The sequence below is a fragment of the Streptomyces sp. NPDC039736 genome (assembly GCF_055596485.1).
This window is the reverse complement of the sequence record NZ_JBVIUQ010000006.1, coordinates 213,764-325,182: the sequence shown is the minus strand read 5'-3', so window position 1 is coordinate 325,182 and position 111,419 is coordinate 213,764. Positions and strand designations below refer to the sequence as shown.

The window sequence follows — 111,419 nt, the reverse complement described above, 5'->3', positions numbered from 1 at the left end:
GGCGCGATCATGACACCCGTGCAGACCATCGGCACCCCGCACGCCGTGTTCCTCTACAGCGGCCCCCGGGACGCCTACGACACCCACCGGCCGACCCTGGACGCCCTCGCCGGGACGCCCACCTACCTGGGCGAGGACCACGCCAGGGCCGCCTCGTACGACGTGGCGCTGCTCGACCTGTGGTGGACCTCGGTCAGCGGTCTCGTGCACAGCTTCGCGCTGGCCCGCTCCCAGGGGGTGGCCGCCGGCGACCTGGCCCCCTTCGCCCGGAACATCGGCGGTCTGCTGGTGTCGTTCGTCGACGAGTTCGCCCGGCAGGCCGACGCCCGCGAGTACCCCGGCGCCGACAGCGACCTCACCTCGGCCGCCACCGCCATCGCGCACATCGCGCACGCCTCCGAGGAGGCCGGGGTGGACGCCTCGGTGCTGCGGGCGGCGCAGGCGGTCGCCGACCGTGCCGTCGCCGAGGGCCGTGGCACGCAGAGCACCGTCGCCATGACGGAGACGCTGGCCCCCGGCGCCCGCTGAGGGACCGCGGCAGGGGTACGGACAGGGGCCCGCCGGCCGTCGCGGCGGCGGGCCCCGGCCCGCGACCGGGCGCCTCAGCCGGCGAAGACCGCCACCGTGAAGGCGAAGAACAGTCCCACCAGCACCGGCCAGTACAGCAGCGTCGCCAGCATGTTGTCGCGCCACTCCAGCAGCCGGCGGTTGGTGTCCGTGCCGATCAGGATGGCGTTGGCGAAGATGCCCATGATGACGATGTACTGCGAGATGGCCAGGTACTCGAGGTACGTCAGCGAGGTGTCCCCGGCGATCTCCCGGATCTGCTGCTGGTCGACGACGACCACGAGCAGCAGCGTCACCGCGAACGAGATCGCCGTCCAGGTCGAGAAGCCGAAGCGCGGGTTCTTGCTGTCGTCCCGCGTGTAGACGAACAGTGCCAGGAACATCACCGCCGAGATGAAGAACGACTGGATCAGCCGCCCCACCATCGGCCCGGACCACTGCCGTTCCATGCCGACGTTGAAGTAGAGCTCCGGCGCGGACTTGAACGGTTTGTCCCAGTCGGTGAGGCCCTGGGTCATCGTGTACTGGTGCAGCCCGAAGCTCCAGCCGGTGTAGTACGGGTTCCAGCCGGAGGTCACGGTGTCCTGGTCGAGGCCGATGCGGCCGTACTCCCAGGGCGGATAGGCGGCGAAGTCGGGCACCAGGACGTCGTTGGTGAAGGTGGCCGTGGACCACATCCGCAGCCAGACGTTCTGCTTGTCGAGCGGGTAGTGCTTGTAGTCGAAGTCCTGGCGCAGGGTCACCTGGAAGTGCCAGCCCTTGAGGCGGCGGCCGTCGGTGCTCCGGGTGTCGTACGCCTCCTTCAGGTCGTCGTGCCCGTCGGTGGCCTCGGGGAAGACCACTCCCATGCTGGACTCCGGGACGTCCTTGCCGTACCGCTGCCAGACGTAGCCGCTGACCTCGACCTCCTCGGGCGAGGTGAACTTCGAGCTCTGGATGAAGACCCCGGTCGGAATCCGCCGCAGCGGCACCCCGGGGAGCGTCGACTGGAGGAACGCGTTCGCGTCCCGCTGGGTGAGCAGCGGAGTGCCGACGATGGTGTCCGTGGTCCGGTCGTGCGAGACGACGTGCCAGGTCACGCCGATGCCGGTGGCGAAGACGAGCGTCGCCGCCGTCGCCATGAGCGCACAGCGGTGGACGCTCAGCAGGTACGGCTTGAACACGGCGGCCGCCGTGCAGAGCGCGACGGCGCAGCAGGCCAGGAGCAACGGCGCCCAGCCCGAGCGCACGGTGTGGCCCGGGTCGGGCTGCTCGCGGCGCAGGTAGAGGTACGCGAACAGGCCGGCCACCAGGAGGGACAGTGCCAGCAGGGCGTACGTCGCACGGGCGGCGGCGCGCGCGCAGCGGGGGGCGGGCTGTGCCATGCGGTCAGCCCGGGATCGGGGCGAGGAGGGGCAGGCGTGATGTCATCCGCCCACCCTGGATCACCCGGGGGCGCGGGCCGGTGAGGCGACGCGGGGGGTGGCCCGAATGCCGTAGGGGCGGGCCGTCCTCCGGGGCACGTGCCCCGGGGGACGGCCCGAGGGGGCCGCGGTGGACCGTGCGCGCGGGAAATCGGTACTCGTAACATGCGCTCATGACAGAGCAGACGACCCACGGGGCGGCCGGGAGCGGCGGGGGAAGCTGGGCGCCCGGGGAGCACATCCTCTGGCGGTACCGGGACAACGCGTCGCCCCGCATCCACATCTGCCGGCCGGTCACCGTCGTGCAGGACACCGCCGACCTGCTCGCCGTCTGGCTGGCGCCGGGCACCCGGTGCGTCAAACCCGTGCTGGCGGACGGCACTTCGATCCACCTGGAACCTCTCGCCACGCGGTACACCAGGCCCCGGACGACGACCACCTCGCCCTGGTTCGGCACGGGCGTGCTGAAGCTGGCCCGGCCCGGCGACCCCTGGTCGGTGTGGCTGTTCTGGGAGCCCGGCTGGCGGTTCAAGAACTGGTACGTGAACCTGGAGGAGCCCAGGGCGCGTTGGGCGGGCGGGGTGGACTCCCGGGACCACTTCCTGGACATCGCGGTGACGCCCGACCGCCGCTGGCAGTGGCTGGACGAGGACGAGTTCGCCGAGGCCCGCCGGGTCGGGTTGCTGGACGGGGAGCAGGCGCGGGACGTGCGGGAGGCCGGGCTCGCGGCGGCGCGCGCGGTGGAGTCGTGGGCGGCGCCGTTCGCCGACGGGTGGGAGGACTGGCGGCCCGACCCCCGCTGGGAGGTGCCGGAGCTGCCGGATGACTGGGACCGCACTCCGGCGCACATGACGACGTGAGACTCTTGATGCGCCCCCTGGGTCCAAACGTAGGATCGTCCTCCGGAAGGCTGCGCACCCCGCGGCCCCACCTGGGCGGAGGAAGCAACTACCGGGCGTGGAGCAGGAGCTGACCGTATGTCACCGCAGGGGGGTGGATCTGTGAAGCGTCGCGCGAGGACGCCGGGGGCGGCCCGGGCGGAATCGGCGGGGAAGACGTCGAAAACGCACGCGAGTGCGGACGAGTCTGTAACGTTCCCAGGCCACCGTTCTGTCGACGCCGCCCGCAGAGCGGGTATATCGCACCCAGCGATTGCATCGCACAAGCTCCCCGGACGGACGGAACCCCACGCGTGACGGAGCAGCAGTCCACCTCGCACGAAGGCCGGCAGCCCCTGGCCGCCGGGCCGCACGAGCGCACCCGGCCGCGCCGGGACCCGGACGAGTCCGGGCCACGTCGGCAGGCCCAGGCGCAGGTGCCCGAGCAGCCGCAGACGCAGACCGCGGTGCCGCCGCCGGGCGGGCCCGTCGCGCCTCCGCCGGGCGGCCCGACCGCGCCGCCGCCCGCCGGGCCTCCCGGCGGCGCGTCCGGCGGCACGCCCGGTGACGCGTCCGGCGGTGCTGCCGGCGGCCCGCCCGCCCGCACCGAGGGCGACCGGCTGCGGTTCGTCGGGGCGGCCACCCGCCGGATCGCCCGCGGCATCGACCTGGACGAGATCGTGCTGGGTCTGTGCCGGGCGACCGTGCCGACGTTCTCCGACGCGATCCTGGTCTATCTGCGCGACCCGCTCCCGGTGGGCGACGAGCGCCCCGCCGTGCCGTTCGTGCTGCGGCTGCGGCGCACCGACCGGCTGCGGACCACCGCCGAGGGCCCGGCGGGCTCGGAGCTGGACGCGGTGGTCGGCGACGGCTCCCCCGCCCGGCAGCTCTGCGAGGTGGAGTCGGGCGGCGCGCTGGCGGAGGTGCTGCGCGGGGTGCGGCCGGTGTTCGGGGACGCCCCGTCCGCGCGGCTCGCCCTGCCGGACCTGCTGGGCGAGAACTGCGGGCTGCCCGACGGACGCCGGGCGATACTCGCCCCGCTCCGGGGCCGCCGCCGGGTGATCGGCGCGGCCGTGTTCCTGCGCAGGCCCGAGCGCGGCGCGTTCGAGGCCAATGACCTGCTGGTCGCCGCGCAGCTGGCCACCCACACCGCGCTCGGCATCGACAAGGCCGTGCTGTACGGCCGTGAGGCGTACATCGCCGACGAGCTCCAGCGCACCATGCTTCCCGACTCGCTGCCCCGCCCCACCGGCGTCAAGCTGGCCTCCCGCTACCTCCCGGCGGCCGAGACGGCCCGGGTCGGCGGCGACTGGTACGACGCGATCCCGCTGCCCGGCTCCCGGGTGGCGCTGGTCGTCGGCGACGTGATGGGCCACTCCATGACCTCGGCCGCGATCATGGGCCAGTTCCGGACGACCGCGCAGACCCTCGCGGGCCTGGACCTCCCCCCGCAGGAGGTCCTGCACCACCTGGACGAGCAGGCCCAGCGCCTGGGCACCGACCGCATGGCGACCTGCCTGTACGCCGTGTACGACCCGGTGTCCCACCGCATCACCATTGCCAACGCCGGCCACCCGCCGCCCATCCTGCTGCACCTGGGCGGCCGGGCCGAGGTGCTGCGCGTGCCGCCGGGCGCGCCCATCGGCGTCGGCGGCGTCGACTTCGAGGCGGTCGAGCTGGACGCCCCCGCCGGGGCCACCCTGCTCCTGTACACGGACGGCCTGGTGGAGTCGCGGCTGCGGGACGTGTGGACCGGCATCGAGCAGTTGCGGGAGCGTCTCGCCGCCACCGCCCAGCTGACCGGGCCGGACCATCCGCCGCCGCTGGAGGCGCTCTGCGACGACGTCCTGGACATGCTGGGCCCCGGCGACCGGGACGACGACATCGCGCTGCTCGCGGCCCGGTTCGACGGGATCGCGCCGAGCGACGTCGCGTACTGGTTCCTCGAACCCGAGGAGCAGGCCCCCGGCCGGGCCCGCAGGCTGGCCCGGCGGGCCCTGGAGCGCTGGGGCCTCCAGGAGCTGTCGGACTCGGTGGAGCTGCTGGTCAGCGAGGTCGTGACGAACGCCGTGCGGTACGCGGAACGCCCGGTGACGCTGCGGCTGCTGCGGACGGACGTGCTGCGCTGCGAGGTCGGCGACGACTCGCCGCAACTGCCGAGGCAGCGGCGGGCGCGGGACACCGACGAGGGCGGGCGGGGCCTGTTCCTGGTGAACCGGCTGGCCCGCAAGTGGGGCGCGACCCGGCTGAGCAGCGGCAAGGTGGTCTGGTTCGAGCTGGGGCTGCCGGGGGCTGCGAAGGACCCGAAGAAGCAGTCCTAGCCCGGAGGCGGACGTACGCCGGGAACGGTCCGCCGCGGTACGAATGGCAACGGCCTCCGTCCTCTTCCCGAGGACGGGGGCCGCCGTCATTCACCTGCCGGACGGGCTGTCCCGGAGGTCACCACTGGCCGTCGTTGGCACCGCCGTTGGCCTGGCCCTGGTGGTCGCCGCCCTGGTTCTGCCCCTGGTTGGCCTGCCCCTGGTCCTGGCCCTGGTGGTCGCCGCCGCCCTGGTTGTCGCCACCCTGGTTCTGGCCGCCCTGGTTCTGGCCCTGGTTCTGGCCCTGGTGGTCGCCGCCCTGGTTCTGGCCCTGGTTGGCCTGCCCCTGGTTCTGGCCCTGGTTCTGACCCTGGTGGTCACCGCCCTGGTTCTGGCCCTGGTTCTTGCCCTGGTTGGCCTGTCCCTGGTCCTGGCCCTGGTTCTTGCCGGGGTCGGGCTTGTGCTCCGGCTCCTCCGGCTCCTCGGGCTTCTCGGGGGCCTTGGTCTCCGGCGGCTTGGTCTCCGGCGGCGGGGGCGGGGGCGGCGGCTCCCAGGCGGCCCCGTCCTTGATCTCCAGGTCGAACTTGGCGTCGGAGCCGCCGTCCAGCGCGCCGAGGGTGTAGTCCGCCCAGATCCGGGCCGGGAAGCTGGAGCCGTTCATGCGGCCGCCGCCCGCGGCGCCGGTCAGGGTGGTCTGGCCGGGTTTGTCGGCGTTCTCGCCGAAGATGCCGATCGCGGTGGCCAGCTCCGGGGTGTACCCGGCGAACCAGGCGCTGCGGTTGTTCTCGGAGGTGCCGGTCTTGCCCGCCGCGTGGTACTTGCCGCTGCTGACGGCGCGGCCGGTGCCCTCCTGGACGACGTGCTCCAGGACGGAGGTCACCGTGTCGGCGGCCTGGCGGCTGATGCCCTGGCCGTCCGCCGCGAAGCCCTTGGGCTCGATGGTGCGGTCCTTGTGCTCGGCCGTCTTGACGATCGAGGGGACGACCTTCTTGCCGTGGGCGGCCAGCGAGGCGTACATCGCCGCCATGTCCATGGTGTTGGCCTTCATGGTGCCCAGGGCCATGGCGGGGCTGGCGCCGAAGTCGCCGCGGTCCTGCATGCCCAGCTTGAGCGCGGTCTGCTTCACGTGCTTCGCACCGACGTCCACGATCATCTGCGCGAAGACGGAGTTGACCGACTTGTCGGTGGCCTCCTGGACGTCGATGTCGCCGTACGACTTGTCGTCCTCGTTCTGCGGGGCGTATCCGCCGCCGCCCTCGCCCACCACGGGGCGGCGGCTCTTGCCGCTGTAGATCGTGTTGGCGGTGATCTTCTCGCCGTCCTGGTTCACCGACCCCTGCTCCAGCGCCGCCGCGAACACCGCGGGCTTGAACGTGGAGGCGGGCTGGTAGTCGGTGCGGGTGGCGTTGCTGATCTGGTGCTTGAGGTAGTCCGCGCCGCCGTACAGGGCGACCACCGCGCCCGTCTTCGGGTCGACGGAGGTGCCGCCGGCCTGGACGTTGCGGTCGACCTTCTTCTTGCTCCTGCGGTCGAGCTTGGACTCCAGTTGGCGGTCGACCGCCTTCTCCAGGGCCTTCTGGCGGTCCTTGTCGATGTTGAGCGTGATCGTCCAGCCGCCGGCCGCGAGCTCCTTCTCGGTGAGGCCCTCGCGCACCTTCAACTGCTGCTCGGCCGCCTCGATTAGGTAGCCGGCCTGGCCCTTCATGCCCCGGTTGGGCTGGACGGGCTTGGGCATCGGGAAGGTCATCGCGGCGCGCTCGGCCTTCTGGAGCGCGCCCATCTCGACCATGTTGTCCAGGACGTAGTTCCAGCGCTCCATGACGAGCCGCTTGTTCGTCGGCGTCGCGTTCAGCACGTCGTAGCTGCTGGGCGCCTGGAGCAGGGCCGCCAGGTAGGCGCCCTCCTCGACGGTCAGCTTGTCGGCGTCCTTGCGGTAGTACGCCTGGGCCGCCGCCTGGATGCCGGCGGCCCCGCGGCCGTAGTAACTGGTGTTGATGTACCCGAGGAGGATGTCGTCCTTCTCGTACTTCTGGTCCACCTTCAGGGAGATGACCAGTTCCTTGAGCTTGCGGGTGACCGTCTGCTCGGGCGTCAGGTAGTAGTTCTTGACGTACTGCTGGGTGATGGTCGAACCACCCTGCTTGCCCTTGCCGGAGAAGGTGTTGAGCAGACCGCGCGCGGTGCCCTTGAAGTCGATGCCGTGGTCGTCGTAGAACGACATGTTCTCGGCGGCGACGAACGTCGTCTGGACCTTCTTCGGGATCTTGTCCAGGGAGACGTTCTCGCGGGCGTACTCGCCGCTGCCCGTGCGGGCGATGACCGTCTTGCCGTCGCTGTACTTGTAGACGTTGCTCTGCGTCCTCGCCGAGGCGTTGCCCTCGGGGATGTCGATCGCCATGTACAGCGCGACGAAGGCTCCCATGGCCAACAGGCAGAGTCCGAAGAACGTGCCCAGCACCTTCTTCCAGGTGAAGAGGCGCCGTATGCCGCTCTTCCCGGGAGCCCCCGCCGCCCGGCGGGAACCGCCGGACTGCCGGGCCCTGCGCTCATCCGCTCGACCCATCGGTCAGTCGCTCCGCATCTCAGTCATCACTCGCCACACTCACCGGACATTCGCCGGATCAGCTCAGAAAGCTAACACCGCCGGAAAGGACAAACAGGGGCCGATCGCACCTTTTATGGACGTGACAATCAGCACCTCCCCCTAGGGAACCGACGAACAAGCGTGCCCAAAGGTTGCCAGGCGAGAAGCAAGTTGAGGAAGTGAATCCGAATTGAGGCTTCACGGAAGCGCCCCTCCGGGTTAAAGTGATATCACTCTGCTAGGCACTGTTCGTACGGTGCCGGGCCCGCCGCGCCCAGGCGTCGACGCAGCACAGAAACGGGGACCATGATGACCACCACCGCCCACACCCCCTCCGACAACACACCCGGCGACCTTCCCGACATGCCCGCCCCCCGCGTCACCGAGTTCGCGGCGCACAGCATCGCCGGCGGCCTGGCCCTCCTGCTCGGCCTGGTCGGCGTGCTGGTCGCCGCGGGCCTGATCGTCCTCGGCATCGGGGCCTCCTCCGCGAGCCTGACGGCCACTCTGGTCGTCGTCGGCATCCTGCTCTTCTGCGCCTCGGTCCTCGCCATGAGCGGGCTGAACATGGTCGCGCCGGGCGAGGCCCGCGTCGTCCAGCTCTTCGGCCGCTACCGGGGCACCATCCGCACCGACGGCCTGCGCTGGGTGAACCCGTTCACCACCCGCCACAAGATCTCCACCCGCGTCCGCAACCACGAGACCGCGGTCCTGAAGGTCAACGACGCGTACGGCAACCCGATCGAGCTGGCCGCCGTCGTGGTGTGGAAGGTCGAGGACACCGCGCAGGCCTCCTTCGAGGTGGACAACTTCCTGGAGTTCGTCTCCACCCAGACCGAGGCGGCCGTACGGCACATCGCCATCGAGTACCCGTACGACTCCCACGACGAGGAGGGCCTCTCGCTGCGCGGCAACGCCGACGAGATCACCGAGAAGCTGGCGATCGAGCTGCACGCCCGCGTCGAGGCCGCCGGCGTCCACATCATCGAGTCCCGGTTCACCCACCTCGCGTACGCCCCGGAGATCGCCTCCGCGATGCTCCAGCGGCAGCAGGCGGGCGCGGTGGTCGCCGCCCGCAGGCTGATCGTGGACGGCGCGGTCGGCATGGTCGAGCAGGCGCTCGCCCGGATCTCCGAGCAGGACATCGTGGAGCTGGACGAGGAGCGCAAGGCGTCCATGGTCAGCAACCTGCTCGTGGTGCTGTGCGGCGACCGGGCCACCCAGCCGGTCATCAACACCGGGACGCTCTACCAGTGACCGAGGACACCACCGGAGACGCCGCCGGGAACGCCCCGGGGGACACCGGGGACGCCCCCGCCGGCGAGCCCGCGCCCAGGCCGCGGCGCGAGGCCCGCAAGCAGGTGCTGCTGCGGCTGGACCCCAAGGTGTACGACGCCCTGGCCCGCTGGGCGGCGGACGAACTGCGCAGCGCCAACGCGCAGATCGAGTTCCTGCTCCGCACCTCCCTCACCGAGGCGGGCAGGCTGCCCCGGCACACGGGGCCGATCCCGCGCCGGGGGCGTCCGCCGAAGAAGAATCCGGAACCCGAGGAGAAGTAGCAGGAAAGAGCAGGTGGGAGGCGGTTTCGACCGTCTCCCACCTGCTCTTCGCCCAGCTATGCACTGCGCGTATACGCAGTGTGTATAGTCCTGGGCATGTCCATCAGCCACACGCTGCTCGGCCTCCTGGAGGCCGGCCCCCGCCACGGTTACGACCTGAAGCGCACCTTCGACGAGAAGTTCGGGCACGACCGCCCCCTCGCCTACGGCCAGGTCTACGCGACGATGTCCCGCCTGCTGAAGAACGGCCTCGTCGAAGTCGACGGCACCGAGTCCGGCAACGGACCCGACCGCAAGACCTACGCCATCACCGACGCCGGGATCACCGACGTCGAACAGTGGCTCGCCGCCCCCGAGAAGCCCGAGCCCTACCTTCAGTCGACCCTCTACACCAAGGTCGTCCTGGCCCTGCTCACCGGCCGCCCCGCCGACCGGCTCCTGGACACCCAGCGCTCGGAGCACCTGCGGCTGATGCGCAACCTCACCGACCGCAAACGCCGCGGCGACCTCGCCGACCAGCTGATCTGCGACCACGCCCTGTTCCACCTCGAAGCCGACCTGCGCTGGCTGGAACTGACCGCCGCCCGCCTGGACCGCCTCGCCACGGAGGTACGCCGATGACCCCCGCCGGTTCCCTGCTCGCCGCCACCGGCCTGCACAAGACCTACGGCGCCACCGCCGCCCTCGACGACGCCTCCTTCTCCCTGCACCGCGGCGAGGTCGTCGCCGTCATGGGCCCCTCCGGCTCCGGCAAGTCCACCCTGCTGCACTGCCTGGCCGGCATCGTCACCCCCGACTCCGGCACCATCACCTACGACGGCCGAGAGCTCTCCGCCATGACCGACCGCGAGCGCAGCGCCCTGCGCCGCAGCGACTTCGGCTTCGTCTTCCAGTTCGGCCAGCTCGTCCCGGAACTCAGTTGCGTGGAGAACGTCGCCCTGCCGCTGCGCCTCAACGGCGCCAAGCGCAAGGACGCCGAGCGCACCGCGCTGGCCTGGATGGAACGCCTCGAAGTCGACACCATCGCCGCCCAGCGCCCCGGCGAGGTCTCCGGCGGCCAGGGCCAGCGCGTCGCCGTCGCCCGCGCCCTCGCCCCGGGCCCCCGGGTGATCTTCGCCGACGAGCCCACCGGCGCCCTGGACTCCCTCAACGGCGAACGCGTCATGGAACTCCTCACCGAGGCCGCCCGCTCCACCAACGCCGCCGTCGTCCTGGTCACCCACGAAGCCCGCGTCGCCGCCTACTCCGACCGCGAAGTCGTCGTGCGCGACGGGAAGTCCCGCGACCTGACCCTGGAGTTCACCGGATGAGCGCGCTCGACGACCTGCGGCTGGGCGCCCGGTTCGCCATCAGCGGCGGCCGCGAGGGCTGGATCCGTACGATCCTGACGGCGGTCGGCGTCGGCCTCGGCGTGTCCCTGCTGCTGATCACCGCCGCCATCCCGAACGCGCTCGCCGCACGGGACGAACGGGGTTACGCACGGGGGGAGTTCGCCGGACGCACCGACACGGCCGGCCGGAACACGCTCCTGCTCGGCATCGCGCAGGCCGATTTCCGCGATCTCTCGATCCGGGGCAGGCTGGTGCAGGCCGAGGGTCCGGACGCTCCCGTGCCGCCCGGTCTGACCGCGCTGCCCGGGCCGGGCGAACTGGCCGTGTCCCCCGAGCTCAGGAAACTCCTGGACTCCGACGCGGGCGCGCTGCTGAGGGAGCGCCTGAAGGGCACCGTCACCGCCGTCATCAGCGACGAGGGCCTGCTCGGACCCCACGAGCTCTCCTACTTCCAGGGCACCGACCGGCTCGTCGCGGGCCGCGGCGAAGTCGTCCGGCTCGACGCCTTCGAGGGGGCGTCCCGGGAGGGCCTGGACTCCACCATGATGCTCCTGGTCCTGGTCGCCCTCGTGGTGCTGCTCGTCCCCGTCGCCGTGCTCATCGCGGCGGCCGTGCGTTTCGGCGGCGAGCGGCGCGACCGGCGGCTGGCCGCGCTGCGGCTGGTCGGCGCGGACGCCAGGTCCACCCGGTGGGTCGCGGCGGGCGAGACCTTCGTCGGCGCGCTGGGCGGACTCCTGCTGGGCGGCGGGCTGTTCTTCCTGGCCCGCTCCATGGCCCGGCTGATCACGCTGGAGAGCATCAGCGTCTTCCCGTCCGACCTGGTGCCCGCCCCCTGGCTGGTCCTGCTGATCTGCGGGGCGGTGCCCGCGTCGGCGGTCCTGGTGACGCTGCTCGCGCTGCGGGGCGTGGTCATCGAACCGCTCGGCGTGGTCCGCACCGCCAAGCCGGTGCGCCGCCGGCTCTGGTGGCGGCTGCTGCTGCCGGCGGCCGGGCTCGCCCTGCTGGTGCCGCAGATCCGCCGGGGCGACGCCGGAGGCAACTTCGACCAGTTCCCCGTCGTCGGCGGCACCGCGCTGCTGCTGATCGGCGTCACCGCGCTGCTGCCGTGGGTGGTCGAATCGGTCGTCTCGCACCTCGGCAGGGGACCGCTCTCCTGGCAACTGGCCATTCGGCGGCTCCAGTTGAGCAGTGGTACGGCCGCCAGGGCGGTCAACGGCATCGCCGTCGCGGTGGCCGGGGCGATCGCGCTCCAGATGCTGCTCGGCTCGGCGTCCGGCCGGTACACCACGGACACCAGCGCCGACAAGGCCCGCGCGGACGTCACCGTCGCCATCGACGCCGCCAGCCCCGCCGCCCCCCGGGCCGACCGGCTGGCGGAGCAGCTCGCCGGCATCCCGGGGGTGCGCGTCGCCCTGCGGCTCACCGACACCACCGTCGGTGACGCGCCCAAGGAGTCCCAGCGGATCAACAACGTGACGGTGGGCGACTGCCCGGCGCTGCGCCAGATCGCGGAACTGCCCTCCTGCCGGGACGGCGACGCCTTCCTGGCCGCGGGCGAGGGGACCGCCGGCATCACGCCGGGGAAGAGGTACTACCTCGATCCGGAGGAGGGCACCGGGCAGGGCCGTGCCGTGCCGTGGACCCTGCCCGCCGGTGCGGCGACCGTCCCGGTCAGGGCCGGCGGACTGCGCGACCAGTCGGCGGGCATCCTGGCCACCCCCGGCGCGATGCCGGCCGCGGCCGCCGCCGTCTCCAGCCACAGCATGTACCTCAAGGTCGACCCCGCGGCGGTGGACGCCACCGAGCACGCGCGCAACGCCCTCGCGGCCGCCGACCCGTTGATCCAGGTCTACGGCGTGGCGGCGGAGCGGGTCAACGACCGGTTCGACCAGATCCGGCGGGCCGTCCTCGCGGGCTCGACGTGCGTACTGCTGCTGATCGGAGCCAGCCTGCTCATCTCCCAACTGGAGCAACTGCGCGAACGGCGCAAGCTGTTGGCCGCGCTGGTCGCCTTCGGCACCCGGCGCACCACCCTGGGCTGGTCGGTGCTGTGGCAGTCCGCCCTGCCGGTCGGGCTGGGGCTGCTGCTCGCGGTCGCGGTCGGCTACGGGCTGGGCGCGGTGCTGCTGCTGATGACGGGGTTCCGGGTCGGGATCGACTGGAACGCCATCGGGGCGATGTCCGGCCTGGGCGCGGGAGTCGTCCTCCTCGTCACCCTGCTGAGCATGCCGGCGCTGTGGCGCCTGATGCGGCCGGAGGGCCTCCGCACGGAGTAGCCCCCCGGCCCCGGTCCTGCACCATCCGTACCGGCAGCCCCTCCAGCGCCCCGCGCAGCGCCTGCGCGAACTCGCCGAACTCCGCCGCCCGCGCCGCCCCCGCCCGCATGGCGAGGGCGATGCGGCGGGACGGGGCCGGGTCCGCGAAGTACCCCGTGACCAGGTCGGGGTTGCGGCCCGTCTCCACCTGCACGGCCGTCCGCGGCAGCAGCGTCACCCCCAGCCCGCCCGCCACCAACTGGACCAGGGTCGACAGGCCGGCGGCCGTCGTCGTCACCGGGCCCCCGTCCTCCCGCCCCGCCTCCCGGCACACGTCCAGCGCCTGGTCCCGCAGGCAGTGGCCCTCGTCCAGCAGCAACAGGTGCAGCTCGCGCAGGGCCTCCCGGGGAATGTCGTCCCGCCCGGCCAGCCAGTGCCGGTGCGGCATGACCAGGACGAAGTCCTCGTCGAAGAGCGGGAGTTCGGCCACCCCGGGCACCCCGAGCGGCACCGCCAGCAGGAGCAGGTCCAGGCGGCCCGCCGCGAGCCCCTCCACCAGCGAGGACGTCTGCTCCTCGTGGACCTGCAGGTCCAGCGCCGGATACGCGTCGTGCACCAGCCGCAGGACCGTCGGCAGCAGGTACGGCGCGACCGTCGGGATCACCCCGAGCCGCAGCACCCCCGTGAAGGGCGCCCGGGCGGCCTCCGCCTCCTCCAGCAGGTCACCGACCGCCTCCAGCACCACCCGGGCCCGCACCGCCAGCCGCTCCCCCGCCGCCGAGAGCAGCACCTTGCGGGTCGTACGCTCGACGAGCTGGACCCCCAGGGTCTCCTCCAGCGCCGAGACCGCCCCCGAGAGGGCCGGCTGGCTCATGCCGAGCGCGCCCGCCGCGTCCCGGAAGTGCAGATGCTCCGCGACCGCCACGAAAGCGCGCAACTGCGCCAGCGAGGGCTGCTTCCCCCTGTTTACTACGGCCACTGATAGCCACCTCCGATCGGTAAGACCGAGTCTAGCTATTTCCGCTATCAATGCCCCCTGTGTCACTCTGGGGATCCGTCCACCCCCACCGGAAACCCCTGAAACGGGACTTTCCCTTTGTAGCAAGGAGCGCGCGTGCTCACTGTTGGTGACCAGTTCCCCACGTACGACCTCACCGCCTGTGTCTCCCTGGAGTCGGGCAAGGAGTTCGAGCAGATCAACCACAAGTCCTACGAGGGCAAGTGGCGCGTCGTCTTCGCGTGGCCCAAGGACTTCACCTTCGTCTGCCCGACCGAGATCGCCGCGTTCGGCAAGCTGAACGAGGAGTTCGCCGACCGCGACGCCCAGATCCTCGGCTTCTCCGGTGACTCCGAGTTCGTGCACCACGCCTGGCGCAAGGACCACCCGGACCTCACCGACCTGCCCTTCCCGATGCTGGCCGACTCGAAGCACGAGCTCATGCGTGACCTCGGCATCGAGGGCGAGGACGGCTTCGCCCAGCGCGCCGTCTTCATCGTCGACCCGAACAACGAGATCCAGTTCACGATGGTGACCGCCGGTTCCGTGGGCCGTAACCCGAAGGAGGTCCTCCGGGTCCTCGACGCGCTCCAGACGGACGAGCTGTGCCCGTGCAACTGGACCAAGGGCGAGAACACCCTGGACCCGGTCGCGCTGCTCTCGGGCGAGTAGAACCCGAAGCACCAGCCCGACCGCACGGACCACAGAACGGATTGATCTGACATGGCACTCGACGAACTGAAGTCCGCCGTCCCGGACTACGCCAAGGACCTGCGCCTGAACCTGGGTTCGGTCATCGGCAACAGCGACCTCCCGCAGCAGCAGCTCTGGGGCACCGTGCTGGCCTGCGCGATCGCCTCGCGCTCGCCGCGGGTGCTGCGCGAGCTGGAGCCCGAGGCGAAGGCGAACCTCTCCGCCGAGGCGTTCACGGCGGCCAAGTCCGCCGCCGCGATCATGGCGATGAACAACGTCTTCTACCGCACCCGCCACCTGCTCTCCGACCCGGAGTACGGGACGCTGCGCGCGGGCCTGCGGATGAACGTCATCGGCAACCCGGGTGTCGAGAAGGTCGACTTCGAGCTGTGGTCCCTCGCGGTCTCCGCGATCAACGGCTGCGGCCAGTGCCTGGACTCGCACGAGCAGGTCCTGCGCAAGGCGGACGTCTCCCGCGAGACCATCCAGGAGGCCGTGAAGATCGCCGCGGTCATCCAGGCGGTCGGCGTCACCCTCGACTCCGAGGCCGTCCTCGCGGAGTAGTGCGCGTTGCGCGAAAGGGGCCCACCGGCATGCGATGCCGGTGGGCCCCTTTCCGTACCGCCTCCGCCTACCTCTTGAGCTGCTCCATCAGCGACCGCATGTCCGCCGTCAGGACGTCCTGCCGCACCCCGGACAGGTCGGGCGCCCGCGACGGACCGTCGTCGGCCCCCTCCGGCGGCCGCACCGTGGGCCGCACGTCCAGGGTCAGGACGACACCGCCGTCCAGGACGGCCAGCCGGGCCCAGCCGAACCCGTCCGTCGCGCCAGAGCCGTAGTAGGCCCGGTCGGCCGGTCCCCGTACCTCGCTGAGGGGCAGCTCGTCGGCCAGTCCGGGCGCGTGAAGCGGCGCACGCCTGCTGCGTACGGCGAACTCGGGGCCCGGGTCGGTCTTCCGGTGCTGCTCGACGGAGAGGGTCACCACGTCGACGACCGTGTCGCCGGGGCGCGCCCCGGCGCGGGGCCGCAGGCCGAGGGTGCACTCCAGGGTCACCAGCGCCGGGTCGTGGTGGAAGGACGCGGCGTCCGCAGGCGCGTTCCGGCCGCCGAACTCCGCGGCCAGTGCCGGGACCCGCAGGTCGTCGCAGGCTCCGTGCTCCAGCCGGTACCCGCGCTGGTCCGGGCCCTGGCTCAGGACCAGGTGCACCCCGCCCGCCCACACCGCCGACGCGACGACCGCCCCGCCCAGCGCCCATACCCACGGCAGCCGGGCCAGTGCCCGGAACCGCTCACCGGCGGCGGGCGGTTCCGGGCGCGGCCCGGTGTCCGGTCCGCCGACCAGCTCCGGCTCGGTGATCACGCGATGCCGTCGCCCTTGTCCTGGGCACGGTCCTCCGTCGCCCCGGGCCCCGGGGGGACCGGCTCGCTTCCCGGCGCCGGGGTCGGCGCCACCGCGTGGGCGGTCGCGCCGTGCGGCCCGGGGGCGGCCCGCAGCGCGTTCTCCTTGGAGTAGGCGCGCAGGTAGCCGACCGCCGTGTTGAGGACGGCCACCAGCGGCACCGCCACCACCGCGCCGCCGATGCCGGCCATCAGACCGCCCGCGGCGACGGACAGCACCACCGCGAGCGGGTGAACGCGTACCGCGCGGCCCAGGATGAACGGCTGGAGGACGTGGCCCTCGATCTGCTGCACGGCCAGGACCACGATCAGCGCCATCAGCGCGACGAAGGGGCCCTGCACGACGAGTGCGACGACGCAGGCCAGCGCGCCCGAGATGACCGCGCCGACCAGCGGGATGAAGGCGAAGAGGAAGATCACGACGGCCAGCGGCACGGCCATCGGGACGTCGAGGAAGAAGAGGCCGAGCCCGATGAAGATGGCGTCGATCATGGCCACTATCACCGTGCCCCGCACATAGGCGGTGAGGGTGCGCCAGGCCCGCGGGCCCGCGCCCGCCATGCCGGGACGCGCCTGGGCGGGGACGAGCTTGAGCGTCCACTGCCAGACCTTCTTGCCGTCGTACAGCAGGAAGAGCGTGGAGAACATCGCGAGCAGCATGCCCGTCAGGAGCTCGACGACGACGGTGACGCCCTGGAGTCCGGCGGAGGTGATCTCCTGGACGTTGGTGCCGATGGCGTCGCTGAGGTTCTTGGAGATCTCGTTGATCTGCTTGTCGGTGACGTGGAAGGGGCTGTTGAGGAGCCAGTGGCGGAGGTCCTCGATGCCCTTCTGCACCTTCTCGGTGAGCTCCTGGGCGTTGTCCATGATCTGCCAGACCACGAACCAGCCGATGAGCCCCATGATGACGAAGCCGAGGACGGCGGTGAAGGCCGTGGCGAGCCCGCGCGGCAGGCCCAGTCCGCGCAGCCGCGAGACCGTCGGCTGGAGCAGCGCGGTGACCAGCAGGGAGCCCATGAAGGCGAAGGCGACCAGTTGCACCTGGACGATGATCTGGCCGAGCATCCAGATGACGGCGGCCAGGACCAGGATCCGCCAGGAGGCCTCGGCGGCGACCCGCAGGCCCCAGGGCACCGCGGCGGCGGGTTCGGGCTTGGCGGCCACCGCGGGGGCGTAGTCGGGGGGCGGGGGGACATGGTCGGGCACGTCGACCTCCGGAACGGCCACGGCGTCGGGGTCGGCGTGCGCGCGGGCGCGGCGCTCTTCCAGACGCTCTCCCATGTGGGTCAGCCGGGCGCCGAGCCCGCCGAGCCATCCTGGTGTCTTCGACATGATGTTTCCTCTTCCCCCCACGACTCCCCCCGGAGTTGGCGGACGACCGAACCGTACACGTGCGGAGCCCCCCACCGTAGGACGGTGGGGGGCTCCGCGGAGTTGAGTGCCCGGGGGGACGTGTACCCGGGTTCGGCGCTCCTAGTAGTAGTGGTTGTTCTGCCAGAACGACCAGGCCTCGCAGGGGCTGCCGTAACGGACGTTCATGTAGTTCAGACCCCACTTGATCTGCGTGGCGGGGTTGGTGCGCCAGTCGGGCGCGACCGAGGCCATCTTGGAGCCCGGGTTGGACTGGACCAGGCCGTAGGCGGCCGAGGTCGGGTTCTGCGCCTGGTAGTTCCAGGTGGACTCGCGGGTGACGATGTTGCTGAAGCACTGGAACTGGCCGGCCGGGACGATCTGGCGGGCCATCGCCTTGACCTCGGCGACGGTGTACGAGGACTTCTGCTCGAAGGAGACCTCGCCGGTGTCGCGGGAGGAGCGGTTCGCGACCTCTTCGACCTGCTCGCGCTCCTTCGCCTCCTTCTCCGCCTTCTCGGCCTTCTCCTTGGCGGCCTTCGCCTCGTCGGCCTTCTCCTTCTTGGCCTTGGCGTCGGCGGCGGCCTTGAGACGGGCGGACTGCTCGGCCTGCGTCTTGGCGGCTTCGTCGGCGGCGGCGGCCTGCACGTCCGCCTGCTGCGCCACGGCGGCGGAGGCGACCTGCGCCTGCTGGCCGACGGGGATGTCCGCGAGGAGAGTCGTGTCGGCGGCGGCTGCCTCGAAGTTGTTGTCGCTCGACGACTGCACGTCGCCCGATGCGACGCCCACGACGGCGCCGACTGTGGTGACTGCGGTGGCCGAGGCCACTGCGAATCCCCGAACCGAGATCCGGCTCACACGGTTTCCTTCCAGCAGCGTCCGGCCGGTGACCCTCGCGGACGCAATCGCACCCCTGGCGCTGTCCTCCCTACGTGCTGTGTCACGGGAGGCTCGGACCCGGTGGGCAACTCCCGGGGGAGTGCTCCGTGTTACTCGGGCGGCATACGGCGCTGTCTGTTGATTTGTGTGGTGTCGCACCTGTGGAGGTGCGGGTGTGCCGTATGCGGGGCCTGACGGAAGCAAGACTCTGCCGGAAGATCGGGCGGACAATCAATTCTTCGGTGCGTGTGAAAGGTCACATCGGTTTCGGGACGGCGGATTCGTGGAACCCCGGGCGCACGAAAGCGCCGTCCGGCTAGGATCACCCGCTTCCCGCGGGCTGTGCCGGACGGCGCCGTGCCGCCGCTCGGTGCGACGGATGGTCAGATCTGGCCGTCCTCCAGCATCTCGGTCACGAGGGCCGCGATCTGCGAGCGCTCGGAGCGGGTGAGCGTGACGTGGGCGAAGAGCGGATGCCCCTTCAGTTTCTCGACGACGGCGACCACTCCGTCGTACCGGCCGACCCTGAGGTTGTCGCGCTGCGCGACGTCATGGGTGAGCACGACCCGCGAGTTCGCCCCGATCCGGGACAGCACCGTCAGCAGGACGTTCCGCTCCAGCGACTGGGCCTCGTCCACGATCACGAACGCGTCGTGCAGCGACCGGCCCCGGATGTGGGTGAGCGGCAGCACCTCCAGCATCCCGCGGCCGAGCACCTCCTCGATGACCTCCTTGCCCGCGACGGCGGAGAGGGTGTCGAAGACGGCCTGCGCCCACGGCGACATCTTCTCGGACTCGGACCCCGGCAGGTAGCCGAGCTCCTGCCCGCCGACCGCGTACAGCGGCCGGAAGACCATCACCTTCTTGTGCTCCTGGCGTTCCAGGACGGCCTCCAGGCCCGCGCACAGGGCGAGCGCGGACTTGCCGGTGCCGGCCCGGCCGCCCAGCGAGACGATGCCGACCTCGGGGTCGAGCAGCAGGTCCAGCGCGATCCGCTGCTCCGCGCTGCGCCCGTGGATGCCGAAGGCCCCCCTGTCTCCCCGTACGAGACGGACGTTGCCGTCGGCCGTCACCCGGCCCAGCGCCCTGCCGCGTTCCGACTGGAGCACCAGCCCCGTGTGGACGGGCAGGTCGGCGGCCTCGGGGACGTACACCCGCTCCTCGCTGAAGAGCAGGTCGACCTGGTCGGCCTCCAGGGTGAGTTCGGACATTCCGGTCCAGCCGGAGTCGGTGATGGCCAGCTCGGCGCGGTACTCCTCGGCGAGGAGGCCCACCGAGGAGGCCTTGATGCGCAGCGGCAGGTCCTTGGAGACGACCGTGACGTCGTACCCCTCGGCCTGGAGGTTGCGTGCGACGGCGAGAATCCGTGAGTCGTTGTCCCCCAGCCGGTAACCGGCGGGCAGGACGCCGGGGTCGGAGTGGTTGAGTTCGACCCGTACCGTCCCGCCGAGGTCCCCGATCGGGATCGGGGCGTCGAGGCGGCCGTGCCGGATGCGGTAGTCGTCGAGCAGGCGCAGGGCCTGCCGGGCGAAGTAGCCGAGTTCCGGATGGTGCCGCTTGGCCTCCAGTTCGGTGATGACCACGATCGGCAGCACGACTTCGTGCTCCTCGAAGCGGGTCATGGAGCTGGGGTCGGCCAGCAGGACGCTGGTGTCGAGAACGTAGGTGCGCCTGTCGGGAAGGCGGCGCTTAGAGCTGTTCACCACGGAAGGACGTACCCCCTCGTACTGAGGTTGGGGTGCGACGACGTCGCGGGCGGAGGGGCCGGAGCCGGCCGCGATGCGCGGGCCGGTCGCCGGCCCTCCACGTCGCCTGCGCGTGAGGTGCGCGAGCGTCCTGGTGCAAAGGGCCTCCCGGGCGGGCGACATCCAGTCGCCCACTTCGGATTTCGGCGTCCGTGGACCGGACGCCGACCTGGAAGGGGTATTCCCTCGAACATGCGCCGCCATACCTGGCCGTGGCCGGGACGGATGACGCATGTCCGCTACGTCAGGGGGGTACGGGACGCGGTCAGGAACCGTAACGCCGGTGCCTGGCCGCGTAGTCGCGCAGGGCGCGCAGGAAGTCGACCTTGCGGAAGGCGGGCCAGAAGACCTCGCAGAAGTAGTACTCCGAATGGGCGCTCTGCCAGAGCATGAAACCGGACAACCGCTGCTCACCGCTGGTGCGGATGACCAGATCCGGGTCGGGCTGGCCGCGCGTGTAGAGGTGTTCGGAGATGTGCTCGACGTCGACGATCTCGGCGAGCTCCTCGAAGGAGGTGCCCTTCTCGGCGTGTTCGAGGAGCAGCGAGCGGACCGCGTCGGCGATCTCCTGGCGGCCGCCGTAGCCGACGGCGACGTTGACGAGTATCCCCTTGTTGCCCGACGTCGACTGCTCGGCCTCCTTGAGGACACCCTGCGTTCGCGCGGGAAGGATGTCCATGGTGCCGACGTGGTGGACGCGCCAGCGGCCGTCGGCGGCGAGGTCGCGCACCGCGCCCTCGATGATGGACAGCAGGGGGGTGAGTTCGGCCTCGGGGCGGTCCAGGTTCTCGGTGGAGAGCATCCAGAGGGTGACGACCTCGACATCGGTCTCCGCGCACCAGCCGAGGAGTTCCTGGATCTTGCTCGCGCCGGCCTTGTGGCCCTGCTCGGTGGTGCCGCCCGCCGCCTTCGCCCAGCGTCTGTTGCCGTCGAGGATGACGCCGATGTGCTTGGGCACCTGGGCGTGGTCGAGGCGGCCCTCCACCCGGCGTGCGTAGAGCCGATACACCAGGTCGCGCAGGTTCACAGCGGTTCCACCCTCTCGTGTTCCCCGGGGCCCGGAAGTCTGCGGTCTGCCGTGGTCCCGAGCGGGTCACCTTACTGCGCACGGGCCACACCGGCCCAACCCGGTCTGTCACAAGTACGTACGTGATAGGGAGGGGAACCGTGACTGATGACTCCCCGCACTACCGCGCGTCCGACGACCGTTACGACACGATGGAGTACCGACGCTCGGGCCGCAGCGGCCTGAAGCTGCCGGCTGTCTCCCTCGGGCTGTGGCACAACTTCGGCGACGACCGCTCCCTCGACTCGCAGCGCGCGATCCTGCGCCGCGCCTTCGACCTCGGGGTGACCCACTTCGACCTGGCGAACAACTACGGTCCGCCGCCCGGCTCGGCCGAGTTGAACTTCGGCAAGATCTTCGCGCAGGACTTCGCCCCGTACCGCGACGAGCTGATCGTCTCCACCAAGGCGGGCTACGGGATGCACCCCGGCCCGTACGGCGAGTGGGGCTCGCGCAAGTACCTGCTGTCCTCGCTGGACGCGTCCCTGAACCGGATGGGACTGGACTACGTCGACGTCTTCTACTCGCACCGCTTCGACCCGGACACCCCGCTGGAGGAGACGATGGGCGCGCTGGCGTCCGCCGTCCAGCAGGGCAAGGCGCTGTACGTCGGCGTCTCCTCGTACACCAGCGAGCAGACCGCCGAAGCGGCCCGCCTGCTGCGGGAGATGGGGGTGCGCCCGCTCATCCACCAGCCGTCGTACTCGATGATCAACCGCTGGACGGAGGACGACGGCCTGCTGGACACCCTGGAGGAGGCGGGCATGGGCTGCATCTCCTTCGTGCCGCTCGCCCAGGGCCTGCTGACGAACAAGTACCTCAAGGGCATCCCGGAGGGCTCGCGCGCGACCCAGGGCAAGTCCCTCGACCCGGACCTGCTGAGCGAGGAGGTGGTGCGCCGGCTCAACGGGCTCAACGACATCGCCTCCCGGCGCGGCCAGTCGCTCGCCCAGCTCGCGCTCTCCTGGGTGCTGCGGGACGAGCGGATGACGTCGGCGCTCATCGGGGCGTCCAGCGTGAGGCAGCTGGAGGAGAACGTGGCGGCGCTCGGGGCTCCGAAGCTCACCGAGGCGGAGCTGAAGGAGATCGACTCCTTCGCCGTCTCGACCCCCGGCACGAACATCTGGGCCGGACGGGGCTGACGGGGCCACCGGGCTCGCCGGGGCCGCGGAGACAAAAAACGGGCCGGTCCGTGGGGGGGATACGGACCGGCCCGAGGGGGGGTTTCCACCATAACCCTTCGTGAGTGATGTCGTGCACCAGGACGCGAATAATTACTCTCCGAAGTCGGCACTGTGCACGGTGCAAAGTACCGAATCCCTTGCGGCGTATGGCATCGGAGCCCTTTCGGCGGGCGGAAATCCGCTCCTCGGGTTTCCCCCGTCGGGGTGTCGGCCGGTTCACCGGATTGACGTTTCTGCACCGTCGCGCGCGACGGGCCCCTTCCGGCGCAGGAGCGTGATCCCGTCGTCCTGGGCGACGACCCGGTATCCGTACGTCTTCTGTGCCCGTGCCAGCTCCTCCTGTTGCCGGTGCGGCGGGTACGGCCAGTGCCCGTCGGGCAGCGGCCAGGCCGGGTGGGGGCGGCTGTCGTGCAGGATCCACTCGCTCATGGGCGGCGGGGGCGTGCCGTCGGTGTCGTAGAGCCTGCCGGGGATCGGGTAGCCGGGGAAGAGGACGACGGTGGTCCGGGAGACGAGCTGCGGGACGAGCCGGTTGGAGGCGGCGACGGTCGCCCCGTCGGGGATGCGGGCGAGCAGCGCGCGGGCGGCGTGGACGTGGCCGGGGGTGTGCCAGGTGTCCTTGCGCAGCACGAGGCCGAAGGGGAAGGAGGGGAGCAGGACGAGGGTGACGGCGAGGACGGTGGCGAGCGAGGCGCGCAGATGGCGCGCGGCCAGGGGGTTGTCCTTGGTCCCGTCCGGGGAGAACGGGCCGAACCTGCCGTAGGGCGTGAGGGCGTCGATCGCGGCGGCGAAGACGATCGGCATGAGCACCGCGCTGTAGTGGAACGCGGTCTCCCAGTGGTAGTCGTGCCGCGACAGCAGCCGCCAGCCGAGGGTGGGCAGGGCGAGCAGGGCGATCGGCGAGCGGAGGGCGAGCAGGGCGGTCGGCGCGAAGACGAGGACGAGGGTGACGGCCTTGACCTCGGGGCGCAGGGCGTCGAGCGGGGCGGCGGCGAGGGTCATGAGCAGGGACCCCCGGCCGCCTTCCGCCACGTACTCGCCGTAGGCGTACGTTCCCGATGGGCTGAGGGCGGGCAGCAGCAGCTTGGTGATGACGAGCGTGCCGAGGACCCCGCCCAGCAGGGTCGCGAACCCGAGCGTGCGCCGCCCGCGCCAGACCAGGTACCCGCCGAGCGCGGCCAGGGTGAGCCCCAGGTCCTCCTTGACGAGCAGCAGGGGTGCGGCGAGGAGCACGGCCCGCTCGTGGCGTCCCCGCCCGAGGGCCTCCAGGGAGAAGGCCAGCAGGGGCACGGCAAAGGCCACTTCGTGGAAGTCGAAGGCGACGGTGGAGGCGATGCCCCAGCTCAGCCCGTACCCGAGGGCCACGGTGTGCAGCGCGGCCCGTCCGAGCACCCGCCCGGCCCACCGGGCGAGCGGCACCACGGCGAGGGCGAGCAGGGCGGCCTGGGCGAGCAGGAGGGTCTCGGCGGCGGGGAACACCCGGTAGAGGGGGGCCAGGACGGCCAGGATCGGGTGGAAGTGGTCGCCGAGGAGGTTGACCGTGCCGCCCTCGCCCTTCAACGGGACGTACGGCAGCCGCAGTCGGGAGTACGCCTGGACGGCCTGCTCGAAGATGCCGAGGTCGTAGCCGGTGGTGCGCAGGAGCTGGTGCCGCCGCACGGAGAGGGCGCCGTACAGGACGAAGAGGGCGGCGCTCCAGGCCCAGGGGGCGGCTCCTCGTGCCCTTCGGCGCACGGCCACGGGCACGACCCGGACCGACGCCCGGTCAGGGGTCGTCCGTGTTGTTCGCATTGTCCACATATGCGGAGGTTAACCACTGGGGGTGCGGCCCCGTCGGAGCCGCACCCGCCGCCGCGTCGGCCGTCACCGCGCCGCCCGTCACCGTGTCGCCCGTCACCGCTGCGCGGGCCCCGCTCGGTACCGGGGGCCTCGCTCAGTACCGGGGGACCTCGCTCGGTGCCGGGGGCCCTGCTCGGTATCGAGGGGCCCGGCTCAGTACCGCAGGGCCGCCGCGATGCCGCCGGTCTCCGTCAGCGAGCCGTCCGGTACGAACGTCACGTCGCCGTCGGCGTCGAGCACCATCTCCGCCAGCGAGTCGACGACGTCGTCCTCGACCCCGTCGCCGACGCCCTGGCCGCTCTCGCCGCCGCCTCCGCCGCCTCCGTCGCTGGCCTCGTCCACGATCACGAGCGCGGCGCGGGGCGCGCCCTCGACCTCCTCCACCCGGGCCGAGACCCGCACCGACTCCTCCACCACCAGGTGCCCCACGCGGCCCTCGCGCGCCGCCTGCCAGCAGTCCTGGACCCCCGCCGCGTACCGCTTGCCGCTGCGGGCCGCGTCCAGCGCCTTCAGGGCCTCCTCGGCGTCGATCGCGGCCAGCGAGGCGCGGGCCGGGGCGAGCTGCTCGACCAGTTCGGGGGCGGTCGCCTGGAGCAGGCCGCCGACCTCCAGGTCCGCCGCCAGCACGGCCTTGTGCCGGGACAGCTCGCGGAAGGTGACGACGTGCTGCCGCAGCCCGACGACCACCACCGGAAGCGCCGCCTCCTGGAGCAGCGGGGTGAGCCGCCGGTCGGCCTCGGTGAGCATGTTGCGGAAGTCCTGCTCCTCGCCGTGGCCGCCCTCGCGGTTGGGCGGACCGTCGCGCTCCACGCCGGAGGAGATCACCGGGAAGCCGCTCTCCGCCTGGTCGATCTCGTGCAGTTCGTAGCCGACGCCGTGCCAGAGCCGGACCTCGCCGGTGCTGAGGAGCAGCGCGAGGTAGGGGATCTGCCGGGCGGAGGCGGCGACCAGGTTGCGGGTCAGGTACGTCTCGCCGATCACGACGCGCTCCGGGACCGTCGAGCTGACCAGGTACGTCCGGGCCTCGTCGGCGGAGGCGAAGAGGACCAGGCCCTCCAGGAAGTGCTCGGGGTCGAGCTCGTCCACCGCCTCGCTCAGGTTGCCCGTCACGGCGGCCGCCTGCTCCTTGCTCACCTGCGGGTCGGCGGCGAGCCGCTTCTCGGCGTCGGCGAGGAGGTTGCGCAGCCGGATGTGGTCCTGCTGGTTCTCGGGCCGGTGCCGGTGGGTGGGCAGGGTGAGGGAGACGGCCGGGTAAGGCCGGGGGCGGCGCAGTTCGGCAAGCAGGTCGGAGGCGTCCTCGTCACTCATGGGCACTCCACTCGGGATGGCGGTCGGGCAGGGCACAACTACTCCAGGCAATTTCTCACGATTGGCCCCGTTCCGCCCGTGCGCGGCGTCCGGCCTCAGCGCGCCCCGAGCGCTCCGAGCAGGACGCCCGCCCAGGCCCCGGCGATCATGAACGGCCCGAACGGGAACTGCGACTTCCGGCTGCCGCGCCCGGTGACGATCAGCCCGAGCCCGTACAGCGACCCGAGGAGGAACCCCGCGAAGGTCCCGGTGAAGAGCACGGGAAACCCGTACCAGCCCAGGGCCGTCCCGGTCACCAGCGCGAGCTTCACGTCACCGAACGCCATGCCGTCGGGGTTGATCAGATGGAGCAGCAGATGGGCGGCGCCGAGCCCGGCCCCGCCCAGCAGCGCGCCGAGCCAGGACCCGCCGTCGCCGGGCAGCAGCTCCGCGAGGCCGAGCAGCACCGCGCCCGCGGCGGCGAGCGGCAGGGTGAGGACGTCGGGCAGCCGCCGCACCCGCAGGTCGACGGCGGCGAGCAGCAGGACGAAGGGCGCGAGCAGCAGCCAGACCCCCAACTCGGGCCGCGGCCCGGTGGCGGCGGCGAGGGCGGCGCAGGCGAGGGCGCAGAGGAGGACGTAGGGGAGGGTCCTGGTGTGGTTCCTGGTGCGGGTCGCGCTGTGGGGTTCGCCGTACGTCGTGGAGCCGACGGCGGTGCGCAGCGGCGCTCCGCCGCCGCGCCCCTCCTCGCACCGCGCGCACCGCCCGGTGCCGGCCCATCCCCGGGCGAACCCGGTGAAGGGGTGACCGGCGGGGCAGGAACTGCGCCAGGGCTCTCCGGGCTCGACGGAGAGCCGGTGGGCGGCACGCGGCAGGAGCAGTCCCGTCGCGGCGCCCCAGAGGGCGGCGAGGGCGATCACGGTGGCGAACACCCGCCCCACCCTAGGCGCGGCCCTCCCTCGGGTCATGGGCCCGTGGACCCACTCCCCCCGGCACGGCGGCCTGTGGCTCGTACAGTCCGGGCTCCCCCTGGCACGGGCGGCCCGGGGCTCGTACAGTCCGGGCATGGGACGGCAGGGGCGTTACGAGGACGGTCACGGCGCCCTGCACATCGACGGCCTCCCGGCCCCCGTCCCCCTGGAGATCGCCGCCTCCGCGCGCGCCCGCTCCCGGGGCCTCCTCGGCCGCACCGGCATCGAGGGCGCGCTCCTGCTGACTCCCGCCTCCGGCATCCACACCTTCCGGATGCGTTTTCCGCTGGAGGTCGCCTACCTGGACCGGGACCTGCGGGTCCTCGCCGTCCGGCTCGCGCCCCCGAACCGGCTCCCGCTCCCCCCTCTGCGCACCCGGCACGTCCTGGAGGCGGAGGCGGGGGCGCTGACGGGGTGGGGGGTGCGTGCGGGCACCCGTGTGCGGGTCGCCGACGCCACCGCCCCGCGGCGCGAGTGACCCCGGTCCACGACTCCGTCAGCTCTCCAACTCGCGCCGCAGCTTGCGGCGTTGCAGCAGACCGGGGTTGCGGACGTAGACGCCGCCCATGCCGCCGCTGCCGGTGACCCGGACCAGCGGGGTGCCGGGCCGCTGCTCGCCCTTGGTCTTGTTCCAGAGGCCGCCGACGCCGGGGTGGACGCCGTCGGTGTCGACGCCCCAGCCCTCGGGGACGACGAGGGTGACGGGAGCCACGGAACCGTTGGTCTCCACCTCGATCACCTTGTGCCGCACGGAAGTTCGGGTGAAGTCGAGGGTGACGCCACCCATGCCGCCGTGGGCGACGATGCGCGCCGGCACCTTCCACGCGCCGACACGGGACTGCCCGTGCACCCCGCCCTTGATCACCAGGGGCTCCCCGGCGGGGAGGCCCTGCGCCGGAATCACGTCCTCGACCAGCGGCGCGAGCTCGGCGACGGTCTTGGCGGTCAGGGCGAGCCCGAGCCGCTCGTCCAGCTCCTCCATGTCGAGCCGCCCCTCGGCGGCGGCCTCCCGCAGTTGCTCGACCACCTCCTCGCGGTCGGCGTCGGAGGCACGGAGCGGACGGCGGCCGGGTTCTGAGGTCATGAGCCGATGATACGAAGCACGGTGTGCCGCGGCACGGTGTATAGGTTGCCGGTGGATGCACCGCGTGAAGAGATGAAGAGGTACGTGTGATGAAGTCCCGGAGGATCTGGGTGGGGGCGGCCGCGGCCGCGCTGCTGCTGACGGTGTCGGCGTGCGGCGGCGGGGACTCCGACGGCGCGGACGGCAAGGGCGGCGGGTCCGCGCAGGCGGGGCTGTCCGACCCGGCGGCCCCCTTCAAGGACGTACCGTCGCTGGACGGGGCGCTGCTGCGGGCCAAGGACCTGCCGAAGGGCTGGGCGGAGGACAGGCAGGGCGACAACGGCGGGATCAAGGCGCAGGCGGCGGCCTGTGAGGGCCCGTGCAACGGCCTCACCCATGAGGGCGTCGGCAACTACACGGACGCGTCCGGCGCGTTGGTCGGCACGAGCGTCAAGTCCTACGGCAGCAAGGCCGCCGCCGAGGCGGGGTACAAGGCGGAGACGAAACTGGCCTCCGACGCCACGGCGGAGAAGGGCCCCGCCGTGGGCAACGTCTCCGCCTACGTCAAGTCCGGCGAGGACGACGAGAGCGCGCTGCGGGTGGTGCACTTCCGGGTGGGCCCGGTGGTGGTGGCGGTCTCCCAGGAGTACCGCAGCAAGGACACGGCGGGCCTCTCGGAGTTCGCCACGAACCAGGCGGCGCGCATCGAACGCGCGCTCAAGGGGGCATAGCGTCCACGGCGTCCGCGCCCCGCCCGGGGCGCGGGGAACCGCGAACGAGCCGTCACGGACGGGCAGTCGGCAGGACACCGGTGGTGGTCCGCGCGCATGGACGTGCGGTCACGCCCCGGCTGCGTCGATGAGAATCCGTGCCAGTTCGCCCGGCCGGGAGAACATCGGCCAGTGGCCGGTGTCCATCTCGATCAGCCGCCAGCGCCCGCCGGTCAGCAGCTCGGCCACGTCGTCACTCGGCTCGGGGTCACCGAGCGTGCACTTGATGTACGTCGCCGGAAGGTCGCCGAGCGGCCCGTCCAGCACGGCGGCCTCGGTCAGCGTGGCACCCGGGTGCGGCGTCGAGCCGCCCACGATCCGGGCGATCTGGTCGTCGGTGAGGCCGTGGTCCTCGAAGTGCGTCGCGGGCGCGACCGGCCAGAATCCGCCGTTCTCGGCGATCGTCGCCCTCATCGCCGTTCCGCCGTCCGGCCAGGTGGCGACGAACGGTTCACCGTCGGCCGGAACACTGGAGTCGAGGAAGACCATTCGCGTCAGCCGGTTGCCGATCCGCCCGGCGGCCTGACCGCTGGGGACACCGGAGTAGCTGTGCCCCACCAGGACGACATCGCGCAGGTCATGCCGTTCGACCTCGTCAACGATGTCCTGGACGTGGGTCTGCTGCCCGGCGGGCACGCCCTGCTTCTCGGCGAGGCCGGACAGCGTCAGCGGGTGGACGCCATGACCGGCCGCACGCAGGTGCGGCACCACGTCGTCCCACGCCCACGCCCCGAGCCGCGCACCTGCAACAAGCACAAAGTTCACCATGGCCGCACCGTAGCGGGGCGGCCCGGCGACTGCTCCGGAAATACGTGCGGTACGCACCCTGGCTTGATCTTCGACCTCGGCAGGTCACCGTCCCCGTCACCCGACTCGCCCCCGGCGCACCCGCCCCGCTGCTGGAAGGCGGTGCCGTCAACGATCCGGCCGACCACACCCCCGGCCTACGACTTTGGTGCCGGGCAGGCCGGTCCCACAGCCCGATCCCCCACCCCGCACAGGCCAACTAGCTTGCCTCGTATGCGAATTGGAATCCTCGGCACCGGAAACGTCGCCCGCGCCCTCGCCCACGGCTGGCAGCGCGCCGGCCACGACGTCCTTCTCGGCTCCCGCCACCCCACGGAACGCGGGGACCTCGGCCTCCCCGTCGCCGGCCTCGGCGAGACCGCCGCGCACGCGGAGGTACTGGTCAACGCGACCCCGGGCACCGTCTCCGTGGACCTGCTGCGCGGCATCGGCGCACCGGCCATCGCCGGAACCCTCCTCGTCGACGTGGGCGTCGGCCTCTCCGACGACTACGCCGAGCTCTCCCACCCCAACGACAGTCTCGGCGAGCAGATCCAGGCAGCTTTCCCCGAGACTCCTGTCGTCAAGACCCTCTGCACCATGGACTCCGCCGCCATGACCGCCCCCGGCGACCTCGAAGGCCCGAGCACCGTCTTCCTCTCCGGCGACGACACCGAGGCCAAGCGGACCACCGGCCGGCTCCTCGCCGACCTGGGCTGGCCGCCCTCCTCCCAGCTCGACATCGGCGGCATCACCACCGCACGCGGCCAGGAGCACTTCGCCCTGCTCTTCATGGGCATCGCGAACGGCCTGGGCTCGCACGTCTTCAACGTACGGGTGGTGCCCCGGGCCGCAGGCGCCGGAGCGTCGTGACCCCGGGGTGACGCACGTGCCCCTCCGCGCCGCCCTTGACCTCAAGCATGCTTGAGGGGCTGGAGTGGTCCATGGCGGCGAGAACGTCGCCATGGACCCGGAGCGAGGACATCATGACGAACGACACGCTGGTCGTGGGCGACATCCCGGCGGACATCCAGGCCGCCGTCATCCGCGTGGTGAAGGACCTGCAGGACGCCTTCAACGCGCACGACGGCGACGCCCTGGCCGCGCAGTTCGGGGTGCGGGCCTCCTGGACGAACGCCGTGGGCAGGCGCCTCGACGGGCGCGAGGAGATCGCGGAGTTCAGCGGGCCCGCGCTGAAGGGATTCCTCGGTGACGTCTACGCCCGCTACGACGTGGTGAAGCTGCTCGCCGTCGCGGACGGGGTGGTGGGGGTCAACGTCCATCAGACCCCAACGGACAGCGCGGGCAACCCCGTTGAGGGCCCACGCGGCGTGACGACGTACGTGATCGCCCGGCAGGAGGACGGCTGGAAGATCGTGGTCGGCCAGAACTCGGCCGTCGACGCTCCGCCCGCCGCCTGACCCCTCGGCGGGCACCTGCGGGCCCCGCAGGACCGTCGCGCGAACACCGGCTCATACGCAGCCCTCTTCAGGGGTATCCGGCCGCACATGGAGCCTTCCAAGATGCTCAAACTGCTCGGGCTGACGGTCCTGGTGTACGTGGGAACCGTGCTCTATCTGCACTTCGGCCGCGACGAGGGGTGGGGGTCCGCCCTCCTCATCGGCCTGATCGCGACCCCGTTCTCCGTGGCCATGATGAAGTTCCGCGACTGGTACATGGAGCGGGCCGCCCGCGCCGGCCGGCGGTGGCGCGAGTCGCGCGGCTGACGGGGCGGCTTCGGCGAGCGGAGCGTTCTGGGCGCGCATTCGGCTCGGGGGCTCTGTTTCGTACGCCGACGGCGGGCCATGATGGGCGTCGCGGCGGCGGGGAGGGCTCCGGGAACCGCCGGGTCCCGTTCACCCCCGCCTGCCGCAGCGGACACACCTACGAGCCCAAGGAACGGCGGTCGGCATTGTCGCGTCGCACTTCCGGTCCGTTCGGTCCGCGCTCCGTACGCGAGCGGCCGCGACGACGCCGCGTGCGGTGGTGCGCGGCCGGTGTCGCGACCGTGGCGCTCCTGGCCCTCACCTCCTGCGCCGAGGACGATCCGACGTCCACCGAAGGACTCGACCCCTTCCTGGTGACGTACGTCCAACTCCTCAACGAATCCGACGAGTCGGGTCTCGTCCGTCACCTCTCCGCCCACCCCCACGGCGGCGAGGACGCGAAAGCGCGCATCGCCGCGTACGGCGGGCAGGGGTGGCGGGTGAAGTGGACGAAGGCTTCCGAGTTCCCGGGGTTCTGGAACGTACGGCTCCGCGGGTCCCGTGATCCCGGGGCCGCCCCCGTGGACGTGACCGAGCTGCTGGCCCGGGAAGACGGGGAGTGGTCGCTCGCCCCGATGGACGGCGTCGCACCCAAGCCGGACGGAGCGGCGGACACGACACGGCCGCAGTGAGCGCCGCCGGGGGTGCGGGCGGGCCACGGCCGCCTGCACCTGACCCGCATGCTCCTGTGGCGGGCGGTCGTCGCGGGCCACCGCGACCGGGGCCGGCAGGGCCCACAGGAGGCGGAGCGCACGTGCCACGCCCTCCGTCACTGCCACGGTGGTCACGTCTACGAGTCCGGCCGGAACCATGCCGTGCTCCCGGTTCGGGTGGCAGGCTCTACGAGTCAGATCTCCGTACCGTCACGTCGCCGTGCAGAGGGGGTTCACATGTGTCGTAGCGTCCGATCGGCAACCGGCCGACTCGCCCTGGTCTCACTGCTCGCCGTAGGGCTGGGCGCCATGTCCGGTTGTGGCGGCGAGAACGAGAAGCTCGACAGCGATCTGAAGAAGCAGCAGCAACGTGCGGAGCAGGTCGCTGCGGCCTGGGACGGGTCCGCTGCGGCTGCCGCGTGGAGATCCGCATACCACCCCATGGGTGACGTCGTTCAGTTGCCGCACGGGGGGCTGAAGAACCAAGCCGATCGTCAGGCCTACACGGACAGGAGTTTCACGTTACGAGGAACCTTGCCCGCCAACCACCTCCGGGAGGGGCAGGTGGCCTGGCCAGGGGAAGCGCCTCTGTCGCGGCCCCTGCAAAGTGCTCAGGAGACCTTTGAGTCTCTGGCTCTCAACCACAGCGTGGACGGCCCTCGCCTGACGGTGACCGGGGCGAAAATGGGCGAGATGACGATCACCACGCACCGGGGCCCCGCAGTGGTGCCTGCCTGGCTCTTCTCCTTGGCCGGTTACGCGTCTCCGCTGAAGCACGCTGCGGTCACCCCCTCGGAGCCCCCTCGCCCTCCGATCGCCCCGGCCGAGAACGTTCCTGGGAACTCGCTCCAGCACGTGGTCCGCATCGCTGCCGATGGCCGTTCGGTCTCCGTCCTGGCCATTCGGGGGTCGTGTGACAACGCACCCGCCGTGAAGGCGCTGGAGATGCGGGGCAGCGTGGTCCTGACGTCGTACGCCAGCAGGGAGGCCGCTGGAAAGCTCTGCACCAAGCAGGGGAAAGAGGAGCACGTCACGGTCCGCATGAAGCGCACGCTGGGAGATCGCGTCCTGCTGGACGCTCTGAGCGGGCGGCCGCTCACCCATCGTCCGGAGACCGGGCTTCCGGTCAGCCGGGGAGGGCCCTCGCTCCAGGAGTAGGACACGGGGCGAGGAAAGTGTCCCACTTTTCGGCTCGCCCCGTCCGGGCTGCGGGCGAGTCAGAGGAGGTGGTCGGCCTTGCCCGCCTTGATGTCGAGAATCAGCGTGCGGAGGGCTTCGCGGGTGTCGGTGAGGGCGTCGTCCTCCGCGCCCAGTACTGCGATGTAGCCGTTGCCCTCCGTGTCCGTGCCGAGTCGGAAGCAAGAGTTGCCTTCGCCGCAAAACGGCTCTTCCCAGTTGACCTCTTGCATGGACCGCCCCTTCAGAGTTGTTGCGCGAGGCCGTGGAGGAAGTCCCGCGTCGCGGTGGGAGACAGCGCCATGCGCTCCATCGCGTCCAGGTGGGCCCGGTACTTCTCCAACTGGCCTTGCGCGTAAAGAAAGTCGGGCCCGTGCGAGTTGTCGATCTGTACGGTGTCGAGCTGCCGCACCGGGCCACCTGCCAGTAGCACGGTCTGCCCGGCACCGGGAAAGGCTCCGGCTTCGAACGGGAGTGCCACCAGGGTCACATTCTCCCGTTCCGACTGCGCAAGCAAGTGTTCGAGTTGCGTCCTGGCCACCCTGCGCCCACCGAACTGCATACGCAGTGCCGCCTCGTGCACGATGCCGACGTACGGAGTCGGGTTGCTCCCCTCCAGCACCACTTGCCGTTCCACGCGGTGGGCCAGTCGCAGCGCGATCTCCCGGTCGGAAAGTTGCGGAATCACACTGCGGAAGACGGACAGGGCATGGTCCGAGGTCTGGAGCAGGCCCGGGATGTGCACCGTGTACGCCGCGCGCATGCGCAAGGCGTATGACTCCAACTCGGCGATCTCCAGCAGACCTTGAGGGACATCGCCCCGAAACCTCTCCCACCAGCCCTTGGCGCGCGGCTGCGCCATCTCCACGAGAGCGTCGACGTATCCCTCGTCCTTGCAGGCACACGCATCGGCCAGCGTCCGGACACGCTCTGGGCTGATCGCCCGAGTCCCCGACTCGATGTTGGAGATCTTGCCGCGATCCACCCCCAGGAGCCCGGCGGCGGACTCGGCGGAAACGTCCGCTGACGTGCGCATCCTTCGCAGCTCGAACCCAAGTCGCCTCTGACGCTCAGTCGGTGAGGTCCTCGCCGCCATACCGTTCCTTTCCACAACGTGTGGTGAGCAGTCTGCCGGGTGCGCGTGCGAGCGTTACCCCGAAGGGCTTAGTTACCCCAACTATGGGGGTTATTTTGCCCCGCACGCTCCTACCTTAGGTGCAGCACCGACTACACGACCGAGCTGAAGCGCATCGCGTGGACCCGCCCGCAGGCTCCTTTCCCTGGGAGGGGCGGGCCCGCGCAAGGGAGACAGGCCACTGCTCATCGGCGTAACGAGTGCGACGGGTCAACAACCGCACTGAACGAGGGAGTTCAGACATGCACCAACCCGCCACCCCCACGCACACGCTCTGCCCGGTCGCCGATCACCCCGACCCCTCCTCCCCCACCACCAGAACCGGCTACGACGAGGCCGACAACCTCGCCGTCAGCCTGACCGTTCCCGGCACGGCACGCAGTGCGGGGATCGTCCGGCGGGCGCTGGCCGGGGCCCTGCACGCCCACCGTCTCGACCGATTCGAGTCGATCCTCGCGCTGGTCGTCACGGAACTCATGGCAGTGGCCGGGAAGTTGACCGCTGATGCCGACCTGTACGTGTCCCTGCGCCACCACCGGGACACCCTCCGATTGATCGTCTGGGACCAGCACCCACCGCACGCGGACCCGGACGCCACCTCCCTCTGTTTCGTACGGAGGAGGCGAGCCCTGTGGCTCCTCGCGGAGGCGGTGGAGGACTGGGGCGGGGAGTGGGGGGTCGACGAGGCCGTACCGCCGCACCGGGGCATCAAGTCCTGGGTGAACCTCCCCCACTGAGCGCGGCCGTCCGGGCCCGGGCCGGTCTCACGAGCAACCGGCCATCCCGTACGACGCGTCCCCCGTCCACTTGCCCGTGGCCCACTTCTCGGCCGGGGCGAGCGTGAAGCCGTACTGCTTCCCGAGCCGGCCGCCGAACCACTGGGCGAACGTCGCGGCGGCCTGCTGGCAGTTGTGGATGCCATCCTTGCTGCGCATCGCCTTTTCGGCAGCCGGGTCGGTTCCCCACAGCTCCGAGGAGTCCACGAAGGTGACGGTGTCGGCGTGACGGCGGGCGACCTCCTGAGCCACGTCCTTGGCCTCCGCCAGTTCCGCCGCGTGCGGCTTCTGGATCTCGTTGTGCCTGATGGGCGGGGTGGAGACGATGACCAGCTTGCCGCGCACGTCCTGGACGGCCTTCACGAGGCGTTCGTACCCCTTCCGCTGTTCGTCCGGGGTGCCCCAGTCGAAGGCGGTGATCTGGTAGCCGAGCACCTGCGGTTTCTCGGCCGCGAGCTTCTCGGGGAGCCATTTCCAGGTCTCGGCGGCGTCCGATCCGGTGACGTTTCCGCTGGCGGTGGCCGCCACGGAGGTGAACTCGCCGCCGCTCGCCCGGAGGGCGGCACCGAGCGCGGGGGCTTCGGCCTCGGCGACGGAGTCGCCCATCCACAGGAGCTTCGGGGGCTTGCCGCGGCCGGTGGGCCCGTCGGCCTGCGGGGCGGCTGCGTCGGTGGTGGTGCTCGCGGGGTCGGTCTTCGCACCGGTCCCGCCTTCGCAGGCAGCGAGGCCGAGGACGCTGAGGACGGCGAGGGCGAGGGCGGTCGCTGTGCGGGGGTGGGGGAAATGGTTCATACCGCCCAGGGAAACGCGCCGACCCGGGGTCGCCGGGGGCTGTCACCGGTCGGTCATCGAGCGGGGGCGGGGTCGTCATCGTGGACGCACGATGTGGATACGGAGGGGACCCTTACGGGTATCCGTACCGTCCGCTCGGGTCGTTCTCCTCTCCGGAGCGGACGGTACGGGTGCCTCACGTGCTGGGGCTGGAACCCGAACCCGGTGCCGCGCCGCGCGGGAAGGTGATCTCGACGCGGCGGTTCTTCTTGCGGCCCTCTTCGTCGGAGTTGTCCGCGATGGGGTAGTCCTCGCTGTAGCCGCGCACCTCGTAGGTGACGTTGGAGCCGAGGGTCTTGATCAGCTCGCGGTGGACCATGTCCGCGCGGTTCTTGGAGAGCGCGAGGCCGTGTTCGTAGGTGCCGAGGTTGTCGGTGAAGCCGAAGACCCGGATCTTGGTGGCCTCGTTCTTCTGGGCCTCCGCCGCGACGGCCTTGATGCGGGCCGCGGCTTCGGGCTGGAGCTTGTGGCTGTCCTTGGGGAAGAGGACTTCGGCCTGGAGGGCGAAGGTGACGTCGGTGTTGGTGTCCTCGCGCCGCTCCTCGCCGCCGAGATCTTCGACGACGGACTTGATGTCGACCACGCGGGCGGGGGCGAGGGTGCCGCCGTCGGCGAGCTTGAGGCCGGGGGAATTGGCGTCGACCTTGGGGGCGGGGAGCTGGGTGGTGCTGCCGGGAGGCTTGCCGGGGCTCGGGGTGGGGTCGGCGTGGGCAGTGGTGACGCCGAGGGTGCCGACGAGGGCGGCTGCGGCGATGGTGGCTGAGGCGAGGAGGGTGGGCCTACTTCGCAGGAGGGGGAGAGTCATGGTTACTGGCCCTCGGAGATTTCGATCGCGGCGGGGGGCATGTCGGCGATCTGGAAGTCAACCTTGTTTGTGCCTGTTGGGGGAGACGGGAATTGAGCAAAGAACGTTCGCTCTTCATCGGCCTTGAAACTTCCGGTGAACTTAGTGCACAAGCACTTGCCGTCCGTATCCCGCAAGATCAGGTACTTCTTTTTGCCGACCTTATCCACCAGTGCCGCTCCAGCCATCGAAGAACCGTTGGCATTGAGTTCCTTCTCGTCACCGCTCCAACTTGTGGGATTCCATGCCCTTCCACGCCCATTCTTCACTTTTCCAGACACGGTGACGAAACCACCCGCATCCCGCACGGCTGAGTTGATGGTCAGTGTGTGGTTCTCGCCCCCCCTAATCTCCGCAAGCACAGTGCCAGATGCGGGAGGCTCAGGTGCGGTTTCCTTCGGCTTCTGGTCAGACTGCTTTGCCGGTGCCGGGGTCGAAGCATTGGCCGACTTGTTCGGTTGCTCACCGCCGGAATCACCACCGCATCCAGCCACCGCGAGGGCCAGACCAGTAGTGATCGCCAAAGCGGTCAGCGCCCTTCGGGCCTTCATGGCATGCTGCATGCTATTCAACAGCTATTCCTTTTCTCGTTGTTCGCTTGCTACCGGACCAGGTGGACGTCGAAAAGGTCTTGCGGCTCCGGAAGCAGACCCGGAAGATCGGCAATATTCTTCGGATCGATTTCCCAGATCACGCCACCCTTGCAGTGGACGAACACCAATTTGGCAGGATCACTCTCCGGGCCAATAGTGCAGCGGGGCTTAATCACCGCTGTGGCTGACACTCGCGCCGTCCGAGTTTCAATGCCAGGAACAACCGAGTCACCACCCGTGAAGCGGGTTTGAATGGTCACTTTACGTGCAGGATATCCACCGTCGCGCGTCAGCGTCGGGCCGGCGGTGAGGTTCGAGTCGTTTTCATTGGCAAGAGTCGCCGCATCAGCCGCGCCGCTGGCCACCTCCCCTTCACCCAACAGCCACAATGGCCACGCTCCCGGGTCGACGATGTCGCGGAAGAAATTCTCGGTGTACTCATCCCGGGACTCCTGTGCCGCAGCAAGCGCCGCAGCATCGGCAGCAGACTGGCCACCACTGCGGGCAAAGGCCGCCTGGGCAAAGACGAAGAGCGCGAACGCGACAAAGAGCAGGATCCCCACCGACATGATGTAGATGGGAAATGCCTGCCCTCGGTCACAGTGAGCGCCAAATACGATCAGCCGCCCGTGATATCGGCCACGGCTTCGTCGATCGCGGTAGAGATCGTCTCGTCCAACCCCAACCCATTCACCGCCACCACAATCAACGCGATGATCACCACCAGACCCGCGTACTCCACCACACTCGCACCCCGGTCGGAACGCTCCTTCATCCTGCTGACGACCGTGTTCCGCCACGTCGTGATCGCGAGCAATGCCTTTTCCATGGGAAGCCCCTCCGGATGCGTACGTCTCGTCAGAAACGCCACCCGCAGGTCCGGTCGGCGCCTTCTGTCCGGGCCCGCTTGCGACATCCGGAACGTATGCCCGGACACGCCGTTCGGGAGAGGGTCCGTGGGCCCAACTCCGGGCCCAAAGGGCGGTGTGGGCCCGGGTGGGGCGTGACGTCGTCCCCGTCGTCGGTTCAGGCACGGCCGATCACCCCTCCCCCGTTGCCGCCGGCGCCGCTCCTCGTCGTACCCATCCACATCGCGATCGCTTCGCTGCGGCTCGTGCTGTGCAGCTTCGCGAAGATTCGGTTGATGTGGTTCTTGACCGTCTTCTCGCTGATGAAGCAGGTGGCGGCGATTTGCTGGTTGTTCATGCCTGCGGCGATCAGGTTCATCACCTCCACCTCCCGCGAACTCAGTCCGAATTGCTGCCTGTTGACGTTAGCCCATGACTGCTCGAACGAAGAGGATGTCATGGAAGGTTGCAGATGCGAAGAGGAGGGAACGGACCCGGGCGAACTGTGGACGTCTGGCTCCGGACGGGGCGTTCTGGGTGGCGGGGTTGTCGCGCTGCGGCCCGTGTACGGGACGCCCGAGGTGTAGACGGAGCCGAGACCCTCGGGGAGCGGGGGCGGCATCGGCCCGCCGAGGGTGCCGTTGCGGAGTTGGGCCAGGAGGGCCGTCTGGGCGGAGGTGGTGAAGTAGGCCCGGCCCTGGGACAAGTCGTGGATCGCGGTGACCAGTTGGTCGGCGGTGAACTCGCCGTGGACCACGTAGCCGCTCGCGCCCAGGCGCAACGCCTCCTGCACGATCTCGCTCTCGCTGCTGTACGTCAGCATCAGGACCGGCGCGATCCTCACCAGGTGCGGGAGTGCCGAGATGCCGTCCACGCCCGGCATCCGGACGTCCAGCAGGATCACGTCGGGGCGGGAGCGTTCGGCCAGGGCGAGGGCCTCGTGGCCGTCCACGGCCTCGCCGACGACGTCCACGTCCGCGCGGGCGCCCAACAGCGCGGTGAGTCCCGCCCGTACGACCGGATTGTCGTCCACCACCACCACCCGCAGGACGGGCGGTGGGCCGAACGGGTCCGGGTGCGGGGAGTGGTGCGGGTCCGGGTGGGGAGCGGGGGTCGGGAACGCCGCCGCCGGAGGGGGGGCGGGGGCCCCGTGCGGGGTCTGTTCCGAGCGGGGAACGACCGTGTGCGGCGAGGTGTGCTGCGACACGTGGGTCGAGGATACGGACCGGGGGTCTGAGCTGTGCCTGTGGGTGTTCTCGCGGTGTGCTTCCGGCATGGTGCGGCCTCCTCTCGGGAGTCAGGGGTGGTCGGGTCCGGTCAGGTCTGGTGGGGGGCGAGGGCGGAGAGCGGGAGTTCGAGGCGTACTTCGGTGCCGTTGTCGCTGCGGCCCCGGCCGATGCGGATGCGGGCGCCGATGGAGGCCGCGCGTTCCACCATGCCGACCAGGCCGAAGTGGCCCGCCCGGCGCAGGTCGTCCAGGGAGAGGCCCGGGGGGAGGCCCGTGCCGTCGTCCAGGACGCTCAGGCGCAGGAGGCCGTCGGCGGTGCCCGCCTCGACGGTGATGCGGGTGGGCTGGGCGTGGCGGTGGGCGTTCTCCATGGCCTCGGTGGCAATGGTCAGGAGCTGGCGGGCCACGGCGTGCGGGACGGGCGGGAGCGGGGTGCCGCCGGGGGTGGGGTGGAGGGTGGTGGGGACGGCTGTGCGGTGGGTGAAGTCGGTGGTGCGGGCGGTGAGTTCGGGGGCGATGTCGACGGTGGCGTCGGTGTCGCCGTCGTAGCTGGAGTGGCGGCGGAGGTCGGAGAGGATCTCACGGGACTCGGCCGCCGCCTTGCGGGCGGAGCGGGCGACCACTCCCGCCTGGTGCTTGACCGTGAGCGGGTCCATGCGGTCGGCGGACTGGGCCAGGCTGTCGGCGGCCAGGGCCACGCCGTGCAGGGTCTTGGCGACCGAGTCGTGCATCTCGCGGGCGAGGCGGGCCCGCTCGGCGCCGACCGCGTCGGACACCGCCAGGCGGGCCTTCACCTCGGAGAGGGCCTGGGTGGCTTCGCCGAAGCGGAACATCAGGTTGCGCAGGGTCACGCCGACGGCGCCGGCGGCGACGCAGAAACCGCAGATCAGGACGGTGCCGGTGGGACCGGTGAGGCGGGTCGCCCAGGCCCCGTAGGCGAGGGAGAGGAGCAGTGTCTGGATCGCGGTGAAGATGCCCGCGCCGCGCCAGCCGTAGAGGAGGCCGGCCAGGAGGGGGGTGCAGACGGTGGCGTAGCCGAGGGCGGAGTCCGGGGAGGCGGTGAGGAGGAGGACGGAGCCGAAGACGAGGTCGACGGCCATCAGGGAGCGGTACTTGAGGAGGAGGGGGGCGAAGGTCTCCCAGTCGCGGAGCATGGCGTAGGAGCCGACGAAGGTGACGACCACGGCTGCGCCGACGAGGGTGGTGCCGGTGGTCGTCTGGGCGCGGCTCAGGGCCAAGGGCGCGCCGATGGCGATCATCGCCAGGCGGAAGGCGAAGACCTGGCGGCACAGGGCTTGGAGGGCGTTGATCTGAATCGGGAGGCTGGGGGCGGGGGCGTCGGGGGCGAGCGCGGAGACTGCGGGGGGTGTGGGGGGACTGCCGGTGAGGGTGGTGGGGGTGCGGCGGAGCCGGGTGGGGCGGGGGACGAGCGGCGTGCGGCCGGGCCGGGTGGGGCGAAGGGTGCTGGCTGTGCGGCGGAGCCAGGCGGGGCGGGGGGTGTCCCGGCGGGCCGGGAGCGGGAGGGACTGCCCCCTTGTCCGCCCTCCCCCAAGCTCTCGGCTTCGCTCGAGCAGGGGGTGTCCCCCTCGCCCCCGGGGGGCGGCCTCGTCGCCCAAGGGGGCGGGGGTGGCGGCGGTCCCGCCGTCCGAAGGGGCGGAGGCTTCGTCCGAGGGGGTGTGGGGGGAGGGGGAAGGCATCGGGGTCAGCCTCCGAAGATGGAGGAGAAGTCGGCGCCGGAGCCCAGGAACATGTTCGCGACGATGAGGATCAGGGTCGCCGGGACCATGAAGGTGAGGGTGACGACCGTCGTCTTCGGGATCGCCTTGGCGGCGCGCCGCCGCGAGTTCTGGGCGTCCGTGCGGCGCATGTCGTTGGCGATCTGGATCAGCGTGTCGGCGATGGGCGCGCCCAGTTCCTCGCCCTGCTGGAGGGCCGTCACGAACTGCGAGACCTGCTCCGATTCGTTGCGGCGGCGCAGCTCCTCGAACGCGGTGCGGCGGCTCACCCCCATGTCCATCTGGCGCAGTGTGATGCGCAGTTCGTCCGCCCAGGGGCCCTCGTACTTCTCGGCGACCCGGTCGAGTGCCTGGCGGAAGCCCAGGCCCGCGCTGACCACCACCGCGAGCACGTCGAGGAAGTCCGGCAGTGTGCGCTCGATGACCTCCTTGCGGGCGCGCGTCGCCTGCCAGATCAGCGCGTCGGCCGCGAACCAGCCGTATGCCAGGCAGAAGACGGCGAAGAGCGTGAAGCCGTTGATCAGGCAGAGGAGGCCCGTGAGGCCGCCGAAGATGCCGTAGGCGGCGCGGCGGGCCGCGTACCGGTCGACCGTGAGGCCGCCCGGGTTTCCGGCCTTGTCGATCTTGCGGCGCTTCTTGTCGACCAGCGCCGGGCCCATCGTGCGCAGCACCGCGGGGGCGAAGCGCATCCCGATGCGGTCGATCGCGGAGTCGGCGGCCGAGACGCGGGACGCGCCGACCTCCAGGGCCACGGCCAGGTCACCGGGGACCTTGGCCTCCGCGCGGTACATCCGTACACCCGCGAAGACGCCGGCCACCGCGAGGCCGAACGCCAGGGCGAGGAGCAGTCCGATCATGGTGTTCTCCGTCCCCCGCCTCAGACTTCGATCTTGCCGAGTCGGCGCATCGCCACGAAGCCGAGTGCGTACAGGCCGACGGCCACGGCGACGACGATCTGGCCGACGGGGTGGCCGGTCATCTTCGCCATGGAGTCGGGGTTCATGGAGTTGAGCATGATCATGGCGCCGAGGCCGAGGAGCGGGACCGTGTAGGCGGTCGCGTTGACCTCGGAGAGCATCGTGCGGACCTCGCGCCGGGTCTCCTTGCGCTCCTCCAGGGTCTCGGTGAGGTTGCGCAGGGAGCCGACGACGGTGCCGCCCGCCTTGTTGGAGAGGACGAGGGTGGTGACGAGGACGACCAGCTCGCGGGAGGGGAGGCGTGCGGAGAGTTCGCCGAGGGCGTCGTCGATGGTGCGGCCGACCGCCAGCTGGGAGGCGACGGTGGCCAGTTCCTCGCCCGCCGGGGCTTCGAGTTCCTCCGCCGCCATGCCCAGCGCCGTACGGAGCGCCAGGCCGGCGGCGGTGGCGTTGGCGAGGATGCGGGAGAGATCCGGGAGCTGGTTGATGAAGGCCTCGATGCGCTTCTGGCGCTGCCAGTTGAGGAAGGTGTGCGCCGCCCACACGGCGACCAGGCCCGCGATCGGGCCGAAGAAGGGGGCCAGCACCGAGATGGCGATCAGCCAGAGCGCGACGACGCCCCCGAGCACGTACACGAAGAACTCGCCCGGAGTGACGTCCAGTCCGGTGGAGGCGATGCGCAGGTGCAGCTTCTTGCCGAGCGCGGTGCGGCGCAGGCGGCGGTCGATGCCCCGGAAGTGGCGGCGGCGGCCGCTCTCGCGGCCGGTGGTGAGGGCGAGGCGGTTCTCCAGGGCGCTGCGCTGGGCCTTGCCGGAGGCGTACAGGTGCACGCCGAGGACCGCGAGCAGGCAGGTCAGCAGGGTCGCGCCCAGGGCGAGGAGCGCGTACTGGGTGAGCGTGGGCGGTAGGACGGCCGCCGCGAGGGTGTGGGTGGCGGGGTGGGGTGTCATGGCCGGGCCTCGATGGCTTGTCGTACGTAGAGGGAGTCGTTCAGGGGGTCTTCGCTGACGCCGAAGGCGGGCGGGAGGGGCTCGTTCGCGAGGTAGAGGCGTTCGGCGATGCGGCGCGGGAGGGGGAGGTGCTCGAAGTGGCCGTGGACCAGGCGGTCCGGGCTCATCGGCTGGGCGAGGAAGCGGGACACCGGGACGACCTGGAACTTCTCGCGGCCGTGCGAGACCAGGATGACGATCTCGGTGATCTTGCGGGAGCCGTCGGCCATGCGGCTGAGCTGGACGATGACGTCGACGGCGGAGTTGATCTGGTCCTTCAGCGCCTCGAAGGGGATCTCGACCTCGGACATCGAGCCCAGGGTCTGGAGACGCATCAGGGCGTCCTCGGCGCTGTTGGCGTGGACGGTCGCGAGGGAGCCGTCGTGACCGGTGGACATGGCCTGGAGCATGTCGAGGGTCTCGCCGCCGCGGACCTCGCCGACGATGATGCGGTCGGGGCGCATGCGCAGGGAGTTGCGGACGAGGTCGCGGATGGTGATCTGGCCCTTGCCCTCGACGTTCGGGGGCCGGGTCTCCAGGCGGATCACATGGGCCTGCTGGAGCTGGAGTTCGGCGGCGTCCTCGACGGTGATGATGCGTTCGTGGTCGGGGATGAGGCCGGAGAGGGCGTTGAGGAGGGTGGTCTTTCCGGAGCCCGTGCCGCCGGACACGATGAGGTTGAAGCGGGCGCGGACGAAGGCGGAGAGCAGCATCAGCATGTTGTGGTCGAGCGTGCCCAGGTTGATCAGCTCGTCCAGCCGGTACGCCTTCGGGAAGCGGCGGATGGTGAGGGTCGCGCCGGTCAGGGAGAGCGGCGGGATGATCACGTTGACGCGCTCGCCGGAAGGAAGGCGGGCGTCCACCATGGGGTTGGACTCGTCGACGCGGCGGTTGACCGTGGAGACGATGCGCTCGATGGTCTGCATCAGTTGCTCGTGCGAGGCGAAGCGCATGGGGAGCTGCTCGACGCGTCCGGCGCGCTCGACGAAGATCGAGTCGGGGCCGTTCACCATGATCTCGGTGATGGAGGCGTCTTCGAGCAGCGGTTCGAGTACGCCGAGGCCGAGGGCTTCGTCGACGACGCGGCGGATGAGCTGGGAGCGCTCGGAGGTGGAGAGGACCGGGCCTTCGCGGCTGATGATGTGGCCGAGGACGCGCTCCAGGCGGGCCCTTCGCTCGGCGGCGGCCAGGGAGGACATCTCGGCGAGGTCGATCTCTTCGAGCAGTTTCGCCCGGTAGGTGGCGACCAGGTGGCCGTCCTCCCGCCCCCCGCCGTGCTCCTCGGGGGCGGCGATGCGTTGCCGCAGGCTCATGGGTGGGCTCCTTGGTGCGTGCTGACGGGGTCTTACGGGGTGGTGTCGTCGGCGGGCATCGAGACTTCGCGGGTGATCGTGCCGAAGGTGAAGCCGGGGATGATCGAGGGGACGGGGACGCGGGCCGTGGCCCGCACGATGTCGCCGTCGGTGCAGCCGACTTCGGCCCCGCGCGCGACGAGCCAGCCGCTCATGGCTGCGGCCCCTGCGGCACCGCACTGACCCCGGTACGCCTCCTGGGATTCGATTCGGGCCCCGGCCCGCGCCCCGGACCCCGCCTGGAGGGCCGCGTAACCCGCGATGCCGAGCTGGATGGCGGCGAGCACGACGATGAGCAGGATGGGCAGGAACCCGGTGAATTCCAGGGTGGCGACACCCCGGTCCCCGCCGGGGGCACGGCGGGCCCGTGCCCCGTCAGGGGCGCGGGGGACTGCGCGAGCAGCCACAACGCACCCGCGCGGGAAGTGGGCAGCCACCGGGCACCCGCACCTCCGCCGCATCCGGGAGGGAATCATTCGTCCGCTCCTTCCAGGGCCGCGCCGGCCTCGCCCTTGGAGGTCCAGTCGAAGCCGTCCGCACCGGGGAAGAGCGCCGGGACCTTCAGCGTGACGGTGGCCTTGTAGAGGTTGCCCTCGATCCGGCAGTCCGGGGGCCCGTCCAGTTCCCACGCCCCGGGGAGGCGGGCCTGGGCGGCGGCCTGGCACTCCGGCACGCCGCTCCCCCCGGCCCCGTACGCCGCCGTGCCCTGCCGCGCCCCCTCGTCCGCCGCGTTGCCCGCCAGGGAGAAGGTGTAGCCCCAGACCGCCGCCTGCCACATCAGGACCATCACCAGGAGGATCAGCGGGAACATCCCGGCCAGTTCGGCGGTGATCGCGCCCTTGTCGCCCCGGCGGCCCCGGCCCGAGCCCCGGCCGCCCCGGCCGCCGGCGGGCTCCTGCGTCTTGACCAGGCCCAGCTCCCCCGCCAGGGCCCAGATCGCCTGCTTGACCGTGCTGCGGGCCTCCAGGTCCTGGAGGCGGCCCGCGTCGGCGGCGGACTGGAGTTCCTTGTAGTTCGAGGGGACCGAGCTGCGCGCGACCTTCGTGCCGGTGATCTTCTCGACCAGGGGCGGCTGGATCTCGGTGTTGCGGGTAAGGCGGTTGACGACCGTGGTGGTCTCCTCCGCCTTGCGGATCTGGAGCCGGTCCCACAGGCGGACCATGCGCTTGGCGGCCCGTACCGCGATGACGTCCGGGGTGACGACCAGCACCGCCCGGTCGGCCATCTCGATCGCCGCCGCGTTCGCGCTGTTCATCTGCGTGCCGCAGTCGACGACCACGATCTCGTAGCGATTGCGCAGGGCGCTGACGACCTGGCGGGCGACCCGGTCGGTGACCTCCTCGCCGCGCTCCCCGTCCACCGGGGCCAGGAGGAGGCCGAGTCCGGTCGCGTGGGTGTAGAGGGCGTCCTGAAGGACCCGCGGGGTGATGTCCGCGATGCCGGCCAGGTCGGCGATCGAGCGGCGGAACTGCACGTCCAGGTACGAGGCCAGGTCCCCGGACTGGAGGTCCATGTCGACGAGCGCGACCGTACGGCCGGAGGCCCTGGCCGCGAGGGCGAGCTGGACGGAGATGAGGGTGGTGCCCATGCCCCCCTTCGCGCCGGTCACCGTGACCACCGTCCCGCCGGGTCCGCTGAACACGTCCGCCCCGGCGCCCAGGTGGCGGCGTACGCCGACCGACCAGGACGCCGCGTTCTGCACGCGGCCCGCCAGCTCCTCGTAACTGAGCGGCAGTCCGATCATGCCGCGCGCACCGGAGTCCATCGCGGCGGTGAAGAGCTGCGGGCTGGTGTCGGCGGAGATCAGGACGACGCCGACCGCCGGGAAGCGGAGGGCGACCTCCCGGATGACCTCCAGGGCCGGCACGGGGCCGATCCGCTCGTGGACGAGGACCACCTCGGGCAGCTCGTCCAGCGACTCCTGCGCGAGGCGGGCGAGCGTGTCGAGCAGTGACGTCGTGTCGGGCGCGGGCGAGGCGGGTTCCGCGTCCGGGAGCTGGCTGAGCAGGGTGATGATGGCGCGGGCGGCGTCGGGGTCGCCCACGGCCGGGAGGATACGCGTCGTCATGCGGCCGTCCTCACTCTTGGTCCACACGTCACTGCTGGGGCGGGGGCTGGGGGTGCGGCCGGGGCCGGGGCGCCGTGCGCCGTGGGGGCGGACGTCACGTCCGGTCCCCGGGCAGGTCGTAGATGCGGTCGCGCGGGGTGATGTTCGGGTCGCTGCCGTCGGGGATGCGGGCGAGGCGCACATGCACCGCGAAGGACTCGGCGTACGCGATGCGCTGGGCGTCGCGGGTGCTGAGCGCGAAGGTGATCGGGACGGCGTCCTTCATCTTGCGGTTGCGGTCCTTGGCGTCGGGCTCCAGCGGGGTGATCCTGCCGACGTCGATCACGCGGGCGCCGGAGACGATGACCCAGGACTCCTCCTGCTTGCTCTTGGGGGCCAGCTTCTTGTCGGACTCGAAGGTCGCGTAGACGTTGACCTTCGAACCCGGCGTGATCTTGCCCGCGACGCCCGTCTCGGCGTCGATCATGATGGCGATCTCCTGCTCCCCCGGCTGGAGTTCGGGGCGCTTCACCAGCATGTCCGTCTGGAGCAGGGAGCCCTTCCGCAACTGGGTGACGGCGATCTTCCCGCGGATCTCGGAGATGTCGGTGACGGCGTTGTCCGAGAGCCACCGCTTGGGCATCTCCACGCGCTCGAACTGCGCCGCCGTCAGCGTCCGGTACGGCGCGACGTCCGCCTTCAGGCGGTACGCGGTGACCTCCGGGCCGACCTTCGAGTTCACGTCGCGGATCACCGACAGCACTCCGACGAACGCGCCGACCGCGCACAGGACGGAGAGGATCAGCAGGATGATGCCGCGGCGCTGCCGTGAGTTCATGGTGCGTGCTACCTCGATCGGAATACGTCGGAACCGGAACCGTGCGAGTGGTGCAGGCGATCAGAGAGCGTCGGAGGGCGGGGCGTTGCGCGCGACGCGGCGCAGCGCAGCGCGCAAGGCCGCGCGCGAGGCGTCGCCCGGGACGTCACCCGGGGCATGGCGCGGAGCATTACGTCGCACCGCGGCTCAGCACCGCATGCGGCTCCGCCGCCGTCGCCACCGGCGCCGAACAGAACCCGCAGCGGTCGCCTATCAGCTGTGTCCCGCACCAGTGGCACTGTTCGATGCGCACCGAGGAGACGAGCTGGTAGAGGACGGAGACGTCGGGCAGGAAGGCCGCGAACTCGACCACCTTCGGCGTCCCCCACCAGCCCGGCGACGCCGTCGGCAGCCCGACCTCCTGGGTGCCCTGCACCTGCCAGGCGGGGGCCAGCGTCTCCGTGACCCAGGACGACGACAACTGGCCCGCCGCGACGGCCAACTGGGTGGCGAACTCCGGCCCGGTCAGCTTCTCCTCGCCGCCCAGCTTGATCAGTTGCGGCTCCGGGTTGGACAGTACGGCGAACTGGCTGCCCGGCATCCACGACTTGGCGTGCGACTTCAGGCTGACCGGAATGCGGTCCAGCTTGGTGACGGAGTTCAGGAGCGCGCCGGCGTAGACGTAGTGCGAGAGCAGGCGGGCCGCGGAGGCGATGACGCCCGCGCTGAAGTCGCAGACCGAGAGCTGGCGGAGCTGCCGGGCGAGGACCGCGATGCCCAGCGGCGGGAGGTCCAGCTTGAGCAGGGCGATGCGGTCCGTCTCCAGGACCGAGCGGACCATGTGCAGCCGGTGCTCGTGGGCCGCGGGCAGGGAGGAGGGGTACAGGGCGACGAGGAAGCCGTGCCGCTCCAGCAGGACGTTCGTCTCGGCGAGCGCCGCGTCCAGGGACTGGTGGGCGGGCGGCTGGAGGACGGCGGCGGTCGGGGTCTGCCGGTCGGTCGGCGGCAGCACCAGGTCGGCGCTGGTCACGGCTATCGCTGTCGGCACGTCGATGTCCCCGCTCCCCGTTGCCCGACCGTTCGCGTCCGCGCCCGTGCTCGCGCTCCTGTGCGCGCTCGCGTTCGCGCCGCTCCCGCTGTCGCTGTTCCTGTGGCTGATCCTGTCGCTGCTCTCGCCACTGCTCTTGCCGCTGCTCGTGTCGCCGTTCTTCTCGCCGTTCCGGCCGCTGTTCCCGGTTCCGCTCCCGCGCTCGCCGCTCACGCATGGTGCAAGCACTCGTCACCACACGTGGTGCATCTGCACTTTAGCCACGTCATACGGGGGAGAGAACAGCTTCCAGAGATCCCGTACGGCACTCAACTCACCGTTTTTCACCGCGAATTGATCTTGTTCGACGAGTATTCGCACTCCGTTTCCCCTGGCGGGGTCACCGCGACCCCATGTCACTGCGGTGCTACCGCAGGTGATCATGCATTCCGCTTACGGCTGGGGGAACACGGTTTCGGGCCATTCTTCGACGCTGCGGCCAGAAGCCGCCCACAATGGGCACAGTGATCCACTTGACATCCGAAATGGACTGAACCAATTTTGTCTGGCTTGACCCGCATATGACCGACTGGAGACAGTACGTGCACAGAGCAGCCCGCATCCGACGCTTCACCCTCGGCACGGCCGCCGCCGTCCTCGCCACCGGGATGCTGGGAGCCTGCACGAGCGACGGACCGGCGGACGGCGGGGTGCGGGCAGCGCCCGAGAAGTCGTCCGCGGCCCCGAAGCCCACCCCGACGCCGACCCCCACGCCCAAGGCGCTGGGCGCCCCGCAGGTCCCCCGGCACGCCCTCACCGGCTACTGGCAGAACTTCCGCAACGGCGCCGCGATCGAGAGACTGCGCGACGTCTCCGACGCGTACGACATCATCGCCGTCTCCTTCGCCGACCTGGCGGGCGAACGCGGCGAGGTCGGCTTCAAGCTGGACACCGGGGGCCTGGGCGGCTACCGGGTCGAGGAGTTCAAGGCCGACATCAAGGCCAAGCAGCGGGCCGGGAAGTCCGTGATCATCTCGGTCGGCGGGGAGCACGGCAAGGTGGAGGTCGACGACGCCGGGACGGCGAAGCGCTTCGCGGACTCGGTGCACGAGCTGATGACCGAGTACGGCTTCGACGGCGTCGACATCGACCTGGAGAACGGCGGCGTCAGCGCCGAGTACATGACGCGCGCCCTGAAGGACCTGCACGGCCGCGTCGGCCCGAAGCTGGTCGTCACGATGGCCCCGCAGACCAAGGACATGCAGTCCACGGACAGCGACTACTTCAGGACCGCGCTGAACATCAAGGACTTCCTGACCGTCGTCAACACCCAGTTCTACAACTCGGGCTCGATGAAGGGCTGCGACGGCAAGGTCTACCAGCAGGGCACGGTCGACTTCCTCACCGCGCTCGCCTGCATCCAGCTCGAGAACGGCCTCGACCCCTCGCAGGTGGGTCTCGGCCTACCCACCAACAGCAGCAACAAGAAGGCCGGTTACGTCGAACCGGAGGTCGTGAACAAGGCGCTGGACTGCCTGACCCGGGGCACCGGCTGCGGCACCTTCAAGCCCGCCAGGACCTACCCGGGGCTGCGCGGCGCGATGGCCTGGTCGACCAACTGGGACGCCAAGGGCGGCAACGCCTGGTCGAAGGCGGTGGGCGCACACGTGCGGTCGCTGCCGTAGTAGACGAGTGCTCCGGTACGGGGGAGGGGGGACCCGGCGCGGTGAGCGCCGGGTCCCCCCTCCCCCGTACGCCTACTTCGTGAACAGGTCGACGACCTGCTTCACGCACAGCACCACGAACAGCAGCCCGCCCAGCGCCAGCATCACGTTGCTGAGCCAGCCGTTGCGCCACTCGGCGGGCGTGCGGCCGGAGTTGAGCAGCCAGACCAGGGTCAGGGCGAGGAACGGCATGAAGAACGCGCCGAGCACCCCGTAGACGACCACGAGTCCGAACGGCTGGTCCAGGAAGAGCAGACCGATCGGCGGGAAGGTCAGCCACAGCAGGTACGCCCGGAACGGCAGCGACTTCTCGCGCTTGCCGGCCGCGACCTCCTCGACCATGCCGACGACCGGCTGCCCGGTCCTGCGCTCCCGCTGGAAGCGCTCCACGAAGTCCGCGAACATCAGGCTCACGCCGTGCCAGACCCCGATCAGCGCGCCGAAGGACGTGGCGAAGAAGCCGATCAGGAAGAGCTTCGCGGTGACCGGGCCGAACTTGTCCTCCAGCACCCCGCCCAGGTCGATGAGGCCCTTGTCGCCCTTGCCGAGCGCGACACCGGAGGAGTGCAGGAGCTCGGCGCCGATGATGAGCATGGCGACGACGAAGACGCCGGTGGTGAGGTAGGCGACGCGGTTGTCGAGGCGCATCACCTTCATCCAACTGGTGTCGGTCCAGCCCTTGGAGTTCACCCAGTACCCGTAGGCGGCCATGGTGATGGTGCCGCCGACGCCGCCGATCAGGCCGAGGGTGTAGAAGAGCGAGCCGTCCGGGAGCGTGGGCACGAGCCCCTTGACGGCGTTGCCGAGGTCGGGCGCGACGCGGATCGCGACGTACACGACCACCAGGAACTTCAGCCCGATCACCACGGTCATGAACTTCTCGAAGACCGCGTACCGGTTGAACCACACGAAGGCGAGGCCGAGCAGGCCGCACAGGACCGCCCAGAACTTCATGTCCGGCCCGTTCGGCATGAGCGCGGCGAGCGGGAGCGCGGACGAGGACATCGCGGTGGCGCCGTACACGAAGCCCCACACGACGACGTACACGCCGAAGTAGACCGTGGTCCACTGCCCCAGGCTGCGCCACCCCTCGAAGAGGGTCTTGCCGGTGGCCAGGTGCCAGCGGCCGGTGGCCTCGGCGAGGGAGATCTTCACGACGCAGCCGATGACCGCGGCCCACAGCAGGGTGTACCCGAACTGGCTGCCCGCGATGAGGGTGGCGACGAGGTCCCCGGCGCCGACCCCGGTCGCGGCGACGACGATCCCCGGCCCGACGTACTTCCAACTGGCCTTGCGCAGGGCGGGCCGGCCGAGTTCGGGGACAACTCCCCCGTCACCCGCCCGGCCCTTGCCGCCTTCACTGCCCTTGCTGCCCTTGCTGCTTGAAACACTGTCCGACATGGGCTTTTCCTGCCTCCCGTTGTCCCCCCACGGTGATCCGGATCACCGTGGGGGGCGGGGGCGGGCGGACGCAAGGGGCGGGGCGGGATCGTCTCCGTATCGCAGCCGGACGTGCTGCTCACGGCGTGTTGTTCGAGTCGGTGCGTGCCCGTCGGCCCGGTTATGGAACGACCAGGCTGAGGAGGGCGGCGACGGCGAAGCCCGCGACGGAGAGGACGGTCTCCAGGACGGTCCAGGACTTCAGGGTGTCGCGTTCGGAGATGCCGAAGTACTTGGCGACCATCCAGAAACCGCCGTCGTTGACGTGCGAGGCGAAGATCGAGCCGGCGGAGATCGCCATGATGACGAGGGCGAGGTGGGCCTGCGAGACGTCCTGGCCCTGGACCATCGGGACCACGATGCCGGCCGTGGTGACGATGGCGACCGTCGCCGAGCCCTGGGCCACGCGCAGCACGACGGAGATCAGCCAGGCGAGCACGATGACCGGCAGTCCGACGTTGTCGAAGGTCTCGGCGAGGGCGGCCGCGATGCCGCTGCCCTTGAGGACCGCGCCGAAGATGCCGCCCGCGCCGACGACGAGCAGGATGTTGCCGACCGGCTTCAGGGACGAGGTCGACACCTTCTCCAGGGACTTGCGGGACCAGCCGCGGCGGATGCCGAGGAGGTAGTACGCCAGGAGGAGGGCGATGGTCAGGGCGACGAAGGGGTTGCCGAAGAACTCGATGACTGAGCGCGGGGTGGAGGGGTCCAGCGCGATGGAGGAGAAGGTCGCGCCGAGGATCAGGACGAGCGGGGTGCCGATGATGGCGAGGACGGTGCCGAGCGGGACGGGGTCCTCGCGGGGTTCGACCCCGGCGGCCTGCTGCTCGGCGACGACGGCGGCCTTGGCCTCCTCGGCCGCCTCCACCATGTCCTGCGGTACGGGGACGAAGATGCGCCTGCCGATCCAGGCGGAGTAGGCCCAGGCGGCGATGACGGCGGGGATGCCGACGACCAGGCCCATCAGGATGACCCAGCCGAGCGAGACCTTGAACAGTCCGGCCGCGGCGACCGGCCCGGGGTGCGGGGGCAGGAAGGCGTGGGTCATGGAGAGCCCGGCCAGGAGCGGCATCGCGTACAGGAGGACGGACTTGCCGCTGCGCTTGGCGGCCGCGTACACGATCGGGGCGAGGACGAAGATGCCGACGTCGAAGAAGACCGGGATGCCGAAGATGAGGCCGGTGAGGCCCATGGCGAGGGGGGCGCGCTTCTCGCCGAAGAGGTTGAGCAGGCGCTGCGAGAGGACTTCCGCTCCGCCGGAGACCTCGAGGATCGCGCCCAGCATGGTGCCCAGGCCGATGATGATCGCGACGTGGCCGAGGATGCCGCCCATGCCGGACTCGATGACGGAGACCGCGCTGGACTTCTGGACGGTGCCGAAGAGTTCGGTGACCGAGAGGCCGGCGGAGAGGCCGACCGCGACGGAGACCGCGAGGAGGGCCACGAAGGGCTGGAGTCTGACCTTGATGATCAGGAAGAGCAGGAGGGCGATACCCAGCACGGCGACGGTGAGGAGGCCGGGGGTGCCGTCGATGAGGGCGAGGAGGCCGCCGGTGCGCGGGGGCGTTTCGGCGGGGGGTGTGGCGGCGAGCTGCATGTGCGGTCAACTCCGTACGGAGAGGGGGCTTCTTGCAGGTGCGGGGGGATTTCCGTGCCCCACGGGGGGCCCGAAGCTGTGTCACTGCGCGGGCACGCCCCGTCAGGGGCGCGGGGAACTGCGCGAGCAACCACGACGCATCCGCACGGGAACCGGAGGCAGCCGCGCGGCGAGCGCTTTAGGGAAAGGGGCGGGGCAGGGGCCTCTTCTGCCTGGGCAGAACGAGGCTGACGCGTCCGGTGCCGGGGTTGAGTTCACGGCCCCGGCGGGGTCGCGCGCCCGGCACAGGCGCTCGCGTGGGGGGCACCCGGGTGGGCCGGGAGCGGGAGGGGCCGCCCCCTTGCCCGCCCTCCCCCAAGCTCTCGGCTTCGCTCGAGCAGGGGGTACCCCCCTCGCCCCCTTGGGGCGGCCCCGTCGCCCAAGGGGACGGGGCGCTCAAGGGGGTGGAGGCGCTTAAGGGGGCGGAGGCGGCAGGGGCTGGCTGCCCGAAGGGCACGCCATCAGGGGCGCGGGGAACTGCGCGACCAGCCACGACACACCCGCATGGGACGTGCACCCCGCCACGACACACCCGCACGGGACGTGCACCCCCTCACGCCGTGCCCGCACAGGACGTGCACCCCCTCACGGCGCGCCCGCACAGGACGTGCACCCCGTCACGGGCGCAGCCGCCACGCCGGCACGGCGGGAGGGGAGGAGAGGAGAGGAGAGGCGGGACCGCACGTTCCCCGTGGCGTGTTCGGGGAAGGCTCAGCCCAGGACCGCGAGCGCGTCGATCTCGATGAGGAGGCCGGCCGGCAGGCCGACATAGACCGTCGTCCGGGCCGACGGCGCCTCCTTCAGATCGGCGAAGTACTCGTTGTAGATCGCGTTCATCTCCGCGAAGTGGTCCACGTCCGTGAGGTAGACCCGCATCATGATCACGTCCTCCCAGGACGCCCCTCCCTCCTCCAGGATCGCCTTGACGTTGGCGAACGTCTGGAGGGTCTGCTCCCGCAGCGTCGGCCCGGCCGGCGTCGGCGCCTGGCCCTCCACCGCCGGGAGGAAGCCGACCTGACCCGCCACCTGGAGCAGGTTCCCCTTGCGCACCCCGTGCGAGAACCTCGCGGGCGGAGCCGTGTGCGTCGACGGGGTGATCGCGGTCTTTTCGAGCTTGTCAGCCATGGGATTGCTTCCTAACCAGACGAAGTGACGAAGGTGGGGTGGTGCGCGGGGGCGCGATGCGCCCTACGCGGGTCGTGGGGCGTCGCCCGTACCGGAGTACTCGCGACTGATCGCCTCCGCCGTCCGGCGCACCAGCGGCAGCAGCGTGAGCAGCTCCTCCCGCGTGACGACGACGTTCGGTGCGGACACCGACATCGCCGCGACGACCTTGCCGTCCGCGCCCCTGATCGGTGCGCCGACGCAGTTGATGGATTCCTCGTGTCCCCCGAGGTCGGTGGCCCAGCCCTGTTCCCGTACGAGCGCCAGCTCGCGGAGGAAGGCGAAGGCGTTGGGGGTCGAGCGGGCCGTGTACTGCGGGTACTCCAGCTTCTCGGCGATCTCCCGCCGCTCCCCCTCGGGGAGGTCGGCGAGCAGCAGCTTCGCCACCGCGGCGACCGTGATCGCCACCGGCTTCCCGATCCGCGAGTACATCCGTACCGGATAGCGGCTCTCGACCTTGTCGATGTAGAGCACCTCGCCCTCCTCGCGCACCGCGAGGTGGACGGTGTGCCCGCACTCGTCGTTGAGCTCCTTGAGGTACGGATGCGCGATGTCCCGGACGTCCAGGTTCTCGACCGCCTCCTGCGCGAGCGCGAACAGCCGTGCCCCGAGCCGGTAGCGCTGGTCCTGCTGCCGGTGGACGAGGCCGTGCTCGTGCAGGGTGCGCAGCAGCCGCAGGGCGGTGGACTTGTGCACGCCGAGCCGTTCGGCGACCTGCCCGAGGTCGGCGGGCCCCTGCGCGAGCAGCGGCAGAATGCTCAGCGCCCGGTCGACTGTCTGACTCATGCGGTACGTACCTCCACGTGCGCCCCCGCCCCGGTCCACCCGGGGCCGAGACGAAGTCTCTCCCAGGCGTCGGCGTCCAGTGCGGCCAGCGTGTCGGCCAGCTCCCGCGCGGGCACCTCGGCCACGTCGCCCGGCACGGTCAGCGCGGCGGCCGCCGTGAGGTGCCCGTGCCGCAGCCGCAGCGGTACGTCGAGCCCGCGCAGTGTCGCGGACAGGAACCCGGCGGCGAAGGCGTCCCCCGCCCCGACGGGCGCGACCACCTCGACCGTCGGAGCCGGTACGGAGTGCGCCTCGCCCCCGGCGAAGACGGTCGCCCCCGCCGCGCCCCGCTTGACGACCAGCAGGTCCGGTTCGGGCAGGGCCTCGCGCACGGCGCGCGGTCCGCCCCGTACTCCCCAGGCGGCGGCCGCCTCGTCCTCGCCGACGAAGACGATGTCCGCCCCGCGCGCCAGCTCCAGCAGCACGGGCCCGCCGTCGGCCGACGAACTCCACAGCCCTGGGCGGTGGTTGACGTCGAAGGACAGCAGCGGACGCCCCTCCCCCGCCGCGCACAGCTCGCGCATCAGCGCCAGGCAGTCCGCCGACAGCGCGGCCGTGATGCCCGACAGGTGCAGCACCCGTCCCCCGAAGAGGGCGGAGCGCGCCACCGTGTCCGGCGACATCGCGGAGGCGGCGGAACCGGCCCGGTAGTAGGCGACCTCGTGGGTGGCGTCGTCCCGGTCGTCGGCGGTGCGGAAGTAGACGCCCGTCGGGCGCTCCGGGTCCCGCACCACATCCGTCACGTCCACCCCGTACGCCCCGATCGCCTCGATCAGATGCGTGCCGAAACCGTCCGCGCCGACCCTGCTGACCCACTTCGCGCCGTGGCCGGCGAGGGCGAGCGCGCAGGCCACATTGGACTCGGCGCCGCCGATGGTGCGTCCGAAGGACGGCACGTCGGCAAGCCGGCCGGGGCGGGAGGGGAGGAAGGTGACCATGGACTCGCCGAGGCAGACGACGTCGCAGACCCGATCGCCGGCGGTGCCGTCGGCCCGAGCGCTGACGTCGCCGACGGCGATCCTGGAACCTGAACCTGACTGTTGTGCGGACACGGCTCGGATGTTAGACATCGGTGAGCGATATACGCAATGGGCGTTGCACAACATGCAACGTCCGGAGGGAGGAGCCCCATGGGAGCCGAGGCCGATCAGATGACGCCGGAGGTACGGGAGCTCGCGAACGAGCCCGTCAGCCACCGCTTCAAGGCCCTTCCGCCGGACGCCGAAGCCGCCGGGCTGACCGTCGGCGAGCTGGCCGCCCAGCGCCGCAACGTCTTCGACGGCGGCTTCACCACTCCCCTGCTCGCCCTCTCCGCCGAGTCGCTGGCCCACAACCTCGCACTCCTGGAGACGTACACCGAGCGCCACGGCCTCGCCTTCGCCCCGCACGGCAAGACCTCCATGTCGCCGCAGCTCTTCCAGCGGCAATTGGAGCGCGGCGCCTGGGGCATCACCGCCGCCGTCCCCCACCAGGCCCGGGTCTACCGTGCCTACGGCATCCGGCGGATCTTCCTGGCCAACGAGCTCGTCGACGCCGCCGCCCTGCGCTGGGTCTCCGCCGAACTGGAGGCCGACCCCGCCTTCACCTTCATCTGTTACGTCGACTCCGTGCGCGGCGTCGAGCTGATGGACGAGGCGCTGCGCGCGGCCGGCGGCTCCCGGCCGGTGGACGTGGTGGTGGAGCTGGGCGCGGGCGAGGGCGCCCGTACCGGAGCGCGCACCCCGGCGGACTGCGCGCGGGTCGCCGACGCGGTGGCCGCGACCGGCACGCTGCGGCTGGTCGGCGTCGCCGGGTACGAGGGCGAGGTGCCGAAGGCGGACGGCGATCGGGTGCGCTCCTGGCTGCGCGAACTGGTCACGCTGGCCGTGGAGTTCGACCGGGCCGGGCGGTTCGGCGAGGGCCTCGGCGGGATCGTCGTCAGCGCGGGCGGCAGCGCCTGGTTCGACGCGGTCGCCGACGTGTTCGCGGAGATCCCCGAACTCTCCCTCCCCGTACTGAAGTTGCTGCGCTCGGGCGCCTACGTCTCGCACGACGACGGACACTACAAGGAGCTGACCCCCTTCAACCGGGTGCCGGACGAGGGGCGGTTGCAGCCCGCCTTCCGGCTGTGGGCACAGGTCGTGTCCCGGCCGACGTCCGCGCAGGCCTTCGTCAACGCGGGCAAGCGGGACGCGGCGTACGACCTGCACCTGCCCGAGGCCCAGGTCGTACGGTCCGCGCGGGACGGCGTCGTCCGGCCCGCGACCGGCGTCACCGTCACCGGTCTCTCCGACCAGCACGGCTGGCTGAGCACCGACGCCGGGGCGCGGCTGGAGGTCGGGGACTGGGTGGGGCTCGGCATGTCCCACCCGTGCACGATCTTCGACAAGTGGCAGCTCATCCCGGTGGTGGAGGCCGACGGCACGGTCGTCGAGTTCGTCCGCACGTTCTTCTGAGAGGGCCGCCTTCCATGGATCTCGTCATACGCGGCGCCCGGGTGATCGACGGCTCGGGCGGCGCGTCCTACCGCGCCGACGTCGGCATCACCGCGGGCCGCATCACCGACGTCTCCCGGGACCAGCGCCTCACCGGCGCCCGGGTCCTGGACGCCGACGGGCTCGCCCTCAGTCCCGGCTTCATCGACATGCACGCCCACTCCGACCTCGCCCTCCTGCGCGACCCCGACCACAGCGCGAAGGCCGCGCAGGGCGTCACGCTGGAGGTGCTCGGGCAGGACGGATTGTCGTACGCGCCCGTGGACGACCGCACGCTGGCCGCCGTCCGCACCGCGATCACCGGGTGGAACGGCGGCGCGCCCGGGGACACGACCGTCGACTTCGACTGGCGGTCGGTGGGCGAGTACCTCGACCGGCTGGACCGGGGCATCGCGGTCAACGCGGCGTACCTCGTCCCCCAGGGCACGGTCCGGATGCACGCCGTCGGCTGGGACGACCGGCCCGCCACGCCCCGGCAGCTCGACCGCATGCGGCAGTTGGTCGCCGAGGGCCTGGAGCAGGGCGCGGTCGGCATGTCCTCCGGGCTCACCTACACGCCCGGCATGTACGCCGACGACGCCGAGCTGACCGAACTGTGCCGGGTGGTCGCCTCGTACGACGGCTACTACTGCCCCCACCACCGCTCGTACGGCGCCGGAGCCCTCGAGGCGTACGCCGAGATGGTGGAGCTGACCCGCAACGCGGGCTGCGCCCTGCACCTGGCGCACGCCACCATGAACTTCGGCGTGAACAAGGGCCGGGCCCCCGACCTGCTGGCCCTCCTGGACGCGGCGCTCGCCGACGGGGCCGACATCAGCCTCGACACCTATCCGTACACCCCCGGCTGCACCACGCTCGTCGCGATGCTGCCGAGCTGGGCGGGCGAGGGCGGGCCGGACGCGATCCTGGCGCGGCTCAGGGACGACGCCACGGCTGAGCGGATCCGCCACCACCTGGAGGTGGTCGGCGCGGACGGCTGCCACGGGGTGCCCATCGAGTGGGACACCATCGAGGTCTCCGGCGTCTCGGACCCCGGCCTGGCGGGCTGCGTCGGCAAGACGATCGCCGCGGCGGCCGCCCAGCGCGGCGAGGCCCCCTGGACGACCGCGCGGCGGCTGCTCATCAACGACCGGCTCGGCTCGACGATCCTCCAGCACGTCGGGCACGAGGAGAACGTCCGCGCCATCATGCGCCACCGCGTGCACACCGGCGGCAGCGACGGCATCCTCCAGGGGTACAAACCGCATCCGCGCGCCTACGGCACCTTTCCGCACTATCTCGGCCACTACGCGCGGGAGCTGGGCGTCCTCTCCCTGGAGGAGACCGTCGCCCACCTCACCTCGCGCCCCGCGGCCCGGCTGCGCCTGCCCGACCGGGGCCTGGTCCGGGAGGGGTACCGGGCGGACCTGGTGCTCTTCGACCCGGCGACCGTGGCGGCGGGTTCGACCTTCGACGCGCCGCGCACCCTGCCGGTCGGCATTCCGCACGTACTGATCGACGGGCGGTTCGTGATCGAGGACGGCAAGCGGACCTCCGTGCTGGCGGGGCGGTCCGTACGGCGCACCGCCGGGCGGCGCTGAGGACGCCGGGGCGAACGTGTCGCCGCGGTGCGGCGGGCGGGGTGACGAAGGACACCCGGCCTGCGGATGCGGGGGCCGCGGGCGGGCGGGGCCCTCGTTTGGACGGGCGGCGGCGGGGGTCCGCTTTGCGATGGAAGACGCGGCGAAGGGCGGGGCGGCGGGCGCGGGCACTCCTTCGGCGCGGGCGCGCGTATTCGCGCGCACGGCGGCGTACTCGCCCGTAAGCTCGCCGTCATGCAGGTGATCCAGTCAACGAAGCTCGCCAATGTCTGTTACGAGATCCGGGGTCCGGTCCTTGAGGAGGCGATGCGGCTGGAGGCGGCCGGACACCGCATTCTCAAGCTCAACACCGGCAACCCGGCGGCGTTCGGGTTCGAGTGCCCGCCGGAGATCCTGGAGGACGTCCTCCGCAATCTCGGCAGCGCGCACGGATACGGCGACGCGAAGGGCCTGCTGTCCGCGCGGCGCGCGGTGATGCAGCACTACCAGACCAAGGGCATCGACCTGGACGTCGAGGACGTCTACCTCGGCAACGGGGTCTCCGAGCTGATCCAGATGTCGATGCAGGCCCTGCTGGACGACGGCGACGAGGTGCTCGTCCCGGCCCCCGACTATCCGCTGTGGACCGCCTCGGTCTCCCTCGCGGGCGGTACGGCCGTGCACTACCGGTGCGACGAACAGGCCGACTGGATGCCCGACCTCGCGGACATCGAGCGGAAGATCACCGACCGGACGAAGGCCCTCGTCGTCATCAACCCGAACAACCCGACGGGGGCGGTGTACGACGACGAGATGCTGCGGGGCCTGACCGAGATCGCCCGGCGGCACAACCTCGTCGTCTGCTCGGACGAGATCTACGACCGGATCCTGTACGACGGCGCGACGCACACCCCGACCGCCGTGATCGCCCCCGACCTGATGGTCCTCACCTTCAACGGGCTCTCCAAGAACTACCGGGTGGCGGGATACCGCAGCGGGTGGATGGCGGTGTGCGGCCCGAAGGCGCACGCGTCCTCGTACATCGAGGGGCTGACGATCCTCGCCAACATGCGGCTGTGCGCGAACATGCCCTCGCAGCACGCGGTGGCCACCGCGCTGGGCGGCCGGCAGTCGATCGACGACCTGGTGCTGCCGGGCGGACGCATCCTGGAGCAGCGGAACACCGCGTACGAGCTGCTCACCCGGATTCCGGGCGTGACCTGCGTGAAGCCGAAGGGGGCGCTGTACCTCTTCCCGCGGCTGGACCCGAAGGTCTACAAGATCAAGGACGACCGGCAGATGGTGCTGGACCTGCTGCGGGCCGAGAAGATCATGGTGGTGCACGGGACCGGGTTCAACTGGCCGGAGCCCGACCACTTCCGGATCGTGACGCTGCCGAACACCAAGGACCTCGCGGACGCGGTGACCCGGATCGGGAACTTCCTGGACGGCTACGGCCAGCCGTGACGCCGCGGCTTTGCCGAGCCTTTCTCTACCGGGGTCAACTTTAGACTGAATCCAAGCTAGGATGGTCTCCTGACGCTCGACGCAGGAGGCCATCCGTCATGTACGAACCGATCCGCACCAAGTCGGTCCACTCCATGGCCGACGACGACGCCCGCTTCCCGCACCGCTCCCGCGAGGAGGAGCTGGACATCCAGCTCGCCGGGCACCTCTCCGCCCTCCTCGCCGTGACCGACGAACTCGGCCTCGACGCGGCCGCCGACCGGATCGCCGTCCAGGTGGCCCGGCTGCGCGGCGCCCCGCCCGCCCGGCACGCCGGGCACCGCCGGGAGAACCCGGCCGCCCTGCACCGCCGCGCGCACGCCCTCGCGGGCCGCGCGCTGGTGGTCGCCGCCTCGCGCGCGGACACCGCCGCCGCGATCCTCGCCGCCGAGCGCATGGACGCGCACACGGCGGCCACCGCTGACAGCTCCCCGGTCAGCCTCTGATCGGCCCCGGTCCACGGCCGCGGAGGCCCGTGGACCGGGTGCCACCAACTCCGTCGTGGAGGGCATGAGTTCGGCCCCCGGCGCCTGGAACGGCACCGGGGGCCTTCGCCGCGTCTCGGTCGGGGATCCCACTGGTCAGGGCGGTGTCGTGACGATCCGAGTGCGGCTTCCGCACCCGTCCCTCCGGGGTGTTCGTGCACCCCGGAGGGACGGGTGCGGAGCGGGCCGGAGCCGGGGAACAGGCCGGCTCCGACCACGTGTCGGGGGGACTAGCCCAGGCGCTCGACCAGCGCGCGGTACTCGTCCCACAGCTCCTTGGGCGCGTGGTCGCCGAAGGTGTTCAGGTGCTCGGGGACCAGGGCGGCCTCCTCGCGCCAGGCCTCCTTGTCCACCGTCAGGAGGAAGTCGAGGTCGGCCTCGGGGAGGTCCAGGCCGTCCGTGTCGAGGGCCTCCTTGGTCGGCAGGACGCCGATCGGGGTCTCGACGCCCTCGGCCTTGCCGTCGAGGCGCTCGACGATCCACTTCAGGACGCGGCTGTTCTCGCCGAAGCCGGGCCACACGAACCTGCCCGCGTCGTCCTTGCGGAACCAGTTCACGTAGTAGATCTTCGGGAGCTTGGCCTGGTCCTTGTCGGCGCCGACCTTGACCCAGTGGTTCATGTAGTCGCCCATGTTGTAGCCGCAGAACGGCAGCATGGCGAACGGGTCGCGGCGCAGCTCGCCGACCTTGCCCTCGGCGGCGGCGGTCTTCTCGGAGGCGACGTTGGCCCCGAGGAAGACGCCGTGCTGCCAGTTGAAGGACTCGGTGACCAGCGGGACGGCGGTGGCGCGGCGGCCGCCGAAGAGGATCGCCGAGATCGGCACGCCCTTGGGGTCCTCCCACTCCGGCGCGATCGTCGGGCACTGGGCGGCGGGGACGGTGAAGCGGGCGTTGGGGTGGGCGGCGGGCGTGCCGGACTCGGGGGTCCAGTCGTTGCCCTTCCAGTCCGTGAGGTGGGCCGGGGCCTCCTCGGTCATGCCCTCCCACCACACGTCGCCGTCGTCGGTGAGGGCGACGTTGGTGAAGACGGAGTTGCCCCAGAGGGTCTTCATGGCGTTGGCGTTGGTGTGCTCGCCGGTGCCCGGCGCGACACCGAAGAAGCCGGCCTCCGGGTTGATCGCGTACAGCCGGCCGTCCTCGCCGAAGCGCATCCAGGCGATGTCGTCGCCGACGGTCTCCACGGTCCAGCCGGAGATCGTGGGCTCCAGCATGGCGAGGTTGGTCTTGCCGCAGGCGGACGGGAAGGCGGCGGCCACATACTTGGACTCGCCCTGCGGGGGCGTGAGCTTGAGGATCAGCATGTGCTCGGCGAGCCAGCCCTCGTCGCGCGCCATGACGGACGCGATGCGCAGGGCGTAGCACTTCTTGCCGAGCAGGGCGTTGCCGCCGTAGCCCGAGCCGTAGGACCAGATCTCGCGGTCCTCGGGGAAGTGCGAGATGTACTTGGTGGTGTTGCACGGCCACGGGACGTCGGCCTCGCCCTCCTGGAGGGGGGCGCCGAGGGTGTGCACGGCCTTCACGAAGAAGCCGTCGTCGCCCAGCTCGTCCAGGACGGGCCGGCCCATGCGGGTCATCGTGCGCATCGAGACGGCGACGTACGCCGAGTCGGTGATCTCGACGCCGATCGCGGACAGCGGCGAGCCGACCGGGCCCATGCAGAAGGGGACGACGTACATCGTGCGGCCGCGCATGGAGCCGCGGAAGATGCCCTCCCGGCCGTCCTTGCCCTGGAAGATCTCCCGCATCTCGGCGGGGGCCTTCCAGTGGTTCGTCGGGCCCGCGTCCTCCTCCTTCGCGGAGCAGATGAAGGTGCGGTCCTCCACCCGGGCGACGTCGGAGGGGTCGGAGGCGGCGTAGTAGGAGTTCGGGCGCTTGACCTCGTCGAGCTTCAGAAACGTGCCCTTGGCGACGAGCTCCTCGCAGAGCCGCTCGTACTCGGCCTCGGAACCGTCGCACCACACGACACGGTCGGGCTCGGTGAGGGCTGCGATCTCGTCTACCCAGGAGATCAGCTCCTGGTGGTGGGTGGGGACGGTGGTGGGAGCCGCGATGTCGCGCGCCACGATTGCTCCTTGATGAGGGGTTCTGTGGTTTGTTGCCCCGTGGGGGCTGCGACCCGGATGCTTCACACGTTCTTGGTCGAGCTCAGTCCCTCTGGCGCTCATCCGGTGCCGACCGCACTCATTTGATCATCCAGGCACTCCGCCCATCTGTCCAGGGGGCCGCACACGTGAGCATCGCCACTCCCCGCAAGTGCCACTTACGTGAACATGACCACCCGGAGCCAGAACTTACGGAACCGTAGGTAGCATTCGGGGCATGACGTCGCATGCCGTGCCCGACCAGGTCACCGAAATCGACCCGCCCCCCATAAAGCCGAGAATGCGCGGCTGGCTGCACGCCGGCATGTTCCCCGCCGTACTGGTCGCGGGCATCGCGCTGATCACCCTCGCCGACTCCACCCGGGCCCGCGTCGCCTGCACGGTCTTCGTGCTGACGGCGTGCATGCTCTTCGGGGTCAGCGCCGTCTACCACCGGGGCACCTGGGGCCGGTGGGGCGAGGCGGTGCTGCGCCGCCTCGACCACGCGAACATCTTCCTGATCATCGCGGGCACCTACACCCCGCTCACCGTCCTGCTGCTGCCCGAGTCCACCGGCACCACCCTGCTGTGGGCCATCTGGTCGGCGGCCGCCGCGGGCATCGCCTTCCGGGTCTTCTGGGTCGGCGCCCCGCGCTGGCTCTACACCCCGTGCTACATCGCCATGGGCTGGGCCGCCGTCTTCTTCCTGCCGGACTTCCTGCACTCCGGCGGGGTGGCGGTGCTGGTGCTGGTGATCACCGGCGGGCTGCTCTACAGCGCGGGCGGCGTGATCTACGGCCTCAAGCGCCCCAACCCGTCACCTGCGTGGTTCGGCTTCCATGAGGTCTTCCACTCCCTCACCCTCGCCGCCTTCGCCGCGCACTACACGGCGATCTCGCTGGTGGCCTATTAGGCCCGGTCCCGAAGCCGGCGCCGGGGACGGGCCGGCCCCCGGCCGGTGCAGCCGCAGTGGCCGCGGTCTCGACGCCGCGGCCACCTGCCAGGCCAGCATCCCGACGGACACCAGCACGACCCCGACGACCGCCACCGCTCCCAGGGCCAGAAAAGCCAGCACGCACAGCACCGCCATCACCGCGGTCAGCACGTTCACGCTTCTTCTCATGCCGCTCCCTCCCTCTATCACTCCGCACATCTGTCGTCGTTTCACGGACAGTTCGGCTACCCACGACACACGGTGACATGCGGCACTGACAATGCCCCCGGCCGTCACGGATCCGCCCCCGGGCGGAAGATGGCCGACAATGGCGCCATGGCCGCCCCACGCACCCCGTCCGTCACTCCCGACACCCGCCCCGGCCTGCGCGAACGCAAGAAGATCAGGACGCGTCGGGAGATCCGCCGGGCGACTTTCCGCCTGGTGTCCGCCCGGGGCTGGGACGCCACGACGGTCGAGCAGATCGCCGAGGAGGCGGAGGTCTCGCCGAGCACCGTGCTCCGGTACTTCCCGGTGAAGGAGGACATCGTCCTCACCGAGGAGTACGAGCCGGTGCTGGAGGGCGCGCTGCGGCAGCGCCCACGGGACGAACCGCTGCTGGAGTCGGTGCGGGCCGTGGTGACCGGGGCGATGCGCCGCTCGCTGGACGAGGAGCCGGACGAGGTGCTGCTGCGCACCCGGCTGATGCTGGAGGTGCCCGCCGTACGGGCCCGGATGGTGGAGAGCGCGGGAGTCACCAGCCGCATGCTGTGCCGGGTGGTCGCGGAGCGGACCGGGCGGGACGCGGGCGAGCTGGAGGTGCGGATCTTCGCCACCGGGCTGCTGGCCGCCGTACTGGAGACGACGCTGTACTGGGCCGAGCGCGGACAGCGGGACGATCTGGTGGAGCTGGTCGACCGGATGCTGCGGACGTTCGAGGGGGGCCTCGCCCGTATCGACGGCTGAGGCCCCCCCTCCTGGGGCGGGAAGCGCCGGGGGCGGGGTCAGCCGAGCTTGTCGACCGCCTGGTAGTAGATCCGGGCGGTGGTGTGGCAGGAGACCTTCTTCGCACCGGAGTAGGCCGCGCAGACGCGCTTGAGGTCGGCGAGGAAGGCGTCGTCCAGCCGGGCCTTGTTGCTGCGGAAGGTGCCGGCCGCCGTGTAGTTGCGGTAGCCGAAGTCGTGGCGGGCGCAGGACGCGGAGAAGGGGAAGCCGAGGGGGTTGTCCGGCGACGTCGTGCAGTAGTCGGTGGACCAGTCGAAGCGGTAGGAGCTCCAGGCCCGCTGGTTGGCGCGGGCCGCGTGGAAGGCCTGGGCGCTGCCCGCACTGATCTGGGTCCAGGCACTGAGGACGGCCTTCTTGTCGAGGGCGGCTGCGGGGGCGGCCGCCGCAGCGGGCAGCGGCGCCGCGGACAGGGCGAGGGCGACGGCGGCCAGGGACGTGGCTGCGGTGCGGGCTGCGGTACGGCGACGCATGGGGAGTCCTCCGGGGAAGCACGCTGATCGCTCGGGCGGAGTCGCGGGAGCGGGCAGAGCGTATTGCGCCGAGCTCTGGCAGACGCGCACGGCGGCCGTGTCCGCCGGGCCGGACGCCGGATCGGGCTCGGGCGGGCCCGGGCTCCCCACGAGCGCAGGCAGGCCGGCACCGCCAGGACGCGGCGGTGGGTGCCGTCGCCCGTGGGCAGGCCGGGCTTGGTGAGGGATGCTGCGGCTGGTCGCCGGGGAGGCGCTGGTGGTCGTGGTGGTCGGCGGGGCCCTCGGACTGCCGGTCGCGGCCCTCAGCCTGCTCGGGATGCGGGGGCGCCGGGTCTGCTGTGCTGTCGGTGTGGGGCACGATCACCCTCCCGTGGACGGCGACCGGTACGGCGGTCGGCCTCTGCGCTGTGCCGGCCGTCGTCTCGGCGGTGGCCCCGGCCGCGATGTCGGCGCGGCGCCGGGCGGTGGAGCCGGCCGGCGTCCGGGCATGACGGTGCGCCGGCCGCGTACGGGCGGGGGGTCCCGCTCGTACGCGGCCGACGCGCCTACCCCTCCCTGCTCCCGCCTAGACCTCTGCGCCCACCTGCTCCGCCAGCACCGCCACGTCCGTCGTCGGGGCCGCGCACACGAACCGCCGGCACACGTACGCCCCCGCCGGGCGGTCCGCCAGCAGGGGGAACTCGTCGCTGCCGGGCGCGCCGAACGCCACTACCAGCCCGGGGGCCGTCCCCAGCAGGGCCGTGCGGTGCAGTTCCCGCGCCCCGGGCGAGGCCGGTTCGCCCACCACGGCCACCTCCCGCGGCCCGTCCAGCGCCGCCTCCGCGACCGCGAGGCCCCACCCGATGTGCCGCGGGGCCCGCGAGGCCAGGGCCCTGACCACGCCGAGCGCGCCCTCCGCCGCCTCCCGGTGGGCCGGGGAACCCGTGTGCGCCGCGTACGTCAGCAGGGCGCCGGCCGCCGCCGTCCAGCCCGAAGGGGTCGCGTTGTCCGTGGGGTCCTGCGGGCGGCGGATCAGCTTCTCCGCGTCGTCGGCCGTGTCGTACAGCGCCCCGGACTCCCCCCGGAACCGCACCAGCACGTGGTCCAGCAGGAAGCCCGCGAAGTCGAGCCAGGCCCCCTCGCCCGTCACCGAGGCGAGCGCGAGGAAGCCCTCCGCGACGTCCGCGTAGTCCTCCAGGACCCCCGCGTTCGGGCCCACCCGCCCGTCCCGCGAGGTGCGGGCGAGCCTCGCGGCGTCGTCCAGGTGGACCCGTACCAGAAGGTCCGCGGCCTCGGTGGCACGCTCCACCAGGTCCGGGCGGCCGAAGTACGCGCCCGTCTCGGCCAGCGCCGCGATCGCCAGCCCGTTCCACGCGGCGACGACCTTGTCGTCCCGCCCGGGAGCGGGCCGCTCGCCGCGCGCCGCCAGCAGCCGGACCCGGATCTCGGCGATGCGCGCCGCGTCGACCAGCTCTCCCGCGTCCAGCGGCAGTTGCAGGACCGAGGCGCCCTCCTCGAAGGTGCCCTCCTCGGTCACCCCGAAGTACGTGGCCGCCAGCCGGGCGTCCGACTCCCCCAGCACCTCACGCAGTTGGCCGGGCGTCCACACGTAGTACGCGCCCTCCACGTGCCGCCCGGAGCCGTCCTCGCTGTCCGCGTCCAGCGCGGAGGCGAACCCGCCCTCCGTGGTGCGCAGTTCGCGCACCAGGAAGTCGGCGGTCTCCAGCGCCACCCGGCGCGCCAGGTCCGAGCCGGTGGCCCGCCACACGTGCGCGTACACGCGGCACAGCAGCGCGTTGTCGTACAGCATCTTCTCGAAGTGCGGGACGGTCCACGAACCGCCCACCGCGTACCGCGCGAACCCGCCGCCGAGCTGGTCGTAGATCCCGCCGCGCGCCATCGCCTCGCAGGTGTCCGTGACCATCTGGAGCGCCCCCTCGGACCCGGTCCGCGCCGCGTGCCGCAGCAGGAACTCCAGCACCATCGACGGCGGGAACTTCGGCGCGCCGCCGAAGCCCCCGTTGCGGGAGTCGTACTCCCGGGTCAGGCCCAGCAGCGCCGCCGCCAGGTCCTCCTCGCCCGGCGTCCCGTTCGCCGCGAAGGCCAGCGAGCGCTCGCCCAGGTCCTTGACGATCTTCCCGGCGACCTCGTCGACCTCGCCGCGCCGCTCCGCGTACGCCGCCCGGACGCCCTCCAGCACCTGGGGGAACGACGGCATCCCGTGCCGGGGCTCCGGCGGGAAGTACGTACCGAAGTAGAAGGGCTCGGCGTCGGGGGTGAGGAAGACGGTCATCGGCCAGCCGCCCTGCCCGGTCGCCGCCTGCACGGCCTCCATGTAGACGGCGTCGACGTCCGGCCGCTCCTCGCGGTCGACCTTGACGTTCACGAAGTGCTCGTTCATGAGGGCGGCCGTCCCCTCGTCCTCGAAGGACTCGCCGGCCATGACGTGGCACCAGTGGCAACTGCTGTACCCCACGCTGAGCAGCACCGGCACCCCCCGCCGCCGCGCCTCCGCGAAGGCCTCCGGCGACCACGGCCACCAGTCCACGGGGTTGTCGGCGTGCTGGAGGAGATAGGGGGACGTCTCATGGGCCAGTCGATTCGTGGGCATTCCCCCATCCTGCCCCAGGACCTCCCCGGCACTACGGAACCTCCGCCTCCGCAGTGCCCCGGGCCGCCCCCTCCCCACGGCCGGGCCGCGCGCCCCTCCCCCGCGTCACCGGCAGCACACGCACCCCCTCTGCTCCCTCGCGTCCGCGCCCCTCAGGCAGGACACTTGACACCTCCGGGCGGTCCGCACAGGCGAGGCCGTGCCCGGACGTCGCAGGACCGTCGCGGAGGGGGACGCACTATGCGGGAGAGCCATCGGGTCGAGGCCGAGCAGGTGTTGGTACGGGCCGTCGAGGAGGAGGTGCGGCGGTCCGGCGGCCGGACCGACGGCCGGGCGCTGCTGGCGCGCGCCCGGGCCGCGCTGGACGAGCTGGCCGCGCCCGCCGCCGAGGAGTACGCCGCGTACGTCGCCGCGCTCGACCGCGCGGACGCCGGCCGGCAGCACCTGTCGGAACGGTTCAGCGGGGCCGTCATCAGCACTCCCGTCCTGGTCACCGCCGTCGCCGCCGCGGCCGCCTTCACCACCGACCTCGCCCTGGGGACCGGCTCGGGCACCGCCCTGGCGGCGGGGGCCGCCGTCGCCGTGGCCGGGGCGACCGCGACCGTCGCCAAGGTCACCGCGACCCACTGGCCCGCCGCGCACCGCAGGGCGGGCGCGCTCGGACAGCCCGGCGGTCACGAGCAGTTGAAGCTCCAGTGGCTGACCGCCTTCGAAGTGCGGGGGGTACGCCCCTACCTCGACCGGCAGCGCGTGCTCAGCACCGCCACCCGCACCCGCGGCCAGGGGAAGAAGCCCGCCGGCGCGTCCGTTCCGCTGCGCGGCGGCGACCGCAGTGCGGCCGCCCGGCGCAGGACCGTACTGGAGCAGTCGTTCGGCCATCTCCCGCAGCCCGAGGGCCCGTTCGCCGGGCGGCGCGGGGAGATGGCGCAGATCGCGCAGTGGGTGCACGCGGCGCGGGCCAGCACACAGACCCGGCCGACGGTCGTCGTGCTGTACGGGGAGGCGGGTTCGGGGCGCTCCACGCTGGCGCTGCGGGCCACGCACGCGCTGCGCGACCAGTTCCGCGGGGCGTGCCTGGTGGAGCTGGGCAACGGCGCGCCGGGCCGGGCCGAGTCGGCCACGTCCACGCGCGACGCCCTGCTCCAGCTCCTGAACCGCCTCGGCGCGCCCCGCGACCAGCTCCTCTTCCGCGAGCAGCGCACCGAACGCGCCACCCGGGAACAGCAGTTGAAGCGCCTGACGGAGGTCTACCACAAGCACCTGACGGGCCTGCCGGTGACCGTCGTCCTGGAGGACGCCACCGACCCCGAGCAGGTGCGCACGCTCGTCCCGGAGCGTTCGGACAGCCTGGTGCTGGTCACGGCGTCCCAGCCGCTCGCCCTCCCCGAGGACGTACCGGCCTGGGTGCACCAGCTCGCGGTGCGGCCGTTGGACGCGGCCGGTGCGGAGGAGCTGCTGCGGGCGGTCCCGCAGGACGAGGGCGCCGCGCGCGACGAACCGTACGACGGGGCGTCGGCCGACCGGATCACGGAGTTGTGCCGGGGGCTGCCGCTGGCGCTGCGGGTCGCGGGCTCCTCGCTGGGCCCGCGCAGTCCGCGCGCACTGGCCGCCGACCTGGAGGCGTACGGACCGCTCGACCCGGTCGAGCGGGCGCTCTCGCTGCGGTACGCCGACCAGTCGGAGCAGGGGCGCAGACTGCTGCGCCGGCTCTCGCTCGCGGGCCGGGCCTCGCTGGGCGGGGCGGCGGCGGCCGCGCTGCTGGCCACGGACGAGCAGGAGGCGCGGCGGCGGCTGGCCGAGCTGGCCGCCGCCGGGCTGATCGAGCCCGTGGGCAGCGGGCGCCACCGCCTCCACGACCTCGTGCGCTCCTTCGCGTACACCCGCCTGCTGGACGAGGAGGAGCCCGCGGAGCGGACCGCCGCGCAGGAACGTCTCATCCAGAACTACGGCGAGCTGGCCGACTCCGTGATCCGGCTGGTCGACGGCAAGACCTCGACCCGCGCCGACCGCTTCGGCCCGCACGGGTTCACCTCGCTGGACGCGGCGCTGCGCTGGCTGGACGACGAGTCCTCCTTCATCACGGCCGCGCTGCGGCACGCGGAGGGCGTGGACACGCGGCTCGTCCTGAATCTGCTGGGCGCCCTGTGCGACTACTGCCTGCTGCGGGGCGACCTCTACCGCCTCGGCGAGATCAGCGAGCTGACGCAGGCCGTCGACCAGGGCCTGCTCCTGCGGTCCGTCCAGTGGCGCACCGGCATCGCGGCCCGGCAGCTCGGCGAGCTGGACAAGGCCCGCACGACCCTCTCGTCGGTGGTGGACCTGTACTTCGAGGCCCACCACGAGGCGGGCGCGGCGCGGGCGCTGGGCTCGCTCGGCATCACGCTGCACCACCAGGGCAACCTCACCGAGGCCGCCGCCAAGCTGCGGGAGGCCCTGGCCCTCCAGTCCTCCCCCGCCCTCGCGGGCGACCGGGCGTGGAACCTGCACGCGCTGGCCGCCGTGGAACGCGACCGCGCGAACCTCGCGGAGGCGGCCGAACTCCTCGGCACGTCCCTGGCCCTGCACCGCGAGAGCGAGTCGCTGCACGGGCAGGCGTGGGCCCACTTCCAGCTCGGCCAGGTGTACCTGCGCAGGGGAGAGGCGCCGCGCGCCGAAGCGGAGCTGAACGCCGCCCTCGACCTGTACGGGCGTACCCGCGACGAGCGCGGCGAGGCCTGGGCGCTGACCCAGCTCGCCCGGGCCCGGCTGGTCGCCGGCGACCCGGAACCGGCGGTGGACGGCATGCGCCACGCCCTCTCCCGCCACCGCGACAACGAGGACGCGCGCGGCGAGGCCTGGACCCTCTACTACCTGGGCCAGTCCCTGGAGGAACGGGGCGACCACGACCAGGCGGTCCGCGAGCTGGAGCGGGCCCGCACGATGTTCTCCCGGATGCGGGACGTGTACGGGCTGGCCTGCGCCCGCCACCACTCGGGCCGGGTGACCCGGGACCAGCGGGCCGTGCAGACGGGCAACCTGCGCAACTCCGGTTTCGCCCGTCAGCTCCTCACCGACGCCCGGCAGGACTTCCGGCGGATCGGGGTCGCGCACGGGGAGGCGTGGACGGTGCTGGAGCTGGTCGTCGTCGACGCGGGCAACTCCCGCCCGGAGCAGGCGCTCGCCCTGTGCGACGAGGCGATCGCGCTCTTCGCCTCGTACGACGACCGCCGGGGCGGCGACTGGGCGCGCTTCCTGCGCTGCACCCTGCTGCCGTTCGCGCACCCGGGCGGGCCGGAGGCGGGCACGTCGTCGGCCGCGGAGGAACTGGCGCTGCTGGCCGCGGAGCCGCACCCGGCGCGGGACGAACGCCTCGCGGACTGCCTGGACGCGTACCGGGTGGTGCTGGGGCGGGGTGCGGACCTGGGGGCGGGCTGGCAGGCGTGGCGGCTGGGCATGGTGCCGAACAGGCACGCGCGGGAGGTGATGGGGGTGCCGTTCGGGCAGGGCGAGGAGGGGGCGTGAAGCCGGGCGCTCCGGGGCCGGACGGCCGGGCGCCCCGCCCGGAGTGCGCTCCACCGGAGTCCGTACGGGTCCTGGCCGGACCCGTACGCTCCGACCCCCCACGGCCGGACTCCGCGCCCCCGCCGCCCGTCCGGGCGGACTACTCGCGCCGCGCGGCGGAGTCCTCGGCGAGGGGCGCCGCCGGGTCCTTCTCGGAGGTCCGGGCGGGCGCGTCCGGGTCCGGGGCCTCCTCGAAGGAGACCTTGCCCATGTGCCGGTTCATCGACTTCATCAGCGCCCACACTCCGACCGCCAGCGCCGCGAACACGAGGAAGCCGAGGATTCCCGGCGTCACCTTGTTCTTGTCGAAGGTGTCGGCGGCGAGCGGCACGAACTGAGTCATTGCCTGAGAAACGTTCACTCAGCCATTGTCGCGGATGCCCGCGAAGAGGTCGCTCTCGGGGAGGGAGGTGGGGACCAGGGCCTTCGCCAGCTCGTAGTCCTCGGTCGGCCAGACCTCCTTCTGGATCTCCATCGGAATGCGGAACCAGCCGCCGTCCGGGTCGATCTGCGTGGCGTGCGCGAGCAGCGCCTTGTCGCGGATCTCGAAGAAGTCGGAGGCGGGCACGAAGGTGGTCAGGTTGCGCTCCTCGCGCTCGGACTCGTCCCAGCGCTTCAGCCAGTCCCCGTACGGCGACTCCAGGTCCCGGGCGAGCAGCGCCTCGTGCAGGGCGACCGTGCGCGGCTTGTTGAAGCTCTGGTTGTAGTAGAGCTTCAGGGGCTGCCAGACCGGGCCGAACTCCTCCTCGGGGAAGGCCGCCGGGTCGCCCGCGCCGTCGAAGGCCACCGTCGTGATCTTGTGGGTCATGATGTGGTCGGGGTGCGGGTAGCCGCCGTTCTCGTCGTACGTCGTGATGACCTGCGGCCGGAAGGCGCGGATCGACTTCACCAGACGGCCGGCCGCCTCGGTGACGTCCTCCAGGGCGAAGCAGCCCTCCGGCAGCGGGGGCAGCGGGTCGCCCTCGGGCAGACCGGAGTCGACGAAGCCGAGCCACTCCTGCTTGACGCCGAGGATCTCGCGGGCCTCGTCCATCTCGCGGGCACGGACCTCGTGGATGTGCTCCTCGATGTACGAGTCGCCCTGGAGCTTCGGATTGAGGATGGAGCCCCGTTCGCCGCCCGTGCAGGTCACGACATGGACGTCCACCCCCTGGGACACGTACTTCGCCATGGTGGCCGCACCCTTGCTCGACTCGTCGTCGGGGTGGGCGTGCACGGCCATCAAGCGCAGCTGCTCAGTCAAGATCTCGATCCTCGGTGATCCGGGCGCCCTCGGTGTCCGTGGCGCCGTGTGCGGCTCTTATAGTGACCGAACCGGGGGCGGGAAATATTCCTGACCCCTGCGCAGCCGGAGGACCACAGCATGAACGCGGTACGTGACGGAGCTTCCGGCGGGACCCCCGCCGGGCCCCCTTCCGGTGCTCCCGAGGGACGCTACGGCCGCTCCGCCGACGACCGCGCGGACCGCAAGCTGAAGATCATCGGCTCGGTGCTCGGGGTGCTGCTGCTCCTGCTGATCGGCTGGATCGGGTACGGGTACATCTCCCGGCAGGTGATCAGCGCCGAGATGATCAAGTTCGACCCGAGGTCCTCGCAGACCGAGGTCAGGGTGCACCTGGAGATCCGCAAGGACGCCGACGCCACCGGCACCTGCACGGTGCGGGCCATCGCCGAGAGCGGGGCCGAGGTCGGGCGCAAGGACGTGCGCGTGGACCAGCGGGGGCAGACCCGGATCGACGAGATCTACCCGATCCGCACGACGTCCAAGGCCACCAGCGCGGAACTGGTGGGCTGCACCGCGGACGGGCAGTAGACCCGCCCCCCGCTTCCACCGACCATACGTCTCTGACCTGCGTTGACGCAGTCGTGACGGTTTTGGTTCTCCCCTCCGGGGCATCGAATTGTTAGGCTCGTGGTTTCGCCCGCCCGTGGAGGCACGTCCTCCGCGGTCAGGGCGATGCTTTGTTATCCGTAACTTCGAGGAGCACCTGTGACCCAGACCAGCGACGACGTCACCTGGCTGACCCAGGAGTCGTACAACAAGCTCGTGGAAGAGCTGGAGTACCTGTCGGGTCCCGCGCGCGCCGAGGTCACCCAGAAGATCGCGGCTGCCCGCGAGGAGGGCGACCTCCGGGAGAACGGCGGATACCACGCGGCCAAGGAGGAGCAGGGCAAGCAGGAGCTCCGCATCCGCCAGCTCAAGCAGCTCCTGGAGCGCGCCCAGGTCGGCGAGGCCACCGCGTCCAGCGGCGAGGCCGGCCCCGGCATGGTCGTGAAGATCGCCTTCGACGGTGACGAGAGCGACACGCTGACCTTCCTGCTCGCCTCCCGCGAGTACCCGTCCTCCGACATCGAGACGTTCTCGCCGCAGTCCCCGCTGGGCGCGGGCGTGACCGGCAAGAAGGTCGGCGAGGACGCCGAGTACGAGCTGCCGAACGGCAAGAAGGCCATGGTCCGGATTCTGGAGGCGACGCCCTACCAGGGCTGAGCCACCGGTCCCGTACGTCTGCGGCACTCGTACGCCGACGACGAGGGCCCCCGGCACGCGCCACTGCGCGCGCCGGGGGCCCTCGGCGTGTGCGGCGGCTAGACCGCGGCCTTGCGGTACTTGCGCACCGCGAGCGTGCGGAAGACCACGATGATCAGCAGGGCCCAGAGCAGCGAGGCCCACACGGGGTGCTGCATCGGCCAGGCGGTCGACGGGGAGACGCCCGGATTGCCGAAGAGTTCCCGGCAGGCCTGCACGATGGCGCTGAACGGGTTCCAGTCGGCGACGTGCCGCAGCCACGGCGTCATCATGCTCGTGTCGACGAAGGCGTTCGAGACGAAGGTGACCGGGAAGAGCCAGATGATGCCGCCCGAGGTGGCGGCCTCCGGGGTGCGCACGGACAGGCCGATGAGCGCGCCGATCCAGGTGAACGCGTACCCCAGGAGCAGGAGCAGGCCGAACGCGGCCAGCACCTTGCCGATGTTGGTCGGCGCGTGCGACCCGGTGCGCCAGCCGACGAGCAGGGCGACGGCCGCGAGCACGGCCAGCGTGATGCAGGTCTGCACGAGGTCGGCGACGGTGCGGCCGGTGAGGACCGCGCCGCGGGCCATGGGCAACGACCGGAAGCGGTCGACGAGGCCCTTCTGCATGTCGTCGGCGATGCCGGCCGCCGAGCCCGCGGTGGCGAAGGTGACCGTCTGCGCGAAGATGCCCGCCATCAGGAAGTTCTTGTAGACGGCGGGGTCGGTGGAGCCGCCCACGCTCATCGAGCCGCCGAACACGTACGTGAACAGCACCACGAACATCACCGGCTGGATGATCCCGAAGAGGATCATTTCCGGTATCCGGGACATGCGGATCAGATTGCGCTTGGCGATGGTCAGCGAGTCGGTGACCGACTGCACCAGACCGCCCTTGGGAACCGGCGCGAGCGACTTGGACGCCGCCAGGGTGTCCGTGCTCATGCGGCCGCCACCTCCTCCGTCTCGTCGGCCTCCGCCGCGTGCCCGGTCAGCGAGATGAACACGTCGTCCAGCGTCGGGCGGCGCAGGCCGATGTCGTCGATCTCGACGCCGCGCGCGTCCAGTTCGCGGATGACCTCCGCGAGGAGCTTCGCGCCGCCGGTGACCGGGACGGTCAGCTTGCGGGTGTGGTGTTCGACCTTGGTGCCGCCCTTGCCGAAGCCCCGCAGGACCTCCTCGGCGACGGCGATGTGCTCGCGCTCGTGGACGACGACCTCGATGCGCTCGCCGCCCGTGCGGGCCTTGAGCTGGTCCGAGGTACCGCGTGCGATGACCTTGCCGTGGTCGATGACGCAGATGTCGTGGGCGAGGTGGTCGGCCTCCTCCAGGTACTGGGTGGTGAGCAGGAGGGTGGTGCCGCCGGAGACCAACTCCTTGATGACCTCCCAGAGTTGCTGGCGGTTGCGGGGGTCGAGGCCGGTGGTGGGCTCGTCCATGAACATCACCGGCGGGGAGACCACCAGGGCCGCCGCGAGGTCGAGCCGGCGGCGCATTCCGCCGGAGTACGTCTTGGCCGTGCGGTCGGCGGCCTCGGCGAGGTTGAAGCGCTCCAGGAGCTCGTCCGCGCGGGCCTTGGAGGCCTTCTTGGACATCTGGTAGAGGCGGCCGACCATCTGGAGGTTCTCGCGGCCGGTGAGGTACTCGTCGACGGCGGCGAACTGGCCGGACAGGCCGATCGAGCGCCGTACTTCGTTGGGGTGCTTGAGGACGTCGATCCCGGCGACGAAGGCCTTGCCGCTGTCGGGCCGGAGCAGGGTGGTCAGGACGCGGACGGCCGTGGTCTTGCCCGCCCCGTTGGGCCCGAGGAGGCCGAGGACGGTGCCTTCGGGGACGTCGAGATCGACGCCTCCCAGGGCTTTCACGTCGCCGAAGGTCTTGACCAGACCCTCGGCGTGGATGGCTCCTGGCATAAGGGGTCCCCCAGTTGTGTGGGTGGTTCCTGCGCGAAATTTTAGGTTTGCCGGGCACGCACCGCCCGGCGAGTGCCGAGGGGGCGGCCCGACGGGAGCCGTCGGGCCGCCCGGCACGGCTGGAGCGCGAGACACACCATAACGCGATACATCGCGTCCGGGGAAGGTTTTCCGGGTACCCGTCCCCGCATCGCCGCGAAGGCCCTCCCCCGGCCTACGGGACGACCGCGTACCCCGCGTCTCGGAGCGCCTCCCGCACCTCGGCGCAGTGCTTCGGGCCCTTCGTCTCCAGTTGCAACTCCACCTCCACCTCGGTGAGTCCGAGCTGCGGACCGGCCCGGGTGTGCCCCACGTCGACCACGTTGGCGTCCAGCACCGACAACGTCCCGAGAAGCTGCGCGAGCGCCCCCGGCCGGTCCGTCAGCCGCAGCCGCAGGGACAGGTACCGGCCCGCCGCGGCCATGCCGTGCCGCAGGGTGCGCTGCATGAGCAACGGGTCCACGTTGCCGCCCGACAGCACGGCGACGACCGGTCCCGCGAAGGACTCCGGCCGGCTCAGCAGCGCCGCCACCGGGCTCGCCCCGGCGGGCTCCACGACCAGCTTGGCCCGCTCCAGGCACAGCAGCAGCGCGCTGGACAGCTCGTCCTCGGAGACCGTGCGCACCTCGTCCACCAGCTCGTCGACGATGGCGAACGGCACGTCGCCCGGCCGGCCGACCTTGATCCCGTCGGCCATCGTCTGGAGCGCGGCGAGGGAGACGGGACGTCCGGCGGCCAGCGACGGCGGATAGCAGGCCGCGCCCGCCGCCTGCACGCCGACGATCCGCACGTCGGGGCGCAGCGCCTTCACCGCGACCGCGATGCCCGCCGCGAGGCCGCCGCCGCCGACCCCGACCACGATCGTCCGCACCTCCGGGCACTGCTCCAGGATCTCCAGGCCCACCGTGCCCTGGCCCGCGATGACGTCGGGGTGGTCGAAGGGGTGGATGAAGACCGCGCCGGTGTCGCGCGCGTACTCCTGCGCCGCGGCGAGCGTCTCGTCCACCACCTGCCCGTGCAGCCGCACCTCCGCGCCGTACTCCCGGGTGGCCGCCACCTTCGGCAGCGGTGCGCCGACCGGCATGAAGACGGTGGACCGCACGCCGAGCAGGGAGGAGGCGAGCGCCACGCCCTGGGCGTGGTTGCCGGCGCTGGCGGCCACCACTCCGGCGGCGCGCTCCTCGGGACGCAGGCCCGCGATGCGGATGTAGGCGCCGCGCAGCTTGAAGGAGCCGGTGCGCTGGAGGTTCTCGCACTTGAGGTGGACGGGGGCGCCCACCAGGCGCGTGAGGTGCCGGCTGCCCTCCAGCGGGGTGCAGCGGGCCACCCCGGAGAGCATCTTCTGCGCACCGCGCACATCGTCGAGGATCAGGCTGCGGGCGTTTTCGGGCGTGCGGAAACTCATGGCGGCCAGTCTGGCAGCCCGGCGGGGGCGGGTGCCGGACCGTCTCAGGGGCAGCCCCGGTGACCTGCGCCGGGACCCGTTCGCAGGGTCCGTCGTCCACAGGTTTGCGCAGCGCCGGTACGCGTGTGCCCGCACCCGCGTACCCTTGCCCCACCAACCCGACCACCGCACGAAGAGAGCCCGAGCCATGCCCCCTCCCCAGGACATGACGACCGACCCCGCCGCCGGTCTCCTCGATGCCCTTCAGCACCAGGTGGCCGTCTTCGCCCGCCGTGCGGAACAGACCCGCCTCGGCGGCGTCGGCCAGGTCCGCAACTCGATGGACCGCGCGGCCTACCTGCTGCTCAACCGCCTCGATCAGGAGGGTCCGATGGGCGTCAAGGCGCTCGCCGCGGGCATGGGCATCGACTCTTCGACGGTGACCCGCCAGGTCGCCCCGCTCGTCGACACCGGCCTGGTCAAGCGCACCTCGCACCCCGAGGACGGCCGTGCGGTCGTGCTCCAGCTCTCGCCGCGCGGCCAGGCACGCCTGGACGAGGTGCGCTCCTCGCGGCGCGAGCTGATGGCGCAGGTCACGGACGGCTGGAGCGAGGACGAGCGGGAGGCGTTCACCACGCTGCTGACCCGTTTCAACTCGGCGCTCTCGGCCCGCCAGACGGCGGCCTCGGGCGACGCTTCGGGCGACGTGCCGACGGCCTCCTGACCCGGCCCGGGAAGGGGCCCGCGCCGCCGCTCCGGCAGGGCCCCTGACGGGTCGTCACGCACTCGCCGCGCCCGCCTCTTGACCTGTCCCCCCGCCTGGCTTCATATGAGCAGGAGGAGCCGGCCGGGGAGGAACGGTGGACAAGCGCGATGCAGGTCAACAGCGGTGCCGCGCAAGGGAGTTCGAAGCCTTCGTGGCGGGCGCCGCAGGCCGGCTGCTGCATGTCTCGACGCTGCTGACGGCCGAGCCCGCCGACGCCAACCCCCGTGCCCAGCGCCTCCTCGTCGCGGCGCTGGCCAGTGCGTACGCCCGCTGGGAGTTCCTGCGCGGGGAGGACCCGTACGACCGCACCCGGCAGGAGCTGGCGGCCCGGTTCGCCCGCACCTCCTGGCACCACCGCAGGCGGCGGGGCGGCCTGCTGGCGGCGCTGACGCCGCAGGAGCGCCTGGTGCTGGTGCTGCGGATGTACGAGGGGGTGCCGGAGGAGCAGACGGCGGCGCTGCTGGGGCTGCCGGTGCAGCGGGTGCGGGCGATCTGCGCCCGCGCGGTCTCGCACGTCGACGAACTGCGCCGGGCGCCGGCACCGCCCTCGCGTGCGGCCGTGGCGTCATGAGCCGGGCGGCGCGGGGTGCGGGCATGGATCGGGCGGCGCGGGGTGCGGACACGGGCCGGGCGGTGGCGTCGTGAGCCTGCAACGGCGCAAGGACGACGCGGCCCGTCTCGCCCTGGAGCAGGCCGCGCGTCCGGTCGTGCCGTCGGACCTGCTCCTGCGGGCCACCGAGCGCGGCACGCGCGACCTGCGGCGGCGCCGGGCGCTGCGGCGGGCGGGGTGGGCGGTCGCGACGGTCGCGGTGATCGTGTTCCTGGTGTGGGCGTCGGTGGCGCACCCGTGGCAGGCTCCACCGGCGGACGTCACGCCGCCGGTGGAGGGGCTCTGACCCGGTTCCCGCCGCGGTCCTAGCCCAGGGCCTGCTTCAGGTCCGCGAGCAGGTCGTCGCCGGACTCGATGCCGACGGACAGCCGCACCAGGTCGGCGGGCACCTCCAGCGCGGACCCGGCCACCGAGGCGTGCGTCATGCGCCCGGGGTGCTCGATCAGCGACTCGACGCCGCCGAGGGACTCGCCGAGGGTGAACAGCCGCGCCCGGTCGCAGACCCGCACCGCGGCCTCCTCGCCGCCCCGGACCCGGAAGGAGACCATGCCGCCGAACGCCTTCATCTGCTTGGCGGCGACCTCGTGCCCGGCGTGCTCGGGCAGCCCCGGGTAGAGGACCTGGGTGACCTCGGGGTGGGCGCTCAGCATGTCGGCGACGCGCGTCGCGTTCTCGCTGTGCCGGTCCATGCGGACGGCGAGGGTCTTGATGCCGCGCAGCACCAGCCAGGCGTCGAAGGGCCCGGCGACGGCGCCCATCGCGTTCTGGTGGAAGGCCAGCTCCTCGGCGATTCCGGCGTCGTTGGTGACCAGGGCCCCGCCGACGACGTCCGAGTGACCGCCCATGTACTTGGTCGTCGAGTGCACGACGACGTCCGCGCCCAGCGCGATCGGCTGCTGGAGGTAGGGGCTGGCGAAGGTGTTGTCGACGACGAGCCTGGCGCCCGCCGTGTGCGCGACGTCGGCGACGGCCGCGATGTCGGTGATCCCGAGCAGCGGGTTGGAGGGCGTCTCGACCCACACCGCCTTCGTACGGGGCGTGAGCGCGGCCCGTACCGCCGCCGGGTCGGAGGTGTCGGCGACCGACCACTCCACGCCCCAGCGCGAGACGACCTTGGCGAAGAGGCGGAAGGTGCCGCCGTACGCGTCGTTCGGGATGACGACGTGGTCGCCGGGCGACAGGAGCGTGCGCAGCAGGCAGTCCTCGGCGGCGAGCCCGGACGCGAAGGCGAGCCCGCGCCGGCCGCCCTCCAGAGCGGCGAGGTTCTCCTCCAGGGCGGTGCGGGTCGGGTTGGCGCTGCGGCTGTACTCGTAGCCGCCGCGCAGGCCGCCCACCCCGTCCTGCTTGTACGTCGACACCTGGTAGATCGGCGGCACGACGGCGCCGGTCAGCGGGTCGGCGGTGTTGCCGGCGTGGATGGCGAGGGTCTCGAAGGCGCGCACGGTGCGGCTCTGCTCATCAGTCATGGGGCCGAGGGTAGTTCTCCCACCGGTCACCCGTGTCCGCTGTGCGCGACGGCGTCGCGGAATCGGCCGCCCGCGGAGGCCCGCGACGGCTGTCCGAAACGCCCGCGCCGGGTCCGGGGACAATGTCGGTATGGACATTCTCTGGTTCCTGATCGCGGTGCTCGTGCTCTTCGCCGCCCTCGGCCCCCTGCTGCTGCGCCGCAGGAGCGGCGGCATCCGGCTGGCCGCGCCCGGTTCGCCCGACGCGGCCGATCCGCAGGAGTACGGCTTCGTGCGGCAGGAGGCCCTGGACGTACGGCTGCCGGGCCCGGACCAGGACCTGCTGGACGTCCTCGACGTGGTGCAGCGCACGCAGGACTGGCGGGCGGCGCAGCAGTTGCTGGCCGGGACGCCGAAGGAGGGCGAGGTGCGCTGGCAGCGGGTGCAGGCCTTCGCGGGCGCCGCGTCCCTGGAACTGGCCCAGCGCCCCGGCGAGGGCGGCCGCTGGCTGCGCGACTGGCGCGCCGAGTCCCCCAAGGACGCGGGCGGCGCACAAGTTCACGCAGAATTCTTGGTGCAGCAGGCATGGCGCTCGTCCTCGGCGGACAAGGACGACTGGCGGATCATCCTGGAGGAGTCCCGTGACCTGTGCGCGCAGGCCGCCCTCCTGTCGCCGGGCGACCCGGTCCCGTACATCGTCGAACTGTCCATCGCGCGCGGACTCGCCTATCCCCGGCCGGAGTTCGACCGGCTCTGGGCGAAAGTGATCGACCGCGCACCGACGCATCTGGGGGCGCACCTGGTCGCCCTGCACTACCTCTCGGAGAAGTGGCACGGTTCGCGCGCCGAGTCGGACTCCTTCGCCACCATGGCCGCCTCCCGCGCCCCCCAGGGCTCGCTGCTGGCCGCGCTCCCCCTCTTCTCCGTCTACGACCACCTCCCCGAGGTGATCGTGGTCAACAGCTTCTACCGGAGCGCGGTGGTGACCCGGGCCGTCGAGGGCGCCCTGTTCGCGGTGCACGCGGCCCGTCCGGACGACCCGATGCTGGCGCACGTGCGCCACCTGCTGATCCTCTTCCTGGTCCGCTCGGAGCGCTGGGCGGAGGCGGTCCGGCAGATCGCGGCGGTCGACGGCTACGTGGGGGCGCTCCCCTGGACCCACAGCCCGGACCCGGCGGCCGACTACACCCTGCACCGCAATCTGGCGGTGGCGGGCTACGAGTCCAACGGCGGCAGCCCGGCGACACTGCGCCCGTGACGCTCCCCGGGCCCGTGGTCCCCGTCCGGGCCCGTGGCTTCCCCCCGGGCCCGTGGCTCCCGTCCGAGGGGCGGCCGGGAATCCGGGCCGCCCCTCCCCTGTTGTACGGATCGCCCCACCCCCGCTCCAGGAGGAACCATGCTCTTCGGCCGTACGCCGCAGCTCCCCACCCCCGAGCAGGCCCTCAAGGGCCGCACCACCCCCGAATTCGAGGTCCCCTCCCGCCACACGGTGCTCGGCAACCCGCTCCTGGGCCCCTACCCGGACGGCTTCGAGACCGCCGACTTCGGCCTGGGCTGTTTCTGGGGCGCGGAGCGGAAGTTCTGGCAGACCCCGGGCGTGTGGACGACCCTGGCCGGTTACCAGGGCGGCTCGACCCCCCACCCCGCCTACGAGGAGGTCTGCTCCGGCCTGACCGGCCACACGGAGGTCGTCCGGGTGGTCTTCGACCCCTCCGTCGTCTCCTACGCCGCCCTCCTGAAGCTCTTCTGGGAGTCCCACAACCCCACCCAGGGCTTCCGCCAGGGCAACGATGTGGGCACCCAGTACCGCTCGGCGATCTACCCGCACTCCCCCGCCCACCTCGCCGAGGCGGAGGCGTCCCGGGCCGCCTACCAGGAGGTCCTGACGGGCAACGGCTTCGGGAGGATCACCACCGAGATCCTCCCCGCCGCCGACAACCCCTTCTGGCCGGCCGAGCCGTACCACCAGCAGTACCTGGACAAGAACCCGGCGGGCTACTGCGGAATCGGCGGCACGGGCGTCTCCTGCCCGATCGGGGTGGCCCCGGCCGGAGAGCGGTGACACCGGAGGCGCTCGCCGCGCTGTGGCGGGAGCGGCGACCGGCGGGCCCGCCGGTCGCCCACACCTTCCGTACGGCGTATCCGGACCGGTGGGTGCGCTTCCACAGCCTTCCGGAATCGAAGCGCCACCCGGCCACGGAGGCCGAGTACGCGATTGTGCTCGACCGGTACAACACCGTGCTGGACGCGCTCTTCGCGGGCGGGGACGTGCTCGTGGTGACCATGGACTGGTCGTCCACCCCGGACGGCCCCGCCGGCCGGCCGTCGCCCCGGCGGGAACTCCATCCCGGCGGCGTCCGCTGGTGGACCGAGTCCGACCTGGACGACCCCGACCCCGAGTTCCACACCCACACCCGCCTGTACGCCGACCGGCGCGGGTGGGAACGCGGGTGCGTGGACGCGCTGCTGCGGGCCGTCGCGGACGAGGCACTCGTCGAGGTGTTCCTCACGGACCCGGATCTCCGCCGCATCCACCACCCCTACGACGGCGGGGCCGACGTCGTCCTCACCACCTCCGCGGAACGCGATGCCCTGCGCTCCCGCCATTCCGCGTGGCTGTCCACCCACCCCTCGGGGTGCTGACCCCGCGCGTCCGCCCGTACGGCGCCGGAGGGCGCACCGCTCAGCCCAGTTCGAGCGTCGAGATGCCGTAGAGGGCGGGGTGGTCGAGCCGGGGCGGGGCGGCCGTGTACATGCGGGAGGTCTCGAAGGTCGGGGTCAGGGCGAGTTGTTCGGCCAGGTGGACGGCGGCGGGGTTGGTGTCGGGGACGTCCAGGGCGATGGGGGTTTCCGTGGCCAGGTGGGTGAGGAGGCTGGCGGCGACGGCGGGGGTGTCGGCGTAGCAGGGGCCGATGCGGGAGCCCGTGACGCAGGCGCGGCGGACGGCGAGCCCGACGACGCGGCCGTCCTGGACGGCGGCGAGCGAGGCGCGGTGCGGGGCGGTGAGCCAGGCCGCGAGGAAGGTGTCGCGGGCCGTGGGGAAGAAGCGGCGGTCGTAGGCGGCGAGCAGGGCGAAGGGCAGGGCGGTGGCGTCGGTGAGGACGACGCCGGGCGGGGCGGGGACCGGGTCGGTGTTCAAGGTGCCCTCGTAGCGGGTGTTGGTCCAGGCCGAAGCGAACCCGGATTTGCGGTAGTTGGCCTGCTGGGCGACGACGCCGTCGAGGCCCACGGTGCGGCCGGCGACGCGGGCCATGCCGGCGTTCCAGACCTGGATGCCGTACCCCTGCCCGCGTACGTCGGGGCGGGCCAGGTAGAGGCCGAGGAAGGCGTGGTCGGTGCCGTAGCGGACCACCGAGATGCTGGAGACCGGGGTGGGGTCGCCGGGGCGGCGGGCGATCAGGAAGCCGTGCGGGTCGGCGGCGAAGAAGGGCAGGAGATCACCGCGTCCGGGATTCCAGCCTTCGGCCTGCGCCCAGGAACGGGTGGTGTGCAGGTCCTGCACGGCGGCGACGCCGATGGTGGTCTCGGGCGGGTTCGGGGTCATGCGGCGCTCCTCGGCCGGGGGGTCATGGGCAGGAGATCACTGCCCAGGAGGGGGGCGGGCGATTCGGGCTGCGGGGACGGCTGCCCGAAGGGCACGCCGTCAGGGGTGCGGGGAACCGCGCGGCCGGCCGCGCCGCACCCGTACGGGACCGGGACCGGGACCGGCCACACCCCCGTACGGGAACCACGCGGAGGCCGGGGTGCGAACCTCTCAGACCTCCGCCCCGACCGGCGCGTCCGACGGCCGCCGGCGCAGGACCCCCCAGGAGAAGAACGCCGCCCCCAGCATCACCCCCGCCGCCCCCAGCGCCGCCAGGTTGAGCCCGTCGGTGAAGGCGGTACGGGCGGCCAGGACGAGGGGCTCCCCGGCGGAGGCCGGCAGGCGGGCCGCCGAGGCCAGCGCGCCGCCCAGGGTCTCGCGCACCGGACCGGGGGCGAAGTCGGCCATGCCCCGCGTGTAGACCGCCGCCCCGATGCTGCCCAGGACGGCCATCCCCAGCGCGCCCCCGAACTCCGTGCCGGACTCCAGGACCGCCGCCGCCGACCCCGCCCGCTCGGGCGGAGCCGCGCCGAGGGCCATCTCGTTGGCCAGCGTCATCGCGACGACGATTCCGCCGACGTACAGCGCGCAGCCGGTCAGGACGTACCAGAGGGCGGAGTCCGCGGACACCCGGGTGAGCCAGAGGAAGCCCCCGGCGGCCAGCAGGAAACCGCCGGTCATGACGTACGCCCGGTCCACCCGTGCGGCGAGCGCCGCGCCCAGCGGGGCCAGGACGGGCACGACGGCGGACGGGACCAGGCTCCACAGGGCTGCTTCGAGGGGGCTCATGCCGCGCACCGACTGGAGGTACTGGGTGAAGAAGACCGCGAAGCCGACCGTGGCGAACATCGCGATGACGTTCGCGAGCATCGCCCCGCCGAACGTCCGCTCCCGGAGCAGCGGCAGGTCGATCATCGGGGAGGCGAGGCCGCGCTGCCTGCGCAGGAAGAGGAGGCCGAGTGCCAGGCCCGCCGCGACGGTGAGGAGGGGGAACAACTCGGGCCCGTTCTTGGCGAGTTCCTTGATGCCGTGGATCACGGGGAGCACCGCGGCCAGGGAGAGCGCCGCGCTCGCCAGGTCGAAGCGGCCCTTGGCGGGGGTCTTGAACTCGGGGAGGAGGAAGGGCCCGACGGCCAGCAGGACGAGCATGGCGGGCAGGTTGATCAGGAAGACCGAACCCCACCAGAAGTGTTCGAGGAGCAGGCCGCTGACGACCGGGCCGAGCGAGAGACCGGCCGTCAGGACGCCCGTCCACACCGTGATCGCCCTGGCCCGCTGACGCGCGTCGCGGAAGAGGTTGCGGATGAGGGCGAGCGTGGAGGGCATCAGGGTCGCGCCGCCGATGCCGAGCAACGCCCGTACCGCGATGAGTGCTTCGGGCGTCGTGGCGTACGCGGCGGCCGCCGAGGCCGCCCCGAAGGCCGCCGCGCCGCACAGGAGCAGCCTGCGCCGCCCGATGCGGTCGCCGAGCGCGCCCATGGTGATGAGCAGGCCGGCGAGCACGAACCCGTACACGTCCAGGATCCAGAGCTGCTGCGTGGCGCTCGGGCCGAGGTCGCGGCCGATGAAGGGGATCGCGAAGTAGAGGACGGAGACGTCCATCGAGACCAGGAGCAGGGGCAGCATCAGCACGCCGAGGGCGGTCCATTCGCGGCGGCCCGCAAGGGGGGCGGGCGGGGCGGGCGGGGGTGCGGTGGTGGGCATGGCGGCTCCCGAGAGGTGTGACGGGGGGTGTCTGTACGTCGTACGCGGACGGTGTGCGTACGACGTAAGCAGCCCGGGAACCGCCCGGCAATCGGTGACCTAGTGCACCCCGACCGTGAGCCGGTCAGGGCCCCTCGCACGGGGCGGGTGCACTAGTGCGGTGCACTAGTACGGTGAGGGCATGAGCCGTGAGTCGACGCCCTCCGCCCGCATCGCCGCCGCGATCCGCCGGCGCATCTCCTCCGGGGACCTCTCCCCCGGCGACCGGGTGCCCTCCACCCGGGAGATCACCCGCGAGTGGGGCGTCGCGATGGCCACCGCGAGCCGGGCGCTGGCGGCCCTCGCCCAGGAGGGCCTCGTCCGGGCGGTCCCCGGCGTGGGCACGGTCGTGGCCTCCCCGGCGTCCGCGGCGCGGCCCGCGCACGCCGCCGCGCCGGGTGCGCTCACCCGGGAGCGGATCGTGCGCACCGCCGTGGTCCTGGCCGACGCGGAGGGGCTCGCCATGCTCACCATGCGCCGGGTCGCCACCGAACTGGGCACCTCCACGATGGCCCTGTACCGGCACGTGCCCGGGAAGGCCGAGCTGGTGCACCTGATGTCGGAGGAGGTGTTCGCGGAGCGGCCGCTCGGCTCCCCCGGCCTGAACGGGTGGCGGCCCCGGCTCACGCACGCCGCACGGTGGTTGTGGCGGATGTACGTCCGGCACCCGTGGATGGCGCAGGCCATGGCCGCCCTCACCCGCCCGCAGGCCGCCCCGCACGCGATGCGGTACACGGAGTGGGTGCTGCACGCGCTGAGCGGGCAGGGGCTGACGCCGACCGAGATGATGCACGTCCACCTCACCCTGTTCGGGCACGTCCAGGGCCTGGCCGGGACCCTGGAGCTGGAGAACAGGGCCCGGCAGGACACCGGGATGTCGCCGGAGGAGTGGATGGCGGCGCAGGAGCCGCGCGCGGAGGAGGTGCGGGCGGCGGAGGGCTATCCGGTCCTGGGGTCGTACTTCGCCGCGGACGGGTTCGAGCTGAACCTGGAGAGCCTGTTCGCGTTCGGGGTGGAGCGGATCCTGGACGGGGTGGCGGTGCTCATCTCCCGCCGGGAGGGCGGGAACTGAGCATGCATCAGTCCTGCTGCGCCTGCGCCGAGCGCAGGTCGGCCGCGGTGCGGGAGGGGTCGTAGCCCTCCGGGACGCCGTCGACCAGGATGATGTCGCCGGGGAGGTGCTTGGTGCGCAGCGGGACGATCTCCTGGTAGGCGGGGGACGCGTACCAGTCGCGGGCCGACGGGAGGTCGGGGAAGGCGATCAGGACGGGTGCGCCGTGCCAGGAGCCCTCCAGCACCTCGTGCTCCGCGAAGTGGACGAGGAAGCGCCCGCCGAAGGGGTCGAGGGTGCCCTGCATGCGCTCGACGTAGGTGAGGACGTCGTCGTTGACCGGGCCGGGACCGATGTGGGCGATGGCGTAGGCGGTCATGTCTCGTTCCCTCCGAGGGGGTCGGCCGGGGGTGCGAACTCCGGCGTCGGTTTGGTGAGTCGCATCCTGCCGCAGGGGGGCGGGCGGGGTCGATGACGTACGGGGTAATGGCCCGGGTGCGCGAAAGGGCGGGCGCGCCCTTTCGCGAAGGGTGCACCCGCCCTCGTACGAGAGACGGAGCCGGGGAGGATCAGACCTCCGAGCCCGCCTTCCAGGCCGCCCAGTCCAGGTTCCAGCCGTTGAGGCCGTTGTCCGGCTTGATGGTCTTGTCCGGGGAGTTCTTCACGATGACGACGTCGCCGACCATCGAGTTGTTGAAGAACCACGCGCCCGGCGTGTTCGGGTCGTCCGCGCCCTGGGTGTCGCTCAGGCCCACGCAGCCGTGGCTGGTGTTGGCGCCGCCGAAGATCGACTTGGCGCCCCAGTAGTTGCCGTGGATGAAGGTGCCCGAGGTGGACAGCCGCATGGCGTGCGGGACGTCCTTGATGTCGTACTCGCCCTTGCCGTCGTCGTCCGTGAAGCCGACCGTCGCACCGTCCATGCGGGTCTCCTTGAACTTCTCGGAGATCACCATCTTGCCGTTGTACGTGGGGTTGTCCGGCGAGCCGGCCGAGATCGGGATGGTCCTGACGACCTTGCCGTCCTGGGTGACGGTCATCTTCTTGGTCTTGACGTCGACGGTGGAGACCTGGTTGCGGCCCACGGTGAACTTCACCGTCTTGTCCTGCACGCCCAGCACGCCGTCGGCGCCCTCGACGCCGTCCAGCTTGAGCTTCATGGTGACCTCGGAGCCGCCCTTCCAGTAGTCCTGGGGACGGAAGTCGAGGCGCTGGGCGTCGAACCAGTGGCCGACGACCTCCTGGCCGCTGCTGGAGGTGACCTCGATGCCCGCCTGCACGGCCTTCTTGTTCGTGATCGCCTTGTCGAAGCGGATCGAGACCGGCATGCCCACGCCGACCTTGGAGCCGTCCTCGGGCGTGAAGTTGCCGATGAAGCTGTTCTTGGGCGAGACCGTGGTGAAGGAGCGGTTCTCGTGCGCCTTGCGGTTGTCGCCGTCGACGGCGGTGGCGCTCAGCTTGTAGACCGTGGCGCGCTCCAGGCGGGTGTCCGGCTTCCAGCTCGTGCCGTCGGCGGCGATGGTGCCCTTGACCTCCTTGCCCGCGGCGTCGGTCAGCTTGACCTCGGTGAGCTTGCCGTCGGCGACGGTGACCTTGGCGTCGTTGTTGATGCCGACGTTGGTGGCGCCCGACTTGGGGGAGATCTCTATTCGGGCCTTGGAGGTGTCCTTGGCGGCTGCCGCGTCGGACTGCTCCTGCGACTTCTTCGCCCCGTCGGCGTCGCTCTTCCCGCCGTCGCCCTTGCCGTCGTCGCTGCAGCCCGAAAGCACCAGCACGCCGCCGAGCAGCGCGGACGCGTACGCCAGTCCCCTGCGCCGCTTGCTGTTCGTGATCACACGCTTCTCCATCGTTGCTGTCTCCCCGCGGATTCCCCGCCGCCGCCGGGGCGCGGTCACCGGACCCCGGACCCGGACCCCGGACCCGGAACCCGCCGGGCGCACTTCCCCTGCCAATGCTGTTACAACCCACAATCCGACGCCGCCGTTCCACTTTTGGGCAAAATGTGGGCAACACCACTCGTCGGAGTCACGGGCGAGGACCCGCGCCCAGCCGACGCTACGCCGCCCCTTTTGCCCCTCATCGGGCGGGGTCATGCCTGGGATGGGAGGGTTTCGGGCCGCCTTTTCGGGGCCGGAGGAGGGCCGGCGGGGGTCCGGCGCGCGGCCGGAACGAAGAATTCCGGCCTCTCACGCCTTTCCTCCGGCCCGCTGTTTTCATTAGCATCGGCGCGCACGACCAATTCGCGGGTGCCTCAAGGGGGATCGATACCGTGACCGCACTCCGACCACTGCTCACCGCCACCGCCGCCGGCGGACTGCTGGCCGCGCTGTGGTTCGTACCGTCGGCGAACGCGACGGTGGAAGTCCCGCAGGCGAAGGGCCGGGACCAGGCCCACACCCAGGACCGGAGAGAGACCCGCCCCGCCGCGCACGGGCCGAACGCCGACGCCCCGGGCAAGGCCGTCCACGTGGACGGCACGGGCGGCGGCGCCGCCCCGGACCAGAGGCTCGCCCTCGCCGACACCGGCAGCGTCGACACCACCCCGTACCTCATCGGCGGGACGGCCTTCCTCGGGATCGGCGCGGGCTTCGTGACGTACTCGGTACGCCGTCGGGGCACGTCGCCCGCCTGACCGGGCCCTACGAGGGCCGGGCGGAGCTGCGCGGGACCGGGTCCTCGCCCTCGTCCAGCGCCGCCAGGTGCTCGTTCATGGTGAGGTGCAGGTCGTTCAGGAAGGCCTCGAACTGCTGGAGCTGCTCGGCCGGGTAGCGGGCCAGCATCCGGCCGACGCGCTCGCCCAGCGGCCGGAAGAAGTCGTCCGTCAGCTCCTGGACGCGGGCGCTGCCGCGCAGCGTGATGATCCGCCTGTCGGTGTGCTCGCGGGTGCGGACGACATGGCCCGCCTTCTCCAGCCGGTTGAGCAGGGCGGTGGTGGCGCCGGACGAGAGCTGGATGCGCTCGCTGAGCCGGGCCGGGGACAGCGGCGCCCCCCGCTCCTCGCCGTACAGGATCTGCACCAGGGCGTGGGCGTCGGTGGTGTGCAGGCCGAGCCAGGTCGCGAACCGGCGGGCCACCTCCTGGTAGTCCGCGCCGTACAGCCGCAGCCCCTCGGTCAGGCGGTCCTGCTGGCCCTCGGCGCCCTCGGGGGCGGTGGGGCCGCGTTGTTGGAGCTTCGTGCGTCGCACGCGTCCGGCCGCGTCAGTGGGTTCGTGCTGCGTCACGTCCATCGAGGCAGTCCGCTTCTCTCTTCGGTCTTTTCGGCCAGTACGTACGCCTCCGCCCCGGCCGGGATGCCGACCGGGGTGTGCGTGCCGCCCAACCTAACCGGCGACCGGGGCCCGCTGGTCCGCCTCCTCCGCCGAGGTGGCCGCCCGTACCCCCGCCGAGGGGATCAGCGCGGTGGCGATCAGGCCGAGGACGACGAAGGCCGCGGCGACGTAACCGCCCAGCGCGATGCCCTCGGTCATCGCCCAGCGGGCGGCGTCGGCGGCCGGCGCGGTCCGCGGGCTGTCCGCGAGGGGGCCGATCGCCGCGCCCGCGCTGTCGGTGACGGCCCGGGTGAGCTCGCCGGCGTGCCCGGCGGGCAGGCCGAGGCCGTCCAGCCGGTCGCCGAGCTTCTCGCCGAGGGTGGTGAAGAAAAGCGTGGTGAGGACCGCGATGCCGAGGGCCGAGCCCAGTTGCCGGAAGGCGCTCTGAATGCCGGAGCCCTGACCGGCGCTGTTCTCCGGGATCTCGGCGAGGACGACGTTGGTCACCTGGGCGGTCGCGAAGCCGACGCCGATTCCGTACAGGAAGAGCACGAGGGCGACCGTCCACCAGGGGCTGTCGGCGGCGGCGATCAGGCCGAGTCCGGCCAGCCCCACGACTTCGAGGGCGAGGCCGATGCGCAGTTGGTGGAGGGCGTGCACCTTGGCGGCGAGCCCGAAGCCGACCCCGCTGGCGACGAAGCTGCCGACCGCGATGGGCACGAGCGCGAGACCCGCCTGCACGGCGCTGTAGTCGAGCGTGAACTGCAGCCACAGCGGCAGCACCGCGACGATGCCGAACTCCCCGAGCCCGATGATCAGCGTCGCGACGTTGCCGTTGCGGAAGGAGGAGATCGAGAACAGCCGTACGTCCATGAGCGCCCGGGACGGGTCGCCGCCGCGGGTGATCGCGGACTGGCGCAGCACGAAGGCCGTCAGCGAGACGGCCGAGAGGACGAGGGCGACCAGGACGGGCGAGGGCCCGCCGGCCCAGCGCAGGCCGAAGAGGTCGAACGGGCGGGTGGTGGCGAACCAGCCGTGGTTGCGCCCCTCGACCAGGCCGAAGGCGAGGAGACCGAGGCCGAGCACGGAGAGGACCGCGCCGGCGCCGTCGACGCGGCCCTTCGTCCTCGGCGACGGCGCCAGGTACAGCACCGCGCCCACCGCGATGAGGACCGACAGCGGGACGTTGATGCCGAACGCCCAGCGCCAGGTGGCGTGTTCGGCGAGCCAGCCGCCGAGGAGGGGCCCGAGCGCGGAGGCCGCGCCGATGGTGGACCCCCAGACGGCGAAGGCCTGGCCGCGGGCCCTGCCGGTGAAGGTGGCGTTGAGCAGGGAGAGGGAGGTCGGCAGGATCATCGCCGCTCCCGCGCCCTGGAGGAAACGGGCGACGACCAGCAGCTCCCCGTTCGGGGCGAGCCCGGCCAGGACGCTGGTCGCGCCGAAGGCCACGACACCGGCGATGAAGACGCGGCGGGCCCCGACCAGGTCCGCGAACCGGCCGACGAGGAGGAGGAGCGCGGCGAAGACGATCGCGTACGACTCCTGGATCCACTGCGCCTGCCCGGAGTTGACGTCGAGGTCCTCGATGACCGAGGGGACGATCACGTTGACGATGGTGGTGTCGACGACGATCAGGGCGACGCCGAGGGCGATGGCGACGAGCCCGATCCAGCGCCGGGCCGCACGGGGGGCCGGGGCTGCGGGGGCTTCGCCGGGGGCGGGGGGATCCTGGCTCACGTTTCCTCCATGGTGAAGTAATTCCATGGTGAAGGTAACAGGTGGGCGAGCGGAGGTGCAATCCGATCCCGGGGAGGCGGGGGGCCCTGCCCCGGGCGGGGGTGGCCTCGGGTCCATACCCGGGGGTGCTGGTGGCCCCGGCCCCTTGCGGGAGGGGTCGCCCGTGCCTCCGACCCCCTACCCCAGGGGGCCGCCGCCGTTCCCGTCCCGTGCGGGTGCGCCACGGCCGGTCGCGCCGTTCCCCGCCCTCCTGGCGGACGCCCTGCGGGCAGCCGCCCCCCTGCGTCGGCCCCCGGGCACGCCGAAGGGGCGCCCGGCAGCAGTACCGGGCGCCCCTTCTCCGTACCTCCGTCGAACTACGCCAGCGCCCCCGTCACCGGCTCCACCGCCGCCACCAGTCCCCCGCTCCGCACGAAGGCGTCCGCCGCCGCCAGGTCCGGGGCGAGGAAGCGGTCCGGGCCGGGGCCCTGCACGCCCGCCGCCCGGACGGCCTTGATGACCGCCCGCGAGGCCGGCGCCGCCGTCAGCCCGTGACGCAGTTCGATGCCCCGCGTCGCCGCGTACAGCTCGACCGCCATGATCCGCGTGAGGTTGTCGACGGCCGTCCGAAGCTTGCGCGCCGCCGACCAGCCCATCGACACGTGGTCCTCCTGCATCGCCGAGGACGGGATCGAGTCGACCGAGGCCGGGTTCGCCAGCCGCTTCATCTCGCTGACCAGGGCGGCCTGCGTGTACTGGGCGATCATCAGGCCCGAGTCCACGCCCGCGTCGTCCGCGAGGAAGGCCGGCAGCCCGTGCGAGCGGTTCTTGTCGAGCAGCCGGTCCGTGCGCCGCTCGGCGATCGAGCCCAGGTCGGCGGCGACGATCGCGAGGAAGTCGAGGACGTACGCGACCGGCGCCCCGTGGAAGTTGCCGTTGGACTCCACCCGCCCGTCGGGCAGCACGACCGGGTTGTCGACGGCCGCCGCCAGCTCGCGTTCGGCCACGGTCTGGGCGTACGCGATCGTGTCGCGCCCCGCGCCCGCCACCTGCGGCGCGCACCGCACGGAGTACGCGTCCTGCACCCGCGGCGCGTCGTCCTGGTGGTGCCCGGTGAGCCCCGAACCCTCGAGCACCCGCAGCATGTTGTCGGCGGACGCACCCTGCCCGGGGTGCGGGCGGATCACGTGCAGCTCGGGCGCGAGCACCTTCTCGGTGCCGAGCAGCGCCTCCAGGCTGAGCGCCGCCGTGATGTCGGCCGACGTGTACAGCCGCTTCAGGTCGGCGATCGCCATGATCAGCATGCCGAGCATGCCGTCGGTGCCGTTGAGGAGGGCCAGCCCCTCCTTCTCCTTGAGCTCCACGGGTACGATCCCGTGCTCGGCCAGCAGCTCGCCGGCGGGCCGCACGACCCCGTCGGGGCCCTCGGCGTCGCCCTCGCCCATCAGCGTCAGCGCACAGTGCGACAGCGGCGCGAGGTCCCCGGAGCACCCCAGCGACCCGTACTCGTGCACGACCGGCGTGATGCCCGCGTTCAGCACGTCCGCCATGGTCTGCGCGACCTCGGGACGCACGCCCGTGTGCCCGGACGCGACCGTCTTCAGCCGCAGGAACATCAGCGCGCGCACCACCTCGCGCTCCACCCGCGGCCCCATGCCCGCCGCGTGCGAGCGCACGATGTTGCGCTGGAGCTGCGCGCGCAGCTCATGGCTGATGTGCCGGGAGGCGAGCGCGCCGAACCCGGTGGACACCCCGTACACCGGCTCCGGCTTGGCGGCCAGCGCGTCCACGATCTCGCGCGAGGCGGCGAGCGCGGCCACGGCCTCGGCGGTCAGCTCGATGCGGGCGTTGCCACGGGCGACGGCGACGACGTCGTCGACGGTGGTGCCGGCGGTGCCCAGGAGGACGGTGGTCGCGGCAGGAACGGCGGGTGCGGCGGTGTGCATATCCATATTCAGGAGCCTACGTATTGAATGCCGCCGTGTCACTAGCCCTGGACGGGTTGGCCCCTTACGCGGGGACCGCCGCGCTCCAGCCCCGTACGGCCCCCTCCCGATACCGGCCGTGCGCCCGGTGCCGCACGCCGGTGCGGGACGGGACGGCGCGCCCCGGAGCACGACGGCATGCGGTGCGGCCCCCGGGAATCCTCACGACGCCTGCCCCCCGACCGGGCCCCCGGGCCGTTCACGGGTCACCGGGCCGCGCGCCCCCTTGCCGTGTGCCGCGCCACGGCCCGCCGCAGCACCAGCCCGCACCGTTTGGCGTACGCGCGCTGGAGCAGCCGGGTCACCGGGCCGCCCGCCCGGGCGTACCAGGCCGCCGGGCGGCTGAACGCCCGTACGGTCAGCCAGACTTCGCCGTTCGCGTCCAGCTCCACCACGAACGCCTCCTCCCCGCACTCGGGGTGACCGGGCAGCGTCCCGTACGCGAAGCCGGCGCGCGTCGGCTCGTCCAGCGCCCACACGACCCGGCACGGGACCAGGATGCGCCGTCGGCCGACTCCGATCCCGACGACGACGTCGACGCCGGGGGCGGCGCGCTGCGCGGTGGGGGCGACGGTCACTCCCACGGCGCGGTGCATCTTCCAGCCCAGCACGGCGTCGCCCGCGACGCGGCGGGCGTCGGGTCCGCGGCCGATCCGGGTCCGCACGCGCAACGACCGGAAGCCTTCGGGGCACGCCGCTCCCTCACGCCCGGTCGCACCCACGTCGGCATACGTGAAATCCATGACGCCCCCTCACTCTCCCGAAACGCTACTTCCCCGAAGCCTTCCACTCCCGCCCCCGGGCGTCGCAGCCCCCTTACAGCCCCGCCCGGGCGCCGCCCCGAGCCCGAGCGCCCGTACCGGCCCCGCCCACTCCCGCCGAACGGTTCCCGTGCGGGTGCGTCGTGGCCGGGCGCGCCGTTCCCCGCACCCCTGGGCGGGGCGCGTCCGCGTCGCGGAGCCGTCAGCGAGCGGGGCCGGCCCTACCCCCTCGAACCGCGGAAGCGGCGGCGTTCGCCCCGGCGGGCGGGCGCCGACTCCGCCAGCGCCAGCACCTCCCCGTCGCGGCCCGCCACCACCGGCCTGCGCGAGCCCGCCGCCTTGGCCCGGTACTGGGCCGCGTCGGCCAGGCGGAAGAGCCGGCGGGCCGAGGCGACCGGGCCGATCGGGTCGCCCGTGGAGGCGATGCCGCAGGCGACCCCGTCCCCGTACTCCAGCTCCCTCGCCAGCAGGCAGAGCTCGGTGGCCGCCCGGATGACGTCGTCGGACGTCGGGCCCACCGAGAGGAGGCAGAACTCGTCGCCGCCCAGCCGGGCGGCCAGCGCTCCCGGCAGCATCGCGCCGCAGCGGGACAGGACGCAGCCGAAGCGCTCCAGGAGGCGGTCGCCGATCTCGTGGCCGTAGGTGTCGTTGACCTGCTTGAGGCCGTTGACGTCGCAGACGAGCAGGCTGACCACCGCGCCGGTCAGCCGGTGCTCCTCCAGCGCCTCGTCGAGGCGTATGTCGACCGCGCGGCGGTTCGCCAGGCCCGTGAGCGGGTCGGTGAAGGCGAGCGTACGGACCTCTTCGAGGCGTTCCGTCTGGACGATTCCCGCGGCGACGACCGAGGCCAGGACGGTGGCGAAGTCGGCGTCGGCGCGGTCGAAGACCGGGGCGCCGGCCGGCCTGGCCACGTACAGCTCGCCCCATGCCCGCCCGTGCAGCACGATCGGCGCGACGACGCAGCAGCCGCGGCCCCGGCGGCGCAGCGCCGCCACCCGCTGGTGGCAGTAGCCGGGGCGGGGGGCCGCCGGGGGGTCATCGGCGGCGGCCGTCTCGACCCAGGCGTCGGGCTCGCCGCCCCCCGCCCACCGCTCGTGCAGGAACTCGGTGATCTCCGGGAACTGGTGGACGGGGTACGTCTCGTCCGCCGGGAACTCCTCCTCGCCCGGCGCCCGCTCCCCCTCGTTGACCAGGACGCGCAGCCGGCCCGCCTCCCGCTCCCACACCGAGAGCGCCGCGAAGCCGCCGCCGAGCGCGTCCCGCGCGCCCCGGGCCGCCGCCCGCCAGGTCTCCCGGGGGGTGGGCGCCGCCGCCATCGCCTGCGCCAGCGCGACCACGGCACGCACTCGAACATCCTCACCCATTCGTACAGGTTAGGCAGGTTTTGCGCGTTCTCTCCTCCGGAGCGGCGGCCGGCCGCCGTCCGGGCCGCTCCCCCGCGTCCGAACGCGCCCTACTCCCCGGGCCACCGCGGCGTGCGCTTCTCGTTGAACGCGGCCACGCCCTCGGCCCGGTCCCCGGAGAAGGCCACCGACCGCCAGGCCGCGTCCTCGACCTCCAGCCCGGCACGCAGGTCCAGCCCCTGGCCCAGCCGCATCGCCCGCTTGGCCGCCCGCAGGCCGACCGGCGAGTTCGCCGCGATGCGGGCGGCCAGCGCGAGGGCCTCCTCGCGGGCGTCGCCCTCCCACGCCAGTACGTCGACGAGCCCCAGCCGCTCCGCGTCCTCGGCCTCCACCCGCCGCGCCGTGAAGACCAGCTCGGCGGCGCGCGCGGCCCCCACCCGGCGCGGCAGCAACTGGGTGCCGCCGCCCCCGGGGATCACGCCGACGGACACCTCGGGCAGCCCGACCACGGTGGTCGCGTCGGCCACGATCACGTCACAGGCGAGCGCGAGCTCGTACCCGCCGCCGAGGGCGAAGCCGTGCACCGCGGCGACCGCCGGCATCGGCAGGTCCAGGACGCCGGTGTACGCGGCCCGGGCGGTGGGCCGCTGGCGGACCAGTTCGGCGTCGGTGAAGGAGTTGCGCTCCTTCAGGTCGGCCCCGACGCAGAAGGCGCGGTCGTTCGAGGAGGTGAGGACGGTGGTACGGACCGTGGGGTCGGCGGCGAGGGCGGCGCAGGCCTCGCCGATGGCGACGGCCATGGCGCTGGACACGGCGTTCATCGCCTTGGGCCGGTCGAGCACCAGCTCGGCGACGTGCCCGCCGTCGCCGTGCCGCCGTACCGCCACGAATTCCCCGTACCGCTGCTCGTCCATGCCGGCCGCCCTCCCGATGACTGCGAACGCACGAAGGTGAACGCTCGTTTACGCAGGCGATCCTAGGGCGCGGCCGGGAGGCGGGGAAGCCCCGCCCGGGAGAGTCCGGCCCGCTCAGTCCGCGTCCGGCTTCGCGCGCCGCGCCAGCATCCAGGGTTCGACTATCCCCAGCCCGCGCACCGGCCGCTGCCACATCGGCTGGAGCCCGAAGCGGTACGTCGGCGACTCCCGGCCCTCCTTCGCGGCCGTCTCCGCCTCGGCCGCCGCCTCCGCCTCGGAGACCGGGGCCTCACCGGTGCGGGACAGCTCCTCCGCCAGCGCGCCGTCGACCAGGACCGTGTCCTTGGGGGCTATCGAGGTGAGCCGGCTGGCCAGGTTCACCGTCGTGCCGAACACGTCGCCCATGCGCGTGGTGACCGTGCCGAAGGCGATGCCGACCCGCAGGGCGGGCATCGTCTGGTCGTGCGAGAGCGTCTCGATGAGGCGCAGGGCGATCTCGGCCGCCGTGCCCGCGTCGTCGGCGCAGTACAGGACTTCGTCGCCCAGGGTCTTGATGAGCCGGCCGCCGTGCGCCGCCACCAGGTCCGCGCACGTCGTCTCGAAGGCCTCGACCAGTTCGCCGAGCTCCTCCTCCTCCAGACGGCGGGTGAGCCGGGTGAAGCCGACCAGGTCCGCGAAGCCGACCGCGAGCCGCCGGTCGACCATCTCGTCGTCGTCGGCCGCCTGCACGACCCGGCCGGTGGCGGCGGCGAGCTGCCGCCGCCAGACGTACACCAGGAACTCCTCCAGCTCCGGCAGGAGCAGTTCGACCAGGGGGTACGTCACCTCGGTGCGGGTCATGCCCGGCTCCGGCGGCTCGGTCAGCCCCTCCAGGAAACTGTCGATCTGCCATTCGGCCAGCCGGGCGGTGGTCTGCCCGGTGGACCGCGCCACCTGCACCGCCATCGGCTCGCTGAGCAGCCCCGCCTCGACGAGACCGGCGAGCCGCCGCAGCGCCAGCACGTCGGCCTCGGTGAGGGCCTTGGCCTGCCCGATGTCGGGGAAGCCCATGGCCCGCCAGAACCGGGACGCCAGGTCCATGGAGACGCCCGCCGTACGGGCGGCCTGGAAGGCGGTGTAGCGGCGCTCGGCGCCCAGGATGAGCTGTTCCAGCCGGATCGCGAGGGGGTCGTCGGAGGGTTCGGCCGTGTGGTCGACCTCGTGGAAGACGGGAGATTTGGGGTCCGGGGTCGCCGGAGTAGAGGGGTGGGGGTCCGTGTCCCCGTCGGACGTGGTGTCGTCGACGGTCACCTGCCGCCTCCTGCCCGTTCCCTGCGCACTGCTCTGCTGCCGCCTCGTCGTTCCTTCGCGCGACCTGTGTGGCTGTCGCGGGTCGCCTCAACGATACGGCAGATGTGCGCTGGCTCACTCCCCGTCCCCGACGGAACAGCGGACTCGTGCGTTTTGCGTGCGTATGCCGCGCGTACGCGCCGACGTGCGCGCGCCTGGTGCGCGCATCGCCGGGCGGGGCGCGGGGGACGCTCCCTCGTGCCCCGCCCGGCGCACCTCACCCCTGCGGCCGCAGGTGGACCACGTCGCCCGCGCCCATGGGCTGCTGGACGCCCTCCGCCGTCGCGATGACCAGACGGCCGTCGCCGTCGACGGCGACCGCCTCGCCGGTGAGGAAGTGGCCGCCGGGGAGTTCGGCGCGCACCACGCGGCCCAGGGTGGAGCAGCCCGCCGCGTACGCCTCCTGGAGGCGGCTCGCGGCGGGGTCGCCGCCGGACGCGCGCCAGTCCCCGTACCACTGCTCGAAGGAGCGCAGCACGGCGCGCAGCAGGGTGTCCCGGTCGAGCGTGGCCGCGCCCGCGAGCGCCAGCGAGCCCGCGCCGGGGACCGGGAGCTCGTCGGCGCGCAGGCTGACGTTGAGGCCGAAGCCGATGACGACGCCGTCGCCGACCCGCTCGGCGAGGATGCCGCCCGCCTTGCGCTCCTCCCCGTCCACGGTGACCAGGAGGTCGTTCGGCCACTTCAGGGCGGTGTCGACGCCCGCCGCCCGGGACAGGCCGGTGGCCACGGCGACGCCGGTCAGCAGCGGGAGCCAGCCCCAGCGCTCGACGGGCACGGCGGCGCCCGGCTCGACGTACACGGAGACGAAGAGCCCGGAGCGGGCCGGGGCCGACCAGCGCCGGTCGAGCCGGCCGCGCGCCCGGCTCTGCTCCTCGGCGACGAGGACCGTGCCCTCCGCCAGGGCGGGTGCGGCGGCGAGGTCGCTGTTGGTGGACCCGGTGGCGGCGACGACGTCGAGGGAGGTCCACAGGCCGCCCGCCCGGACGAGCGCCCGGCGGAGCGCGGCGGCGTTCAGCGGCGGCCGGTCGAGGTCGTTCCACCGGCTTCCGGGCGCGCCGGGCATTCCACCGGGCACGCCGTCGGGGGTTCCACCGGGCGCGCCACCGGGGGTTCCGGGGTTTTCGCCGGGCGTTTCGGGGGAGCTGCCTGAGGCATCGGGAGGCGTCATGCAAGCCAGCCTAGGTGTGGCAAACGACGCACTGCCGAGCGGCAGTCCCGCGGCTACGCTACGGACCAGTAGCCGTCCGTACCGTCGCCGTTGACACCGTGCGTGCCGTTGACGCAGTCGAAGCAGGGAGCCGCAGCCCCGTGTCCTCCACCGCAGAATCCGCAGGATCCGCAGCATCCGCAGAGCAGTCCGCGTCCGCGGCGAACGCGGAGATCGACATCCACACCACCGCCGGGAAGCTCGCCGATCTCAGCCGCCGCATCGACGAGGCGACGCACGCGGGTTCCGAGCGCGCGGTCGAGAAGCAGCACGCCAAGGGGAAGCTGACGGCGCGCGAGCGGGTCGAACTCCTCATGGACGAGGGCTCGTTCGTGGAGCTGGACGAGTTCGCCCGGCACCGCTCGACCAACTTCGGCATCGAGAAGAACCGCCCGTACGGGGACGGCGTGGTCACCGGTTACGGAACGGTCGACGGCCGCCCGGTCTGCGTGTACTCGCAGGACTTCACCATCTTCGGCGGCTCGCTCGGCGAGGTGTACGGCGAGAAGATCGTCAAGGTCATGGACTTCGCGCTGAAGACCGGCTGTCCGGTCATCGGCATCAACGACGGCGGCGGCGCCCGCATCCAGGAGGGCGTGGCGGCCCTCGGCCTGTTCGCCGAGATCTTCCGCCGCAACGTGCACGCGTCGGGCGTCGTCCCGCAGATCTCCCTGATCGTCGGGCCGTGCGCGGGCGGGGCGGTCTACTCCCCCGCGATCACCGACTTCACGGTCATGGTCGACCAGACCTCGCACATGTTCATCACGGGCCCCGACGTCATCAAGACGGTCACCGGCGAGGACGTCGGCTTCGAGGAGCTGGGCGGCGCACGCACCCACAACACCACCTCGGGCGTGGCGCACCACATGGCGGGCGACGAGAAGGACGCCATCGAGTACGTCAAGTCGCTCCTGTCCTACCTCCCCTCCAACAACCTCTCCGAGCCCCCGGCCTTCCCCGAGGAGGCCGACCTGGAGACGAACGACGAGGACCGCGCCCTCGACACCCTGATCCCGGACAGCGCCAACCAGCCGTACGACATGCACACGGCGATCGAACACGTCCTGGACGAGGGCGAGTTCCTGGAGACCCAGTCGCTCTTCGCGCCGAACATCATCACGGGCTTCGGCCGGGTCGAGGGCCACCCGGTGGGCGTCGTCGCCAACCAGCCGATGCAGTTCGCCGGCTGCCTGGACATCAACGCCTCCGAGAAGGCCGCCCGCTTCGTCCGCACCTGCGACGCCTTCAACGTCCCGGTCCTGACCTTCGTCGACGTCCCCGGCTTCCTCCCCGGGGTCGACCAGGAGTACGGCGGCATCATCCGCCGCGGCGCCAAGCTGATCTACGCGTACGCCGAGGCCACCGTCCCCCTCATCACGGTCATCACCCGCAAGGCCTTCGGCGGCGCGTACGACGTCATGGGCTCCAAGCACCTGGGCGCCGACCTCAACCTGGCCTGGCCGACCGCCCAGATCGCCGTGATGGGCGCGCAGGGCGCGGTCAACATCCTGCACCGCCGCACGATCGCGGCCGTCACGGACCCCGAAGAAGCGGAGGCCACCCGCGCCGAGCTGATCGCGGACTACGAGGACACCCTCCTCAACCCGTACGTCGCGGCCGAGCGCGGTTACGTCGACGCCGTGATCATGCCCTCCGAGACCCGCCGCCACATCGTCCGCGGCCTGCGCCAGCTCCGCACGAAGCGGGAAACCCTGCCCCCGAAGAAGCACGGCAACATCCCCCTCTAGAAAGGGAGCCGGTGACCACCATGACCGACATGATCAAGGTCGTACGGGGCAACCCGACCCCGGAGGAGCTGGCCGCCGCACTGGCGGTGGTCCAGGCCCGCGCCGCGACCGCGGGCACCGCGGCGCCGGGCCCCGCCGCACCGCGTCCCGCCTGGTCCGACCCGGCCCGGGTGGCCGCGACGCGCCTGCCGCGACCGGGGCCGGCGGCCTGGGCCAGGACCTACTGGCCGAATTAGTCATTCCGCACCGCGGCGCCTGAGTACGTGTACTCAGGCGCCGCGCCCGTCCCGGGCGCACCATCGACTGCATGCTGTGGTCCGACCCGAAGAACGAACCCCCCAAGGAAATGCGCGACATGCAGGTCATGCTCCGCAGAGCCGGCATCCTCCTGGCCCTGGCCATGGTGATCGCGATGTTCGTCGCCGGCGTGCGCTAGGCGCCCCGCGAGGGGCGCGGGGCCGTACCGGCCCGGTACGGGCGAAGCCCGCTCCCCGGGCTGGCTACCCTGGCCCGCATGAACGCCACCCCCGCCACCCCCGCCCGCCGCCTGGTCCTCGGCTCCGCCTCCCCCGCCCGCCTCGGCCTCCTCCGCCAGGCCGGCCTGGCCCCCGAGGTCATCGTCAGCGGCGTCGACGAGGACGCCCTCAGCGCCCCCACCCCCGCCGAACTCGCCCTCGTGCTCGCCACCGCGAAGGCGGACACCGTGGCCGCCCTGCCCGAGGCCCGGGGCGCCCTCGTCGTCGGCTGCGACTCCGTCCTGGAGCTCGACGGCCGGGCCCTCGGCAAGCCGGACGACGCCGAGGACGCCACCGCCCGCTGGAAGGCCATGCGCGGCCGCTCCGGCGTCCTGCGCACCGGCCACTGCGTCATCGACACCGCCGACGGCCGCCGCGCCGCCGCTACCGCCTCGACGACCGTCCACTTCGCCGACCCCTCCGACGAGGAGATCGCCGCCTACGTCGCCACCGGCGAACCCCTGTACGTGGCAGGCGCGTTCACCCTGGACGGCCGCTCCGCCCCGTTCGTCCGCGGCATCGAGGGCGACCCCGGCAACGTCATCGGCCTCTCCCTGCCCCTGCTGCGCACCCTGCTCGCCGACCTGGACGTCGCCATCACCGACCTCTGGGCACCGCGCTGACCCCGCCGGGGCCCCGCACCCCCGGGACGCCGCCCCGGGCCCCGTACAGCAGCAGGCTGAGCACGATCAGCCCCACCACCAGCATCATCCAGACGAACGCCCACCAGCCCACGAGCCCGACCGCCGCCGCCCCCAGCACACCGTGCACGACGGCGCACACGACCAGCAGGATCCGCACCGGGCGGGCCAGCCCGGCCCGGTCCCGGACGGCGGCGACGAGCAGGAACGCCCCGCACACGACGAGGAAGAGCCCGGCGACGCCGCCCAGGGCCCACGCGCCCGCCGCCGTCGCGCCGGGGTCGAGACCGGCCAGCGACATGGACTGGCCCTCGACGACGCGGCCCAGGACGTAGTGGACGAAGACGAAGCCGAACGCCTCCAGGAACAGCACGAGCCCCGTCACGGCGGCTGTCGGCCTGCGCGCCACGGCGCCCACCCTCTTCCGTACGGCGTACCGGACTCCCGGCAACGGGACTGCCGCGCAGGCTACTAACCGGTAATGCCCACGACAAGGGCCCGGGAAGGGCGGGGCGGCGGCGCGGCCGGGAACGGACGGCACAGAGCAAAGAACGGCCCCCGCCTTCGTGGGGACCCCACAAAGAAACACCTCGTCCCCCTGACCGCCCGGACAGAGACCTTGGCCACACCACAGGGCTACTGTGCGACGGGACAACCCGTCGTACCGTGGTGCGACAAGGGATTTCGCGTCCCCAGCGGGCCTCAAGTCACACTCCGTGTGGGCAAGCTCACCATTGAGGACGGGTCGTAGGGCCGTGTGGGCAGTCCCTAAACTCAGCTTGTTTCACAAGGAGGGAGCCATCGTGCGCAAGGTGCTCATCGCCAACCGAGGCGAAATCGCTGTCCGCGTTGCCCGAGCCTGTCGGGACGCCGGAATCGGGAGCGTAGCCGTCTACGCCGATCCGGACCGGGACGCTCTGCACGTCCGCGCGGCCGACGAGGCGTTCGCCCTGGGCGGTGACACCCCGGCCGCTTCGTACCTGGACATGGCCAAGGTGCTCCAGGCCGCGAAGGACTCGGGCGCGGACGCCATCCACCCGGGTTACGGATTCCTGTCGGAGAACGCGGAGTTCGCCCAGGCGGTGCTCGACGCGGGCCTGACCTGGATCGGCCCGCCGCCGCAGGCCATCCGCGACCTGGGCGACAAGGTCGCCGCCCGGCACATCGCGCAGCGCGCCGGCGCCCCGCTGGTCGCGGGCACCCCGGACCCGGTCTCCGGTTCGGACGAGGTCGTCGCGTTCGCCGAGGAGCACGGGCTCCCCATCGCGATCAAGGCCGCCTTCGGCGGCGGCGGCCGCGGCCTGAAGGTCGCCCGCACGCTCGAAGAGGTCCCGGAGCTGTACGACTCGGCCGTGCGCGAGGCGGTGGCCGCCTTCGGCCGCGGCGAGTGCTTCGTCGAGCGCTACCTCGACAAGCCGCGCCACGTCGAGACCCAGTGCCTGGCCGACCAGCACGGCAACGTGGTCGTCGTCTCCACCCGCGACTGCTCGCTCCAGCGCCGCCACCAGAAGCTGGTGGAGGAGGCCCCGGCCCCCTTCCTGACGGACGAGCAGAACGCCGAGCTGTACGCCTCTTCCAAGGCGATCCTGAAGGAGGCCGGCTACGTCGGCGCGGGCACCGTCGAGTTCCTCGTCGGCGCGGACGGCACGATCTCCTTCCTGGAGGTCAACACCCGTCTCCAGGTGGAGCACCCGGTCACCGAGGAGGTCTCCGGCATCGACCTGGTCCGCGAGATGTTCCGCATCGCCGACGGCGAGGAACTGGGCTACGACGACCCGCCGGCGCGCGGCCACAGCTTCGAGTTCCGCATCAACGGCGAGGACCCGGGCCGCAACTTCCTCCCCGCCCCGGGCACGGTCACCGCCTTCGCCCCGCCGTCGGGCCCCGGCGTGCGGCTGGACGCGGGCGTCGAGTCGGGCTCCGTCATCGGCCCGGCCTGGGACTCGCTGCTGGCCAAGCTGATCGTGACGGGCGCGACCCGTGAGCAGGCCCTCCAGCGTGCCGCCCGCGCCCTGGCGGAGTTCACCGTGGAGGGCATGGCCACCGCCATCCCCTTCCACCGCGCGGTCGTGGTCGACCCGGCCTTCACGGCCGACCCCTTCACCGTCCACACCCGGTGGATCGAGACGGAATTCGTCAACGAGATCCCCCCGTTCACCGTCCCCGGCGCCGAGGGCGACGAGGACGAGTCGGGCCGCGAGACGATCGTCGTCGAGGTCGGCGGCAAGCGCCTGGAGGTCTCCCTCCCGTCCTCCCTGGGCATGTCGCTCGCCCGCACGGGCCTCGCGGCCGGCGCCAAGCCGAAGCGCCGCGCGGCGAAGAAGGCGGGCTCGGCGGCGTCCGGCGACACCCTGGCCTCCCCGATGCAGGGCACGATCGTCAAGGTCGCGGTCGAGGAGGGCCAGCAGGTCAACGAGGGCGACCTGATCGTGGTCCTGGAGGCCATGAAGATGGAGCAGCCCCTGAACGCCCACCGTTCGGGCACGGTCAAGGGTCTGGCCGCGGAGGTCGGCGCGTCGGTCACCTCCGGCGCGCAGATCTGCGAGATCAAGGACTGACCCCGCGGTTCCCCGCGCCCCTCGTTCACGGGGCGCGGGGCCCCGCCGGGTGCGCGCGAACAGCTCGTCACCTGAGTGCGGCGAGCGCGCTTCAGGTGAAGGGCGAGACGCGGGGGCCGGCAGTGACGGCACCCGGCCCGCACCGGACGCCCGCCGTCCCCAATGGCATGCTGGGCAGCATGCCGCCCCACCCCACCCCGCCGCGCAGACCCATGCGCGCCGACGCCCGCCGCAACCACGCGAAGCTCCTCGCCGAGGCCCGCGCCGCCTTCGCCGAGCACGGCACGGACGCCTCCCTGGAGGAGGTCGCCCGCCGCGCGGGAGTGGGCATCGGCACCCTGTACCGCCACTTCCCGACCCGCCACGCCCTGCTGAGCGCGGTCTTCCAGGACGCGGTGGACGAACTCCTCACCCGGGCGCACGAGTTGGCGGAATCACCCGACGACGAGCCCTGCACGGCCCTCGCCACCTGGCTGCGCGCCATCATCACTCATGCGAGTGAGTACCGCGGCCTGGCCCGCGCCCTGCTGGCGGCCTCGGGCACCACCGGCGGCGCCACCGCGCTGAGTTCCTGCTCCACCCCCATGCGCGAGGCGGGCACCACGCTCCTCGCCCGCGCCCAGCAGGCGGGCGCCGTGCGCGGGGACGTCCCGATCGGGGACCTGATGCAGCTCACCAACGCGATCGCGCTGGCCGCCGAACAGTCGCCGGACGACCCGGAGTTGGCCGACCGGCTCCTGTCCCTGGCCGTACGGGGCCTGCGACCCCGTACGGAGAACGGCTAACGCCGACGCATGTCGGCCACCCGCGGCCGCTCCCCCTGCTGCTCGGCGAGTCCTGCCGCGCTGCGCAACGGCGCACCGGGCGCACCCGGGTGCCCCCTGCGCTGACCGGGCAGCGGCATGTCCCGGCGCGGCTGCTGACGTCCCGGCGGAACGCCTTCGCTCCCGGGTCCCGCCGCCCCCGCGCCGCCCGTCTGGGCGACGGCGATCTGCACACCCTGGTCGGCGAGCGCCTGCAACTCCGTTCCGGCGCGCTCGTCGTGGGGCGGCGGCTCGTCCGTCACCAGCCGAGTGATCACGTCCGTCGGCACGGTCTGGAACATGGTGTCGGTGCCGAGCTTGGTGTGGTCGGCGAGGACCACCACCTCCGCGGCGGCCTGCACCAGCGCCCGGTCGACGCTCGCCGAGAGCATGTTGGAGGTGGACAGGCCGCGTTCGGCGGTCAGGCCACTGCCGGACAGGAAGGCACGGGACACCCGCAGCCCCTGGAGGGACTGCTCGGCACCGCTCCCGACCAGCGCGTAGTTGGAGCCCCGCAGGGTTCCACCGGTCATGACGACTTCGACCCGGTTGGCGTGCGCCAACGCCTGGGCGACGAGCAGGGAGTTGGTGACGACGGTCAGTCCCGGCACCCGGGCCAGCCGTCTCGCCAGCTCCTGCGTGGTCGTACCGGCGCCGACGACGACGGCCTCCCCCTCCTCCACGAGTCCCGCGGCGAGGTCGGCGATGGCCGTCTTCTCCGCGGTCGCGAGGTGGGATTTCTGCGGAAAGCCGGATTCACGGGTGAACCCGCCCGGCAGTACCGCACCGCCGTGCCGGCGGTCGAGGAGTCCTTCTGCCTCCAGCGCCCGCACGTCCCGCCGTACGGTCACTTCGGAGGTCTGGACGACGCGGGCGAGCTCCCGGAGCGATACCGCCCCGTTGGCCCGCACCATTTCGAGGATCAATTGACGACGTTCTGCAGCGAACACGAAACTGACAGTAACCTGAGCAGCCGATAGTTTTCAGCAGTATGCGCCGAACAACAGAAGTTGGTCGCAAACGGTGACCGAAGGTGGTATAGGCGTTTCGGTACGGTCGCGGGTGCGGCCGGCAGCAGGCGGGCGGGGCGGCGCCGGGGCGGCCGGAACCGGTCCCGCCGCACCCCGCGCCCGTCGGGCCGGGCCCGACTCCCGCTGTGGAACGATCAGTTGTCGCCCGTCTTGCGCGTGTGGAGCTGACGCGCGACCTCCGCGAGCGAGCCCGACAGCGACGGGTACACCGTGAAGGCCTTCGCGATCTGCTCCACCGTCAGGCTGTTGTCGACGGCGATCGAGATCGGGTGGATCAGCTCGCTCGCGCGCGGCGCGACGACCACGCCGCCCACCACGATCCCCGTGCCCGGGCGGCAGAACAGCTTCACGAAGCCGTCGCGGATGCCCTGCATCTTGGCGCGGGGGTTGCGCAGCAGCGGCAGCTTGACGCCGCGCGCGTCGATGCGCCCCGCGTCCACGTCCGCCTGCGTGTACCCGACGGTCGCGATCTCGGGGTCGGTGAAGACGTTCGACGACACCGTCTTGAGGTCCAGCGGGGCCACCGCGTCACCGAGGAAGTGGTACATGGCGATGCGTCCCTGCATCGCCGCCACGGACGCCAGCGCGAACACGCCGGTCACGTCCCCGGCCGCGTACACACCGGGAGCGGAGGTGCGCGAGACCCGGTCGGTCCAGATGTGACCGCTGTCCTTGACCTTGACCCCGGCCTCCTCCAGGCCCATGCCCGCGGAGTTGGGGACGGCGCCGACGGCCATCAGGCAGTGCGAACCGGAAATGACCCGGCCGTCCGCCAGCGTGACCTCCACCCGGTCGCCGACCCGCTTGGCGGAGGCGGCCCGCGAGCGCGCCATGACGTTCATGCCGCGCCGCCGGAAGACGTCCTCCAGCACGGCGGCCGCGTCCGGGTCCTCGCCCGGCAGCACCCGGTCGCGCGACGACACGAGGGTCACCCGCGACCCCAGCGCCTGGTAGGCACCCGCGAACTCGGCGCCGGTCACGCCGGACCCGACCACGATCAGCTCCTCCGGGAGCTCGTCGAGGTCGTACACCTGCGTCCAGTTGAGGATGCGCTCGCCGTCCGGCTGCGCGTCCGGGATCTCGCGGGGGTGGCCGCCGGTCGCGATCAGCACGGCGTCGGCCGTCAGCCGCTCCTCCGTGCCGTCCGCCGCGGTGACGACGACGGTCCGCGAGCCGTCCATGGCCTGCTGGCCCTCCAGCCGGCCGCGCCCCCGCACGACGCGCGCGCCCGCACGCGTCACCGAGGCGGCGATGTCGTGCGACTGCGCGAGCGCGAGCCGCTTCACCCGCCGGTTGACCTTGCCGAGGTCCACTCCGACCACCCGCGCGGTCTGTTCCTCCGGCGGGGTGTCGTCGGCCACGAGGATGCCCAGCTCCTCGTACGAGGAGTCGAAGGTCGTCATCACCTCGGCCGTGGCGATCAGGGTCTTGGACGGTACGCAGTCGGTCAGCACCGACGCCCCGCCGAGTCCGTCGCAGTCGACGACGGTCACCTCGGCGCCGAGCTGGCTGCCCACCAGGGCCGCCTCGTACCCGCCGGGTCCGCCGCCGATGATCACGATCCGGGTCACGAAAAGTCCGCCTCGCGTTCGCTTTGAGTCGTTCGCCTCCGCCCGGCCCGTCCTGCCTGCCCCGGCCGGGGTCCCGGGGGATCGGCCCCGGAGGAGTGCAGTACGTACTTCATTGTCCCGCACCCGGGCACGGGCTTCGCCCCGGGGGCCCGCATTCGGGGAGCGGCCAACGCCCCCGGCAGCCGGGGCCTCCTTCCGGGTACGAGATCGCTTGTGCCCGTACGCGACCGGCGGGCCTCCCGTACCCTCGGAGCCATGTCGCTCTACGCCGCGTACGCCGGCAACCTCGACGCGCGGCTGATGTCCCGCCGCGCCCCGCACTCGCCGCTGCGCGGCACGGGCTGGCTCAACGGCTGGCGGCTGACCTTCGGCGGCGAGCAGATGGGCTGGGAGGGCTCGCTCGCCACGGTGGTCGAGGCGCCGCGCTCCCAGGTCTTCGTCGCCCTCTACGACATCGCGCCGATGGACGAGGACTCCATGGACCGGTGGGAGGGCGTCGGCCTGGACATCTACCGCCGGATGCGGGTGCGCGTGCACACCCTGGACGGCGAGGAAGCCACCTGGATGTACGTCCTGAACGGGTACGAGGGCGGCCTGCCGTCCGCCCGCTACCTGGGCGAGATCGCGGACGCGGCGGAGTCGGCGGGGGCCCCGCACGACTACGTGATGGAGCTCCGCAAGCGCCCCTGCTGACGGCCGGCGGCCCGCCGGAGCGGCGCTTCGTCGGAAAGTCCAAGACAACAATCGGGTTGCCGTCCGCCATGACATCTACGCGCGTAGGGCTGGAGCGGCTACCCTCTTCCGCGTGAACGCATCTGTTATTTCGGACCCCCACGCCGCCGCCGACGCCGCGGCCGCGCGCCTGCGCGAACTCACCGGCGCCGAGACCCATGACGTCGCCCTCGTGATGGGCTCCGGCTGGGCCCCGGCGGTCGACGCCCTCGGCGAGCCCGAGAGCGAGTTCCCCGTCACCGAGCTGCCCGGCTTCCCGCCCGCGGCCGTCGTGGGCCACGGCGGCAAGATCCGCTCGTACGTGATCGGCGACAAGCGCGCGCTGGTCTTCCTCGGCCGCACCCACTTCTACGAGGGCCGGGGCGTGGCCGCGGTCGCGCACGGCGTCCGCACGGCCGTCGCCGCGGGCTGCAAGACGATCATCCTGACCAACGGCTGCGGCGGTCTGCGCGAGGGCATGCGCCCCGGCCAGCCAGTCCTGATCAGCGACCACCTGAACCTGACGGCCACCTCGCCGATCATCGGCGCGAACTTCGTGGACCTCACCGACCTGTACTCGCCGCGGCTGCGCGCGCTGTGCAAGGAGGTGGACGAGACCCTGGAGGAGGGCGTCTACGTCCAGTTCCCCGGCCCGCACTACGAGACGCCGGCCGAGATCAACATGGTCCGCGCGATGGGCGGCGACCTGGTCGGCATGTCCACGGTCCTGGAGGCCATCGCGGCCCGCGAGGCCGGCGCCGAGGTCCTGGGCATCTCCCTGGTCACCAACCTGGCGGCGGGCCTGTCCGGCGAGCCGCTGAACCACGAGGAGGTCCTCCAGGCGGGCCGCGACAGCGCCGCCCGCATGGGCAGCCTGCTGGCGCGCGTGCTGGACCGGATCTAGTCCTTGTACGGGTGAGGGGGTGCGGAGCGCTCCGGGCGGGCTGGTCCGTGCGGGGCGCTCCCGCCGGAGCCCGCTCCGTGCGAGTGCGTCTCGGCCGGGGCCCGCTCCGTGCGGGGCGCTCCGACCGGGGCTGGTCCGTGCGGGTACGTCTCGGCCGGGGCCCGCTCCGTGCGGGGCGCTCCCGCCGGGGCCCGCTCCGTGCGAGTGCGTCTCGGCCGGTCGCGCAGTTCCCCGCGCCCCTGAAGGGGCTGCTTCGCAGCCGCCTTCTCCCTCCCCCGCAGGGAGCGTCCCCGGCGCCCCAGCGCCCTTGGGCGGCGGCCCCCCGGGGCGGGACGGGCGGGCAGGAGGGCGGTCCCTTCCGCTGCCGGTCCGCCGGGACGCCGCCCCCGCCCGAGCGCCTGCGCCGGACGCGCGCCGTGCCGGGGCCCCGAGCCCGGCCCGCGCTTCCGGTTCACCCGGATGGGCCCCGCCCGCCCGGGTACCGGTCCTCCACTGCCCCCGGCGGGCCCCACCCCGTACGACCCCCACCCCCGAAAGGCGACCCCGTGCCCCAGGACACCACCCCGGACCTCCTCGCCCGCGCCAGCGCCTGGCTCGCCGAGGACCCCGACCCCGAAACCCGCGACGAGCTCGCCAAGCTCATCGAGACCCAGGACCTCCCCGCCCTCGCGGAGAGGTTCTCCGGCACCCTCCAGTTCGGCACCGCCGGCCTCCGCGGCGAACTCGGCGCAGGCCCGATGCGCATGAACCGCGCCGTCGTGATCCGCGCCGCCGCCGGCCTCGCCGCGTACCTCGCCAAGCAGCCCGGCCACCCCCGCTCCACCGACGACCTGGTCGTCATCGGCTACGACGCCCGCCACAAGTCCGCCGACTTCGCCCGCGACACGGCCGCCGTCATGACCGGTGCGGGCCTGCGCGCCGTGCTGCTGCCCCGCCCCCTCCCCACCCCCGTGCTCGCCTTCGCCATAAGGCACCTGGGCGCGGTGGCCGGCGTCGAGGTCACCGCCAGCCACAACCCGCCCCGCGACAACGGCTACAAGGTCTACCTCGGCGACGGCTCCCAGATCGTCCCGCCCGCCGACGTCGACATCGCCGCCGAGATCGCCGCGGTCCGCTCGCTCGCCGACGTCCCCCGCCCCGACGACGGCTGGCTGGTCCTGGGCGAGGAGGTCCTGGAGGCCTACCTGGCCCGCACGGACGCCGTCCTGACCCCGAACTCCCCCCGCACCGCGACGACCGTCTACACGGCGATGCACGGCGTCGGCAAGGACGTCCTGCTGGCCGCCTTCGCCCGCGCGGGCTTCCCGCCCCCGACCCTCGTCGCCGAGCAGGCCGAGCCCGACCCGGACTTCCCCACCGTCGCCTTCCCCAACCCGGAGGAGCCGGGCGCGATGGACCTCGCCTTCGCGACGGCCCGCCGCGTCCGCCCCGACCTGGTGATCGCCAACGACCCGGACGCGGACCGCTGCGCGGTGGCCGTTCCGGCACCCGGCGGCGACTGGCGCATGCTCCGCGGCGACGAGGTCGGCGCGCTGCTCGCCGCGCACATCGTCCGCAGGGGCACCGCGGGCCCGGACGCGGTCTTCGCCGAGTCGATCGTCTCCTCCTCCCTCCTCGGCCGCATCGCCGAGAAGGCGGGCATCGCGTACGAGGAGACCCTGACCGGCTTCAAGTGGATCGCCCGCGTGGAGAACATCCGTTACGGGTACGAGGAAGCCCTCGGCTACTGCGTCGACCCGGAGGGCGTCCGCGACAAGGACGGCATCACCGCCGCCCTCGCCATCACGGAACTGGCCTCCGAGCTGAAGGAGGAGGGCCGCACCCTCCTCGACCTCCTCGACGAGCTGGCCGTCACCCACGGCCTGCACGCCACCGACCAGCTCTCGGTCCGCGTCGAGGACCTGGGCGTCATCGCGAACGCGATGGCCCGGCTGCGCGCGACTCCGCCGACCCACCTGGCGGGCCTCCCGGTGACCTCCGCCGAGGACCTGACCCGGGGCACGGCCACCCTGCCCCCCACCGACGGCCTCCGCTACCACCTCACCGGCGCGCGCGTGATCGTCCGCCCGTCCGGCACGGAGCCCAAGCTGAAGTGCTACCTGGAGGTCGTGGTCCCGGTCGCGGACGCCGCCGCCCTCCCGGCGGCCCACGCCCGGGCGGCCGAGACCCTGGCCGCCGTCAAGCGCGACCTCGCGGCGGCGGCGGGCATCTGAACAAGCCAAAACAACAAAACCCAAGAGAAAGTTCATCACCCAGAATCCACCCAGGAGGCGGGAGCGTTTCACTCTCCTTCCCGGGATCTGGGGGCCCGGCCCCCGGCAG

General features: G+C 72.2%; 105 protein-coding genes (1 of these 105 cut by a window edge). 47 read left to right on the top strand and 58 right to left on the bottom strand.

The annotated features are described in order from the left end of the window. Positions 1 to 528 carry the 3' portion of an NAD(P)-dependent oxidoreductase gene (locus ACZ56L_RS20930; RefSeq protein WP_471065535.1) on the top strand. 417 nt of this gene lie to the left of the window's left edge, so only the last 528 of its 945 coding nucleotides appear in the window; the start codon falls outside the window, past its left edge; the stop codon is at positions 526 to 528. 74 nt (positions 529 to 602) lie between these two features. Here ACZ56L_RS20930 and ACZ56L_RS20925 read toward each other — a convergent pair whose 3' ends face one another. Next, the gene (locus ACZ56L_RS20925; protein WP_401756364.1) at positions 603 to 1,931 is read right to left on the bottom strand and encodes a hypothetical protein; all 1,329 of its coding nucleotides are present in this window, start codon (positions 1,929 to 1,931) and stop codon (positions 603 to 605) included. Between the two features lie 212 nt (positions 1,932 to 2,143). Between ACZ56L_RS20925 and fomD the strand changes: the two genes are divergently transcribed. Both fomD and ACZ56L_RS20915 read left to right on the top strand, forming a co-directional pair. Next, the gene (fomD, locus tag ACZ56L_RS20920) at positions 2,144 to 2,830 is read left to right on the top strand and encodes a cytidylyl-2-hydroxypropylphosphonate hydrolase (protein ID WP_345228658.1); all 687 of its coding nucleotides are present in this window, start codon (positions 2,144 to 2,146) and stop codon (positions 2,828 to 2,830) included. A gap of 332 nt (positions 2,831 to 3,162) precedes the next feature. Further along, on the top strand, positions 3,163 to 5,169 hold the full coding sequence (locus ACZ56L_RS20915) for a SpoIIE family protein phosphatase (protein ID WP_471065533.1): 2,007 nt from the start codon (positions 3,163 to 3,165) through the stop codon (positions 5,167 to 5,169). A gap of 118 nt (positions 5,170 to 5,287) precedes the next feature. On the opposite strand, the gene ACZ56L_RS20910 is transcribed toward ACZ56L_RS20915, so the two are convergent. After that, entirely contained in the window at positions 5,288 to 7,711 is a 2,424-nt protein-coding gene (locus ACZ56L_RS20910) for a transglycosylase domain-containing protein (RefSeq protein ID WP_471065531.1), read from the bottom strand. A gap of 327 nt (positions 7,712 to 8,038) precedes the next feature. Here ACZ56L_RS20910 and ACZ56L_RS20905 point away from each other — a divergent pair, with 327 nt between their 5' ends. The 5 genes from ACZ56L_RS20905 to ACZ56L_RS20885 all read left to right on the top strand — a co-directional run bounded on the left by ACZ56L_RS20905 (position 8,039) and on the right by ACZ56L_RS20885 (position 12,898). Next, positions 8,039 to 8,989 (top strand): SPFH domain-containing protein, encoded by a 951-nt coding sequence (locus ACZ56L_RS20905; RefSeq protein ID WP_471065529.1) that lies wholly within the window; start codon positions 8,039 to 8,041, stop codon positions 8,987 to 8,989. Then, on the top strand, positions 8,986 to 9,291 hold the full coding sequence (locus ACZ56L_RS20900) for a type II toxin-antitoxin system antitoxin (RefSeq protein WP_471065527.1): 306 nt from the start codon (positions 8,986 to 8,988) through the stop codon (positions 9,289 to 9,291). Before ACZ56L_RS20905 ends, ACZ56L_RS20900 begins: the two co-directional genes overlap by 4 nt. Positions 9,292 to 9,387: 96 nt before the next feature. Beyond that, a complete protein-coding gene (locus ACZ56L_RS20895; protein ID WP_345228663.1) occupies positions 9,388 to 9,912 on the top strand; it encodes a PadR family transcriptional regulator in 525 nt (174 codons plus the stop codon). Continuing rightward, complete coding sequence (locus ACZ56L_RS20890) at positions 9,909 to 10,601, top strand: ABC transporter ATP-binding protein (protein ID WP_345228664.1); 693 nt, start codon at positions 9,909 to 9,911, stop codon at positions 10,599 to 10,601. The genes ACZ56L_RS20895 and ACZ56L_RS20890 overlap by 4 nt, the downstream gene beginning before the upstream one ends. Next, positions 10,598 to 12,898: an ABC transporter permease gene (locus ACZ56L_RS20885; RefSeq protein ID WP_471065524.1), complete on the top strand. Its 2,301-nt coding sequence runs from the start codon at positions 10,598 to 10,600 to the stop codon at positions 12,896 to 12,898. The genes ACZ56L_RS20890 and ACZ56L_RS20885 overlap by 4 nt, the downstream gene beginning before the upstream one ends. On the opposite strand, the gene ACZ56L_RS20880 is transcribed toward ACZ56L_RS20885, so the two are convergent. Further along, positions 12,834 to 13,856: a LysR substrate-binding domain-containing protein gene (locus ACZ56L_RS20880; protein ID WP_471065522.1), complete on the bottom strand. Its 1,023-nt coding sequence runs from the start codon at positions 13,854 to 13,856 to the stop codon at positions 12,834 to 12,836. The two genes, ACZ56L_RS20885 and ACZ56L_RS20880, sit on opposite strands and share 65 nt — an antisense overlap. Positions 13,857 to 13,991: 135 nt before the next feature. On the opposite strand from ACZ56L_RS20880, the gene ACZ56L_RS20875 reads away from it, so the two are divergent. Next, the gene (locus ACZ56L_RS20875; RefSeq protein WP_345228668.1) at positions 13,992 to 14,546 is read left to right on the top strand and encodes a peroxiredoxin; all 555 of its coding nucleotides are present in this window, start codon (positions 13,992 to 13,994) and stop codon (positions 14,544 to 14,546) included. A gap of 51 nt (positions 14,547 to 14,597) precedes the next feature. Then, positions 14,598 to 15,131, top strand: coding sequence for an alkyl hydroperoxide reductase (locus ACZ56L_RS20870; protein ID WP_345228669.1), 534 nt, complete (start codon positions 14,598 to 14,600; stop codon positions 15,129 to 15,131). 67 nt (positions 15,132 to 15,198) lie between these two features. Here the strand turns inward: ACZ56L_RS20870 and ACZ56L_RS20865 are convergent, their stop codons facing one another. The 5 genes from ACZ56L_RS20865 to ACZ56L_RS20845 form a co-directional block, all read right to left on the bottom strand. Next, positions 15,199 to 15,927, bottom strand: coding sequence for a hypothetical protein (locus ACZ56L_RS20865; RefSeq protein WP_471065520.1), 729 nt, complete (start codon positions 15,925 to 15,927; stop codon positions 15,199 to 15,201). Then, positions 15,924 to 17,297: an AI-2E family transporter gene (locus ACZ56L_RS20860; protein WP_471065518.1), complete on the bottom strand. Its 1,374-nt coding sequence runs from the start codon at positions 17,295 to 17,297 to the stop codon at positions 15,924 to 15,926. Before ACZ56L_RS20860 ends, ACZ56L_RS20865 begins: the two co-directional genes overlap by 4 nt. 141 nt (positions 17,298 to 17,438) lie before the next feature. Next, the gene (locus tag ACZ56L_RS20855; protein WP_446697197.1) at positions 17,439 to 18,173 is read right to left on the bottom strand and encodes an aggregation-promoting factor C-terminal-like domain-containing protein; all 735 of its coding nucleotides are present in this window, start codon (positions 18,171 to 18,173) and stop codon (positions 17,439 to 17,441) included. Positions 18,174 to 18,577: 404 nt separating this feature from the next. Further along, positions 18,578 to 19,900, bottom strand: coding sequence for a PhoH family protein (locus tag ACZ56L_RS20850; RefSeq protein WP_401756390.1), 1,323 nt, complete (start codon positions 19,898 to 19,900; stop codon positions 18,578 to 18,580). Between the two features lie 304 nt (positions 19,901 to 20,204). Next, complete coding sequence (locus ACZ56L_RS20845) at positions 20,205 to 20,966, bottom strand: isoprenyl transferase (RefSeq protein WP_189820801.1); 762 nt, start codon at positions 20,964 to 20,966, stop codon at positions 20,205 to 20,207. Positions 20,967 to 21,106: 140 nt separating this feature from the next. Between ACZ56L_RS20845 and mgrA the strand changes: the two genes are divergently transcribed. Next, a complete protein-coding gene (mgrA, locus tag ACZ56L_RS20840) occupies positions 21,107 to 22,147 on the top strand; it encodes an L-glyceraldehyde 3-phosphate reductase (protein ID WP_345228674.1) in 1,041 nt (346 codons plus the stop codon). Between the two features lie 258 nt (positions 22,148 to 22,405). On the opposite strand, the gene ACZ56L_RS20835 is transcribed toward mgrA, so the two are convergent. The 3 genes from ACZ56L_RS20835 to ACZ56L_RS20825 form a co-directional block, all read right to left on the bottom strand. After that, positions 22,406 to 23,929, bottom strand: coding sequence for a DUF2079 domain-containing protein (locus tag ACZ56L_RS20835; protein WP_471065515.1), 1,524 nt, complete (start codon positions 23,927 to 23,929; stop codon positions 22,406 to 22,408). A 252-nt stretch (positions 23,930 to 24,181) separates the two neighbouring features. After that, positions 24,182 to 25,336, bottom strand: coding sequence for a baeRF3 domain-containing protein (locus ACZ56L_RS20830; protein WP_401756397.1), 1,155 nt, complete (start codon positions 25,334 to 25,336; stop codon positions 24,182 to 24,184). 95 nt (positions 25,337 to 25,431) lie between these two features. Next, a complete protein-coding gene (locus ACZ56L_RS20825; RefSeq protein WP_471065513.1) occupies positions 25,432 to 26,247 on the bottom strand; it encodes a prepilin peptidase in 816 nt (271 codons plus the stop codon). Positions 26,248 to 26,380: 133 nt separating this feature from the next. Between ACZ56L_RS20825 and ACZ56L_RS20820 the strand changes: the two genes are divergently transcribed. Beyond that, positions 26,381 to 26,764 carry a DUF192 domain-containing protein gene (locus ACZ56L_RS20820; RefSeq protein ID WP_345228678.1) on the top strand — a complete coding sequence of 128 codons (384 nt, stop codon included), beginning with the start codon at positions 26,381 to 26,383 and terminating at the stop codon, positions 26,762 to 26,764. Positions 26,765 to 26,782: 18 nt separating this feature from the next. On the opposite strand, the gene ACZ56L_RS20815 is transcribed toward ACZ56L_RS20820, so the two are convergent. Then, positions 26,783 to 27,370 (bottom strand): DUF1707 SHOCT-like domain-containing protein, encoded by a 588-nt coding sequence (locus ACZ56L_RS20815; RefSeq protein ID WP_471065511.1) that lies wholly within the window; start codon positions 27,368 to 27,370, stop codon positions 26,783 to 26,785. An 89-nt stretch (positions 27,371 to 27,459) separates the two neighbouring features. Between ACZ56L_RS20815 and ACZ56L_RS20810 the strand changes: the two genes are divergently transcribed. After that, complete coding sequence (locus tag ACZ56L_RS20810; protein ID WP_345228680.1) at positions 27,460 to 28,080, top strand: hypothetical protein; 621 nt, start codon at positions 27,460 to 27,462, stop codon at positions 28,078 to 28,080. A 108-nt stretch (positions 28,081 to 28,188) separates the two neighbouring features. On the opposite strand, the gene ACZ56L_RS20805 is transcribed toward ACZ56L_RS20810, so the two are convergent. Beyond that, positions 28,189 to 28,887, bottom strand: a complete 699-nt coding sequence (locus ACZ56L_RS20805) for an alpha/beta fold hydrolase (RefSeq protein WP_471065509.1) — start codon at positions 28,885 to 28,887, stop codon at positions 28,189 to 28,191. Positions 28,888 to 29,139: 252 nt separating this feature from the next. On the opposite strand from ACZ56L_RS20805, the gene ACZ56L_RS20800 reads away from it, so the two are divergent. The 5 genes from ACZ56L_RS20800 to ACZ56L_RS20780 all read left to right on the top strand — a co-directional run bounded on the left by ACZ56L_RS20800 (position 29,140) and on the right by ACZ56L_RS20780 (position 32,482). Next, a complete protein-coding gene (locus tag ACZ56L_RS20800; protein WP_471065507.1) occupies positions 29,140 to 29,778 on the top strand; it encodes an NADPH-dependent F420 reductase in 639 nt (212 codons plus the stop codon). A gap of 113 nt (positions 29,779 to 29,891) precedes the next feature. Continuing rightward, positions 29,892 to 30,326 carry an SgcJ/EcaC family oxidoreductase gene (locus ACZ56L_RS20795; protein WP_471065505.1) on the top strand — a complete coding sequence of 145 codons (435 nt, stop codon included), beginning with the start codon at positions 29,892 to 29,894 and terminating at the stop codon, positions 30,324 to 30,326. 87 nt (positions 30,327 to 30,413) lie between these two features. Continuing rightward, positions 30,414 to 30,632, top strand: a complete 219-nt coding sequence (locus ACZ56L_RS20790; protein ID WP_471065503.1) for a hypothetical protein — start codon at positions 30,414 to 30,416, stop codon at positions 30,630 to 30,632. Positions 30,633 to 30,817: 185 nt separating this feature from the next. Continuing rightward, complete coding sequence (locus ACZ56L_RS20785) at positions 30,818 to 31,303, top strand: hypothetical protein (RefSeq protein ID WP_471065501.1); 486 nt, start codon at positions 30,818 to 30,820, stop codon at positions 31,301 to 31,303. Between the two features lie 714 nt (positions 31,304 to 32,017). Next, on the top strand, positions 32,018 to 32,482 hold the full coding sequence (locus tag ACZ56L_RS20780) for a hypothetical protein (RefSeq protein WP_471065499.1): 465 nt from the start codon (positions 32,018 to 32,020) through the stop codon (positions 32,480 to 32,482). 59 nt (positions 32,483 to 32,541) lie between these two features. Here the strand turns inward: ACZ56L_RS20780 and ACZ56L_RS20775 are convergent, their stop codons facing one another. Together ACZ56L_RS20775 and ACZ56L_RS20770 are read right to left on the bottom strand one after the other, a co-directional pair. After that, positions 32,542 to 32,733, bottom strand: a complete 192-nt coding sequence (locus ACZ56L_RS20775) for a hypothetical protein (protein ID WP_471065497.1) — start codon at positions 32,731 to 32,733, stop codon at positions 32,542 to 32,544. A gap of 11 nt (positions 32,734 to 32,744) precedes the next feature. Next, positions 32,745 to 33,596, bottom strand: a complete 852-nt coding sequence (locus ACZ56L_RS20770; RefSeq protein ID WP_471065495.1) for a helix-turn-helix domain-containing protein — start codon at positions 33,594 to 33,596, stop codon at positions 32,745 to 32,747. Positions 33,597 to 33,877: 281 nt separating this feature from the next. Here ACZ56L_RS20770 and ACZ56L_RS20765 point away from each other — a divergent pair, with 281 nt between their 5' ends. Continuing rightward, on the top strand, positions 33,878 to 34,372 hold the full coding sequence (locus ACZ56L_RS20765) for an ATP-binding protein (RefSeq protein WP_401756435.1): 495 nt from the start codon (positions 33,878 to 33,880) through the stop codon (positions 34,370 to 34,372). A 27-nt stretch (positions 34,373 to 34,399) separates the two neighbouring features. On the opposite strand, the gene ACZ56L_RS20760 is transcribed toward ACZ56L_RS20765, so the two are convergent. The 14 genes from ACZ56L_RS20760 to ACZ56L_RS20695 form a co-directional block, all read right to left on the bottom strand. Continuing rightward, complete coding sequence (locus ACZ56L_RS20760) at positions 34,400 to 35,203, bottom strand: SGNH/GDSL hydrolase family protein (RefSeq protein ID WP_471065493.1); 804 nt, start codon at positions 35,201 to 35,203, stop codon at positions 34,400 to 34,402. A 175-nt stretch (positions 35,204 to 35,378) separates the two neighbouring features. Continuing rightward, the gene (locus ACZ56L_RS20755; RefSeq protein ID WP_345228690.1) at positions 35,379 to 36,047 is read right to left on the bottom strand and encodes an OmpA family protein; all 669 of its coding nucleotides are present in this window, start codon (positions 36,045 to 36,047) and stop codon (positions 35,379 to 35,381) included. 2 nt (positions 36,048 to 36,049) lie between these two features. After that, the gene (locus ACZ56L_RS20750) at positions 36,050 to 36,649 is read right to left on the bottom strand and encodes a hypothetical protein (RefSeq protein ID WP_471065720.1); all 600 of its coding nucleotides are present in this window, start codon (positions 36,647 to 36,649) and stop codon (positions 36,050 to 36,052) included. Positions 36,650 to 36,687: 38 nt separating this feature from the next. Next, the gene (locus ACZ56L_RS20745) at positions 36,688 to 37,299 is read right to left on the bottom strand and encodes a pilus assembly protein TadG-related protein (RefSeq protein WP_471065718.1); all 612 of its coding nucleotides are present in this window, start codon (positions 37,297 to 37,299) and stop codon (positions 36,688 to 36,690) included. Beyond that, complete coding sequence (locus ACZ56L_RS20740) at positions 37,299 to 37,508, bottom strand: hypothetical protein (protein WP_471065491.1); 210 nt, start codon at positions 37,506 to 37,508, stop codon at positions 37,299 to 37,301. Before ACZ56L_RS20740 ends, ACZ56L_RS20745 begins: the two co-directional genes overlap by 1 nt. Before the next feature lie 197 nt (positions 37,509 to 37,705). Then, complete coding sequence (locus ACZ56L_RS20735) at positions 37,706 to 38,734, bottom strand: response regulator transcription factor (protein ID WP_471065489.1); 1,029 nt, start codon at positions 38,732 to 38,734, stop codon at positions 37,706 to 37,708. A gap of 110 nt (positions 38,735 to 38,844) precedes the next feature. Beyond that, entirely contained in the window at positions 38,845 to 40,014 is a 1,170-nt protein-coding gene (locus ACZ56L_RS20730; protein WP_471065487.1) for a sensor histidine kinase, read from the bottom strand. 443 nt (positions 40,015 to 40,457) lie between these two features. Next, the gene (locus tag ACZ56L_RS20725; protein ID WP_345228697.1) at positions 40,458 to 41,348 is read right to left on the bottom strand and encodes a DUF5936 domain-containing protein; all 891 of its coding nucleotides are present in this window, start codon (positions 41,346 to 41,348) and stop codon (positions 40,458 to 40,460) included. A gap of 20 nt (positions 41,349 to 41,368) precedes the next feature. Further along, positions 41,369 to 42,358, bottom strand: coding sequence for a type II secretion system F family protein (locus tag ACZ56L_RS20720; protein ID WP_471065485.1), 990 nt, complete (start codon positions 42,356 to 42,358; stop codon positions 41,369 to 41,371). After that, a complete protein-coding gene (locus ACZ56L_RS20715) occupies positions 42,355 to 43,710 on the bottom strand; it encodes a CpaF family protein (RefSeq protein ID WP_468686245.1) in 1,356 nt (451 codons plus the stop codon). Before ACZ56L_RS20715 ends, ACZ56L_RS20720 begins: the two co-directional genes overlap by 4 nt. 32 nt (positions 43,711 to 43,742) lie before the next feature. Next, complete coding sequence (locus ACZ56L_RS20710) at positions 43,743 to 44,156, bottom strand: TadE/TadG family type IV pilus assembly protein (RefSeq protein ID WP_471065483.1); 414 nt, start codon at positions 44,154 to 44,156, stop codon at positions 43,743 to 43,745. A 65-nt stretch (positions 44,157 to 44,221) separates the two neighbouring features. Then, a complete protein-coding gene (locus tag ACZ56L_RS20705; protein WP_471065481.1) occupies positions 44,222 to 45,817 on the bottom strand; it encodes an AAA family ATPase in 1,596 nt (531 codons plus the stop codon). Positions 45,818 to 45,911: 94 nt separating this feature from the next. Next, positions 45,912 to 46,634: a Flp pilus assembly protein CpaB gene (gene cpaB / locus ACZ56L_RS20700; RefSeq protein WP_345228703.1), complete on the bottom strand. Its 723-nt coding sequence runs from the start codon at positions 46,632 to 46,634 to the stop codon at positions 45,912 to 45,914. 169 nt (positions 46,635 to 46,803) lie between these two features. After that, positions 46,804 to 47,661, bottom strand: a complete 858-nt coding sequence (locus ACZ56L_RS20695) for a hypothetical protein (protein ID WP_471065479.1) — start codon at positions 47,659 to 47,661, stop codon at positions 46,804 to 46,806. 46 nt (positions 47,662 to 47,707) lie between these two features. Between ACZ56L_RS20695 and ACZ56L_RS20690 the strand changes: the two genes are divergently transcribed. Next, on the top strand, positions 47,708 to 47,998 hold the full coding sequence (locus tag ACZ56L_RS20690) for a hypothetical protein (RefSeq protein ID WP_471065477.1): 291 nt from the start codon (positions 47,708 to 47,710) through the stop codon (positions 47,996 to 47,998). Between the two features lie 244 nt (positions 47,999 to 48,242). Further along, a complete protein-coding gene (locus tag ACZ56L_RS20685; RefSeq protein WP_468686249.1) occupies positions 48,243 to 49,325 on the top strand; it encodes a chitinase in 1,083 nt (360 codons plus the stop codon). A gap of 72 nt (positions 49,326 to 49,397) precedes the next feature. On the opposite strand, the gene ACZ56L_RS20680 is transcribed toward ACZ56L_RS20685, so the two are convergent. The 5 genes from ACZ56L_RS20680 to ACZ56L_RS20660 form a co-directional block, all read right to left on the bottom strand. Continuing rightward, positions 49,398 to 50,765 carry an Nramp family divalent metal transporter gene (locus ACZ56L_RS20680; protein WP_468686250.1) on the bottom strand — a complete coding sequence of 456 codons (1,368 nt, stop codon included), beginning with the start codon at positions 50,763 to 50,765 and terminating at the stop codon, positions 49,398 to 49,400. Between the two features lie 160 nt (positions 50,766 to 50,925). Next, entirely contained in the window at positions 50,926 to 52,401 is a 1,476-nt protein-coding gene (locus tag ACZ56L_RS20675) for a GntP family permease (protein ID WP_345228707.1), read from the bottom strand. A 750-nt stretch (positions 52,402 to 53,151) separates the two neighbouring features. After that, the gene (locus tag ACZ56L_RS20670; RefSeq protein ID WP_401756465.1) at positions 53,152 to 53,565 is read right to left on the bottom strand and encodes a RidA family protein; all 414 of its coding nucleotides are present in this window, start codon (positions 53,563 to 53,565) and stop codon (positions 53,152 to 53,154) included. Positions 53,566 to 53,628: 63 nt separating this feature from the next. Continuing rightward, positions 53,629 to 54,390 carry an IclR family transcriptional regulator gene (locus ACZ56L_RS20665; RefSeq protein WP_345228709.1) on the bottom strand — a complete coding sequence of 254 codons (762 nt, stop codon included), beginning with the start codon at positions 54,388 to 54,390 and terminating at the stop codon, positions 53,629 to 53,631. Beyond that, positions 54,387 to 55,367 (bottom strand): sugar kinase, encoded by a 981-nt coding sequence (locus ACZ56L_RS20660; RefSeq protein WP_471065716.1) that lies wholly within the window; start codon positions 55,365 to 55,367, stop codon positions 54,387 to 54,389. The genes ACZ56L_RS20665 and ACZ56L_RS20660 overlap by 4 nt, the downstream gene beginning before the upstream one ends. A gap of 192 nt (positions 55,368 to 55,559) precedes the next feature. On the opposite strand from ACZ56L_RS20660, the gene ACZ56L_RS20655 reads away from it, so the two are divergent. The 4 genes from ACZ56L_RS20655 (at position 55,560) to ACZ56L_RS20640 (ending at position 60,414) form a co-directional block, all read left to right on the top strand. Then, positions 55,560 to 56,864, top strand: a complete 1,305-nt coding sequence (locus ACZ56L_RS20655) for an amino acid deaminase (protein ID WP_471065473.1) — start codon at positions 55,560 to 55,562, stop codon at positions 56,862 to 56,864. Positions 56,865 to 56,878: 14 nt separating this feature from the next. Further along, positions 56,879 to 58,483, top strand: a complete 1,605-nt coding sequence (locus ACZ56L_RS20650; protein WP_401756469.1) for an N-acyl-D-amino-acid deacylase family protein — start codon at positions 56,879 to 56,881, stop codon at positions 58,481 to 58,483. 234 nt (positions 58,484 to 58,717) lie between these two features. Continuing rightward, entirely contained in the window at positions 58,718 to 59,929 is a 1,212-nt protein-coding gene (locus ACZ56L_RS20645; protein WP_401756471.1) for a pyridoxal phosphate-dependent aminotransferase, read from the top strand. A 98-nt stretch (positions 59,930 to 60,027) separates the two neighbouring features. Further along, on the top strand, positions 60,028 to 60,414 hold the full coding sequence (locus tag ACZ56L_RS20640) for an SCO4983 family protein (protein WP_345228714.1): 387 nt from the start codon (positions 60,028 to 60,030) through the stop codon (positions 60,412 to 60,414). Between the two features lie 269 nt (positions 60,415 to 60,683). Here ACZ56L_RS20640 and ACZ56L_RS20635 read toward each other — a convergent pair whose 3' ends face one another. Continuing rightward, positions 60,684 to 62,516 carry a phosphoenolpyruvate carboxykinase (GTP) gene (locus ACZ56L_RS20635; RefSeq protein ID WP_345228715.1) on the bottom strand — a complete coding sequence of 611 codons (1,833 nt, stop codon included), beginning with the start codon at positions 62,514 to 62,516 and terminating at the stop codon, positions 60,684 to 60,686. 256 nt (positions 62,517 to 62,772) lie between these two features. Here ACZ56L_RS20635 and trhA point away from each other — a divergent pair, with 256 nt between their 5' ends. After that, on the top strand, positions 62,773 to 63,447 hold the full coding sequence (trhA, locus tag ACZ56L_RS20630; RefSeq protein WP_468686253.1) for a PAQR family membrane homeostasis protein TrhA: 675 nt from the start codon (positions 62,773 to 62,775) through the stop codon (positions 63,445 to 63,447). A 357-nt stretch (positions 63,448 to 63,804) separates the two neighbouring features. Next, complete coding sequence (locus ACZ56L_RS20625; protein WP_471065470.1) at positions 63,805 to 64,434, top strand: acyl-CoA-like ligand-binding transcription factor; 630 nt, start codon at positions 63,805 to 63,807, stop codon at positions 64,432 to 64,434. 38 nt (positions 64,435 to 64,472) lie between these two features. Here the strand turns inward: ACZ56L_RS20625 and ACZ56L_RS20620 are convergent, their stop codons facing one another. Both ACZ56L_RS20620 and ACZ56L_RS20615 read right to left on the bottom strand, forming a co-directional pair. Next, positions 64,473 to 64,943, bottom strand: coding sequence for a phospholipase (locus ACZ56L_RS20620; protein WP_471065468.1), 471 nt, complete (start codon positions 64,941 to 64,943; stop codon positions 64,473 to 64,475). A gap of 565 nt (positions 64,944 to 65,508) precedes the next feature. Then, positions 65,509 to 67,533, bottom strand: a complete 2,025-nt coding sequence (locus tag ACZ56L_RS20615) for a thioredoxin domain-containing protein (protein WP_471065466.1) — start codon at positions 67,531 to 67,533, stop codon at positions 65,509 to 65,511. A gap of 240 nt (positions 67,534 to 67,773) precedes the next feature. Between ACZ56L_RS20615 and ACZ56L_RS20610 the strand changes: the two genes are divergently transcribed. Next, on the top strand, positions 67,774 to 71,034 hold the full coding sequence (locus tag ACZ56L_RS20610; RefSeq protein ID WP_471065464.1) for a tetratricopeptide repeat protein: 3,261 nt from the start codon (positions 67,774 to 67,776) through the stop codon (positions 71,032 to 71,034). A 139-nt stretch (positions 71,035 to 71,173) separates the two neighbouring features. Here ACZ56L_RS20610 and ACZ56L_RS20605 read toward each other — a convergent pair whose 3' ends face one another. Both ACZ56L_RS20605 and mca read right to left on the bottom strand, forming a co-directional pair. Then, positions 71,174 to 71,416, bottom strand: a complete 243-nt coding sequence (locus tag ACZ56L_RS20605; protein WP_380837230.1) for a hypothetical protein — start codon at positions 71,414 to 71,416, stop codon at positions 71,174 to 71,176. An 18-nt stretch (positions 71,417 to 71,434) separates the two neighbouring features. Beyond that, entirely contained in the window at positions 71,435 to 72,316 is an 882-nt protein-coding gene (gene mca, locus ACZ56L_RS20600) for a mycothiol conjugate amidase Mca (RefSeq protein WP_471065462.1), read from the bottom strand. Positions 72,317 to 72,436: 120 nt separating this feature from the next. Here mca and ACZ56L_RS20595 point away from each other — a divergent pair, with 120 nt between their 5' ends. Together ACZ56L_RS20595 and greA are read left to right on the top strand one after the other, a co-directional pair. Next, the gene (locus tag ACZ56L_RS20595) at positions 72,437 to 72,886 is read left to right on the top strand and encodes a DUF4307 domain-containing protein (RefSeq protein WP_471065460.1); all 450 of its coding nucleotides are present in this window, start codon (positions 72,437 to 72,439) and stop codon (positions 72,884 to 72,886) included. A 177-nt stretch (positions 72,887 to 73,063) separates the two neighbouring features. Next, positions 73,064 to 73,561, top strand: coding sequence for a transcription elongation factor GreA (gene greA, locus ACZ56L_RS20590; RefSeq protein ID WP_345228731.1), 498 nt, complete (start codon positions 73,064 to 73,066; stop codon positions 73,559 to 73,561). Between the two features lie 98 nt (positions 73,562 to 73,659). Here the strand turns inward: greA and ACZ56L_RS20585 are convergent, their stop codons facing one another. The 3 genes from ACZ56L_RS20585 to ilvA all read right to left on the bottom strand — a co-directional run bounded on the left by ACZ56L_RS20585 (position 73,660) and on the right by ilvA (position 76,938). Further along, complete coding sequence (locus ACZ56L_RS20585; protein WP_468686259.1) at positions 73,660 to 74,526, bottom strand: ABC transporter permease; 867 nt, start codon at positions 74,524 to 74,526, stop codon at positions 73,660 to 73,662. Then, positions 74,523 to 75,494, bottom strand: coding sequence for an ATP-binding cassette domain-containing protein (locus tag ACZ56L_RS20580; protein WP_345228734.1), 972 nt, complete (start codon positions 75,492 to 75,494; stop codon positions 74,523 to 74,525). Before ACZ56L_RS20580 ends, ACZ56L_RS20585 begins: the two co-directional genes overlap by 4 nt. 214 nt (positions 75,495 to 75,708) lie before the next feature. Then, positions 75,709 to 76,938, bottom strand: coding sequence for a threonine ammonia-lyase (ilvA, locus tag ACZ56L_RS20575; protein ID WP_345228736.1), 1,230 nt, complete (start codon positions 76,936 to 76,938; stop codon positions 75,709 to 75,711). Positions 76,939 to 77,125: 187 nt separating this feature from the next. On the opposite strand from ilvA, the gene ACZ56L_RS20570 reads away from it, so the two are divergent. The 3 genes from ACZ56L_RS20570 (at position 77,126) to ACZ56L_RS20560 (ending at position 78,579) form a co-directional block, all read left to right on the top strand. Further along, positions 77,126 to 77,641, top strand: coding sequence for a MarR family winged helix-turn-helix transcriptional regulator (locus ACZ56L_RS20570; RefSeq protein WP_345228737.1), 516 nt, complete (start codon positions 77,126 to 77,128; stop codon positions 77,639 to 77,641). A 136-nt stretch (positions 77,642 to 77,777) separates the two neighbouring features. After that, entirely contained in the window at positions 77,778 to 78,254 is a 477-nt protein-coding gene (locus ACZ56L_RS20565; RefSeq protein WP_345228738.1) for a sigma factor-like helix-turn-helix DNA-binding protein, read from the top strand. A 70-nt stretch (positions 78,255 to 78,324) separates the two neighbouring features. Beyond that, on the top strand, positions 78,325 to 78,579 hold the full coding sequence (locus ACZ56L_RS20560; protein WP_345228739.1) for a hypothetical protein: 255 nt from the start codon (positions 78,325 to 78,327) through the stop codon (positions 78,577 to 78,579). Between the two features lie 19 nt (positions 78,580 to 78,598). Here the strand turns inward: ACZ56L_RS20560 and ACZ56L_RS20555 are convergent, their stop codons facing one another. Beyond that, the gene (locus ACZ56L_RS20555; protein WP_471065456.1) at positions 78,599 to 79,759 is read right to left on the bottom strand and encodes a cystathionine gamma-synthase; all 1,161 of its coding nucleotides are present in this window, start codon (positions 79,757 to 79,759) and stop codon (positions 78,599 to 78,601) included. Positions 79,760 to 79,889: 130 nt separating this feature from the next. Here ACZ56L_RS20555 and ACZ56L_RS20550 point away from each other — a divergent pair, with 130 nt between their 5' ends. From ACZ56L_RS20550 to ACZ56L_RS20540, 3 genes are all read left to right on the top strand, one after another. Beyond that, entirely contained in the window at positions 79,890 to 80,996 is a 1,107-nt protein-coding gene (locus tag ACZ56L_RS20550; protein WP_468686263.1) for a hypothetical protein, read from the top strand. 138 nt (positions 80,997 to 81,134) lie between these two features. Beyond that, positions 81,135 to 81,800, top strand: coding sequence for a peptide-methionine (S)-S-oxide reductase MsrA (gene msrA, locus ACZ56L_RS20545; protein ID WP_345228742.1), 666 nt, complete (start codon positions 81,135 to 81,137; stop codon positions 81,798 to 81,800). Further along, positions 81,797 to 82,381 (top strand): DUF3885 domain-containing protein, encoded by a 585-nt coding sequence (locus ACZ56L_RS20540; protein ID WP_345228743.1) that lies wholly within the window; start codon positions 81,797 to 81,799, stop codon positions 82,379 to 82,381. Before msrA ends, ACZ56L_RS20540 begins: the two co-directional genes overlap by 4 nt. A 40-nt stretch (positions 82,382 to 82,421) precedes the next feature. On the opposite strand, the gene ACZ56L_RS20535 is transcribed toward ACZ56L_RS20540, so the two are convergent. Together ACZ56L_RS20535 and ACZ56L_RS20530 are read right to left on the bottom strand one after the other, a co-directional pair. After that, positions 82,422 to 83,282 carry a GNAT family N-acetyltransferase gene (locus ACZ56L_RS20535; RefSeq protein ID WP_468686264.1) on the bottom strand — a complete coding sequence of 287 codons (861 nt, stop codon included), beginning with the start codon at positions 83,280 to 83,282 and terminating at the stop codon, positions 82,422 to 82,424. 210 nt (positions 83,283 to 83,492) lie between these two features. Next, positions 83,493 to 85,025 carry an MFS transporter gene (locus ACZ56L_RS20530; protein WP_471065454.1) on the bottom strand — a complete coding sequence of 511 codons (1,533 nt, stop codon included), beginning with the start codon at positions 85,023 to 85,025 and terminating at the stop codon, positions 83,493 to 83,495. A gap of 181 nt (positions 85,026 to 85,206) precedes the next feature. On the opposite strand from ACZ56L_RS20530, the gene ACZ56L_RS20525 reads away from it, so the two are divergent. Beyond that, positions 85,207 to 86,136 (top strand): TetR/AcrR family transcriptional regulator C-terminal domain-containing protein, encoded by a 930-nt coding sequence (locus tag ACZ56L_RS20525; RefSeq protein WP_345228746.1) that lies wholly within the window; start codon positions 85,207 to 85,209, stop codon positions 86,134 to 86,136. 7 nt (positions 86,137 to 86,143) lie between these two features. On the opposite strand, the gene ACZ56L_RS20520 is transcribed toward ACZ56L_RS20525, so the two are convergent. Then, entirely contained in the window at positions 86,144 to 86,494 is a 351-nt protein-coding gene (locus ACZ56L_RS20520) for a DUF1330 domain-containing protein (RefSeq protein WP_401756514.1), read from the bottom strand. A gap of 190 nt (positions 86,495 to 86,684) precedes the next feature. Further along, the gene (locus ACZ56L_RS20515; protein WP_345228748.1) at positions 86,685 to 87,959 is read right to left on the bottom strand and encodes a L,D-transpeptidase; all 1,275 of its coding nucleotides are present in this window, start codon (positions 87,957 to 87,959) and stop codon (positions 86,685 to 86,687) included. A 422-nt stretch (positions 87,960 to 88,381) separates the two neighbouring features. Between ACZ56L_RS20515 and ACZ56L_RS20510 the strand changes: the two genes are divergently transcribed. Then, positions 88,382 to 88,744 (top strand): hypothetical protein, encoded by a 363-nt coding sequence (locus tag ACZ56L_RS20510; protein WP_468686266.1) that lies wholly within the window; start codon positions 88,382 to 88,384, stop codon positions 88,742 to 88,744. Between the two features lie 7 nt (positions 88,745 to 88,751). Here ACZ56L_RS20510 and ACZ56L_RS20505 read toward each other — a convergent pair whose 3' ends face one another. From ACZ56L_RS20505 to ACZ56L_RS20470, 8 genes are all read right to left on the bottom strand, one after another. Continuing rightward, positions 88,752 to 89,339 (bottom strand): MarR family winged helix-turn-helix transcriptional regulator, encoded by a 588-nt coding sequence (locus ACZ56L_RS20505; protein ID WP_468686267.1) that lies wholly within the window; start codon positions 89,337 to 89,339, stop codon positions 88,752 to 88,754. Positions 89,340 to 89,432: 93 nt separating this feature from the next. Further along, a complete protein-coding gene (locus ACZ56L_RS20500; protein WP_471065450.1) occupies positions 89,433 to 91,097 on the bottom strand; it encodes a DHA2 family efflux MFS transporter permease subunit in 1,665 nt (554 codons plus the stop codon). 356 nt (positions 91,098 to 91,453) lie between these two features. Continuing rightward, entirely contained in the window at positions 91,454 to 93,028 is a 1,575-nt protein-coding gene (gene hutH, locus ACZ56L_RS20495) for a histidine ammonia-lyase (protein ID WP_471065448.1), read from the bottom strand. 239 nt (positions 93,029 to 93,267) lie between these two features. Further along, entirely contained in the window at positions 93,268 to 93,804 is a 537-nt protein-coding gene (locus ACZ56L_RS20490) for a DUF1990 family protein (RefSeq protein WP_471065446.1), read from the bottom strand. A 239-nt stretch (positions 93,805 to 94,043) separates the two neighbouring features. Continuing rightward, positions 94,044 to 95,186: a diguanylate cyclase domain-containing protein gene (locus ACZ56L_RS20485; protein ID WP_345228753.1), complete on the bottom strand. Its 1,143-nt coding sequence runs from the start codon at positions 95,184 to 95,186 to the stop codon at positions 94,044 to 94,046. Between the two features lie 89 nt (positions 95,187 to 95,275). Next, complete coding sequence (locus tag ACZ56L_RS20480; protein ID WP_468686271.1) at positions 95,276 to 96,079, bottom strand: enoyl-CoA hydratase/isomerase family protein; 804 nt, start codon at positions 96,077 to 96,079, stop codon at positions 95,276 to 95,278. Between the two features lie 114 nt (positions 96,080 to 96,193). After that, positions 96,194 to 97,369 carry an adenylate/guanylate cyclase domain-containing protein gene (locus ACZ56L_RS20475; RefSeq protein WP_345228756.1) on the bottom strand — a complete coding sequence of 392 codons (1,176 nt, stop codon included), beginning with the start codon at positions 97,367 to 97,369 and terminating at the stop codon, positions 96,194 to 96,196. A 256-nt stretch (positions 97,370 to 97,625) separates the two neighbouring features. Beyond that, positions 97,626 to 98,576, bottom strand: coding sequence for a biotin--[acetyl-CoA-carboxylase] ligase (locus ACZ56L_RS20470; RefSeq protein ID WP_468686272.1), 951 nt, complete (start codon positions 98,574 to 98,576; stop codon positions 97,626 to 97,628). A gap of 212 nt (positions 98,577 to 98,788) precedes the next feature. Here ACZ56L_RS20470 and ACZ56L_RS20465 point away from each other — a divergent pair, with 212 nt between their 5' ends. From ACZ56L_RS20465 to ACZ56L_RS20450, 4 genes are all read left to right on the top strand, one after another. Next, positions 98,789 to 100,363: an acyl-CoA carboxylase subunit beta gene (locus ACZ56L_RS20465; protein ID WP_468686304.1), complete on the top strand. Its 1,575-nt coding sequence runs from the start codon at positions 98,789 to 98,791 to the stop codon at positions 100,361 to 100,363. 29 nt (positions 100,364 to 100,392) lie between these two features. Further along, positions 100,393 to 100,599 (top strand): acyl-CoA carboxylase epsilon subunit, encoded by a 207-nt coding sequence (locus tag ACZ56L_RS20460; protein WP_401757017.1) that lies wholly within the window; start codon positions 100,393 to 100,395, stop codon positions 100,597 to 100,599. 71 nt (positions 100,600 to 100,670) lie between these two features. Further along, the gene (mmpB, locus tag ACZ56L_RS20455; RefSeq protein WP_345228758.1) at positions 100,671 to 100,799 is read left to right on the top strand and encodes a morphogenic membrane protein MmpB; all 129 of its coding nucleotides are present in this window, start codon (positions 100,671 to 100,673) and stop codon (positions 100,797 to 100,799) included. Between the two features lie 78 nt (positions 100,800 to 100,877). Beyond that, positions 100,878 to 101,501 carry a Maf family protein gene (locus ACZ56L_RS20450; RefSeq protein WP_345228759.1) on the top strand — a complete coding sequence of 208 codons (624 nt, stop codon included), beginning with the start codon at positions 100,878 to 100,880 and terminating at the stop codon, positions 101,499 to 101,501. On the opposite strand, the gene ACZ56L_RS20445 is transcribed toward ACZ56L_RS20450, so the two are convergent. Next, positions 101,476 to 101,928, bottom strand: coding sequence for a hypothetical protein (locus ACZ56L_RS20445; protein ID WP_471065442.1), 453 nt, complete (start codon positions 101,926 to 101,928; stop codon positions 101,476 to 101,478). The two genes, ACZ56L_RS20450 and ACZ56L_RS20445, sit on opposite strands and share 26 nt — an antisense overlap. A gap of 394 nt (positions 101,929 to 102,322) precedes the next feature. Between ACZ56L_RS20445 and ACZ56L_RS20440 the strand changes: the two genes are divergently transcribed. Together ACZ56L_RS20440 and ACZ56L_RS20435 are read left to right on the top strand one after the other, a co-directional pair. Continuing rightward, complete coding sequence (locus ACZ56L_RS20440) at positions 102,323 to 104,077, top strand: acetyl/propionyl/methylcrotonyl-CoA carboxylase subunit alpha (protein ID WP_401756528.1); 1,755 nt, start codon at positions 102,323 to 102,325, stop codon at positions 104,075 to 104,077. Between the two features lie 179 nt (positions 104,078 to 104,256). Beyond that, complete coding sequence (locus tag ACZ56L_RS20435; protein WP_345228762.1) at positions 104,257 to 104,862, top strand: TetR/AcrR family transcriptional regulator; 606 nt, start codon at positions 104,257 to 104,259, stop codon at positions 104,860 to 104,862. Here the strand turns inward: ACZ56L_RS20435 and ACZ56L_RS20430 are convergent. Both ACZ56L_RS20430 and ACZ56L_RS20425 read right to left on the bottom strand, forming a co-directional pair. Continuing rightward, positions 104,859 to 105,830: a DeoR/GlpR family DNA-binding transcription regulator gene (locus ACZ56L_RS20430; RefSeq protein WP_345228763.1), complete on the bottom strand. Its 972-nt coding sequence runs from the start codon at positions 105,828 to 105,830 to the stop codon at positions 104,859 to 104,861. The two genes, ACZ56L_RS20435 and ACZ56L_RS20430, sit on opposite strands and share 4 nt — an antisense overlap. A gap of 215 nt (positions 105,831 to 106,045) precedes the next feature. After that, a complete protein-coding gene (locus tag ACZ56L_RS20425; protein WP_345228764.1) occupies positions 106,046 to 107,482 on the bottom strand; it encodes an NAD(P)H-quinone dehydrogenase in 1,437 nt (478 codons plus the stop codon). A 255-nt stretch (positions 107,483 to 107,737) separates the two neighbouring features. Here ACZ56L_RS20425 and ACZ56L_RS20420 point away from each other — a divergent pair, with 255 nt between their 5' ends. The 3 genes from ACZ56L_RS20420 to ACZ56L_RS20410 all read left to right on the top strand — a co-directional run bounded on the left by ACZ56L_RS20420 (position 107,738) and on the right by ACZ56L_RS20410 (position 111,310). Next, a complete protein-coding gene (locus ACZ56L_RS20420) occupies positions 107,738 to 108,175 on the top strand; it encodes a gamma-glutamylcyclotransferase family protein (protein ID WP_189820906.1) in 438 nt (145 codons plus the stop codon). 112 nt (positions 108,176 to 108,287) lie between these two features. Next, positions 108,288 to 109,097, top strand: coding sequence for a purine-nucleoside phosphorylase (locus tag ACZ56L_RS20415; protein ID WP_345228765.1), 810 nt, complete (start codon positions 108,288 to 108,290; stop codon positions 109,095 to 109,097). 545 nt (positions 109,098 to 109,642) lie between these two features. Beyond that, entirely contained in the window at positions 109,643 to 111,310 is a 1,668-nt protein-coding gene (locus ACZ56L_RS20410) for a phospho-sugar mutase (protein ID WP_471065438.1), read from the top strand. Positions 111,311 to 111,419: the final 109 nt, after the last annotated feature.

What these genes read in the sequence shown, in the direction of transcription:
- ACZ56L_RS20420 (WP_189820906.1), top strand. Translation starts at nt 107,738, where the DNA reads ATGTCGCTCTACGCCGCGTACGCCGGCAACCTCGACGCGCGGCTGATG.
- ACZ56L_RS20645 (WP_401756471.1), top strand. Translation starts at nt 58,718, where the DNA reads ATGCAGGTGATCCAGTCAACGAAGCTCGCCAATGTCTGTTACGAGATC.
- ACZ56L_RS20605 (WP_380837230.1), bottom strand. Translation starts at nt 71,416, where the DNA reads ATGACTCAGTTCGTGCCGCTCGCCGCCGACACCTTCGACAAGAACAAG.
- ACZ56L_RS20660 (WP_471065716.1), bottom strand. Translation starts at nt 55,367, where the DNA reads ATGGTCACCTTCCTCCCCTCCCGCCCCGGCCGGCTTGCCGACGTGCCG.
- ACZ56L_RS20615 (WP_471065466.1), bottom strand. Translation starts at nt 67,533, where the DNA reads ATGCCCACGAATCGACTGGCCCATGAGACGTCCCCCTATCTCCTCCAG.
- ACZ56L_RS20525 (WP_345228746.1), top strand. Translation starts at nt 85,207, where the DNA reads ATGAGCCGTGAGTCGACGCCCTCCGCCCGCATCGCCGCCGCGATCCGC.
- ACZ56L_RS20670 (WP_401756465.1), bottom strand. Translation starts at nt 53,565, where the DNA reads ATGGCTGACAAGCTCGAAAAGACCGCGATCACCCCGTCGACGCACACG.
- ACZ56L_RS20870 (WP_345228669.1), top strand. Translation starts at nt 14,598, where the DNA reads ATGGCACTCGACGAACTGAAGTCCGCCGTCCCGGACTACGCCAAGGAC.
- hutH (WP_471065448.1), bottom strand. Translation starts at nt 93,028, where the DNA reads ATGGATATGCACACCGCCGCACCCGCCGTTCCTGCCGCGACCACCGTC.
- ACZ56L_RS20905 (WP_471065529.1), top strand. Translation starts at nt 8,039, where the DNA reads ATGATGACCACCACCGCCCACACCCCCTCCGACAACACACCCGGCGAC.
- ACZ56L_RS20640 (WP_345228714.1), top strand. Translation starts at nt 60,028, where the DNA reads ATGTACGAACCGATCCGCACCAAGTCGGTCCACTCCATGGCCGACGAC.
- ACZ56L_RS20720 (WP_471065485.1), bottom strand. Translation starts at nt 42,358, where the DNA reads ATGACACCCCACCCCGCCACCCACACCCTCGCGGCGGCCGTCCTACCG.
- ACZ56L_RS20780 (WP_471065499.1), top strand. Translation starts at nt 32,018, where the DNA reads ATGACGATCACCACGCACCGGGGCCCCGCAGTGGTGCCTGCCTGGCTC.
- ACZ56L_RS20725 (WP_345228697.1), bottom strand. Translation starts at nt 41,348, where the DNA reads ATGATCGGACTGCTCCTCGCCCTGGCGTTCGGCCTCGCGGTGGCCGGC.
- ACZ56L_RS20520 (WP_401756514.1), bottom strand. Translation starts at nt 86,494, where the DNA reads ATGACCGCCTACGCCATCGCCCACATCGGTCCCGGCCCGGTCAACGAC.
- ACZ56L_RS20485 (WP_345228753.1), bottom strand. Translation starts at nt 95,186, where the DNA reads ATGGGTGAGGATGTTCGAGTGCGTGCCGTGGTCGCGCTGGCGCAGGCG.
- ACZ56L_RS20555 (WP_471065456.1), bottom strand. Translation starts at nt 79,759, where the DNA reads ATGACTGATGAGCAGAGCCGCACCGTGCGCGCCTTCGAGACCCTCGCC.
- ACZ56L_RS20505 (WP_468686267.1), bottom strand. Translation starts at nt 89,339, where the DNA reads ATGGACGTGACGCAGCACGAACCCACTGACGCGGCCGGACGCGTGCGA.
- ACZ56L_RS20810 (WP_345228680.1), top strand. Translation starts at nt 27,460, where the DNA reads ATGAAGTCCCGGAGGATCTGGGTGGGGGCGGCCGCGGCCGCGCTGCTG.
- ACZ56L_RS20740 (WP_471065491.1), bottom strand. Translation starts at nt 37,508, where the DNA reads ATGGAAAAGGCATTGCTCGCGATCACGACGTGGCGGAACACGGTCGTC.
- ACZ56L_RS20800 (WP_471065507.1), top strand. Translation starts at nt 29,140, where the DNA reads ATGCGAATTGGAATCCTCGGCACCGGAAACGTCGCCCGCGCCCTCGCC.
- ACZ56L_RS20830 (WP_401756397.1), bottom strand. Translation starts at nt 25,336, where the DNA reads ATGAGTGACGAGGACGCCTCCGACCTGCTTGCCGAACTGCGCCGCCCC.
- ACZ56L_RS20675 (WP_345228707.1), bottom strand. Translation starts at nt 52,401, where the DNA reads ATGCAGCTCGCCGCCACACCCCCCGCCGAAACGCCCCCGCGCACCGGC.
- ACZ56L_RS20890 (WP_345228664.1), top strand. Translation starts at nt 9,909, where the DNA reads ATGACCCCCGCCGGTTCCCTGCTCGCCGCCACCGGCCTGCACAAGACC.
- ACZ56L_RS20610 (WP_471065464.1), top strand. Translation starts at nt 67,774, where the DNA reads ATGCGGGAGAGCCATCGGGTCGAGGCCGAGCAGGTGTTGGTACGGGCC.
- ACZ56L_RS20750 (WP_471065720.1), bottom strand. Translation starts at nt 36,649, where the DNA reads ATGCAGCATGCCATGAAGGCCCGAAGGGCGCTGACCGCTTTGGCGATC.
- ACZ56L_RS20595 (WP_471065460.1), top strand. Translation starts at nt 72,437, where the DNA reads ATGAACGCGGTACGTGACGGAGCTTCCGGCGGGACCCCCGCCGGGCCC.
- fomD (WP_345228658.1), top strand. Translation starts at nt 2,144, where the DNA reads ATGACAGAGCAGACGACCCACGGGGCGGCCGGGAGCGGCGGGGGAAGC.
- ACZ56L_RS20805 (WP_471065509.1), bottom strand. Translation starts at nt 28,887, where the DNA reads ATGGTGAACTTTGTGCTTGTTGCAGGTGCGCGGCTCGGGGCGTGGGCG.
- ACZ56L_RS20570 (WP_345228737.1), top strand. Translation starts at nt 77,126, where the DNA reads ATGCCCCCTCCCCAGGACATGACGACCGACCCCGCCGCCGGTCTCCTC.
- ACZ56L_RS20480 (WP_468686271.1), bottom strand. Translation starts at nt 96,079, where the DNA reads ATGGACGAGCAGCGGTACGGGGAATTCGTGGCGGTACGGCGGCACGGC.
- ACZ56L_RS20770 (WP_471065495.1), bottom strand. Translation starts at nt 33,596, where the DNA reads ATGGCGGCGAGGACCTCACCGACTGAGCGTCAGAGGCGACTTGGGTTC.
- ACZ56L_RS20765 (WP_401756435.1), top strand. Translation starts at nt 33,878, where the DNA reads ATGCACCAACCCGCCACCCCCACGCACACGCTCTGCCCGGTCGCCGAT.
- ACZ56L_RS20530 (WP_471065454.1), bottom strand. Translation starts at nt 85,025, where the DNA reads ATGCCCACCACCGCACCCCCGCCCGCCCCGCCCGCCCCCCTTGCGGGC.
- ACZ56L_RS20925 (WP_401756364.1), bottom strand. Translation starts at nt 1,931, where the DNA reads ATGGCACAGCCCGCCCCCCGCTGCGCGCGCGCCGCCGCCCGTGCGACG.
- ACZ56L_RS20815 (WP_471065511.1), bottom strand. Translation starts at nt 27,370, where the DNA reads ATGACCTCAGAACCCGGCCGCCGTCCGCTCCGTGCCTCCGACGCCGAC.
- ACZ56L_RS20680 (WP_468686250.1), bottom strand. Translation starts at nt 50,765, where the DNA reads ATGTCGGACAGTGTTTCAAGCAGCAAGGGCAGCAAGGGCAGTGAAGGC.
- ilvA (WP_345228736.1), bottom strand. Translation starts at nt 76,938, where the DNA reads ATGAGTTTCCGCACGCCCGAAAACGCCCGCAGCCTGATCCTCGACGAT.
- ACZ56L_RS20730 (WP_471065487.1), bottom strand. Translation starts at nt 40,014, where the DNA reads ATGATCGCCATCGGCGCGCCCTTGGCCCTGAGCCGCGCCCAGACGACC.
- cpaB (WP_345228703.1), bottom strand. Translation starts at nt 46,634, where the DNA reads ATGAACTCACGGCAGCGCCGCGGCATCATCCTGCTGATCCTCTCCGTC.
- ACZ56L_RS20715 (WP_468686245.1), bottom strand. Translation starts at nt 43,710, where the DNA reads ATGAGCCTGCGGCAACGCATCGCCGCCCCCGAGGAGCACGGCGGGGGG.
- ACZ56L_RS20895 (WP_345228663.1), top strand. Translation starts at nt 9,388, where the DNA reads ATGTCCATCAGCCACACGCTGCTCGGCCTCCTGGAGGCCGGCCCCCGC.
- ACZ56L_RS20755 (WP_345228690.1), bottom strand. Translation starts at nt 36,047, where the DNA reads ATGACTCTCCCCCTCCTGCGAAGTAGGCCCACCCTCCTCGCCTCAGCC.
- ACZ56L_RS20885 (WP_471065524.1), top strand. Translation starts at nt 10,598, where the DNA reads ATGAGCGCGCTCGACGACCTGCGGCTGGGCGCCCGGTTCGCCATCAGC.
- ACZ56L_RS20585 (WP_468686259.1), bottom strand. Translation starts at nt 74,526, where the DNA reads ATGAGCACGGACACCCTGGCGGCGTCCAAGTCGCTCGCGCCGGTTCCC.
- ACZ56L_RS20655 (WP_471065473.1), top strand. Translation starts at nt 55,560, where the DNA reads ATGGGAGCCGAGGCCGATCAGATGACGCCGGAGGTACGGGAGCTCGCG.
- ACZ56L_RS20760 (WP_471065493.1), bottom strand. Translation starts at nt 35,203, where the DNA reads ATGAACCATTTCCCCCACCCCCGCACAGCGACCGCCCTCGCCCTCGCC.
- ACZ56L_RS20795 (WP_471065505.1), top strand. Translation starts at nt 29,892, where the DNA reads ATGACGAACGACACGCTGGTCGTGGGCGACATCCCGGCGGACATCCAG.
- ACZ56L_RS20625 (WP_471065470.1), top strand. Translation starts at nt 63,805, where the DNA reads ATGGCCGCCCCACGCACCCCGTCCGTCACTCCCGACACCCGCCCCGGC.
- ACZ56L_RS20515 (WP_345228748.1), bottom strand. Translation starts at nt 87,959, where the DNA reads ATGGAGAAGCGTGTGATCACGAACAGCAAGCGGCGCAGGGGACTGGCG.
- ACZ56L_RS20705 (WP_471065481.1), bottom strand. Translation starts at nt 45,817, where the DNA reads ATGACGACGCGTATCCTCCCGGCCGTGGGCGACCCCGACGCCGCCCGC.
- ACZ56L_RS20450 (WP_345228759.1), top strand. Translation starts at nt 100,878, where the DNA reads ATGAACGCCACCCCCGCCACCCCCGCCCGCCGCCTGGTCCTCGGCTCC.
- msrA (WP_345228742.1), top strand. Translation starts at nt 81,135, where the DNA reads ATGCTCTTCGGCCGTACGCCGCAGCTCCCCACCCCCGAGCAGGCCCTC.
- ACZ56L_RS20775 (WP_471065497.1), bottom strand. Translation starts at nt 32,733, where the DNA reads ATGCAAGAGGTCAACTGGGAAGAGCCGTTTTGCGGCGAAGGCAACTCT.
- ACZ56L_RS20860 (WP_471065518.1), bottom strand. Translation starts at nt 17,297, where the DNA reads ATGTCGAAGACACCAGGATGGCTCGGCGGGCTCGGCGCCCGGCTGACC.
- ACZ56L_RS20650 (WP_401756469.1), top strand. Translation starts at nt 56,879, where the DNA reads ATGGATCTCGTCATACGCGGCGCCCGGGTGATCGACGGCTCGGGCGGC.
- ACZ56L_RS20910 (WP_471065531.1), bottom strand. Translation starts at nt 7,711, where the DNA reads ATGGGTCGAGCGGATGAGCGCAGGGCCCGGCAGTCCGGCGGTTCCCGC.
- ACZ56L_RS20820 (WP_345228678.1), top strand. Translation starts at nt 26,381, where the DNA reads ATGGGACGGCAGGGGCGTTACGAGGACGGTCACGGCGCCCTGCACATC.
- ACZ56L_RS20620 (WP_471065468.1), bottom strand. Translation starts at nt 64,943, where the DNA reads ATGCGTCGCCGTACCGCAGCCCGCACCGCAGCCACGTCCCTGGCCGCC.
- ACZ56L_RS20460 (WP_401757017.1), top strand. Translation starts at nt 100,393, where the DNA reads ATGATCAAGGTCGTACGGGGCAACCCGACCCCGGAGGAGCTGGCCGCC.
- ACZ56L_RS20550 (WP_468686263.1), top strand. Translation starts at nt 79,890, where the DNA reads ATGGACATTCTCTGGTTCCTGATCGCGGTGCTCGTGCTCTTCGCCGCC.
- ACZ56L_RS20435 (WP_345228762.1), top strand. Translation starts at nt 104,257, where the DNA reads ATGCCGCCCCACCCCACCCCGCCGCGCAGACCCATGCGCGCCGACGCC.
- ACZ56L_RS20490 (WP_471065446.1), bottom strand. Translation starts at nt 93,804, where the DNA reads ATGGATTTCACGTATGCCGACGTGGGTGCGACCGGGCGTGAGGGAGCG.
- ACZ56L_RS20535 (WP_468686264.1), bottom strand. Translation starts at nt 83,282, where the DNA reads ATGACCCCGAACCCGCCCGAGACCACCATCGGCGTCGCCGCCGTGCAG.
- ACZ56L_RS20790 (WP_471065503.1), top strand. Translation starts at nt 30,414, where the DNA reads ATGGAGCCTTCCAAGATGCTCAAACTGCTCGGGCTGACGGTCCTGGTG.
- trhA (WP_468686253.1), top strand. Translation starts at nt 62,773, where the DNA reads ATGACGTCGCATGCCGTGCCCGACCAGGTCACCGAAATCGACCCGCCC.
- ACZ56L_RS20580 (WP_345228734.1), bottom strand. Translation starts at nt 75,494, where the DNA reads ATGCCAGGAGCCATCCACGCCGAGGGTCTGGTCAAGACCTTCGGCGAC.
- ACZ56L_RS20470 (WP_468686272.1), bottom strand. Translation starts at nt 98,576, where the DNA reads ATGACGCCTCCCGATGCCTCAGGCAGCTCCCCCGAAACGCCCGGCGAA.
- mmpB (WP_345228758.1), top strand. Translation starts at nt 100,671, where the DNA reads ATGCTGTGGTCCGACCCGAAGAACGAACCCCCCAAGGAAATGCGCGAC.
- ACZ56L_RS20665 (WP_345228709.1), bottom strand. Translation starts at nt 54,390, where the DNA reads ATGAGTCAGACAGTCGACCGGGCGCTGAGCATTCTGCCGCTGCTCGCG.